The organism is Jeotgalibacillus proteolyticus, assembly GCF_002926065.1.
GTDB lineage: Bacteria > Bacillota > Bacilli > Bacillales > Jeotgalibacillaceae > Jeotgalibacillus > Jeotgalibacillus proteolyticus.
Map to the genome: position 1 here is coordinate 57,672 of NZ_PREZ01000002.1, position 115,343 is coordinate 173,014.

At 42.1% G+C, this 115,343-nt stretch carries 124 protein-coding genes, 1 other RNA gene and 1 other annotated feature (2 of these 126 cut by a window edge); of the genes, 19 read left to right on the forward strand and 106 right to left on the reverse strand.

The features are described 5' to 3' along the window. The 10 genes from C4B60_RS03920 to C4B60_RS03965 form a co-directional block, all read right to left on the reverse strand. Positions 1–1,595: the 5' portion of an ATP-dependent DNA helicase gene (locus C4B60_RS03920; protein ID WP_245153867.1), read on the reverse strand. The gene continues 331 nt to the left of window position 1, outside the view; only the first 1,595 of its 1,926 coding nucleotides appear in the window; the start codon lies at positions 1,593–1,595; its stop codon lies off the left edge, out of view. Positions 1,596–1,694: 99 nt separating this feature from the next. Continuing rightward, the gene (locus C4B60_RS03925; RefSeq protein WP_104056714.1) at positions 1,695–2,834 is read right to left on the reverse strand and encodes a THUMP domain-containing class I SAM-dependent RNA methyltransferase; all 1,140 of its coding nucleotides are present in this window, start codon (positions 2,832–2,834) and stop codon (positions 1,695–1,697) included. Between the two features lie 269 nt (positions 2,835–3,103). After that, positions 3,104–3,493: RNase P RNA component class B (gene rnpB / locus C4B60_RS03930), an RNA gene on the reverse strand. A gap of 101 nt (positions 3,494–3,594) precedes the next feature. Next, positions 3,595–3,912, reverse strand: coding sequence for a cell division regulator GpsB (gpsB, locus tag C4B60_RS03935; RefSeq protein ID WP_104057252.1), 318 nt, complete (start codon positions 3,910–3,912; stop codon positions 3,595–3,597). Positions 3,913–3,984: 72 nt separating this feature from the next. Further along, on the reverse strand, positions 3,985–4,566 hold the full coding sequence (locus C4B60_RS03940) for an SLOG family protein (protein ID WP_104057253.1): 582 nt from the start codon (positions 4,564–4,566) through the stop codon (positions 3,985–3,987). Between the two features lie 67 nt (positions 4,567–4,633). Continuing rightward, positions 4,634–4,852, reverse strand: coding sequence for a CotD family spore coat protein (locus C4B60_RS03945; protein ID WP_104056715.1), 219 nt, complete (start codon positions 4,850–4,852; stop codon positions 4,634–4,636). Positions 4,853–5,294: 442 nt separating this feature from the next. Further along, the gene (locus C4B60_RS03950) at positions 5,295–6,560 is read right to left on the reverse strand and encodes a ribonuclease H-like domain-containing protein (RefSeq protein WP_104056716.1); all 1,266 of its coding nucleotides are present in this window, start codon (positions 6,558–6,560) and stop codon (positions 5,295–5,297) included. Between the two features lies 1 nt (position 6,561). Continuing rightward, positions 6,562–8,841 carry a DEAD/DEAH box helicase gene (locus C4B60_RS03955; protein ID WP_104056717.1) on the reverse strand — a complete coding sequence of 760 codons (2,280 nt, stop codon included), beginning with the start codon at positions 8,839–8,841 and terminating at the stop codon, positions 6,562–6,564. 150 nt (positions 8,842–8,991) lie between these two features. Then, on the reverse strand, positions 8,992–9,384 hold the full coding sequence (locus C4B60_RS03960) for a YppG family protein (protein ID WP_104056718.1): 393 nt from the start codon (positions 9,382–9,384) through the stop codon (positions 8,992–8,994). Between the two features lie 54 nt (positions 9,385–9,438). Then, entirely contained in the window at positions 9,439–9,801 is a 363-nt protein-coding gene (locus tag C4B60_RS03965) for a DUF1798 family protein (protein ID WP_104056719.1), read from the reverse strand. Positions 9,802–10,010: 209 nt separating this feature from the next. Between C4B60_RS03965 and recU the strand changes: the two genes are divergently transcribed. Together recU and C4B60_RS03975 are read left to right on the forward strand one after the other, a co-directional pair. Further along, complete coding sequence (gene recU, locus C4B60_RS03970; RefSeq protein WP_104056720.1) at positions 10,011–10,646, forward strand: Holliday junction resolvase RecU; 636 nt, start codon at positions 10,011–10,013, stop codon at positions 10,644–10,646. Between the two features lie 17 nt (positions 10,647–10,663). Then, a complete protein-coding gene (locus C4B60_RS03975) occupies positions 10,664–13,399 on the forward strand; it encodes a PBP1A family penicillin-binding protein (RefSeq protein ID WP_104056721.1) in 2,736 nt (911 codons plus the stop codon). A 52-nt stretch (positions 13,400–13,451) separates the two neighbouring features. On the opposite strand, the gene C4B60_RS03980 is transcribed toward C4B60_RS03975, so the two are convergent. The 18 genes from C4B60_RS03980 to C4B60_RS04065 all read right to left on the reverse strand — a co-directional run bounded on the left by C4B60_RS03980 (position 13,452) and on the right by C4B60_RS04065 (position 29,426). Continuing rightward, positions 13,452–13,973, reverse strand: a complete 522-nt coding sequence (locus C4B60_RS03980) for a YpoC family protein (RefSeq protein WP_104056722.1) — start codon at positions 13,971–13,973, stop codon at positions 13,452–13,454. Beyond that, a complete protein-coding gene (gene nth, locus C4B60_RS03985) occupies positions 13,966–14,622 on the reverse strand; it encodes an endonuclease III (protein WP_104056723.1) in 657 nt (218 codons plus the stop codon). Before nth ends, C4B60_RS03980 begins: the two co-directional genes overlap by 8 nt. A 15-nt stretch (positions 14,623–14,637) precedes the next feature. After that, positions 14,638–15,336, reverse strand: coding sequence for a DnaD domain-containing protein (locus C4B60_RS03990; RefSeq protein WP_104056724.1), 699 nt, complete (start codon positions 15,334–15,336; stop codon positions 14,638–14,640). A gap of 74 nt (positions 15,337–15,410) precedes the next feature. Then, on the reverse strand, positions 15,411–16,703 hold the full coding sequence (gene asnS, locus C4B60_RS03995; protein ID WP_104056725.1) for an asparagine--tRNA ligase: 1,293 nt from the start codon (positions 16,701–16,703) through the stop codon (positions 15,411–15,413). A gap of 85 nt (positions 16,704–16,788) precedes the next feature. After that, positions 16,789–17,991, reverse strand: a complete 1,203-nt coding sequence (locus C4B60_RS04000) for a pyridoxal phosphate-dependent aminotransferase (RefSeq protein ID WP_104056726.1) — start codon at positions 17,989–17,991, stop codon at positions 16,789–16,791. A 15-nt stretch (positions 17,992–18,006) separates the two neighbouring features. Beyond that, positions 18,007–18,486, reverse strand: coding sequence for a cell wall elongation regulator TseB-like domain-containing protein (locus tag C4B60_RS04005; protein ID WP_104056727.1), 480 nt, complete (start codon positions 18,484–18,486; stop codon positions 18,007–18,009). 14 nt (positions 18,487–18,500) lie between these two features. After that, positions 18,501–18,671, reverse strand: a complete 171-nt coding sequence (locus tag C4B60_RS04010; RefSeq protein WP_104056728.1) for a YpmA family protein — start codon at positions 18,669–18,671, stop codon at positions 18,501–18,503. Positions 18,672–18,748: 77 nt separating this feature from the next. Then, positions 18,749–21,565 carry an ATP-dependent DNA helicase DinG gene (gene dinG / locus C4B60_RS04015; RefSeq protein WP_245153868.1) on the reverse strand — a complete coding sequence of 939 codons (2,817 nt, stop codon included), beginning with the start codon at positions 21,563–21,565 and terminating at the stop codon, positions 18,749–18,751. A gap of 3 nt (positions 21,566–21,568) precedes the next feature. Beyond that, positions 21,569–21,955: an aspartate 1-decarboxylase gene (gene panD / locus C4B60_RS04020; protein WP_104056730.1), complete on the reverse strand. Its 387-nt coding sequence runs from the start codon at positions 21,953–21,955 to the stop codon at positions 21,569–21,571. Then, positions 21,955–22,806, reverse strand: coding sequence for a pantoate--beta-alanine ligase (gene panC, locus C4B60_RS04025; RefSeq protein ID WP_104056731.1), 852 nt, complete (start codon positions 22,804–22,806; stop codon positions 21,955–21,957). Before panC ends, panD begins: the two co-directional genes overlap by 1 nt. Then, positions 22,803–23,642: a 3-methyl-2-oxobutanoate hydroxymethyltransferase gene (gene panB / locus C4B60_RS04030; protein WP_104056732.1), complete on the reverse strand. Its 840-nt coding sequence runs from the start codon at positions 23,640–23,642 to the stop codon at positions 22,803–22,805. The genes panC and panB overlap by 4 nt, the downstream gene beginning before the upstream one ends. 207 nt (positions 23,643–23,849) lie before the next feature. Beyond that, positions 23,850–24,851: a biotin--[acetyl-CoA-carboxylase] ligase gene (locus tag C4B60_RS04035; protein ID WP_104056733.1), complete on the reverse strand. Its 1,002-nt coding sequence runs from the start codon at positions 24,849–24,851 to the stop codon at positions 23,850–23,852. Further along, a complete protein-coding gene (locus C4B60_RS04040) occupies positions 24,836–26,029 on the reverse strand; it encodes a CCA tRNA nucleotidyltransferase (protein WP_104056734.1) in 1,194 nt (397 codons plus the stop codon). Before C4B60_RS04040 ends, C4B60_RS04035 begins: the two co-directional genes overlap by 16 nt. After that, positions 26,026–27,165, reverse strand: coding sequence for an N-acetyl-alpha-D-glucosaminyl L-malate synthase BshA (gene bshA / locus C4B60_RS04045; RefSeq protein ID WP_104056735.1), 1,140 nt, complete (start codon positions 27,163–27,165; stop codon positions 26,026–26,028). The genes C4B60_RS04040 and bshA overlap by 4 nt, the downstream gene beginning before the upstream one ends. A gap of 3 nt (positions 27,166–27,168) precedes the next feature. Then, a complete protein-coding gene (bshB1, locus tag C4B60_RS04050; protein WP_104056736.1) occupies positions 27,169–27,870 on the reverse strand; it encodes a bacillithiol biosynthesis deacetylase BshB1 in 702 nt (233 codons plus the stop codon). 14 nt (positions 27,871–27,884) lie between these two features. Further along, complete coding sequence (mgsA, locus tag C4B60_RS04055) at positions 27,885–28,259, reverse strand: methylglyoxal synthase (protein ID WP_104056737.1); 375 nt, start codon at positions 28,257–28,259, stop codon at positions 27,885–27,887. A gap of 16 nt (positions 28,260–28,275) precedes the next feature. Further along, a complete protein-coding gene (gene dapB / locus C4B60_RS04060) occupies positions 28,276–29,085 on the reverse strand; it encodes a 4-hydroxy-tetrahydrodipicolinate reductase (RefSeq protein ID WP_104056738.1) in 810 nt (269 codons plus the stop codon). Further along, positions 29,082–29,426 carry a nucleotide pyrophosphohydrolase gene (locus C4B60_RS04065; RefSeq protein WP_104056739.1) on the reverse strand — a complete coding sequence of 115 codons (345 nt, stop codon included), beginning with the start codon at positions 29,424–29,426 and terminating at the stop codon, positions 29,082–29,084. Before C4B60_RS04065 ends, dapB begins: the two co-directional genes overlap by 4 nt. A gap of 87 nt (positions 29,427–29,513) precedes the next feature. Between C4B60_RS04065 and C4B60_RS04070 the strand changes: the two genes are divergently transcribed. After that, positions 29,514–30,383, forward strand: a complete 870-nt coding sequence (locus C4B60_RS04070; protein ID WP_104056740.1) for a YitT family protein — start codon at positions 29,514–29,516, stop codon at positions 30,381–30,383. Positions 30,384–30,430: 47 nt separating this feature from the next. Here C4B60_RS04070 and C4B60_RS04075 read toward each other — a convergent pair whose 3' ends face one another. The 34 genes from C4B60_RS04075 to prsW form a co-directional block, all read right to left on the reverse strand. Then, positions 30,431–31,108: a zinc metallopeptidase gene (locus C4B60_RS04075; RefSeq protein ID WP_104056741.1), complete on the reverse strand. Its 678-nt coding sequence runs from the start codon at positions 31,106–31,108 to the stop codon at positions 30,431–30,433. A 56-nt stretch (positions 31,109–31,164) separates the two neighbouring features. Next, positions 31,165–31,836, reverse strand: coding sequence for a sporulation protein YpjB (locus tag C4B60_RS04080; RefSeq protein WP_104056742.1), 672 nt, complete (start codon positions 31,834–31,836; stop codon positions 31,165–31,167). Between the two features lie 41 nt (positions 31,837–31,877). Further along, positions 31,878–32,486, reverse strand: a complete 609-nt coding sequence (gene lhaT, locus C4B60_RS04085) for a lipoprotein heptaprenylglyceryl N-acetyltransferase LhaT (protein ID WP_104056743.1) — start codon at positions 32,484–32,486, stop codon at positions 31,878–31,880. A gap of 61 nt (positions 32,487–32,547) precedes the next feature. Beyond that, complete coding sequence (locus C4B60_RS04090; RefSeq protein WP_104056744.1) at positions 32,548–33,315, reverse strand: menaquinol-cytochrome c reductase cytochrome b/c subunit; 768 nt, start codon at positions 33,313–33,315, stop codon at positions 32,548–32,550. Positions 33,316–33,360: 45 nt separating this feature from the next. Next, entirely contained in the window at positions 33,361–34,035 is a 675-nt protein-coding gene (gene qcrB, locus C4B60_RS04095) for a menaquinol-cytochrome c reductase cytochrome b subunit (protein WP_104056745.1), read from the reverse strand. 14 nt (positions 34,036–34,049) lie between these two features. Further along, positions 34,050–34,565, reverse strand: coding sequence for a Rieske (2Fe-2S) protein (locus tag C4B60_RS04100; protein ID WP_104056746.1), 516 nt, complete (start codon positions 34,563–34,565; stop codon positions 34,050–34,052). A gap of 150 nt (positions 34,566–34,715) precedes the next feature. Further along, positions 34,716–35,177 (reverse strand): YpiF family protein, encoded by a 462-nt coding sequence (locus tag C4B60_RS04105; RefSeq protein WP_104056747.1) that lies wholly within the window; start codon positions 35,175–35,177, stop codon positions 34,716–34,718. A gap of 136 nt (positions 35,178–35,313) precedes the next feature. Beyond that, positions 35,314–35,859 (reverse strand): ReoY family proteolytic degradation factor, encoded by a 546-nt coding sequence (locus C4B60_RS04110; protein ID WP_104056748.1) that lies wholly within the window; start codon positions 35,857–35,859, stop codon positions 35,314–35,316. A gap of 41 nt (positions 35,860–35,900) precedes the next feature. Further along, on the reverse strand, positions 35,901–37,163 hold the full coding sequence (locus C4B60_RS04115) for a tetratricopeptide repeat protein (protein ID WP_104056749.1): 1,263 nt from the start codon (positions 37,161–37,163) through the stop codon (positions 35,901–35,903). Between the two features lie 168 nt (positions 37,164–37,331). Next, positions 37,332–38,621, reverse strand: a complete 1,290-nt coding sequence (gene aroA / locus C4B60_RS04120) for a 3-phosphoshikimate 1-carboxyvinyltransferase (RefSeq protein ID WP_104056750.1) — start codon at positions 38,619–38,621, stop codon at positions 37,332–37,334. A gap of 20 nt (positions 38,622–38,641) precedes the next feature. Then, entirely contained in the window at positions 38,642–39,745 is a 1,104-nt protein-coding gene (locus tag C4B60_RS04125; protein ID WP_104056751.1) for a prephenate dehydrogenase, read from the reverse strand. Positions 39,746–39,756: 11 nt separating this feature from the next. Next, positions 39,757–40,842, reverse strand: coding sequence for a histidinol-phosphate transaminase (gene hisC / locus C4B60_RS04130; protein ID WP_104056752.1), 1,086 nt, complete (start codon positions 40,840–40,842; stop codon positions 39,757–39,759). Between the two features lie 95 nt (positions 40,843–40,937). Continuing rightward, on the reverse strand, positions 40,938–41,306 hold the full coding sequence (aroH, locus tag C4B60_RS04135; RefSeq protein WP_104056753.1) for a chorismate mutase: 369 nt from the start codon (positions 41,304–41,306) through the stop codon (positions 40,938–40,940). Further along, the gene (aroB, locus tag C4B60_RS04140; RefSeq protein WP_104056754.1) at positions 41,303–42,400 is read right to left on the reverse strand and encodes a 3-dehydroquinate synthase; all 1,098 of its coding nucleotides are present in this window, start codon (positions 42,398–42,400) and stop codon (positions 41,303–41,305) included. The genes aroH and aroB overlap by 4 nt, the downstream gene beginning before the upstream one ends. Continuing rightward, positions 42,401–43,573, reverse strand: a complete 1,173-nt coding sequence (aroC, locus tag C4B60_RS04145) for a chorismate synthase (protein ID WP_104056755.1) — start codon at positions 43,571–43,573, stop codon at positions 42,401–42,403. It abuts the gene before it with no gap. A gap of 287 nt (positions 43,574–43,860) precedes the next feature. Next, the gene (gene ndk / locus C4B60_RS04150) at positions 43,861–44,307 is read right to left on the reverse strand and encodes a nucleoside-diphosphate kinase (RefSeq protein ID WP_104056756.1); all 447 of its coding nucleotides are present in this window, start codon (positions 44,305–44,307) and stop codon (positions 43,861–43,863) included. Between the two features lie 91 nt (positions 44,308–44,398). Further along, positions 44,399–45,361: a heptaprenyl diphosphate synthase component II gene (gene hepT, locus C4B60_RS04155; RefSeq protein WP_104056757.1), complete on the reverse strand. Its 963-nt coding sequence runs from the start codon at positions 45,359–45,361 to the stop codon at positions 44,399–44,401. A 25-nt stretch (positions 45,362–45,386) separates the two neighbouring features. Further along, positions 45,387–46,091 carry a demethylmenaquinone methyltransferase gene (locus C4B60_RS04160; RefSeq protein ID WP_104056758.1) on the reverse strand — a complete coding sequence of 235 codons (705 nt, stop codon included), beginning with the start codon at positions 46,089–46,091 and terminating at the stop codon, positions 45,387–45,389. Positions 46,092–46,093: 2 nt separating this feature from the next. Then, entirely contained in the window at positions 46,094–46,897 is an 804-nt protein-coding gene (locus C4B60_RS04165; protein WP_167578572.1) for a heptaprenyl diphosphate synthase component 1, read from the reverse strand. Positions 46,898–47,129: 232 nt separating this feature from the next. Next, positions 47,130–47,354 carry a trp RNA-binding attenuation protein MtrB gene (mtrB, locus tag C4B60_RS04170; protein ID WP_104056760.1) on the reverse strand — a complete coding sequence of 75 codons (225 nt, stop codon included), beginning with the start codon at positions 47,352–47,354 and terminating at the stop codon, positions 47,130–47,132. 27 nt (positions 47,355–47,381) lie between these two features. After that, positions 47,382–47,996, reverse strand: a complete 615-nt coding sequence (gene folE / locus C4B60_RS04175; protein ID WP_425331150.1) for a GTP cyclohydrolase I FolE — start codon at positions 47,994–47,996, stop codon at positions 47,382–47,384. 173 nt (positions 47,997–48,169) lie between these two features. Further along, positions 48,170–48,442, reverse strand: coding sequence for an HU family DNA-binding protein (locus C4B60_RS04180; RefSeq protein WP_167578573.1), 273 nt, complete (start codon positions 48,440–48,442; stop codon positions 48,170–48,172). A gap of 274 nt (positions 48,443–48,716) precedes the next feature. Continuing rightward, complete coding sequence (spoIVA, locus tag C4B60_RS04185; protein ID WP_104056762.1) at positions 48,717–50,195, reverse strand: stage IV sporulation protein A; 1,479 nt, start codon at positions 50,193–50,195, stop codon at positions 48,717–48,719. Positions 50,196–50,313: 118 nt separating this feature from the next. Continuing rightward, positions 50,314–51,033 carry a hypothetical protein gene (locus C4B60_RS04190; protein WP_104056763.1) on the reverse strand — a complete coding sequence of 240 codons (720 nt, stop codon included), beginning with the start codon at positions 51,031–51,033 and terminating at the stop codon, positions 50,314–50,316. 28 nt (positions 51,034–51,061) lie between these two features. Next, entirely contained in the window at positions 51,062–51,241 is a 180-nt protein-coding gene (locus tag C4B60_RS04195; RefSeq protein ID WP_104057255.1) for a DUF2768 domain-containing protein, read from the reverse strand. A gap of 213 nt (positions 51,242–51,454) precedes the next feature. Then, positions 51,455–52,513 carry an NAD(P)H-dependent glycerol-3-phosphate dehydrogenase gene (locus C4B60_RS04200; protein WP_104056764.1) on the reverse strand — a complete coding sequence of 353 codons (1,059 nt, stop codon included), beginning with the start codon at positions 52,511–52,513 and terminating at the stop codon, positions 51,455–51,457. 32 nt (positions 52,514–52,545) lie between these two features. Then, the gene (gene der / locus C4B60_RS04205; RefSeq protein ID WP_104056765.1) at positions 52,546–53,856 is read right to left on the reverse strand and encodes a ribosome biogenesis GTPase Der; all 1,311 of its coding nucleotides are present in this window, start codon (positions 53,854–53,856) and stop codon (positions 52,546–52,548) included. A gap of 305 nt (positions 53,857–54,161) precedes the next feature. Beyond that, positions 54,162–55,214 (reverse strand): type 2 isopentenyl-diphosphate Delta-isomerase, encoded by a 1,053-nt coding sequence (fni, locus tag C4B60_RS04210; RefSeq protein ID WP_104056766.1) that lies wholly within the window; start codon positions 55,212–55,214, stop codon positions 54,162–54,164. Positions 55,215–55,226: 12 nt separating this feature from the next. After that, the gene (rpsA, locus tag C4B60_RS04215) at positions 55,227–56,381 is read right to left on the reverse strand and encodes a 30S ribosomal protein S1 (protein ID WP_104056767.1); all 1,155 of its coding nucleotides are present in this window, start codon (positions 56,379–56,381) and stop codon (positions 55,227–55,229) included. Positions 56,382–56,506: 125 nt separating this feature from the next. Further along, complete coding sequence (locus tag C4B60_RS04220) at positions 56,507–57,088, reverse strand: lysophospholipid acyltransferase family protein (RefSeq protein ID WP_104056768.1); 582 nt, start codon at positions 57,086–57,088, stop codon at positions 56,507–56,509. Next, positions 57,085–57,774 carry a (d)CMP kinase gene (gene cmk, locus C4B60_RS04225; RefSeq protein ID WP_104056769.1) on the reverse strand — a complete coding sequence of 230 codons (690 nt, stop codon included), beginning with the start codon at positions 57,772–57,774 and terminating at the stop codon, positions 57,085–57,087. The genes C4B60_RS04220 and cmk overlap by 4 nt, the downstream gene beginning before the upstream one ends. A 179-nt stretch (positions 57,775–57,953) precedes the next feature. Then, positions 57,954–59,276: a germination protein YpeB gene (gene ypeB, locus C4B60_RS04230; protein ID WP_104056770.1), complete on the reverse strand. Its 1,323-nt coding sequence runs from the start codon at positions 59,274–59,276 to the stop codon at positions 57,954–57,956. Positions 59,277–59,293: 17 nt separating this feature from the next. Continuing rightward, on the reverse strand, positions 59,294–60,043 hold the full coding sequence (sleB, locus tag C4B60_RS04235) for a spore cortex-lytic enzyme (protein WP_245153896.1): 750 nt from the start codon (positions 60,041–60,043) through the stop codon (positions 59,294–59,296). A gap of 144 nt (positions 60,044–60,187) precedes the next feature. Next, on the reverse strand, positions 60,188–60,856 hold the full coding sequence (gene prsW / locus C4B60_RS04240; protein ID WP_104056772.1) for a glutamic-type intramembrane protease PrsW: 669 nt from the start codon (positions 60,854–60,856) through the stop codon (positions 60,188–60,190). An 87-nt stretch (positions 60,857–60,943) separates the two neighbouring features. Between prsW and C4B60_RS04245 the strand changes: the two genes are divergently transcribed. Further along, positions 60,944–61,915 (forward strand): asparaginase, encoded by a 972-nt coding sequence (locus C4B60_RS04245; protein WP_104056773.1) that lies wholly within the window; start codon positions 60,944–60,946, stop codon positions 61,913–61,915. A gap of 56 nt (positions 61,916–61,971) precedes the next feature. Here C4B60_RS04245 and C4B60_RS04250 read toward each other — a convergent pair whose 3' ends face one another. From C4B60_RS04250 to C4B60_RS04285, 8 genes are all read right to left on the reverse strand, one after another. After that, the gene (locus C4B60_RS04250) at positions 61,972–62,937 is read right to left on the reverse strand and encodes a YpdA family putative bacillithiol disulfide reductase (protein ID WP_104056774.1); all 966 of its coding nucleotides are present in this window, start codon (positions 62,935–62,937) and stop codon (positions 61,972–61,974) included. 233 nt (positions 62,938–63,170) lie between these two features. Then, complete coding sequence (locus tag C4B60_RS04255; protein WP_104056775.1) at positions 63,171–64,070, reverse strand: MerR family transcriptional regulator; 900 nt, start codon at positions 64,068–64,070, stop codon at positions 63,171–63,173. 99 nt (positions 64,071–64,169) lie between these two features. Then, complete coding sequence (locus C4B60_RS04260) at positions 64,170–64,985, reverse strand: metallophosphoesterase (protein ID WP_104056776.1); 816 nt, start codon at positions 64,983–64,985, stop codon at positions 64,170–64,172. Positions 64,986–65,026: 41 nt separating this feature from the next. Continuing rightward, positions 65,027–65,659, reverse strand: coding sequence for a CBS domain-containing protein (locus C4B60_RS04265; protein ID WP_104056777.1), 633 nt, complete (start codon positions 65,657–65,659; stop codon positions 65,027–65,029). A gap of 82 nt (positions 65,660–65,741) precedes the next feature. Further along, a complete protein-coding gene (locus C4B60_RS04270) occupies positions 65,742–66,431 on the reverse strand; it encodes a LysM peptidoglycan-binding domain-containing protein (RefSeq protein WP_104056778.1) in 690 nt (229 codons plus the stop codon). A gap of 18 nt (positions 66,432–66,449) precedes the next feature. Further along, a complete protein-coding gene (locus C4B60_RS04275) occupies positions 66,450–67,028 on the reverse strand; it encodes a CPBP family intramembrane glutamic endopeptidase (RefSeq protein WP_104056779.1) in 579 nt (192 codons plus the stop codon). Between the two features lie 4 nt (positions 67,029–67,032). After that, complete coding sequence (locus C4B60_RS04280) at positions 67,033–68,475, reverse strand: RecQ family ATP-dependent DNA helicase (protein ID WP_104056780.1); 1,443 nt, start codon at positions 68,473–68,475, stop codon at positions 67,033–67,035. Beyond that, positions 68,412–69,536: a YpbB family protein gene (locus C4B60_RS04285; RefSeq protein WP_104056781.1), complete on the reverse strand. Its 1,125-nt coding sequence runs from the start codon at positions 69,534–69,536 to the stop codon at positions 68,412–68,414. Before C4B60_RS04285 ends, C4B60_RS04280 begins: the two co-directional genes overlap by 64 nt. Positions 69,537–69,760: 224 nt before the next feature. Between C4B60_RS04285 and C4B60_RS04290 the strand changes: the two genes are divergently transcribed. Continuing rightward, complete coding sequence (locus tag C4B60_RS04290; RefSeq protein WP_041058062.1) at positions 69,761–70,009, forward strand: ferredoxin; 249 nt, start codon at positions 69,761–69,763, stop codon at positions 70,007–70,009. A 58-nt stretch (positions 70,010–70,067) separates the two neighbouring features. Here C4B60_RS04290 and C4B60_RS04295 read toward each other — a convergent pair whose 3' ends face one another. From C4B60_RS04295 to rluB, 8 genes are all read right to left on the reverse strand, one after another. Continuing rightward, positions 70,068–71,381: a hypothetical protein gene (locus tag C4B60_RS04295; RefSeq protein ID WP_104056782.1), complete on the reverse strand. Its 1,314-nt coding sequence runs from the start codon at positions 71,379–71,381 to the stop codon at positions 70,068–70,070. Next, the gene (gene sigX, locus C4B60_RS04300) at positions 71,347–71,904 is read right to left on the reverse strand and encodes an RNA polymerase sigma factor SigX (RefSeq protein ID WP_104056783.1); all 558 of its coding nucleotides are present in this window, start codon (positions 71,902–71,904) and stop codon (positions 71,347–71,349) included. Before sigX ends, C4B60_RS04295 begins: the two co-directional genes overlap by 35 nt. Before the next feature lie 204 nt (positions 71,905–72,108). Continuing rightward, complete coding sequence (locus C4B60_RS04305) at positions 72,109–73,881, reverse strand: ATP-binding protein (RefSeq protein ID WP_104056784.1); 1,773 nt, start codon at positions 73,879–73,881, stop codon at positions 72,109–72,111. Then, positions 73,878–74,594 carry a response regulator transcription factor gene (locus tag C4B60_RS04310; protein ID WP_104056785.1) on the reverse strand — a complete coding sequence of 239 codons (717 nt, stop codon included), beginning with the start codon at positions 74,592–74,594 and terminating at the stop codon, positions 73,878–73,880. The genes C4B60_RS04305 and C4B60_RS04310 overlap by 4 nt, the downstream gene beginning before the upstream one ends. 70 nt (positions 74,595–74,664) lie before the next feature. Next, positions 74,665–75,852 (reverse strand): c-type cytochrome biogenesis protein CcsB, encoded by a 1,188-nt coding sequence (ccsB, locus tag C4B60_RS04315; protein WP_104056786.1) that lies wholly within the window; start codon positions 75,850–75,852, stop codon positions 74,665–74,667. Beyond that, positions 75,836–77,509: a cytochrome c biogenesis protein ResB gene (gene resB / locus C4B60_RS04320; RefSeq protein ID WP_104056787.1), complete on the reverse strand. Its 1,674-nt coding sequence runs from the start codon at positions 77,507–77,509 to the stop codon at positions 75,836–75,838. The genes ccsB and resB overlap by 17 nt, the downstream gene beginning before the upstream one ends. A gap of 18 nt (positions 77,510–77,527) precedes the next feature. Then, complete coding sequence (resA, locus tag C4B60_RS04325) at positions 77,528–78,061, reverse strand: thiol-disulfide oxidoreductase ResA (RefSeq protein ID WP_245153869.1); 534 nt, start codon at positions 78,059–78,061, stop codon at positions 77,528–77,530. A gap of 184 nt (positions 78,062–78,245) precedes the next feature. After that, positions 78,246–78,974 (reverse strand): 23S rRNA pseudouridine(2605) synthase RluB, encoded by a 729-nt coding sequence (rluB, locus tag C4B60_RS04330; RefSeq protein ID WP_104056789.1) that lies wholly within the window; start codon positions 78,972–78,974, stop codon positions 78,246–78,248. Positions 78,975–79,145: 171 nt separating this feature from the next. Between rluB and C4B60_RS04335 the strand changes: the two genes are divergently transcribed. The 6 genes from C4B60_RS04335 to C4B60_RS04360 all read left to right on the forward strand — a co-directional run bounded on the left by C4B60_RS04335 (position 79,146) and on the right by C4B60_RS04360 (position 83,417). Next, entirely contained in the window at positions 79,146–79,910 is a 765-nt protein-coding gene (locus C4B60_RS04335) for a segregation/condensation protein A (RefSeq protein WP_104057256.1), read from the forward strand. Then, positions 79,897–80,496: an SMC-Scp complex subunit ScpB gene (scpB, locus tag C4B60_RS04340; protein ID WP_104056790.1), complete on the forward strand. Its 600-nt coding sequence runs from the start codon at positions 79,897–79,899 to the stop codon at positions 80,494–80,496. The genes C4B60_RS04335 and scpB overlap by 14 nt, the downstream gene beginning before the upstream one ends. A 102-nt stretch (positions 80,497–80,598) precedes the next feature. Continuing rightward, on the forward strand, positions 80,599–81,687 hold the full coding sequence (locus C4B60_RS04345) for a D-alanyl-D-alanine carboxypeptidase family protein (protein WP_209020057.1): 1,089 nt from the start codon (positions 80,599–80,601) through the stop codon (positions 81,685–81,687). Continuing rightward, positions 81,688–82,284, forward strand: a complete 597-nt coding sequence (locus tag C4B60_RS04350; protein ID WP_104056792.1) for a nucleoside recognition domain-containing protein — start codon at positions 81,688–81,690, stop codon at positions 82,282–82,284. Beyond that, a complete protein-coding gene (locus C4B60_RS04355) occupies positions 82,284–82,814 on the forward strand; it encodes a spore maturation protein (RefSeq protein ID WP_104056793.1) in 531 nt (176 codons plus the stop codon). The genes C4B60_RS04350 and C4B60_RS04355 overlap by 1 nt, the downstream gene beginning before the upstream one ends. A gap of 66 nt (positions 82,815–82,880) precedes the next feature. Beyond that, complete coding sequence (locus C4B60_RS04360) at positions 82,881–83,417, forward strand: DUF309 domain-containing protein (protein ID WP_104056794.1); 537 nt, start codon at positions 82,881–82,883, stop codon at positions 83,415–83,417. 42 nt (positions 83,418–83,459) lie between these two features. Here C4B60_RS04360 and C4B60_RS04365 read toward each other — a convergent pair whose 3' ends face one another. From C4B60_RS04365 to C4B60_RS04440, 15 genes are all read right to left on the reverse strand, one after another. Then, positions 83,460–83,843 carry a GNAT family N-acetyltransferase gene (locus C4B60_RS04365; protein ID WP_104056795.1) on the reverse strand — a complete coding sequence of 128 codons (384 nt, stop codon included), beginning with the start codon at positions 83,841–83,843 and terminating at the stop codon, positions 83,460–83,462. A 243-nt stretch (positions 83,844–84,086) separates the two neighbouring features. After that, entirely contained in the window at positions 84,087–85,400 is a 1,314-nt protein-coding gene (gene lysA, locus C4B60_RS04370) for a diaminopimelate decarboxylase (protein ID WP_104056796.1), read from the reverse strand. Between the two features lie 82 nt (positions 85,401–85,482). Further along, entirely contained in the window at positions 85,483–86,946 is a 1,464-nt protein-coding gene (locus tag C4B60_RS04375; protein WP_104056797.1) for a spore germination protein, read from the reverse strand. Positions 86,947–86,948: 2 nt separating this feature from the next. Next, positions 86,949–87,380 carry a stage V sporulation protein AB gene (locus C4B60_RS04380; protein ID WP_104056798.1) on the reverse strand — a complete coding sequence of 144 codons (432 nt, stop codon included), beginning with the start codon at positions 87,378–87,380 and terminating at the stop codon, positions 86,949–86,951. Beyond that, positions 87,370–87,987: a stage V sporulation protein AA gene (locus C4B60_RS04385; RefSeq protein ID WP_104056799.1), complete on the reverse strand. Its 618-nt coding sequence runs from the start codon at positions 87,985–87,987 to the stop codon at positions 87,370–87,372. The genes C4B60_RS04380 and C4B60_RS04385 overlap by 11 nt, the downstream gene beginning before the upstream one ends. 24 nt (positions 87,988–88,011) lie before the next feature. Beyond that, positions 88,012–88,761, reverse strand: coding sequence for an RNA polymerase sporulation sigma factor SigF (gene sigF, locus C4B60_RS04390; RefSeq protein WP_104056800.1), 750 nt, complete (start codon positions 88,759–88,761; stop codon positions 88,012–88,014). A gap of 7 nt (positions 88,762–88,768) precedes the next feature. Beyond that, positions 88,769–89,209 (reverse strand): anti-sigma F factor, encoded by a 441-nt coding sequence (gene spoIIAB, locus C4B60_RS04395; RefSeq protein WP_104056801.1) that lies wholly within the window; start codon positions 89,207–89,209, stop codon positions 88,769–88,771. Then, a complete protein-coding gene (gene spoIIAA / locus C4B60_RS04400) occupies positions 89,209–89,559 on the reverse strand; it encodes an anti-sigma F factor antagonist (protein WP_104056802.1) in 351 nt (116 codons plus the stop codon). Before spoIIAA ends, spoIIAB begins: the two co-directional genes overlap by 1 nt. A 101-nt stretch (positions 89,560–89,660) precedes the next feature. Beyond that, positions 89,661–90,818: a D-alanyl-D-alanine carboxypeptidase family protein gene (locus tag C4B60_RS04405; protein WP_104056803.1), complete on the reverse strand. Its 1,158-nt coding sequence runs from the start codon at positions 90,816–90,818 to the stop codon at positions 89,661–89,663. 173 nt (positions 90,819–90,991) lie between these two features. Beyond that, a complete protein-coding gene (locus tag C4B60_RS04410; protein ID WP_104056804.1) occupies positions 90,992–92,302 on the reverse strand; it encodes a pyrimidine-nucleoside phosphorylase in 1,311 nt (436 codons plus the stop codon). A gap of 26 nt (positions 92,303–92,328) precedes the next feature. Further along, positions 92,329–93,513: a phosphopentomutase gene (gene deoB, locus C4B60_RS04415; protein ID WP_104056805.1), complete on the reverse strand. Its 1,185-nt coding sequence runs from the start codon at positions 93,511–93,513 to the stop codon at positions 92,329–92,331. Between the two features lie 100 nt (positions 93,514–93,613). Then, on the reverse strand, positions 93,614–94,501 hold the full coding sequence (gene xerD, locus C4B60_RS04420; RefSeq protein WP_104056806.1) for a site-specific tyrosine recombinase XerD: 888 nt from the start codon (positions 94,499–94,501) through the stop codon (positions 93,614–93,616). Between the two features lie 137 nt (positions 94,502–94,638). Further along, positions 94,639–95,109 (reverse strand): ferric iron uptake transcriptional regulator, encoded by a 471-nt coding sequence (fur, locus tag C4B60_RS04430; RefSeq protein ID WP_104056808.1) that lies wholly within the window; start codon positions 95,107–95,109, stop codon positions 94,639–94,641. Positions 95,110–95,222: 113 nt separating this feature from the next. Next, positions 95,223–95,861: a stage II sporulation protein M gene (gene spoIIM, locus C4B60_RS04435; protein ID WP_104056809.1), complete on the reverse strand. Its 639-nt coding sequence runs from the start codon at positions 95,859–95,861 to the stop codon at positions 95,223–95,225. Positions 95,862–95,970: 109 nt separating this feature from the next. Beyond that, entirely contained in the window at positions 95,971–96,543 is a 573-nt protein-coding gene (locus C4B60_RS04440; protein WP_104056810.1) for an NUDIX hydrolase, read from the reverse strand. 130 nt (positions 96,544–96,673) lie between these two features. On the opposite strand from C4B60_RS04440, the gene C4B60_RS04445 reads away from it, so the two are divergent. Further along, positions 96,674–97,600, forward strand: a complete 927-nt coding sequence (locus tag C4B60_RS04445; protein WP_104056811.1) for an aldo/keto reductase — start codon at positions 96,674–96,676, stop codon at positions 97,598–97,600. 69 nt (positions 97,601–97,669) lie between these two features. Here C4B60_RS04445 and C4B60_RS04450 read toward each other — a convergent pair whose 3' ends face one another. From C4B60_RS04450 to C4B60_RS04465, 4 genes are read right to left on the reverse strand one after another with little or no spacing between them, the layout of a single operon-like run. Continuing rightward, entirely contained in the window at positions 97,670–97,924 is a 255-nt protein-coding gene (locus C4B60_RS04450) for a YqkE family protein (RefSeq protein WP_104056812.1), read from the reverse strand. A 53-nt stretch (positions 97,925–97,977) separates the two neighbouring features. Further along, on the reverse strand, positions 97,978–98,640 hold the full coding sequence (locus tag C4B60_RS04455) for a CoA transferase subunit B (RefSeq protein ID WP_104056813.1): 663 nt from the start codon (positions 98,638–98,640) through the stop codon (positions 97,978–97,980). Positions 98,641–98,668: 28 nt separating this feature from the next. Next, positions 98,669–99,358, reverse strand: coding sequence for a CoA transferase subunit A (locus C4B60_RS04460; RefSeq protein ID WP_104056814.1), 690 nt, complete (start codon positions 99,356–99,358; stop codon positions 98,669–98,671). Between the two features lie 17 nt (positions 99,359–99,375). Beyond that, the gene (locus tag C4B60_RS04465) at positions 99,376–100,560 is read right to left on the reverse strand and encodes an acetyl-CoA C-acetyltransferase (RefSeq protein WP_104056815.1); all 1,185 of its coding nucleotides are present in this window, start codon (positions 100,558–100,560) and stop codon (positions 99,376–99,378) included. Positions 100,561–100,689: 129 nt separating this feature from the next. Between C4B60_RS04465 and C4B60_RS04470 the strand changes: the two genes are divergently transcribed. Continuing rightward, positions 100,690–101,583 carry a hydroxymethylglutaryl-CoA lyase gene (locus C4B60_RS04470; protein WP_104056816.1) on the forward strand — a complete coding sequence of 298 codons (894 nt, stop codon included), beginning with the start codon at positions 100,690–100,692 and terminating at the stop codon, positions 101,581–101,583. Positions 101,584–101,618: 35 nt separating this feature from the next. Then, a complete protein-coding gene (locus C4B60_RS04475; protein WP_104056817.1) occupies positions 101,619–102,548 on the forward strand; it encodes an alpha/beta hydrolase in 930 nt (309 codons plus the stop codon). A 26-nt stretch (positions 102,549–102,574) separates the two neighbouring features. Here C4B60_RS04475 and C4B60_RS04480 read toward each other — a convergent pair whose 3' ends face one another. Next, entirely contained in the window at positions 102,575–102,895 is a 321-nt protein-coding gene (locus C4B60_RS04480) for an iron-sulfur cluster biosynthesis family protein (protein WP_104056818.1), read from the reverse strand. A gap of 124 nt (positions 102,896–103,019) precedes the next feature. On the opposite strand from C4B60_RS04480, the gene C4B60_RS04485 reads away from it, so the two are divergent. After that, positions 103,020–103,235: a CDGSH iron-sulfur domain-containing protein gene (locus C4B60_RS04485; RefSeq protein WP_104056819.1), complete on the forward strand. Its 216-nt coding sequence runs from the start codon at positions 103,020–103,022 to the stop codon at positions 103,233–103,235. Positions 103,236–103,273: 38 nt separating this feature from the next. Here the strand turns inward: C4B60_RS04485 and C4B60_RS04490 are convergent, their stop codons facing one another. The 4 genes from C4B60_RS04490 to C4B60_RS04505 all read right to left on the reverse strand — a co-directional run bounded on the left by C4B60_RS04490 (position 103,274) and on the right by C4B60_RS04505 (position 106,848). Beyond that, positions 103,274–103,606, reverse strand: a complete 333-nt coding sequence (locus tag C4B60_RS04490; RefSeq protein WP_245153870.1) for a YolD-like family protein — start codon at positions 103,604–103,606, stop codon at positions 103,274–103,276. Further along, positions 103,607–104,887, reverse strand: a complete 1,281-nt coding sequence (locus C4B60_RS04495) for a Y-family DNA polymerase (RefSeq protein WP_104056820.1) — start codon at positions 104,885–104,887, stop codon at positions 103,607–103,609. It lies immediately after the preceding gene. A gap of 184 nt (positions 104,888–105,071) precedes the next feature. Continuing rightward, complete coding sequence (locus tag C4B60_RS04500; RefSeq protein WP_104056821.1) at positions 105,072–105,866, reverse strand: SDR family NAD(P)-dependent oxidoreductase; 795 nt, start codon at positions 105,864–105,866, stop codon at positions 105,072–105,074. Further along, positions 105,844–106,848: an MBL fold metallo-hydrolase gene (locus tag C4B60_RS04505; RefSeq protein ID WP_104056822.1), complete on the reverse strand. Its 1,005-nt coding sequence runs from the start codon at positions 106,846–106,848 to the stop codon at positions 105,844–105,846. The genes C4B60_RS04500 and C4B60_RS04505 overlap by 23 nt, the downstream gene beginning before the upstream one ends. 138 nt (positions 106,849–106,986) lie before the next feature. After that, positions 106,987–107,196, forward strand: a binding site (T-box leader). A 123-nt stretch (positions 107,197–107,319) separates the two neighbouring features. Here C4B60_RS04505 and proC point away from each other — a divergent pair. From proC to namA, 3 genes are all read left to right on the forward strand, one after another. Continuing rightward, positions 107,320–108,147 (forward strand): pyrroline-5-carboxylate reductase, encoded by an 828-nt coding sequence (proC, locus tag C4B60_RS04510; protein ID WP_104056823.1) that lies wholly within the window; start codon positions 107,320–107,322, stop codon positions 108,145–108,147. A gap of 58 nt (positions 108,148–108,205) precedes the next feature. Beyond that, positions 108,206–109,348, forward strand: coding sequence for a glycosyltransferase family 2 protein (locus tag C4B60_RS04515; protein ID WP_104056824.1), 1,143 nt, complete (start codon positions 108,206–108,208; stop codon positions 109,346–109,348). Between the two features lie 73 nt (positions 109,349–109,421). Next, on the forward strand, positions 109,422–110,444 hold the full coding sequence (gene namA, locus C4B60_RS04520; protein ID WP_104056825.1) for an NADPH dehydrogenase NamA: 1,023 nt from the start codon (positions 109,422–109,424) through the stop codon (positions 110,442–110,444). A 30-nt stretch (positions 110,445–110,474) separates the two neighbouring features. Here the strand turns inward: namA and rnz are convergent, their stop codons facing one another. Then, the gene (rnz, locus tag C4B60_RS04525) at positions 110,475–111,407 is read right to left on the reverse strand and encodes a ribonuclease Z (RefSeq protein WP_104056826.1); all 933 of its coding nucleotides are present in this window, start codon (positions 111,405–111,407) and stop codon (positions 110,475–110,477) included. Positions 111,408–111,742: 335 nt separating this feature from the next. On the opposite strand from rnz, the gene zwf reads away from it, so the two are divergent. After that, entirely contained in the window at positions 111,743–113,245 is a 1,503-nt protein-coding gene (gene zwf / locus C4B60_RS04530; protein ID WP_104057258.1) for a glucose-6-phosphate dehydrogenase, read from the forward strand. A 41-nt stretch (positions 113,246–113,286) separates the two neighbouring features. On the opposite strand, the gene C4B60_RS04535 is transcribed toward zwf, so the two are convergent. From C4B60_RS04535 to C4B60_RS04545, 3 genes are all read right to left on the reverse strand, one after another. After that, positions 113,287–113,643: a DoxX family protein gene (locus C4B60_RS04535; protein WP_104056827.1), complete on the reverse strand. Its 357-nt coding sequence runs from the start codon at positions 113,641–113,643 to the stop codon at positions 113,287–113,289. 65 nt (positions 113,644–113,708) lie between these two features. Further along, positions 113,709–115,127 carry an NADP-dependent phosphogluconate dehydrogenase gene (gene gndA / locus C4B60_RS04540; protein WP_104056828.1) on the reverse strand — a complete coding sequence of 473 codons (1,419 nt, stop codon included), beginning with the start codon at positions 115,125–115,127 and terminating at the stop codon, positions 113,709–113,711. 106 nt (positions 115,128–115,233) lie between these two features. After that, positions 115,234–115,343: the end of a DNA polymerase IV gene (locus tag C4B60_RS04545; protein WP_104056829.1), read on the reverse strand. 1,129 nt of this gene lie beyond the right edge of the window; only the last 110 of its 1,239 coding nucleotides appear in the window; its start codon lies beyond the right edge, outside the window; its stop codon occupies positions 115,234–115,236.

A 115,343-nucleotide genomic window follows, 5' to 3' on the forward strand; every position in this document is an offset into this window, starting at 1 on the left:
TTTTCAACAAGTGTACTTATTTCCTCATCTCCCTCGAAAAATAATGAGGAGCTTCCTTCAAGCTCGTGGGAATAACCAAATCTGAATAGATCCTGGTCCTCTCTGGAATTAAACAAAAGCAGACTGCCTCCCTGGTGGGAATTCAGCAAAAGGGCTTCTTTCTCCCCTTTTTCAAATTCATCTGTCAGATGAATCGTTACATCCATGTTTTCCTCATAATCAAAAGGAGAAGATACACTGAATGCATCGTAATCATCGATTCCTAGACTTTTTGCAAGGTAGGAAAAGTCTTCTTTAACAGATAAAGTAGCAGAAGAGAAAATAGTCGGAATTTTTTTTGAGAAAACCTCTTCTCTTAAGATTTCTTCTACAAGTCTTGGCATAATAACGAGTGTCTCATCATCTCCTGATTCCTCAAGCCAGATAATAGCACCATCATCGTCAACCAATAGCTTAAGAGAAAATAAGACAAGCTCTAAATATTCCTCTACTATTTTCAAATCATACTCATCAATTACATAAAGCTCTGATTCGAATACGAGCTCTTCAAGCAGCTGATCAATGCTTGCTTTCAGTTTTTTAGAATTCACAATGACTTCATCATGCCTTGCAATCGCCCGTCGCTCTGCCCCGCTTTCATAATCTGCATGCTTGCTGATTGCAGCGAACCATTCATCGTGCTGTTCAACGATACGGTCAATCAAATAAAGTGTTTTCTCCCTGATATCATTGCTGGTCAGCTTTTCTAAAATCAGGGACAAATTTGATAAAGAGGTTCTGTAGGTTAACGCCTTTTGAGCTGCGAATTCCAAAAGATGCCCCTCATCAAATATGACGGCACTTCCTTCAGGGAGAAGCGGCAGCTGGCCTTCTCTTTTTCTGGCATCCTTCGTCCAGATGTGCTCCATATAAAAATCATGGGAGCAGATGATGATATCTCCCGCTGCCCGGTAATGCTCCCTGTTAAGCGTCTGGCCGCATCTATGGCGTACATCGCAAGATAAGCAATCCTGCAACGAATCCCAATTAACCTGCTTCCATTGATCGTCATTCAGGTTTGGGAATTCTTTTCGGTCACCATAAGGATAAAAAGAAGTCATAGAGCCATTTCCATGTACAAAATCCGGAATCTGCTCATACACCTCATCGAGCTCTTCATCATCACCCTTTGAGGTTGCTTTATCTAATTTTTTTAAGCACAAATACTGTTCTCTTGATTTTGCAAGCCTTACATCGACTGAGAGTCCAAGGAGGTCCTCGATTTTCTGCAGGTCGCCATCTTTTTTAACAAGCTGTTCAATCAGGGTTTCATCTGAACAGGCAATGATAGCGGGCTTTCCGGTATAACGGGCATAAGGAATGGAATAAAGCAGGTAAGCAAGTGTTTTTCCTGTGCCTACACCCGCTTCAGCAAAAAGGATCGATTTTTTCTTGAACGCCTGCTCAAGCTGAAATGCCATGAAAATTTGTTCATCACGCAGCTCAAGTCCTTTTTCAGGCAAAATATCGTAAAACACATCTCCTATCCAATCCCCTAAAGCTTCATAGAAGGATTGATCACCTGTTAGTGGAAAAGGCAATGATTTAGTGGTCAATATGGTCAAACCCCTTTCTGTAAATCCTCATAGCACACAGAGAAGAAAGGCATGCAGGAAAGTCAGCATGCCTTTCTCTTTATAAAAAGTTCTTAGTAATTAATTATTTCTTGGGGGTCTCGTTCCCCAGTATTGATAATAATCCGTCCGGATAAAGCCATTAAAAAGCTTTCTCTTCTTTGTAGCAGGCTTTCCGTACAGCTCTTCAAAAGAAGGATGTGAGGTTATAATATATTTTGACCAGGTAGGGTATTTTTCAAACGCTTCACCCATTTCCCGATACATCGTCTCAACAGCTTCTTCTTCCCCAATACGTTCTCCGTATGGAGGATTTCCCACGATTACACCATAGTCATTGTTGGCTGTGAAATCGCGCACCTGCATTTGCTTAAATTGAATCAAATCGCCAAGACCTGCTTCAATCGCATTTGCTTTTGCAATTTCCACCATCTTATGATCAATATCCGTTGCATAAATTTCCAAGGGCTGATCATAATTTGCGGCTTCCTCCGCTTCCTGGCGGACTTTGTCCCACAGTCCTTTTTTCATCACCGGCCAATCCTCTGAAATAAAATCGCGGTTAAATCCCGGTGCAATATTCTGGCCGATAAGAGCCGCTTCTATTGCAATCGTTCCAGAACCGCAAAAAGGATCATGGAATGAACGGTCGGCGCGCCAGTTTGTCAGCTGCACGAGTGCAGCAGCCATCGTTTCTTTTAAAGGCGCTTCACCCTGATCAACCCGGTAGCCTCTTTTGTGAAGACCGGCTCCGCTTGTGTCTATCGTTAACGTCGCCACATCATTGCGAATCGCTACTTCAATTTTAAAAACCGGACCTGATTCATCCAAAAAGCTCATTCGTTTATAAGAGGATTTCAATTTTTCGACAATGGCTTTTTTTACAATGGCCTGACAGTCAGGAACACTGTACAGCTTTGATTTAATCGATTTCCCTGAAACCGGAAAAGCGGCATCAACTGGCAGAAGAGTTTCCCAGGGAAGGGCTTTAGTTTGTTCAAACAGCTCATCAAAGCTATAAACTTTAAAGCTGCCCATTTCAATTTTTACCCGGTCAGCTGTCCTAAGCCACAGATTGGATCTTACAATGTCTTCTTCATCGCCTTCATACATTACTTTTCCATTTTCAACAGTGGTTTTAAAGCCCAGCTGCTGTACTTCTTTTGCTACGACCGACTCAAGCCCCATCGCAGCGGTTGCAATTAACTTATAGGTTGTCATCTAAATCACCCTTTTAATGTTTGTAAATAGTATGTGCAATTAAAAGCGGAAGCAGGCGTTTAGGGGCGAAAAGCATGAGGCAAACCGCACAGATAGGCGCTTTTTGCCTATTGGGCGGGATGACTTATGACTCGAGCCCCTGCCTGCTGCAGCTAGCTGCAATATCATTAAAAAAAGGCAGACCCGCATACTTTTATACGAATGGTCATGCCTTAGTTGAATTTACATAAAATAACATTCTTTTTTCATTGGTGTAACCAATCATGATGATCTGTAAGCCATGTTTTGTTCCCTTGTACTTCAAACGCGGATAAACGCTCGTACACCGGTGGCAATCATCTATCTATCAGCCAATAAGCTGATCCTTCCCTTTGTTCATTTCCTCAGGGAAAGTGCCCCTACCATAGTTTGAGTTTCTCACTCGTGGGGTTTACCTCGTTCCACTTCCGCCATTTCTAACGGAACTACGTCACTGTGGCACTTTCAAGAGATGCATACCATATTCAAAAGAACGTAGGTATCTTCTCTGCCGTCAAACCAGAACCTTCTGGAATGCCCCCGCTTATTTTTTCGCGAGGCACGAACACTACGGGCATCTCAGCACCGTGTGAGCATGGACTTTCCTCTATAGCATAACGCTACAGCAATTGCCCGAGCACCATGATCGATTAGCCAAGATTTTATTATACACTAACAAGTTGCCCATTGCAAGAAACAGTTAGAATCGTCCCATTATGCGATCAGCAGCTTACTATGTATATTAGCGGTCTTCGTACAGCTTACGTCCAAAAACTTCTTTTTCAAGATTTGATAATCTTTTAAGAATATCAAAGTTTGTCGTACCAGAATTTGTTTGTGCAGGCTGAGCTGCGGAACGTTTAGGAGCTTCAGATGTTTGCTGCTGCAAACGCTGATTTTCCTTTTCAAGTGCGTCAATTCTCTCATGGAATGCTTCATAATCTTTAATAATCTGATCTAAAAAGGCATCAACTTCTTCGGGTTTATACCCTCTCATTGCAGTTTTAAATTCACGCTCTAAAATTTCTTTCGCTGTTAGCTGAGCAATATTTTCTTTCATCTCTCTCACCTCTGCTATCTGATCCACTTTCTTTATTTTTTCAAAAAGTGCTGAAAATGTCAATCTACATGGCTATTCATTCTTAAACTGCTCCTCTTCAACGATCCACTGGAGGTCCTGAAAGGTTATCTGCATAAGTTCAAAATGGTTGGCTGCTGAATATTCCTTTGCCAGTTCCCATAAAAATTTTGGAGATCCTTCTTTCTCTTCATCATACACCATTAAAAGCCCGTCCGATTTTTGAAGATGGAAAAAATTTTTGTTTTTTAGCTGCTGGGGACTCTCGTAAGGTCTTCTTGAGATGGAGTCAACAAAATCTGCCTCCATAGAAATGGATTGATACATTTCCTGATTAGCCTCATTCCATTTTTCATCATGACCTTCAAAGGCAGTAAGAATGCCAAGCTTTAACTCAGGAAAGCTATCCTTCAGTTCAAGAACCACTTCACCTGCCCACAATTCGACTCCAAGCTGGCCGGAGATAAGCACCCATTCAAGCCCTTCATCAAGCCGTGATAAAAGCTGCTGTTTAATTGCTTTTTTAATAATTTCAACTGCCGGGTCCGATTTTTTAAAGACCCCGATCTCATGAGCTTTATAACCTGAGACAGTAATAATCTTCAAACCGGCCACCTGCTCTCTAAAATCTTTCATTCTTTCATTAAAAAACGACTGGCGGTTTTCACCAGTCGTTTGGTAAATCAAGTTGGCATTAGACCTGTTACATTGGTCTGTTGCACATAAATTGCTGATTGGACACAGTCTGTTCTTGATTAAACGACTGTGGGAAATAGTGCTTGTGCTGATAGATCTGGTGATTAATTGTTGTATTCTGGATCGGGTGAATATGCGGAACTTCAATAATTTCCGTCGTATGGTTTGTGCAGCACATTGTAGGATGTACAATAGGCGGACAAACTCTTCTTCTGCATGGATGCACGGTTACTCCCCCTTCCCTGGTTATTCTAAAATAACCTTCGTTACATTAGAATATGAAAGAAAGAGTCTACCTGCCCTATGCGTATCGCTCATTTATTGCAAAGTTGTTAATTGATCACCGATTGTCGAAAAAACAAATGCTGTTACACCTATTACCAGGAAAAACAAAACTAAAATGAATCTTCTCATAATTTCAACCCCATTAAGTTCTATACATTTATATTACATTTGAATAGACGCTGGCTCAACCCGTCTTTCCTCTGAAATATATGAACATTTTGTGACAGGAAATAATATGAAAGGGATACATTTTTCGTATTCTTTACCAATTTGCATTAAAATAAACGTGTCGAATATGAACAACTTATAAAGAAGACTGTCACATCCTAAAAGCAGGATCCTGGCGAATTAGTACGAATTCTGCGCTTGCCCGGGAAATGATTTTAATACTCTGCTTTATATTTCCTGCTTAATCTCTGTATCCTATGTTCAGTCTGTTTCCTTAGAATCTCTTTAGAAGACTTCCTAAAGGCATAATCATCTTCCGCACATTTTAACGCCATGTTTGCATAATAAACTGCTTGAGCATAATCCTTTAGCTTATGCTCATATACCTTTGCAAGCTCAAGCGCCGCTTCCCTTTTTTCCCTGGGTTCACCGTTCTCAGTAACCTTGAGCCAAAGCTCGACGGCCCGTGTCAGGCTGCCGTTTCGCTTTAATTCAAATGCAAGCGCATGAACGGCTTTGCTGTTTAGAGGATCTTTTGTGTATGCTTCATTGATGTGAGTGCTTGATGCTTCAAAATCTCCCGTATATCTATACCATTTCCCAGCTTCGAGGCTTTCACTGCTTGTCTGAAGCTTGTCCTGTCCAAGCAGCTGAAAGGTCAGATGGGTGTATAGAGAGATAAGCGAGAGAATATCTTTCTCATTATGATCAAGTACTTTAAGCATTCCTTCCGGGTGATTACGTTCAATGAAATCAAAAAAAATGGCCGGTGCCAGATAGCCGGGCAAATCATCTGACCGTTCAAATTCAAGTATATGCCTTTCCACCTCTGTCAGCTTTACAGACTTCATTTTATGTTTCCAAAGCCGTCTTGATGCATGATATAAATCGAAATGGCCAGTTTCAGGGAGCTTTGGTACATGCTCGCGAATCAGCGTATGCCGGCTTTTTACCTGAGGCCAGTCAAAGGATTTTCCATTATACGTAACGAGAGTGGAGTAATCGACGTTTTCTAAAAAACTCATATATAAAGGCACTTCAAAACCCGGCTGAGTTAAAATATGCTGTCTGACAATAACCTCTTCCGCTGTAAAACGGGCATACCCAAGCATAAAGATGGTGCTGCCAACACCCCTTAGCCCTGTGGTTTCAGTGTCAAAAAAGAACAGATCTTCAACCGAATGACCTTTTGATGATAAAGGATGTGAGTAACTGCTTTTATTCCATGCTTCTACAGCATTTATACAATCCCCGAGCTGGTACTTCCCCTGCCAAAAAGACAGCGGAAAACGAACTTCCCTAATTAAGCAGTATTCCTGATCAGACCAATACACAGTGACATTATTGTCTTGCCAAAGGTCAAGGTAGGGAATTTGCCTTTGTGCTTCTATTTTTGTATCTGGCCGTTTAAGCTCTTCTTTTTCCAGGTTTTTGCCGGAAAGATGAGGCTTCATACGGTTCAGTTTATTTTTCAGACTCATATTATTCACCCTCTAAAGCATTAGTAAAAAGTGAAATCAGCTCAATTGTATCATCCTTGGCTGAATTGCTGTAGGGATCTGTTCCAATGCAGGAGGGGCAGCCGTGAGGACACGGACAGCTTTCTATCATCTGTAAAACTTCCTTCATGATCGTTGCTCCGATCTGATACACTTTTTCACTCAGTCCAATTCCGCCTGGGTACCGGTCATAAACGAATAAAGTCGGCAGCTGGCTATGTGTCGACTTGACTTGAGGAACCAATTGAATATCCTTGGGATCACACATCACATGGAGCGGAATAATTGATTGCATCGCATGGGCGAAACCAATTAGCCCCTGTTCAATCCTGTCCTCTGTGAGATTTTTAAGCTCGTCTTTTAATGTGAACCACGCAGCACTCGTATGAAGCTCCTCTTCAGGAAGATGAATAGGCCCGGAGCCTATATTTTCATGTGTATCGAATTTAATTTTTTTAAATATTGTAGCCATCGCACGTACGGAAACATCACCATATGAAACAGCGGCCCTGTCATTTTGATTCGATAGATCCTCTTCTAGAACTGTCAGGGATACAGCTAAATTAGCGTCTGTAAAATAATCAATATCCACTTCCCTCACATAGGCTTTCTTTTCCTCCCAGTCCAGAAATTCAACCTGGAACTGGGTGCCCTGATGAAGATAAATTGCTTCATCATGCAGCAGCGTCATTGCGCTGAACCGGTCCATCTCTCCAATTACCTGATGATGTGCGCGTTCAGTCTGGTCAATAATGATCACATTTTCCTGAGAAGCTGAGCGAAGGCTGATATTATGAGCAGGAAATGCGTCATTCATCCAGTGCCACTTATCTGCGGTGCGATGCAAAACTCTTTCCTCTACTAAATAATCAAGCAGCTCTTCCAGCTCATATTCACCAAACTTCTCATCAATTGTAAAAGGAAGCTCAAACGCAGCACATTTCAAATGATCAAGAAGGATGACTAAATTGTCTGGGTTTATTCTAGCAGTTTCTGGTGAATTTTCAAGAAAATACTCCGGGTGCTTAATAATATACTGATCCAGCGGACTTGAGCTTGCGACCATGATGATCAGGGCTTCCCCCTGCCTTCTTCCCGCTCTTCCGGCCTGTTGCCAGGCACTTGCGATCGTACCGGGATAACCGGTCATAATACATGCCTGAAGCTGTCCGATATCCACCCCAAGCTCAAGGGCATTGGTGCTTACTACTCCATAGACATCTCCATTTCTAAGGCCTTTTTCAATCTCCCTTCTTTGAGTCGGCAAATAACCCCCGCGGTATCCGCGAATCGATTTTGAACCAAGTTCATTTTTAACGAGCTCCTGCAGATAAGAAAGGATAATTTCTACCCGCACGCGGCTTTTTGCAAATACGATTGTCTGAATTTTATGCTTTAACAAAGCACCCGCAAGCTTCCTGACTTCAAGAGTTGCACTTCTTCTTATATTCAACTGCTGGTTGACGATTGGGGGATTGTAAAAAACAAAATGTTTTTTAGCGGAAGGCGCACCATTTTGGTCAATCAGCTTCATTTCTTTTCCGGTAAGTTTTTCAGCAAGTTCCTTAGGGTTGGCAATAGTAGCAGAGGTGCATATAAACTGGGGAGAGCTGCCGTAAAATTCACAAATCCTCTTAAGTCTGCGAATAACATTTGCAACATGACTGCCAAAAACTCCTCTATAAATATGAAGCTCGTCGAGGACAATAAACTCAAGGTTTTCAAACAGCGAAACCCATTTCGTATGATGGGGCAAAATAGCTGAATGGAGCATATCAGGGTTTGTAATAACAATTTGCCCGGCTCTTCTCACCTTTTGCCTGATCGTTGCAGGAGTATCACCGTCATATGTATAGCAGGTTATGCTGGCGTCTGCGAGATCAAGCCATTCATTTAATTCTGTTTTTTGATCCTGCGCAAGCGCCTTAGTTGGAAATAAATAAAGCGCTCTTGCTGAAGGATTTTCGATGATTTTCTGAACTACAGGCAGGTTATAACAAAGTGTTTTTCCTGAGGCAGTAGGTGTTATGGCCGTAACGGACTTCCCCTGCATGACGCTGTTATAAGCTTCCTCCTGATGGGTGTACAGCCTGCCGATCCCTTTTTGATTAAGTGCTTCAACAAGTCCTGGATGGACAGAATCTGGAATAGGAGCGTACATTGCTTCCTTTGGTTCAATTGTATGCCATTTCATAATCTGCTTTTGAATGTCAGGATCATTTTGAAAATGTTCAATTATATCGATCAATGATTTTTTTCTCATTTAATCACCTCTCTTCTCATTATATCGAACATATATTCTTTATATCAATGAAAAAGAGGCTGGGACAAATGTGTCCCACCCTCTTAAACCCGGTTCACTCCGCTCCGTTCACCTCACGTTTCTAAAATTATTATCATGTCCGAGATCCGATTATACTTTAGGAAAGAGCGAACCGATCCCTTTTACCAGAGATCCAAACTGCTGAGCTGTACTCATCATCTGCCCTGCAGTTGACATAATTTTATTAACGTCAACATTCCCTTTTTCTGTTTTAAATATTTCCAGCCATGAAGATGAAGGCTTTTGTTGAAATGGCTGCTGAAAAGCAGGATATGCTTCAGGGTTATAGGGCTCTATTCCCTGACCCTGTGGAATATTCGTGACCACTGGCCCCTGCACAGGCGCAGGCGGATGATAAGGCATTCTTCCATACATCCATTCCGGAGGATATGCCTGCTGCATTGGATAAGGGATATATGGCCTATTATAAGGCAGCGGTGCAACAGGCGGTAAAGGATAACTCTGATAATAGCTTCTGTACATTCACAATCACCCTTTTCCACTAGTTTATTCAAACAGCGGATGCCTGTGCCAGATTTATTCTTGAAGCAGCTCCTTTACCTGTTCAACAACAAAATAACTGGACTGAATGTAGCTTTTAAATCGGTTATAGCTTGTTTCAGGAAAAAAACATTGAACTGCGATCAGCTCTATATTTTCAACGGTTGCTTTTATCTGGTTCGGATGCAGGTTTTTTTGCCGGTTTTGAGTCAGATAACTCCCTACCTCTACTCCCCATTCCTTTGAAAGGGCGTGGGCATGATCGGCAAAAGGTTTAACTTCAGAATAGAATTCTCCTTTAGCCTTAGATAAACGCCTTGCGTCATATTGTTGTTCTGCCTGCTCAATGATAGACAAAAGCTCAAGCGTCTTATCGAGCATATGTTTTTTTTCTGCCATACTCAGCCCTCCTTTATCTCTTAGAGTATTATTGTACCAGAGAGATTTTTATGGGAAAATGAAACCTTTTAAAATACTGTGCGTCTAATGGTAAGAGATTTAATCAGTTACCCCCTAAACCCTCCGATTTGAACGAAGATTATAGTGGATTCGTCAAAATATGCTCAAATTCAGCGTATCTGTTATTATTAATACGCGAGGTGTATACAATGGAATTTCATTATCCAAATGGTAAAAAGTTTGTTTCTACTGTGCAATCTCAACCAATTTCCAGCCACAAAGAAAAGGAACGATCAAGCTCTCACGGCAAGAGGGGCATGACGTTAGAGGAGGATTTAAACGAAACAAACCGGTTTTATCTCGAAAAAGGAAAAGCTGTTATTCATAAAAAGCCGACTCCTATCCAGATCGTCAATGTAGATTATCCAAAAAGAAGCGCTGCTGTTATCAAGGAAGCATACTTTAAACAAGCTTCCACGACTGATTATAATGGCGTTTACAATGGCTATTATATAGATTTTGAAGCAAAGGAAACGCGCAATAAAAATTCCTTCCCGCTGCAAAATTTTCACGAACACCAGCTTATTCATATGGAGCAGATTGAAAAGCATAAAGGAATTGGCTTTGTTATTATCCGTTTTTCATCAACAGAAGAAATATATTTACTGCCTTATAATGCTTTTAAGAAATATTGGGATAGAATGATAAATGGAGGGCGTAAGTCCATGACCAAGGATGAAATCATGCAGGATGGTTATCCGCTGACTCTTGGCTTGCAGCCCAGAATTGATTATCTTAAAATAGTTGATCATCTGTGCACTTTATCAGATGAAGGGACACGTTGAAAGAGAGGAACAGAAATATGGCTGATTATTCATCCAGAGAAGAAAAAAGAAAGGCACAAAAAGCCTCTTCTAAATCAAATAGAAGTAAAAGTAAAAGTAAAAAACCAAAAAAATCTTTATTTAAGAAAATTATTCTTACCGTTTTCCTTCTTGGCCTTGCAGGATTAATTGGAGGCGGTGCATTATTTGCCTACTATGCGATAAAGGCTCCAGAGTTAAACGAAGAGGATTTTCTCGATCCAATGTCCACTGAAGTCCTCGATATGGATAAAAACGTCATCGGGAGGATCGGAGCTGAAAACCGGGAAATGGTACGCTATGATGATATCCCTCCTATGGTTGAAAATGCAGTATTATCCATTGAGGACATTCGATTTTATGACCATATGGGTGTTGATGCTATCCGTCTTGGCGGTGCAGTGCTTGCTAATATTACCCAGGGCTTCGGCGCTGAGGGAGCCAGTACGCTGACTCAGCAGGTTATTAAGCAATCTGTGCTGACACCTGAAAAATCTCTTGAACGTAAAGCTCAGGAGGCTTGGCTTGCTTTTCAACTGGAACGCAAGTACAGCAAAGAAGAAATCTTTGAAATGTATGTAAATAAGATCTACTACTCCGATACCATTTATGGAATTAAAACAGCAGCAGAATATTATTATGATGCAGAATTAAACGAGTTAGAACTTCATCAGGCTGCATTTTTAGCCGGGATGCCGCAGCGTCCGAATGCTTATAACCCTTATGATAATCCTGATCTTGCAAAAGAACGCCGCGATATCGTTTTGCGCCAGATGCATAATCACGGAAAAATTTCAGAGGAAGAAATGAGACAGGCTGCTGAAAAAGATATTATGGACGGCATCGTCGACCGCAGTGAAGGGTCTGGCAATGAACGGAAACAGCTTGCAGGTACAGAGCAGCGTTTTGATGCATTTATTGACGCAGTGATCGATGAAGTGGAAGCAGAGGGTGACTTTAATCCGTTCGAAGATGGACTGAAGATCTATACGACGCTTGATCCGGAGGCGCAAACTCAAGTTGAAAGTGTGCTGAACAGTGATTCAATTCAATTCCCTGCTGACATGGATGACCAGCGTTCTCAGGCCGGCATTACACTTCTTGATACTAAAACCGGTGCTATCCGGGCTATTGGCGGAGGCAGAGGCTTCGGTGAAGAAGTGCAGCGCGGCATGAACTACGCAGTGGATGTGCGCCGTGATGTTGGTTCTACAATTAAGCCTTTATTAGATTATGCACCAGCTATTGAAGAGCTTGACTGGTCCACAGCTCAGATTATTGTAGATGAGCCTTACCAGTATACAAATTCAGACTTTAGCCCGGGGAACTATGACGGGCAATATAAAGGACCGATTTCGATGCGTGAAGCTCTTTATGATTCACGTAATATTACAGCAATTAAGGCCTTAAAAGAAGCAGGCCTTGATAACGGAAAAGATTTTATAAATGGCTTAGGATTTAACGTTGAAGAAGTTTATGAAAGCAGCGCTATCGGCTCAAGTACTCCTACAAATACTGTGGGACTTGCAGGAGCGTATGCTGCATTTGGAAATAATGGGGTTTACAATGAGCCTCACACCATAACGTCAATTGAATTTAGGGACGGCTCTTCCATTGATTTGGAGCCTGAGTCAAATGTTGCGATGAAGGATTCAACAGCCTACATGATTTCAGACATGCTAAAAGATGTTGTTGAGCCATACGGTACAGGTCCGCTCGCGAAGGTTCCAGGACTGCCTTTAGCAGCAAAATCAGGAACCACTAACTATACAGCTGATTACAGAGCTGAGCATAATATTCCTGATAATGGAGCACCTGATTCATGGTTTGCCGGTTATACAACTCAGTACACAGCTGCTGTTTGGCTGGGCTATCCAACCTACAGTAACTACTTGACGCCTAATGAAAGACAAATCTCACAAGTACTATTTAAGGAAGTAATGCAGGCAGTGCATTCGGGCGTGGATACACCTGATTTTGAAAAGCCGGATAATGTGGTGGAGATTGAAATTGAAAAAGGAACGAATCCTCCGCAGCTTGCGAGCTCCTATACACCAGGCGACAGAAAAACAACTGAGCTGTTTATCCGCGGCACAGAGCCTACTGCTGTTTCAGAGGAATTTGTTGTGCCAGACCTGGCAGCACCTTCTAATTTGAAGGCTGAATACAACGAAGACAGTGGAAATGTCCAGCTGACATGGAATCATAATCAGGACAGCAGTGACGACCGCTCTGTTGAGTTTGAAGTAAGCTATAGTGTAGATGGAGGAGCATCACAGCCCCTTTCCACTACTTCACAAACCGGATTAAATATCGAGCAGGTTGAGCTTGGCTCCAGCTATACCTTCAGTGTCGTTGCCAAGGCAGGCAGTGATACGAGTGATGCTGCAACTGTAAGCCTTGATCTTAGTCAGCGTGAAGAAGAACCTGAGGATGAGCCTGAAGAAGAAGAAACGCCTCCTGAAGAGGAAGAAGAGCCAGCAGACGAGGCTCCGGATAATCCTGAAGGTGACGGAGGACAGGATAACGGCGAAGGCTCAGATAATGGCAATAACGAAGATAACGGTAATAATGAAAATGGAAACGGAAATGGAAACGGAAATGGAAACGATGAAGGCGGTCAGGATAACGGAGGAGATGAAGAACAGCCTCCGGCAGATGAAACTGCTCCTGATGAGCCTGACGATTCAACAGGAGATGGAAATGGGGAAACTCCACCGGAGGATACCCCGTAAACTTCTCCTCCCGCTCCTAAAGAAAGCACCAGCCTGATGGGCTGGTGCTTTTTTATCTATTATCATACTTTCTTTTATTTAAGGCGATGTGCTTAGCGCTTGACTTATGAAGTTCGTCCATCATTTCGTGAAGCTGGAGAAACGAAAAATAAGCATTAGGCTGCTTTAAAATAAAGGCAATCCGTTCGATAGGATTTAAACAAACAACCTTAAAGCCTTTAATCGGCTTTTCCCACTCCAATAGTGTTACCGGCTGTTGATTGGACCAGAAAAGCATCATAAAAAAAACAGAAATTCCTCTTTTCATTAAAGGAAATGTCTCTTCTTTTGTTGAATTATAGCGTATTGAGAGCTCCTTATGAAGCTCACTCCATTCATTGGACAGCACCGGAAGCCATTCCTCTATATGCTCCCACGGAGGTTTAGCAGAATGGTAAACGGCCTGCAGTTCGGGATTAAAAAAAGGAGTAAACAAATCCTCATTGTTTTCATTCAACGAAAGCTCCAAATTCGGTGAAACAAAGAACAGCGAATACCGGTAGCGCTCGAGCAGTGTAATGGATGTGTTATGCATGCTGTTGTCCTTTCATCCGTTTTTTACCTTCTCTGCATAAAGACAGCAGCGGACAGATATCACATTTAGGAGACTGCGCTTTGCAGTGGTATCTGCCAAAAAAGATCAGCCTGTGGTGGGCTGGCGACCATTCTTCTTTAGGAATTTTTTTCATTAACGTCTGTTCAACTTCAAGCACTGAATCCTTCCATCTGCAAATACCGAGCCTTTTAGACACTCTCTCTACATGAGTATCGACGGCAAGTGCAGGAATGCCAAAAGCTACAGAAACAACTACATTTGCAGTTTTTCTGCCTACACCCGGAAGTGTGGTTAATTCAGCATGGTCAGCAGGGATTTCTCCGTTATAGTGTTCAATCAGTCTCTGACAGAGATTGCGGATATGCTTGGCTTTATTCCGAAAGAGACCAATCGATCTTATGTCATTTTGCAGTTCTTCTAAAGTGACTGCAAGATAGTCTTCAGGTTTTTTGTATTTCTGAAACAGATCCTTCGTTACTTTGTTTACCAGCGCATCTGTACATTGAGCAGAAAGAAGTACTGCGATTGTTAATTCAAATGCATTTTCATGGTTAAGCTCGCAATGAGCATCAGGAAACATTTTTTCTATTTCGTCTAAACAATAGCTGACATTTGCTTTTGAGAGCATTATTACCCTCCCCTGTTATTTTTCAAGCCAGTTATAAAACGGAACCTTTCTCGTTTCTTCTGTCTCTCTTGTGTACTCCTGCTTTTTAGGCTGTCTGAATTTCTCGCCCTGTCTCTTTGCCTGCTCAACCGTTTGGATCCCTTGTTTTTTCCATTCAAACAAAATACGGTCTATATACCGGAAGTTTAATTTATTTGAAATAACAGCTTCTCTCAGTGCTGCTTTTATCAGCTCTGTTGTTTGATGGTCCTGATCGATCCACATAGCTAAGGTTTCACATTCCAATGGTGACAAGGGCCTGCCAAATTCCTGTTCAAATAAGGTGTAAAGATCAGTTTGTAAATTCATGGCTGCCTCTATTTTTTCCTGGTGTTTTTCTTTGGATAATTTATCAATTAATGCATTCCAAAGAGGCATAAGTGAGTAGCTTTCCTCTCTTACATCTCCTGCTTGAGATTCACTGATGGAAAGCAGACCTTTTTTTATCATCCGCTGAATGGTAAAAAAACATTCAGGAGATGAAAGGGACATTCTTTCAGCTAACTCATCAGGAGTCGGAAAGGTTTTGCCTTTTTCGACAAATGCATGTATATGTATGAGCATCATACATTCTTCTTCATTAATTCCCAAGGAAGAATAGTTTTTCAATAACACAGCAGGAATAGAGACTGTTCCATCCTGGATCCACTGCTGAAAAGAAGTGAATTTTTCCATCTCTTTACCGCCTCCTTTCCTTTGGTAAAAATGACCGAACAGCTCATACAAGCTCGTTCGGTCATTTTCCTGATTTATGGATAAAGCCGGTTTAACAGTCTAGGGAATGGAATAGATTCTCTGACATGCTCCACGCCGCTGAGCCACGCAACCGTACGCTCAAGTCCAAGTCCAAAACCGGAATGCGGAACAGAGCCGTACTGTCTTAATTCGGTATACCACTTATAAGCCTCTGGATCAAGCTGATGCTGATCAAGTCTTTGCTTTAACAGATCAAGATCATGAATACGCTCAGAACCGCCAATGATTTCCCCGTACCCTTCTGGAGCGATTAAGTCTGCACAAAGCACCACATCTTCTCTTTCTGGGTCAGGCTGCATGTAAAACGGCTTAATTGCTGTAGGATAATGGGTAATAAACACAGGCTTATCATAGCTTTCTGCTATGGCCGTTTCATGAGGGGCGCCGAGATCATCCCCCCATTTGATATCTGTAAATCCTTTTTCATGAAGGAATTTAATTGCATCATCATAATGCACCCTTGGAAATGGTGCTTTTATCGTTTCAAGAACCGAGGTATCTCTTCCTAACCGAGTGAGCTCGAGTCTGCAGTTTTTTAACACGGACTGCACGATAAAGGATACATACTCTTCTTGAACGACAAGATTATCTTCAAATTCATAAAATGCCATTTCAGGCTCAATCATCCAAAATTCAATCAAATGCCGTCTTGTCTTGGATTTTTCCGCTCTAAAGGTCGGTCCGAATGAAAAAACTTTTCCAAGAGCCATTGCTGCTGCTTCCATATAGAGCTGACCGCTTTGAGAAAGATAAGCATCTTCATCAAAGTATTTGGTATGAAACAGCTCAGAAGTTCCCTCCGGCGCACTCCCGGTTAAAATAGGAGGATCTACTTTTACAAAACCATTGGTGTTGAAGAATTCGTAGGTGGCCCGGATAATTTCATTTCTGATTTTCATTACCGCATGCTGCCGGTTAGAACGCAGCCATAAATGACGGTGGTCCATCAAAAATTCTGTTCCATGCTCTTTAGGTGTGATGGGATAGTCTACCGACTCATGGATCACCTTTAAGTCCTTAACCTCTAATTCATAACCAAAAGGAGACCGTTCATCTTCCTTGACAATTCCTGTAACGAATACAGACGATTCCTGGGTCAGGGATTTAGCTTTTTGAAAAATATCTTCCCCTACATCGCTTTTTACGACAACTCCCTGGATAAAGCCTGATCCGTCACGCAGCTGCAAAAAAGCAATTTTTCCGCTTGATCTTTTATTGCCGAGCCATGCGCCAATCGTAACTTCCTGACCTACATGCCCGCTGACTTGATTAATTGTTGTTTTCACTTTATTCCCTCCAAAGAAACCGATCCCTTAGGGTACCGTTCACCATTCTATATGAGTTTCATTATATCGCTGTTTAGTTCTTCATTCAATCACTTGCAGAGGAATGCTCATTAACATAAGCAGCAATTCGCTTAATGGCTTCTTTAAATGATTTTAAATCTGTTGCATACGATAATCTGATATTGTCATCCGACCCAAAGCCCGAGCCTGGAATTACAGCTACATTTGCTTTTTCCAGTAAATCAGCCGCAAATTCATCGACAGTTGTAAAACCACAGGAAACTGCTGCTTCTTTAACATTCGGGAATAGATAAAAGGCTCCTTGAGGTTTCAGGCAGCGAAAGCCCTGTATAGCGTTCAATGAATCAAATACCTGGTTCAAACGCCCCTCAAAAGCTGCTCTCATTTCTTCAACCGGCTGCTGTGTTCCGGTGTAAGCGGCGAGTGCACCGAACTGAGCGGTTGTAGTCGGGTTGGATGTTGAATGGCTTGCCAGATTTGTCATTGCCTTAATTATAGCTTTCTCGCCTGCTGCATAGCCGATTCTCCAGCCCGTCATCGAATGGGATTTAGATACTCCATTTACGATGATGGTCTGTTTTTTAAACTCTTCTGATATCGATGCTATAGAGATATGTTTCTCTTCCCCATAGGTTAGTTTCTCATATATTTCATCGGATACCATTAAAATATTATTCTCAACACATACCTCAGCCAAACTGCTAAGCTCTTCTTTAGAGTAAATCATACCAGTCGGGTTGCTTGGTGAATTGATAATGATCGCTTTCGTCTTTTCAGTAGCAGCCGCCCGCAGCTGATCAGCAGTAATTTTATAGTGATTGCTTTCTTTACCCTCCACATAAACCGGCGTTCCACCGGCAAGCTTAACCTGTTCAGGATAGCTTACCCAGTATGGAGTAGGAATAATCACTTCATCGGCCTCATTTAAAATCGCCTGAAAAAGACAATATAAAACATGCTTAGCACCGCTTCCAACAAAAATTTCATCCGGACTGTAAGCGATGTGCTGATCCTTTTCAAATTTTTGACTAACGGCTTTTTTTAAATCAGCTGTTCCTGCTGCCGGAGTGTATTTTGTCTCACCGGCTTTCATGGACTCATAAGCGGCTTCAATGATATGGTCCGGCGTATTAAAATCCGGCTCTCCAGCTCCTAATCCAATTACGTCAACCCCCTGGGCTTTTAGTTCTTTCGCCTTGGCTGTAATCGCAAGGGTGGATGAAGGGGTCAGGGCTTTAACCCGGTCTGCTAGTAAATGTTTATTCATTGACGATTTCACTCCTTAAAGGTTTCGAATGGCTCTCCACCATTCACCCGTATCAAAAAGTACATAATAATAATTCAATGTAGATTCTTCATCGTAGTAAACGACTTCCCAAACCGGTCCAACCGATTCGTATCCTAATTTAAGAGACAGCACTTTTGACGGGTTATCTTCCTGATAAAGCATGGAAAGCACCTCATCTGATGATATTCCTTCACTTAGCGGTCTGGTAAGAATTTCTTCTTCAGGATTTACGGGAACAAATGCTGCAAGCGCGTCTTCTTCATCTGTTCTTCCAATTAAGATGGTATATGCCTCTGTACCATTATAGACATAGGCATCTTCTATTTCTTCAAATTGCACGGTTTCCTGAACCTGAGCCTCTGCTGCTTCAAGTGTAGATGTAAGCGGCTGTTTTGCAATATTATATACTGTAACACAAAAAATGAGGGCTAAGGCAAAAATAGATAGAACTACGATCATGATTCTTTTTTTCATACAATCCCTCTTTTTTATGTACGGTAAATTGTAAATACAGCTTTTTCCTGATCATTTTGATCAAGCGCAAGACCAAACATTAAATCCCTGTCTTTAAGCGTGCGGTTCAACGAATCCACAATCTTATAGAGATCCGGTGTTTTATTAATGGTCACTGTAGACAATACTTCAATTTTACTTTCCATTAGTTTCACTTCACTTTCTTAAAAGACTCGTATTTCACCCAATTAGTATACCATCTTTCGACAGGTTTTTAACCTGTTTACAGCCAGTGTTCAATTTCCTGTACGATTGATTCCAAATCGCGTTCTTCTACAGGAACAGACGGAATTGACGACAAAAAGTAACGCCCGTAAGAAGCTGTAATAAGTCTCCGGTCAAAAATTACAATCAGTCCCCGATCATTTTCATGTCTGATTAACCGGCCGAATCCCTGCCTGAAACGGAGGATGGCTTTAGGAAGAGATATTTCAGCAAACGGATTTTTCCCTTGTCTTTCAGCCTCGTTCCATAACGCCTTGGTAAGAGGTTCATCCGGCGGTGAAAAAGGCAGGCGGACCATGACAAGGCAGGATAAATCCTCGCCGGGAATATCAATCCCTTCCCAAAAGCTGCTTGTCCCAAAAAGAATCGCTTTGTCAAAGCGCTGAAAGTTTTTTGTTAATTTGGTTCTGCTGCCGCCTGTAATTCCCTGAGCCATTAAAACAAAATCCTCCATCAGTCCGCTGTCTTTCATAAGCTCATACGTTTGTCGGAGCATTTCGTGGGAAGTAAATAATACGAGCATCCTTCCTTTAGTAGCCTGGCCCATGGCAATTAAATGATCTGTCACCATTTCAACATACTCCTGCTGGCTTACCTTTTTTATTTCAGGAAGCTCCTTCGGCACCATTAAGCGTACAGAGCTTTTGTAGTCAAACGGCGAGGCATAAATTTTACAGGATGTTTGTTGCTCATTAATTCCAAGGCCTTTTAAAAAGTATTCAAATGAATGATCAATTGTTAGTGTGGCAGAAGTAAGAACAACTGCTTTTTCTTTAGTAAAAAAATGCTCCTTTATCTCTTCCTGAATGTGAATAGATCTCGAAGTCAGCGACAAGCTGCCCGGAAGCGAACGCAGATCTCCATCCAGCCACATGACTGCAGAGTTATCTTTTTTAAGGAAAAACACTCGGATCGCTTGAATCCATTCAGACCATTCAGTAAGAAAGGAGTACGTTTCCTCTGTGATCGCTTTTTTTGAATCCGTCAGCTTATCACTTTCTTTTTTTACCAGGTCTAAATTGTATTGAAGACGCTGGTTGATTTGTTTCATACAGGATAGCAGCCGTTCAAAAGCATACTGGATTTTTTTCCAATGAGATGATTCCTTCATTTCGGGTGTTAAAGAAAGGGAGTATTTTTGCTGTCCTTTCCGTAAGGCAACAGATGATTTAAGTAATGAGCCAAGCTGCCCAAATGAAAGGTCCGCCTCATGGCTTAGCTCCTGTATTAATTCATCTGACAGTTCCTGCGGCTGTTTTCCGCCCGGCTCTGAATGTATAATTTTATTGAGTCTTCCTGCCAGCAGGTCTTGAGAGTCATTGCCTATCTGACCAATCGTATATTTTAAGTTAATATAATCTAACTGTTTGCCCCATTGTCTTCTGCACGTATCCTCAAAGTGATGGGCTTCATCAATTACGAGGGATGAAAATGGCGGCATTAATGGAGTCTTACGCTGAATATCATTGACGAGCATGGAATGATTCGTTATGACAATCGGTGAACGTTTCGCTTTTTCCAGTGCACGCAAATAAAAATCCTTTTCTTTCCAAGGATCCTTCTCTTTACCTAAAAACCAGCCTGAATGCCGAATCCGATTCCAAAACAGTCTCCCTCCACTTGTCAGGTTTAATTCGTCAACATCTCCATTTTCTGTTTCTGTTAGCCACGTCAAAAGCTGCATTTTCGTTAATACAACATCATACTGCGGCTCTTCTTCAGCAAGAGCCTGTTCGAATTTTAAGAGATGAAGATAATGACTCCGTCCCTTTAAAAGTGCAAATTCTATTTTTTGATTTAGAGCTTTTTGTAAAAGCATGGCTTCGTTTCTTATAATTTGTTCCTGGAGCTGCACCGTCTGAGTGGTAATCACCACACGATTTCCTTGTGCTGCCTGTTTAACAGCAGGAAGGAGATAAGCCATCGTTTTGCCAACCCCGGTTCCTGCTTCAACAGCCAGATAGGTGTTATTGTCAAATGCCTTCTCTACTTCAGCAGTCATTAATAGCTGTGATTCACGCTTTTCATAATGCGGAACGGCCTGCTTTAAAATGACTTCAATCTTATCACTGTTAAAAGGAGATATTTCTTCTTCTGTTTGATCGGGGGCTTTTTTCAATGCAATGCCTCGGACGACCTCAATGTCTGCTGGCAGAGCTTTTATATCTTTACGTTTATCCGAAATAATGCTTTTACAAAGCTCTGCAATATTACTTTTCAAATGAAGACTGAGTTCTTCCATTTTCTCAAGCGTTACAAGCGGGAGCTGGTTAAGCTTTGAGAAAAATTTGAGTAAAAGAAAAGAAGTAGCCAACGCATCACTGTCCGCCTGATGCGGGCGGTCATGAGAGAGGTTAAATTGTGCAGTTAAATCAGAAAGCTTGAAGCTGTCTGTCGTTGGCAGAAGGAACCTTGCAAGCTCCACTGTATCGATGAGGCTGCCTTGCCACTTATCATAACCCGCCATTTCCATTTCAGCCTGCAGGAAAGGAAGATCAAACTGAACATTGTGCGCAACAAAAACTGCCCCCTCTAATCGTTTATAGATTTCCGGAGCAATTTCCCCAAATAAGGGAGCATTATTCACCTGATGAGGAGTAATACCGGTTAACTCAACGATAAACGGCGGAATCGGCTGCTCTGGATTTACGAAGGAAGAAAATTGATCAGTAATTTTATTTTCTTCAATGATAACAATAGCAATCTGCATAATCCTATCGCCTTTTTTTGGAGCATTTCCTGTCGTTTCGATGTCCACAACAGCCATTTTATTTTTCCACATTGCCGTCACAACCTTTGCATTTTTACCATTCATTCATTATGACATAATTGTTGCTTCCGGTTCATGAGCAATCATGTCTACGATTTCATTATGTTCATTCATAATGGCTACTTTAGGTTTGTGGGAAGCGGCTTGTTCATTTGGAATGAGCATATAGGAAATGACGATAATTACATCGCCTTCCTGAACCAGTCGTGCCGCAGCACCATTCACGCACATGACACCGCTCCCCCGTTTCCCTTTAATAATATACGTTTCAAAGCGTGCACCGTTGTTATTATTCACAATTTGCACCTTTTCATTTGCATACATGCCTACTGCATCAAGAATATCCTCATCGATTGTAATACTGCCAACATAATTTAAATTTGCTTCCGTCACGCGGGCACGATGAATTTTCCCGCTCATCATTGTACGATACATTATTTTTCCTCCTCAAGCATGAATATAAGATTGTCAATTAGTCTTGCGTGCTTAAATTGAACTGCTAACGCAATCATTATAGTGCCCTTTTTTTCCGCAAGCTTTGTCAGCTCCGGATAAGAAAGAATTTCTATATAATCTATCTCCGCTGACGTTGACTTACCGATCGTTGCTTTCATTTGCTCTATTGTTTGGCTGACAGACTGATGGGCTAAAGCCTCCTTACCAGCTTTTAAAGCCTGATAAAGCAGGGGTGCCTGATTACGCTCGTTCTCACTAAGATAGACATTTCTTGAGCTTTTTGCTAAGCCGTCCACTTCACGTACCGTATCCACTGTGACGATTTCCAATGGAAAGAAAAAAGAATCAACAAGCCCCTTTACGACGGCAACCTGCTGGGCATCCTTTTGTCCGAAATAAGCTTTGTTTGGCTGGACTAAATGAAACAAAATCGTAAGAACGGACACCACACCATCAAAATGCCCGGGTCTTTTTGCCCCGCAGAGAACATTAGTCCTGCTCGTTGCCGTCATTTTTACCGGCAAGTCATCCGGATAAATTTCATCTGCAGACGGGTAAAATAGCACATCTACTCCCGCCTCTTTTGCAAGTAGTGTGTCCCGTTTAATGTCACGGGGATACTTATCAAAATCCTCATTTGGTCCAAACTGAAGAGGATTAACAAATATACTCATTACTGATTTATTACATTCGCTTACTGATTTTTTTACAAGAGCTAAATGGCCTTCGTGTAAATACCCCATTGTTGGAATAAAACCGATTGTATTTCCATTACGTATTTCTTCTGCAGAGTAAGCCTGCATTTCCTTGCTTGATGAAATTATTCTCACTGCTCTCTTCCTCCATAAAGGGCAATCCGCTCTTCTTCCTTCATGTTAAAGGAGTGCTCTTCAGCAGGAAAAGTGCCGCTTTTTACTTCTCTGATATATTGATCCAATGCATCTCCAATAGCTGGATAAACATTTGTATACTGTTTAACAAATTTCGCAAGACGATGGTCTCCGTAGCCGACCGCATCATGATAAACAAGCACCTGGCCATCTGCCTGCTTTCCTGCACCTATCCCAATAGTCGGAATGAAAAGTTTATCTGAGACCTGTTCTGTGAGCTGCTGAGGGATACATTCAAGAACCAATGCGAATGCCCCTGCATTCTGGCACTCTTGTGCATCACTTAACAGCTGGATTCCTTTTTGAGCCGTTCTTGCCTGAACCCGGTAGCCTCCAAGAACACCTGCACTTTGCGGGGTTAAACCAAGATGGGCCATTACAGGAACGCCTGCATCTGTTAAGGATTGTATCATAGGAATTACTTCTTTAGCCCCCTCCACCTTCACAGCATGTGCGCCGGTTTCCTGAAGCAGTCTGGCAGCAGCCTTAAGTGTCTCCGCTTTGGAAAGGTGATACGTCATAAAAGGCATATCAACGACGATAAAAGTGTCTGCCGCTCCTCTTTTCACCGCTTTTGTATGGTGGATCATATCCTCAAGCGTAACAGGCACTGTAGAGTCATACCCTAAAACGACCATTCCCAATGAATCACCAACTAGAATCATGTCGATCCCAGATTGTTCTGCTATTTTCGCTGCAGGATAATCATACGCTGTAATCATGGTAATCTTATCCCCGGTCTGTTTCATTTTTAGAAAATCCGATGTGGTCTTCATTATACATCCTCCTTATGATCAGAGGGTTCAAAAACACATGAAAAGCTACATTAAAAAATCCTTCATTTGACAGAAGGATTGCGTAACATTCGATGTTTCGATCCTCTGTCCCTGTCACGTAATGGATCAAGGCAGAAATAATAGAAAAGCTGTTTTTATAAAGGGTGCAGTTCTGTCGATACTGCCCAAGGTTAGTATAGCAGATTTTTAAGGTTTTCCGCGATTTTTTGCACTTATTTCGATATCTGCAGAATAGATGCTATGAACGGTTCCTTTTTCATCCTCCAAAAGTAAAACACCGTCATCTGTTATGCCTAGAGCGACTCCTGTCAGCTCTCCATTAAGAGTTCTTGCTGTAATGTATTTGCCAATGGAGACGGCGTAGCTTTCCCATAAAAGCTTAATTGGAGTAAAACCTTTTTCCAGGTAAATCTGATAATACCTTTCCAAATGGTACATCACCCGCTGTACTAATTCGGATCTTGATATTTTTTCCCCTTTCTCAATCGAGAGAGAGGTTGCAATTGATAGCAGCTCTTCAGGAAAATCCTTCTTCTCCTGGTTGACATTCATTCCGATGCCGATTATAAGCGAATGAATTTGCTCGCTGTCAGCCTGCAATTCCGTTAAAATTCCTGTTATTTTTTTATTGTTAAGCAAAAGGTCATTCGGCCATTTTATTTCCACATCGAGCTGACATACATCCCAAATAGCCTGCACTACTGCAACTGCAGTAATCAAGGTGAATTGAGGAGCTTTTTGGGGAGGGAGGCTTGGTCTTAAAAGGAGGCTCATCCATATCCCGGTTCCTTTTGGCGAATGCCACACTCTGGCCATTCGGCCTCTTCCTGCCCGCTGCTCCTCTGCAATCACAAGCGTTCCCTCAGGAGCCTTATCCTGCGCAAGGGTATGAGCGATTTTTTGAGTTGAGTCGACAGAGTCCATAACGACAATCGTTCTTCCAAGTGCTTTGGTTTCCATACCTAATAGGAGATTGTTTTCTGTCAGCTGATCATTCGTTTTTAGAAGTCTGTAGCCCCTTTTTTTCTTCGACTCTATGGTAAACCCTTCGTTTCTCAGCTCTTCAATATGCTTCCATATTGCAGTCCTTGAGCATCCGGTTTCTTCTGCAAGCTGCTGGCCTGAAACGTAGGTTTCCTGATGAGCGGATAAAGAAGATAGGAGGGACTCTCTTATTTTTGAAGCCATTGCTTCACCCACTTTTTAATTTCAATTTTATCATTTAAAAGTTCTTTCTCAATGACAGCACGCTCTATTTTCTGCAGCGCATCTCCTACCCATCTTCCGCTTTTCCTGCCGCTCCAGCTGACAAGATCTCGGCCATTGACGTCAAGCTCGCTTTTATCTTTAATTGGCAGTGCTTCCCATATTTCCTGGATCTTACTTTTGTCAGCCGGCTGGTGGTGTATGACGGAATAAAGCATTTCTGTTTCCAAAGAAATGCTTTCCCCTGCATGGTACACTCTGTATGGCTCCCAGTCTTCCAAAGCCCTTAGATGATAGAGCTCTGTCAGCTTTTTAATATAGGCAATGCGCTTATTTGAAAGCCGCCACTCCTTTAAGAATGCTTCAGTATCCTCGACGATAAACAGAATACTAAGCAGTGACCATCGCTGATCAATTGACAATGCTTCAAGATCCATATCACTAATCTCTTTAATGATGTGTGCTGAAAGCGGGAAAAAAGGCAAATGCCGGACTAACCCTGTTTCAAGCAGATAAGATAATCCCTTTTCACTGGCAGATCCGGCGAGGAGTTTGTCCATTTCCATTCTCTTCCGCTCCACCGCTACATGCTTAAGCAAAGGTGCATGCTGCTTCATTGCTTCCTTTGTTTTGTCGTCAATTGAAAAATGTAATTGTGCAGAAAAGCGTGCCCCACGGAGCATTCGAAGTGCATCTTCTCCAAACCGCTCTGCCGCTTCGCCAACTGTGGCAATCTGTTTTCTTTTAAGATCTGCTCTGCCTTCAAAAAGATCGATCAGGCTTAAGTCCACTGTCATAGCCATCGCATTAATTGTAAAGTCTCTTCTTTTTAAATCCTCCTCAAGGGACAGGACAAAGCTGACTTCATCCGGTCTACGGAAATCCGAATAGGTTCCCTCGGACCTGAAGGTAGTTACTTCAAATCCTTTTCCCTTATAGATAACCATTACTGTTCCATGATCAATTCCGACTTCCACTGTATTCTCAAACAGTGAAGTTACTTCCGCGGGGGTTGCTGAGGTGGCAATATCCACATCATTAATTGTACGTTTAAGTAGAAAATCTCTAACACAGCCTCCAACGAAATACGCTTCAAACCCGGCATCTATAAGCTTAATCAAAATAGGCAGGGCTTCAGTAAATGGGGATGGAAGCTTCATGTCGTCACCTTGTGTTCAATCACTTCTTTGTAAAGGTCTTCATATTGCTTTACGATTTTTTGAGAATGAAAATTTTCACTTACCGTTTCCAGACAAGCAGCAGCAAACCGGCTGTACAGACCCGAGTCTGTCAGGAGTGTAAGTGCTTTTGATACCATGGAAGAAATATCTCCAACCTCACAAATATACCCATTGACGTGATCCTTGATCACTTCAGGGATTCCTCCTATATTCGTACCAATACATGGAACACCACTGGCCATTGCCTCAAGAGCGACAAGACCGAAGCTTTCCTTCTCTGAAAGGAGCAGCATCAGATCACTTATGACATATAATTCCTCCACTTTATCCTTTTTACCAAGAAAAAGCACTCGACTTTCAATCCCAAGTTTCTGTACTTTTTTACAGATGCCAGACATCTCAGGTCCATCTCCCACCAGCAGGAGCTTTGAATCTATCTGCTGATTGAGATGATAGAACACATCTATCACATCCTGTACTCTTTTTACTGCTCTGAAATTTGATACATGAATGATCACCTTTTCATTTTCTTTAATGCCGTATTCTTCTCTTAAAGAGCTTGAAGGGATCTTCTTATACACCCGTTCATCTATAAAATTATGAATAACATCAAGCTTTTTCTCCGGAGCAATCAGGTCGTGAGTCTGCTCAGCCAATGCATGAGAGACAGCTGTAACACGATCTGACTGTTCAATTCCAAATCGGATGGAATCTGTTAAGGATGGATCAAAGCCCAGGACAGTAATGTCTGTGCCGTGCAGTGTAGTAACAATGCCAACAGAGGATTTAGCCATCTGTTTTCCCAGTATGGCACAGATCGCGTGCGGAATTGCATAATGCACATGTAAAATATCCAACTTTTCTCTTTTAATTACTTCCGCCATTTTATTCGCAAGTGCTATATCGTAAGGAGGATACTGAAAAACTGAATAATGATTAACTTCCACCTGGTGAAAGTAGATATTTGAATACATATTATTTAATCGAAACGGCATGCTTGATGTAATAAAGTGAATTTCATGCCCCTTTTCAGCCAGCAGCTTTCCAAGTTCAGTGGCGACAATACCTGATCCACCAACGGTAGGGTAGCATGTGATACCAATTTTTAGTTTCATTTCCTATTCTCCTAACAGATCATTATCGATCTTAAAAGGCTTGTCCGACATGAAGCCTTCTGCATATAGACAGCCTGCTTCCTTTCCAATCACCCGGTCCCTTGCTAAAACAGATTCGAGATAACCGCTTGTCAGTGGGGTTTCTACTCCACTATCCGGCTCAAATTGACTTTTATACGCTTTAAGACCTTCCATTTTCGCAGCAATATTATTGGAAATATCTATTACGAAATGTGGTTTATGTATACCATTTATAACATAATAATAGACAGGAGCCTTCCAGGCTGGTAAATCCTCATCCGTTTGAAACCTGCCAATCCCGGCAGAAAAAGCTGCTTCCCTCACCAGTTGTGAGGCGTGGCCGTGGTCGGGATGCCTATCAATCGAATAAGGGGCAAAAATGACCTTTGGCTGATAGTGCCGGATAACCTCTGCCGCTCTTTTCACATAATCCGGCGACAGAGATATGCCTCTATCGGGAAGTCCAAGATTAATTCTTTCCTTCACCCCTAAACAGTCAGCAGCTCTCTGTGCTTCTTCTTTTCTTAAGGCTACAGAGCCATTAGAAGAGAGCTCTGCTTCGGTTAAATCGCAAATGACGATCTTTTTATTTCTGCTTGCCCATTTATGAATCGTTCCACCCATACCGATTTCCGCATCGTCAGCGTGAGCGCCAAAGGCCAGAATATGTGTCGTTTCTTTCATGGTAAGCCTACTTTCTATAATTCATTTCTTGTTATCGCATTTATAAGAATCTTTGCCATGCCTATATTAGTTGCCATCGGAATATGGTAGACATCGCCCAAACGGATCAGCGCTGATACATCCGGTTCGTGAGGCTGCGCTGTCAACGGATCGCGAAAGAAAAACACGGCATCTAGCTGCTGATTCGCAATTCGCGCACCAATTTCCTGGTCTCCTCCAAGAGGTCCAGAACGAAAACGGTGAATTGGAAGATTGGTTCTTTCTGTAATCCTTAGACCTGTTGTACCTGTGGCAAACAGCTCATGACGGCCAAAAACCTCCCGATGCTGGTCAACGAATGCTAAAAGTTCTTCTTTTTTCTTATCGTGAGCGATCAATGCGATTTTCATCTTAGCCCTCCTGCTTCTAATCCAGAATATTTTCCAAGCCGTAAACAAGTGTATCAAGCTTCATAATGGTATCCACACAAACACGGACCCCTGACATAAAAGAAGCACGGTCGTGGGAATCATGACGAACCGTCAAAAGCTGGCCTTCCCCTCCAAACATCACCTGCTGATGGGCGATTAAACCGGGAAGACGTACACTGTGCACTCTCATTCCATCAATATCTGATCCTCTTGCACCGTCTATGGTTTCTTTTTCATTTGGATGCCCCTGTTTTTTTGAAGTTCTAACTTCCTGAATCATTTGAGCAGTTTTTATACCGGTGCCTGATGGAGCATCCAGCTTTTGATCATGATGCATTTCGATAATTTCTACATCCTCAAAATATTTTGCAGCCATTTGTGAGAACTTCATCATCAGAACTGCTCCGATGGCGAAATTAGGCGCAATAATGACACCGAGTCCCCGTGATTCGGCTATTTCTTTTAATTCATCCAGCTGGCCGTCTGTAAAGCCTGTCGTGCCGACTACCGGCCGAACATTATGAAGGAGTGCGGCTTTTGTATGCTCATACCCTGTCTCCGGTGTTGTAAGGTCTATCAGCACATCCGGCAGAAGCTCTTGAAAACAGTCATCCGGATTGCTGAAAACCTTAACGCTGTCGTGTGTATCGGTAAATCCATCAACCTCATTGAGTGTTGTGTCGTCATATTTATAATCAATCGCTCCAACCAATTTAAAATGGGATGTGTTCATGACCAGCTTTACAGCTTCCCTGCCCATTCTTCCCCTTGGACCTGCAATGACAACTTTTATTGGTTCATTCATGATAAATCCTCCCCATCCAAACGTGTCCACCTGTTTTTATCACGCGTAGAAAATTTATGCATTACTTGGTTATGCGCATTCTCTAAGCTTATATTCTGTTGATTGGCAAAACAAGTAATTACGAAAAGTAAATCACCAAGCTCCTCTTCAATCGTGCTTTCATCTTCAGAAGACTTTTTAGGTTTTTCACCGTAATGATGGTTCACTTCCCTTGCCAATTCACCAAGCTCTTCTGTCAGTCTGGCCATCATAGCCAGCGGACTGAAATAGCCTTCTTTAAATTGTCCGATATAGTCATCTACTTCCTGCTGGATTTCCTGCAGTGATTTTTGATTATGCACCTTTCTTCACTCCCGATTCAGATTGCTTTCCTTTACTTTTTTAACTATAATTGCTTGGGTATGTACCAATTTCGAGGAGGTGTCGCAATGCCTTTTGGGTTAAGAATTAAAAATTGTTTATTTATCCTCTTAGGTTCAGCAATTTTCAGCTTTGGTATCGTCCATTTTAACATTCAAAACAACCTGGCTGAAGGGGGATTTACCGGAATCACGCTTTTATTATACTTTATTTTTGATTTAAAGCCTTCCATTACGAACTTAATACTTAATATTCCAATTTTTATTATTGGGTGGAGGCTGCTTGGAAAAAAGGCCTTTCTCTATACTATACTTGGGACCATCAGTGTGTCAGTGTTTCTGGAAGTGTTTTATCGCTACCAGATTTCCATTCCCTTATCAAATGATTTATTTTTGGCTGCTTTATTTGCCGGCGCTTTTATCGGGGCAGGGCTTGGCATCATTTTCCGCTATGGCGGAACAACCGGCGGAGTCGATATTATCGCGAGACTGACCAATAAATACATTGGCTGGAGCATGGGCAGAACGATGTTTTTATTTGATGCAGGGGTCATCATCCTGTCGCTTGTCACCTATTTAAACTACCGGGAAGGAATGTACACACTGGTTGCTGTTTTTGTAGGAGCAAGAGTGATCGACTTTATGCAGGAAGGCGCATATGCCGCTAAAGGAGCAATGATTATTTCCCCTTTCCAAAATGAAATCGCTGACAAAATTACAACTGAGATGGACCGGGGAGTTACAGTCTTAACCGGAGTGGGTCATTATTCAAAAGAATCAAGATCCGTTTTGTATTGCGTGGTCGGCCGTAACGAAATTGTCCGGCTGAAAAATATTATTAATTCAGTTGACCCTCATTCATTTGTTTCGGTTACAGATGTACATGATGTGATGGGTGAAGGGTTTACGCTTGATGAGCACAAGCGGCCAATTGAATAATTTTTCGAAAATAAAAGGACTGCCGCATTTTGGCAGTCCTTTTATTTTTAATCGTCTCCGTTCATTCCTGCAAACATCAGGATAAAGCGCAGAAGCTCTAAGAGAGCGATTAATGCAGCTGCTACATAGGTTAATGCTGCAGCATTCAGTACTTTTTTCGCATGCGGCTCTTCTTCATTGCGGATCAGCCCGATACTTACCATTTGATCCATCGCTCTTGAAGAAGCATTGAATTCAACCGGCAGTGTAACAAACTGAAATAAAACAGCAACTGCAAAGAAGATGATCCCTGCAAGATAAAGTCCGGAAGCACCTAGAATTGCTCCTCCAATAATTAAAAATATCGAGAGGTTTGAGCCCAGGTTTGCCATCGGCGCCAATGAGGATCGAAAGCGCAAAAATGCATATCCTTCCGCATCCTGAATAGCGTGTCCCACTTCATGGGCGGCAACAGCTGCTCCTGCAACTGACATGCCATGAAAGTTATCAGGCGACAACACTATTTCTTTTTTCGCCGGGTTATAATGATCACTTAAAAATCCTTTCCCTGGTCTTACCGTTACATCATAGATGCCGTTTTCGTGCAGTATTTGTCTCGCTACCTCAGCTCCGGTCATATTTGCGGTTGTTGCCACTTTCGAGTACTTTTTATAAGTATTTTTCACCCGCATATTAGCCCATAAAGGGACGATCAGAATTACAGCAAAGTAAATCAATATTTCCATTTTGACCCTCCATTAGATGTGTTTGATTAAATTTTACCTTTAAAAATGAAAGGGTGTCAATCGTTATGATTCCGTATTCTTTTTCTTCTTTTTTCCCCGACATATTTTCGCCATGAGGCATATGTGAGAGAAATAATTACGACAGAGCCAGTCACTATTGATACCGTTACAACGTCCGCTCCCACAGACTGTTTTTGAATCCATTGCTCAAAAACCGGAATTTTATCTGTTCCTATAAACAGCTGGCTGCTTACAGGTTCAGCCAAAGCCCGCATCGTTTTAAGGTCATTTTCAGCAAGTACGAGCTGCAAAGCTGGAGTCATTGCTTCGTATATTTGTTTCATTTCAGTAAGCTTGCTGCCGGTGCCTTTATCAAGCAGCCAGAGCCGGTCAAGCTGGGCTGTCATGAATCGTAAATAGTCTGTGCTATTTGACGTTTCGTATTCAGCTGCAGCTATAAACGACCATACATTTACGAGCTTATCCTCTGAAGAAAGCTCTTCAGAAGAAAGGTCGGCAATTACGTTTTCAAACGACATGAGAAGAGCTTCCTGGTCGGCTGCTTCTATATGTGTAAACCAGCCATGAAGATGCTTAACGCTCTCTTCATAATTACCGGCTGAAACGAGTTGAAGAATGGTATCGAACTCTGAAGATGCTTTTACATTTTGAAAGGGAAACACGGCAAAGAAAACAATTATTACGCCTATCACAAGCTGATTTTTCATCCCAATCCCTCCCTGCCTTACTCTATGCAGAGAAAGAAGTGTTAAGAAGAAAAATTACTGAGCTTTAACTTATTGCTCTGCTTTCTAACAACAAGCCAATAGGCAAGACCGATAGAGGCAATACTCAGCCAGAACGTAAAATAACCGATTTCCGCAATAAAATATTCAAGACTCCGATAAATCGGATACTGCATGAAAACATAATCAATAATATCATTATGTAAGGTCCATATAGCAGCGAGTATCAGGTGAACCCATGTAAATCTGTAAAACGGCGCGTAAAGAATCCCCTGTAAAGCCATGGCACCATGTGACAAAATCAGCATCCACGCCTGCCACGAAATGTCACCTGTAACCTGCCACGTCAGCAGGTTCATGACCACAGCCCAAATACCATACTTCACTAATGTTACAAGCGCTAAAGCCTCCATTATCTTCCATCTTTTCCCGATAATATAAAGAAAGATCACGATTGTAAAGAACAGGCTTGCTGTTGGACTGTCCGGAACAAAAAGTAAAAAGATCGGTTCAGTCCGCACGAGCTGGTATTCATACCAGTAGTAGCCATAAAGAGTACCAAGCAGATTTACACTAAACAATAACCATAAAAATGCTCTGCTGCTAAGAATACTATAGAGAAATTCCCTCATATTTGCTCACTTCCTTCCAAAAAAAAGAGCCAGTGAAAACTGGCTCTTTTTACTGAATTACTTATTGATTGGAAACCTCTGAAACAAATTCAGCAAGCTCCTGAAGTTCTTCCTCTGATCCCTGGAATAAATCAGCAGGCATGTTGCCAATTCCATTAACAGCAATATCAGCAATTTCTTCCGGAGTATGCTCTGTTCCTATAATACCAGGTGCAGCACCGCCGCCTTCAAGACTGTCACCGTGACAGCCGATACAGCCTTGCTCCTGGTAAACTAAGTATCCCGGAGCTTCCGTGTCTACTTCCACATCTGCTACAATTTCACCTTGTGAGCGTTGAGTATCCCAATCATGATAAGCTACAGATTCCCACGTTAGGAAAATTGTCGCTGCAACACCTAGCAGCATGAAGCCTGTTGCAAGCGGACGTTTACCCGGACGTCTCTCCGGCCCTCTATCGATAAATGGAGCAAGAAGAAGCGCTCCAAATGCAATACCTGGGATAACAAATGCGCCCACTACATTGTATGGACCCGATGCAAAATCATACTTAAGTAATTGATATAAAAATAAGAAGTACCAGTCAGGCAAAGGAATATAACCGGCATCTGTTGGATCTGCGATTTTTTCCAATGGAGGCTCATGCGCCACTGTTAATGAAAGGTATCCAATCAAAAATACTGCTCCTACCAGCCACTCTTTTAATAAAAAGTTTGGCCAGAATGCTTCCGTCTTGCCGGGGAACTCCGAATAATCCTTCGGGATATTCGGTTTACGATTTGCAGGAACACGTGAGTCGCCTACAAATTTCATCCCTTTTCCGCGATGCATAGCTTTTCCCTCCTTTAATTCTCTTAATGGTCCAGCAACTCAATTTTAAAGTGGTCCAGAAATACCTTGCTTACGAATCATGATAAAGTGAGCTGCCATGAGTCCAAGAAGAGCTCCAGGCAAGAAGAATACATGAATCGCGAAGAAACGCGTTAAGGTTTGAGCACCTAAAATATTTGCATCACCAGCAAGCAATGTTCTGATCTGCTCTCCGATTAAAGGAGTTGAAGCAGCAATTTCAATACCTACTTTTGTTGCAAAAAGTGCTTTCATATCCCATGGCAATAAGTATCCTGTAAAGCCAAGACCAAGCATTACAAAGAAGATAAGTACACCTACTACCCAGTTTAATTCACGAGGTTTTTTGTAGGCTCCAGTGAAGAATACACGAAGTGTATGAAGAAATAACATTACAATTACTAAACTGGCTCCCCAGTGGTGCATACCGCGTACAATAACACCAAAGGCTACTTCATTCTGAAGATAGTAAACGGATCGCCATGCATTTTCAATATCCGGGACATAATACATCGTCAAAAACATGCCCGAAAGAATCTGAATCACAGTTACAAAGAATGTGAGTCCGCCGAAGCAGTAGACAAACGCTGAAAAGTGATGAGCCGGGTTAACGTGCTCAGGCACTTCGTGGTCTGCGATATCACGCCACATTGGTGTGATGTCCAATCGCTCGTCGACCCAATCATAAATCTTATTAAGCACCAATTACGCCCCCTTTACCCTTCTACTATCTTGTTTGGCACAACTTGTCCGAGCTCTAAAATACCATCATCGCTAATTCTAGCTTCAAACATATCTAGAGGAGCTGTTGGTGGTGTTCCAGGCACGTTTTCACCAGATTTTTCGTATAGACCATTATGGCATGGACAGAAGAATCGGTTTGGATCGCTTTCTCTTCCTTCCCAGTTCACAGTACAGCCTAAATGTTTACACGTTGGATTTAATGCAACAATTCCTCCATCGCCATCAAGAAAAACCCATGCTGTCTGTGTTACATCTGATGTATACCATGCATCTACCTGTTCAAATGTAAAATCGACACGAAGCGGTTCTTCAGATAATTCATCTTCAGAAGTACCCGTGCTTATAAAGTCACCACCAGCTTTTGCAGTAAGAACTGGATCGATAGCAAAACGCACCATCGGCATGAGCATTCCTGCCGCCATGAAACCGCCTACACCTGTTAATGTGTAATTTAAAAATTGACGACGTGAAACACGTTGGTTACTCATTTTTTTCCCCCCTCTATCTTCAGGTCAGTCCACCCGGACATATTTCGCACAAATATATAACTAGGACATATCCATGATATATCAATATATTATCAAGGTCAATAATGGGTTAAGCCATTTCAATTCGACAATGTGAAGTTTTTTTGAACGTTAGCCCATTTGCCAATTTTGGACAATTAATTTCACTAGCTGATTCACCTGATCATCGACAATTTTCCTCTTATACTTTTCATCCATATGCTCCAAAGGAATGGACGGCATCCAGATAAGATTTGCGTCAAGATCTGTTTCGTGTTCCTTCCAGCCTGGATCAGAGGTTAAGCAAACTACATGTTTAAAGCCCTGGTTTTTTAGCTCCTCACACCAATTTTGCAGCCTTTCAAGCCCGCTTCCTTGAACTTCTGAGCTCATATACGTATACGGAGGAATCAGCAGCATTCTTCCTTTAAATTGCCTTTCGAGCAGATTTGTCAGCAAGGTAATAAATTCTGCCTGTTCTGCCTCCTGTTTCGTAGTATCAGTAAAGCTTATTGGCAATAGCGGTACAACCACCGTATCAATATAAGCTTTTTCTTTTATAAATAACCCAATTTCTTTGGCATTCCATAGCATCTCAGAGGACTCCCTTCTTTTTAAGTCTTCTGTATTTTACCATAAAAAAAGACGATCCATAGTGATCGTCCCCTGAGCCTAATGACAGGCCATTATTTTTTAAGCTTTGCTGAAGTATATAAATGCAGCAGCGTGGCTAGAGCATGGTGACGTTTTTAAGTTCTTCTGTCAGCTTAGTAAAAGTGTCATGATCCTGAGCATCCAATGCACGGTCAATTTCATCAAGGAGCTTTTGTCTTTTAAACGATACGATACTTTCTTTTAGGAATTGTTCCGCTACGATTCTGTCTTTTTCAGTTATACGTAAATATTTAGGCATAAAAGGGTTCTCCTCCATAACCGCCGCATACTGATGAGTAGCATGGGAGGCATGGAAGTTAAGCTGAATAAAAATATCTTCATCTCTATGTAGACGAATGTCATGAAAAGATTTTTCTGCATCTGTTGTCATAATATTGCCTTTATAAAATCGAAATGCAACATCATCAACACATTGCGTGGACATAACAATGCCTCTTGGACAATATTGGGCTTCTTCTACAAAATGAAGGTTTTTCATTAGCTCATCGTGACTCATTAAGTAATTCAGAATCCAAACGGACTCTCTTCTTTTAAGCTGATAATGATTTAAAAACCACCGTATAAAATCTTTTTTCTCATGAACTGAAACTGGTGTAGCCATGCGATTCCCCCCTTTACCCGATAATCAGCAATACGGCAAATTTACATTTGCTCAAGACGTTCCAGCGTTTCCTGCCAATCCTCATTTGTTGAATCTTTCTGGACTAATTTCCTGAAAACTATTTGTGCATCTTTTACTCTGCTTTCTTCAAGAAGAAATGCTCCATAATCCTCAAGGAAATCTATATGATCATTATATACCACATATGCTTGGGTATATTCATCTGAAGCCTTTTCAAATTCCTCAAGCCATTCATAAGCTTTTGCGGCATCCCAGTGAAATTGTGGATCACTTTCTCCTGCTTTTTCGACCAGCTGGATCACTTCAAGAATATCTTCAGCTCTTTCCTGTTTAATAAACAGCCGATTTAATAAAAGAGCCGCTTCCAGGTAGTTTGGGTCGATCGCCAGCGCTTCTCTTAAATACCTTTCCGCATCCTGCTCATTTCCGAGCTTTAGGGCTAACTTTCCAGTGAAAAGCTGAAGCTCTTTATTAAACGGATCCGCTTTAACACCATCCTGAGCGGCGTTTAAAGCACGGTCAAGCTCCTCCTCATGCTCATAGGATCTTGCAAGGAGCAAATAAGCTGAATGATAGTCAGGGTCTATTTCAACAAGCTCAGTCAGTGTTTCAATTGCTGTAATGTAATGAGCAGATTGAAAGGCAGTAAACCCGTAGCCAAAAAGAGTATTGCTGTCCCTGTTTTTTGAAAGCGCCTTTTCATAATACGGAAGGGAGTCCTCAAACGCTCCTCCTGCACTGTAGCATTCCCCCAGACGTGCATTCACCTGAATTCCTGCTACTTCATCCAGACCGGCCTGCAGGACTTCCTTGTAATGCCTGATCGCCTCGAGGAAACGGCCCTGTTCATTATAAAGTTCGCCTAATGCAAATTGAATAATAGGCTCATCAGGCAATTGACGATTTGCTGTTTTAAGTTTTCTTTCACTTACTTCATATAACCCCTGCATCTGGTAGAGGTCCGCTGATAGCAAGAGAGCTCTCGGATAAAAGTCATCCTCCTCATCAATGGCATCCAATTGAAGCAGTGCTTCTTCTGTTTCGTCCATTTCAACCAGCGTTTCTGCCAACAGGATCTTTAATTCGGCTTCATCAGGATATGATTTGATCAGCAGCTCAAACAATTCTTTGGCTTGCTCAAGGAATCCTAATTGATATAATTCTTCAGCAAGCTGAAATTTTTCGTCATCAGTACCGCTTGATTTTACAAGTGAAAACTCCTTTAATCCCTGATCTAAATTACCTTCATGCAATGATTGAATCATTCGGTTTGACGCATTCACACTATGGTCCCTCATTTCTTCACTTTAAATCATATTTTCTATCCTAAAAAAAATCCGGACAATTAGCAACTTAAACACTTTGGAGTTTTCTTAAATGAGTTATTCGTCAAGGTGATAAAAATATCCTTTTTTTAACGAAAAAAAGTAAACGATGCCAATCGACATCGTTCACTCTTTGCTCATCAGGGATTCCAGATCAGCTAAAAAATCCGGGTAAGATACACTTACCGCTTCAATTCCCTCTATTTCAACTTCTTCATTTGTTAATAGTGCTGCCACAGAAAGCATCATGCCAATCCGGTGATCGCCTCTTGAGCTTACTTTGCCACCGTTGAGCCGAACAGGACCGTGGATAATCATGCCATCGTCTGTCGCTTCAATGTCTGCACCTAATTTTTTCAATTCACCTACAACAGCGTCAATCCGGTTAGTTTCTTTTACCTTTAACTCCTCGGCATCCCTAATCACAGTCGTGCCTTGTGCCTGGGTGGCAAGCAGGGCAATAACGGGTATTTCATCGATTAATTTCGGGATGATTTCACCGCCGATTTCTATGGACTTTAATTTACTGTTTTTGATCGTTATATCTGCTACAGGCTCTGCATCTAAAGCAGCCTCATTTATATGGAGGTCAGCCCCCATTTGTTCAAGTACTTCTATAATACCGTCCCTTGTCGGGTTTACACCAACATGCTGCAGTTTGATTTCACTGCCAGGTGTAACAGCACCTGCTACCAGAAAAAAAGCTGCAGAAGAAATATCTCCCGGAACTTCTATATGCTGTGCCTTTAACGCCTGCCCGCCATGCAAGCTGATTTTATTTTCGCTGCGCGTCACGGTCCCGCCAAATTGCCGGATCATTCGTTCCGTATGGTCTCTTGTCTTTTCAGGCTCAGTAATCTCGGTAACTCCATCTGCCTGTAAGCCTGCAAAAAGAATTGCTGACTTTAGCTGGGCACTCGCTACAGGAAGCTCATAATTTAACGGGGAAAGGTTACCGCCTCTGATTGAAATTGGCGTAAACTGTCCGTCCTCTCTGCCATCAATTGCTGCTCCCATTTCACGAAGCGGCCCGGTAACCCTCTTCATAGGTCTTGTGGCAATCGATTCATCTCCAATGATTACAGAATGGAAGGGACGGCCCGCAAGAATCCCCAGCAGCAGTCTTGTTGTAGTACCAGAGTTTCCTACATCAAGCAGCTCCACAGGCTCCTTAAGCCCATCAAACCCTACACCATGGACGATAATTTGATCATTTGTTTCTTCAATTCTCACGCCCATTTTTTTAAAGCAGTCAATTGTGCTTAAACAGTCATCACCCTTTAAGAAACCTTTAACAACTGTTTTTCCTTCTGCAATGGCACCAAACATAATCGAACGGTGGGAAATCGATTTATCTCCTGGAACTCTGATTGCACCTTTAAGTGCAGGTTTTTTATAAAGTAAATTCTGCTTCATTTAAGATCTCCCTCCTGGGGTTACACCATAAATACTTCGTACGGAGTAGTAGCGCGCAAACAGGCTTCTCCTCTTTGACGGTCTTCATCGGTCTGAAAGCTGATGGTTAAAACACCGTAAATATCTTCTCTTGTTTCCATGATGCGGATATTAACAATGCTGATTTTCTCTTTTGCCAAGAGACCGGTTATTTCAGAAATAATCCCGGGATAGTCAGGAATATCAACAAAAAGATCATAAAAGGAAGGGATCGCTCCTTTTTGCAGGATTGGCATATTATCTCGAAATTGCTTCGCTTCATTAAAATACTGAAATATTCCTTCTTCATCTTTTTGATCGAGTATCTTAATCACCTGATCCATCTCCTGCTGCCAGCCTTTTAACAGTTTTTTTATCACATCCACATTGTGGAGGGTAATGTCCCTCCACATGACCGGATCCGAAGAGGCGATCCTCGAAAGGTCGCGAAACCCTCCTGCAGCTAATCTCGAAATTAACGGCTGGGTTGAATGGACTTTTTTAACCTGGTGCACAAGCGAGCTTGCGACAATATGTGGAAAATGGCTTACCATACCGGTTATTTCATCATGCTCATCAGGGTCTACAAGCAGGAACTTTGCTTTTGTTCCGGCCAGCCAGCGCTTTAGCTCACCCAGCTGGTTTTCCGTGGTATTCGGCCCTGGCGTCAGCAGATAAAATGCATTTTCAAACAAAAACACCTTTGATGCTGCGACTCCGCTTTTATGTGAACCCGCCATCGGATGACCGCCTATAAAAGTGAACCCTTTATCCGTTAATCGTTTTGCTTTATGCATAATTCTTTTTTTGGTACTTCCTACATCTGTGATAATTGCTCCTGGCTTCATTGTCCACTCTGCGATTTGCTCAATCAGCTTCTCTGTTTGAAAGACAGGTGTACATAAAAAAACAACATCCGCTCTTTCAATCTCCTGCTTCAGGTCCGTTGATTCGTACGTTATAGCATTCATCGCTTTCGCTAGACGAATTTCTTTTTCTTTACTATCAAATCCGATTACTTCTGCATCCGGATTCTCCTGAAGTATCGCCAACCCTATTGATCCTCCGATTAACCCGAGTCCAACAATTACTGCCGTTCCTTTCATACCACCACACCTTATTGCGTTAGAATAGTTTTCAGAGCTTGTATGATTTTTTCATTTTGAGCTTTTGAGCCGATCGTAATACGCAGTGAAGTCGGAAAACCTAATGCCTGACCGCTTCGTACAATAAATCCTTTTTTCATCAGCTCCTCAAACAGATAATCTCCGTCCTTCTTAAAATCAATGAGGATGAAGTTTCCTGATGAAGGATAATAGGATAAACCAAGTTCATCACAAAAGGCATAATACTGCTTAAGACCCTCCTTATTTTCCTTGCGGCATACTTCTATAAATTCAGGATCAGATAAAGCAATTTCTGCTGAAATTTGCCCTAGAACATTCGTATTAAACGGTTCTCTTACCGGCTCAATGGAGGCAATAAGTTCAGGGGAAGCCATTCCATACCCTACACGGAAGCCAGCAAGACCATATGCCTTAGAAAATGTTCTGGTCACGAGTAAATTAGGATAGGTTCTGAGAAGAGATAGCGCATCATAGTAATCAACCGCTTCAACATATTCATAATAAGCCTCATCCAAAACAACCAGCACATGCTCAGGGACTAGATCAAGAAAATGACGCAGCTTTTGGTCAGATATATATGTACCTGTCGGATTATTTGGACTGCACACCCAAATAAGTGATGTATTTTCATCAATCATTTCCGCCATTTTTTTAAGGTCATGTGCTCCGTTGACCAGAGGCACTTCAATTGCCTCTGCACCCTCTATAATTGCATTATGCTTATATTGCGGAAAAGTAGGAACAGGCATTATTGTGTTTTTGCCTTTTTCAAGTAAAGCTCTTGAAACGATCTGAATTACTTCATCTGAACCATTTCCGATAATAAATTGCTCAGGGTTTAATGAATATTTTTCAGCCAGCGCATACCGTAAATTTGCTGCATATCCGTCAGGATAAATAGCATGATTTATTCCATTTTCTTTAAACCAGGCATCAATTTTAGGAGAATAGCCAAATGGATTTTCATTAGAGGCCAGCTTGACAATTTCACTTAGCCCAAACTCTTTTTTTACTTCCTCAGAGGATCTTCCTGGTTTATAAGGTACAAGATTAGTTATTTGTGCTTTAACATTCATAACGATCATCCTATCTGCTTAAAAGTAATTTACTGGTTACCCTCAAAGCTCATGCACCGGGCGCTGAAATACTTGCCGGTTACCCGCATGAAGCATTAATTTGATTCGAGCAGATCAGGTCTTAGCTGAACTGCCTTCTCTAAGTATACATGACGGATGTCCTTTTGAGCTGCACTTGATTCTGTATGCGCCATAATTCGTACACAAAGAGGTAACGCTGTTTTAACCGGGATCTCCTGCATGCACATAACCGGCACATAATCCCAACCTTCAAATCTTCGCACCGCTTTCGCCGGAAAAGCAGAGGAAATATCCGGAGTTACAGAAATAAAAACCGATGAAACTTCTTCAGGGTTTATATTATTTTTATTTATCATTTCACTTAATAGTCTCTCTGCTGCATCTACCACTAATTTTTCTTCATCAGCAGAGACAGTAATTGCTCCGCGAATTCCTCGAATCATTCTATCTCTCCTTTTAATCTTCTTATCTGTTTATCAGTCAGAACTAAATCATTGATCGAAACCTTCTCTACTACCGGTTGTCCTATCTCTTCCAATAAAACAAATCTGATTTCATTCGCAATTGTTTTTTTATCTTTCCTCATAAGCGTGAGCAGATCTTCAAAAGCCGCATCCTCCGGGGGGACTATTTCATAGCCAAGCTCTTTTATCCAATTAATAAAAGAAGTTGTTTCAAAGGACAAATTTTTCAACCGGCTGCTCAACAGTAAGGCATAGATCATTCCAACCATAACTGATGCTCCGTGAGACCATTTGCTGTACCCTGCCCAGGCTTCTATGGCATGGCCGTACGTATGACCAAAATTCAAAAAAGCTCTAATTCCTAATTCCTTCTCGTCCTGCTCGACTATACCTGCTTTAACCTCAATTCCTTTTTTAAGGAAGATTTCAAGTTTTTGAGATGTCAGAGAGGTGAATGAAGGCATGGTTTCCATTAATTCCTGCAGCCAGTCGTGATCTGCAATAATGGCATGCTTTATTACTTCTGCAAATCCTGATTTTATTTCTTCATCAGGGAGAGAGGTCAAAAAATGAATATCATAAATAACCGCTGATGGCTGATGAAAGCTGCCGACCATATTTTTCCCTAAAGAATGATTAATCGCAACCTTTCCGCCAACAGCACTATCATGAGCTAAAATGGTCGTTGGCACCTGAATAAAGCGAATCCCTCTCATATAGGAGGCTGCTACAAAGCCGGCGAGATCTCCTGTTGCTCCGCCTCCGCAGGCAACGATGAGTGAATGACGGTCTAAACCTGCTTTCAGAGCAAAACCAAGAACATCCTCATACACTTTAAACGATTTTGCACTTTCTCCTGAGGGAATAATATAGACATGAATATTTTTATGTTCCGGATAGAACTCTTTTATATAATCGTGATGAAGGGTATGCACCGTTTTATCAATAATATATAAAATGGATGTTACTTCAGGCTGAAGCTCTCTAATCCTTGCCGGCAGCTTTTTAATTGCTCCTTCTTCCAAGATAACCGGATAAGAGGAACGTTCTGTCTTTATTTGTATAGTTCCCATTTAAAAGCCCTTTGTATAGTCCCGGTACTGCTCGATTGAATCTTTTAAATGATCCATCCGGTCACTCTCGAATTGCTCAGTGATCGCCCGGGCTATCTCCCATGCCACTACAGCTTCTGCTACAACGGCTGCTGCCGGAACAGCACAGCTGTCAGAGCGTTCAATACTCGCAGTAAAAGGTTCTTTTGATTCAATATCTACACTCTCAAGCGGTTTATATAAGGTAGGAATAGGCTTCATAACCCCTTTCACTACGATAGGCATCCCCGTTGTCATGCCGCCTTCAAATCCCCCAAGCCTGTTGGTTTTTCTGGTATATCCATCTTCATCTGACCAGGCGATTTCATCATGCACCTGACTTCCGAACCGCTTTGCCATCTCAAACCCAAGACCAAATTCGACTCCTTTAAATGCATTAATGCTCATAATTGCAGCTGCAATTTTCGCATCAAGCTTACGGTCGTAATGGACGTAGCTTCCAACGCCTGCTGGAATTCCCTCCACTACAACTTCCACAACGCCGCCAATGGTGTCTCCTTTCTTTTTCGCCTGATCAATTGCTTCCTTCATTTTTTCAGAAGCTTCCGGGTCCACACACCGTACTTCACTTTCTTCAGAAAGTCTTCTTATTTCTTCAGCTGAAGAGATATGATCAGCATTAGCCGTTACACCACCGATTTCCTTCACATGACAGGCTACCTTGATTCCCAGATCAGAAAGCAGCTTCTGCGCAACACCGCCAGCAGCTACTCTCACTGTGGTTTCTCTTGCAGAGGATCTTTCTAAAACATTCCGCATATCTCTATGGCCGTATTTCATGCCTCCGTTTAAATCTGCATGCCCTGGCCGAGGTCTCGTTACTTTTCTTTTTACTTCCTCTGCTTCTTCTTCACTTATAGCTTCTGCTCCCATGATTTTTGTCCAGTGCTTCCAGTCTTTGTTTTCAACTACTAAAGCTACCGGTGAGCCAAGTGTTTTCCCATGTCTGACACCGCTCATGATCAGGGCCTGGTCCTTCTCTATTTGCATTCTTCTTCCCCGCCCGTAACCTTTTTGCCTGCGGGCAAGATGTTGATTTATATCTTCTGCGGACAGCGATAGACCCGCTGGAAGTCCTTCAATAATGGTTGTTAATTGGGGACCGTGTGATTCACCTGCAGTCAAATATCTCATTTCACTTTCTCCCTTCAACTCGCTAAAGCAATTTTGATACACTATATCATACTTTTTGGGCGAAATGTAGTCAATATATGTCCATCCTTTTAGAAATCCTAAATAAAATCAACAGCGCTTAGATGTAACCATTTTGTTGATAAGTTTTTTAAGTATGTATTTATTTAAGAGGCAGTCCCTTTTAACTCACATTTAACGCTTAGAAGTATGTAAGTTAAGTATAAAAAAGATGAAGAGGGCTGCCAACCTTTTTACTGGAAATAAAAAAAGCACCTAAAAAGGCGCTTTTAGTAAACCCAGGCATCTGATGTTTTTTCATAATTGATCGCAGAGGAATCCTCAAAAAACAGATTAATTTCCCGTTCAGCACTTTCAAGTGAATCAGAGCCGTGAATAATGTTTTTTCCAACCGTCAATCCAAGGTCACCGCGGATCGTTCCAAGTGCAGCTTCGCTTGGTTTTGTTGCACCCATCATATGGCGGGCAGTTTTCACTACATCCTCGCCCTCCCAAATCATTGCAAAAACAGGACCGGAAGTAATAAAGTCAACAAGTTCTCCAAAAAATGGACGTTCAGCATGCTCACCATAATGTTTTTTTGCCAGCTCCTCTGGAATTACCATGAGCTTTGCTGCTGCAAGCTTAAATCCTTTTTTCTCAAAACGGCTGACCACTTCACCAATTAGACCACGTTGAACCCCATCAGGCTTTACCATTAAAAAAGTCTTTTCCACGATCAATTCCTCCAATTATGTAAGATGAGCCTTAACGACCCTTTAAAAGAGTATCACTCATCCGATAATTTGGCAACGTTTTCATTCCGTTTTAATACTTTCTTTTTCCAATAAATAAAGCAATATCGCGAAGGGATTTTTTCGCACGGGATTGAGGAAGGGCATCCAGCTCCTTTAATGCCTTCTTTAAGTACTGCTGGCTCATGTCATAAGACTTGCTGATTGCATCTGTAGCAATAATGTCCTGGATTAACAGCTCCATTTCGGCACGCGGCATGTCTCCGTGTACTCTCCTTATCCTTTTGTTCAGCTGTGGATCCTTTAAAGCATAAAGCACAGGAAGGGTAATATTGCCTTGAGAAAGATCTCCTCCTGCAGGCTTACCGAGCTCTTCTTCAGAGGAAGTAAAGTCCAAAATATCATCAGTAATCTGATAGGCCATTCCTACATAATAGCCAAATCGGTACAAACTGGTATGTATTTTCTCCGGGGTATTGCCTGCAATCGCTCCAAGCTGACAGCTGACGGCAATTAACAAAGCAGTCTTACGTTTAATTCTGCGCAGGTAATCACGCAAATTTTGATCAAAACGGTATTTATCCTCTATCTGCGCAATTTCCCCAATGCACAGCTCCACAATGGCGTTGGACAGTATTTGATGCGCGGCGGGTTTTTCTATAATTGTCATGTAGTCAAGTGCTCTTGCAAACATATAGTCGCCTGTATACATCGCTACCTGGTTGTCCCACTGAGCCTTAATTGTCGTTCTTCCTCTTCTCAGCTCTGCATCATCGATCACATCGTCATGGACTAATGAAGCCATATGAATAAGTTCTAATGCAACAGCGACATTTTTAATGACATGGATGTCATAGTCTCCTGCTTTTGCAGCAAGCAGCACGAATACCGGCCGTATCCGCTTCCCGCCTGCCTGAAGCAAATGCAGGGAAGCGTCTTTTAACAGACTGGTATCAGATTCAATCGCTAGATTCAGTTCTTTTTCAATTTCGTCTATATCCGTTTTTAGAAACGAATAAAGCATTTTGAGTTTCATTCAATTTCCACCTAGCTGTCTATATTTACTTCGCTTTTTTAAAACCTGCATGCATGGCTGCTACTCCTCCGCTGAAGGGTTTATATTCCACCGATCCAAAGCCCGCTTGTTCAAACAGTCCGGCAAGCTCCTTCATGCCGGGGAAATCCCTGGCAGACTCCTGCAGCCACGAGTATTCCTTATAGCTTTTGGCAATAAGCTTCCCGAATAGAGGCATGATGTATTTAAAATAAATGTAGTATCCCTGCCTGAATACAGGCATAGTAGGCTGGGAGGTTTCAAGACAGACAGCCATCCCCCCAGGCTTTAAAACACGGTTCATTTCTTTTAGAACCTGCAGATAATCAGGCACGTTCCGGAGCCCAAATCCGATGGTCACATAATCAAATGTATTATCCTCAAACGGAAGCTCCATTGCATTTCCATGAACAAGGGAAATCTGCGGGTAGGCTTGTACTTTTTCGTGGCCTACCTTAAGCATATTTTTACTGAAATCAAGACCGGTCACTTTCCCTTCGGTTCCTGCTTCCTTTGCTAAAGCAATTGTCCAGTCAGCTGTGCCGCAGCAAACATCCAGCGCCCTGGCTCCCTTTTGGACATTCATTTTCTGCATTGTATATTTTCTCCATTTTTTATGCTGCTGAAAACTGATGACAGAATTCATTTTGTCGTATTGACCATAAATTTTTTCAAATACGTGATGGACCCGCTGTTCTTTAGTCGGCTGCATTATTACCCTTCCTCTACAAATATTTTAGGATCCACTGCAATAGGACTTAAAATGGCAAAAAGTGATCCTTTCAGCGATTCGAAAGGGATTCCAAGCTCTTTCAGCTTTTGAACAATCTGTTTTTGACGTTTACCGACTAAATCACGGTACAAATCCAACAGGTGCTTTTCCTGATAAACTGAAGGAGTTTTTGAAGGAATCATCCTCGCTAAATAAGAAAATAAAATTGAATCTTCACCTGAAGAATACAGGCTTTCTTCTTGAATCAGTCTGTTTAATACCAGCATGTCCTCAGCTACAGGGACAAAATCCTCAAACCCTTTATGAATAAACACTTGAGAAATAATTGCACTTTCAATTTTCTTAAGGCTTGATAAAAGATCCTCTAAAAGCGAAAGATTTTTCGACATAATGTTAATTTTATGCTCATTTATTTCCTGAATAGCATGAGCGATTCTTCTGATTAATTTCACATCCGGTATTTGAGATAAAATCTGATAATAAAGTCCGCTATAATAATCTCCTGCCAGTACAGTCAGCTGCCGAAGACGTAAGGAGCCGCTTTCGTCCTTTGAAACTTTTTCATGCGTATCAAGGGCTGTTTGTATCAGCATGGCGGTGGAGACGTAGGATCGATCTAATTCAGAATATTTTTCACGGTATTGAAAAGGCAAAAGAAGCAGGGAAAGCCTGTTTGCATCAATATCCGGGGCTCCAATCGAATTGTGGAGATACGAATGATGAATTTGTTTTTCTATATGCAAAAGGGTGTCATCCACCCAAAGGCTGTTGTCGATACTGTTCATCGCTTTTCCCCATTTCCACTGTACTTTTGACCGATGCATCCGTCATGGTTGAAAGATAAATTATGTAAAAAAAATAAAAAATTACGTGAACTTAATTATAACACAATTTTTAAGCTTGTTGCTATCAGGCTTCTTCAGTCAACGAATCGTCTTTCTATTTTTCGTAAAGGAAAAAGTCAGCACAAGAGCTCCTCCTATGCCGACTGTTATTGAGAAAAATGTCATTTTACGGTTATTTTTTCGACTCGCTTTGAACTTCTCCATGAGCTGTTAGGATGGAAGCTTTCCCTCTGATTTTAACTGCTGAAGTGTGTTCTGTGAACTGGGCAATCATGACTTCGCCTTTATCGAGCTTTTCTGAATGGTGAAATTTCGTATCCGTTCCTCTTGTAAGCCCGATTACGTTAACTCCATCTTCAAGTGCTTTGATGCTGATAAAATCTTTACTCGTAGACATACGGCAGTTCCTCTTTTCCACTTATCATTAGTTCATCTTCATTAGAGCCAATACTTCATTTCTTCTTACAGCATCATGTTCAAATACTCCCCTTGCTGCTGTTGTAACCGTCATTGCTCCAGGTTTCTTTACCCCACGCATTGTCATGCACATATGCTCTGCTTCAACAATTACCATTGCACCATGCGGAGCAAGCATTTCCATTATCCCATCAGCAACAGTGGATGTGATCCGTTCCTGGAGCTGCGGTCTTCTTGCAGTTGTTTCAACAGCGCGTGCCAGTTTGCTCAGTCCGGTGACCTTACCGTTTTTGGGAAGGTAAGCAACATGTGCTTTCCCATAAAAAGGAATCAGATGATGCTCACACATTGAGTAAAAAGGAATATCCTTTACAAACACCAGCTCTTCATGATCTTCGTTAAAAACAGTTTTAAAATATTCCTTTGGATCAATATGAAGACCTTCAAAAACCTCTTCATACATTTTTGCAACTCTTTTAGGCGTATCAATAAGCCCTTCTCTATTTGGATCTTCCCCCACAGCCTCAAGCAGCATACGAATAGCTTCTTCTATCTGCGGGCGATTTACTTTATTCTTTTCTGTATTAACAGTCATAGTTGAGTGATTTTCCTTTTGATCCATTTCAGATCCTCCTACATAAACAATACATGTCTCAAATTCAGGCAAAAGTGAATTCTCTTCATATTAGCATAAGCATGGGAGATAGCGCAAAGCACAGAGCTTATTTATGCTTAGGGTGTCCGAACAAAAAAAAACCGCACAAAAGTGCGGTTTTTCTACGCAAAAGGTATGTATTATTTTACAGCATCCTTAAGCGCTTTACCTGGTTTGAATGCAGGAACTTTGCTTGCTGCAATCTCGATTTCTTCACCAGTTTGAGGATTACGTCCTTTACGGGCAGCTCGCTCACGTACCTCAAAGTTACCAAAGCCGATCAATTGTACTTTATCACCTTGTGCAAGAGCGTCCTGAACTGAATCAAATACTGCATCTACAGCTTTTGTTGCATCTTTCTTAGAAAGCTCAGCTGATTCTGCTACTGCGTTGATGAGTTCTGTCTTGTTCACACCAATCACCTCCTCCCAGTGGAAATCTTTCATGGGCAAGTTTAATTACATTTATTAACATATTCCAACTAATCCATACGTAATTCTTTAGAAAGAATCGCGGTAAAGCCCATAGAATCAATGTTTAAGATCAATTCTGTTAAAAGATTATCATATAAAAAATGCATAAGCAAGAATAAAACCATATTTAATGGCAATCTCTTCATATAGACACGGTTTTTTGGTAAAAACGCCAAAAGACAGCCTTTTTCAAGGCTGTCTTTTAGTTTATATTCTATAAAATTATGGCAATCATTCCACCCGAACCCTCATTAATTACCCGCTGTAAGGTTTCCTGCAGTTTATATCTGGCATTTTCAGGCATAATCGCAAGCTTCGCCTGGATGCCTTCCCTTACGATAGAGCTCAAGCTTCTCCCAAAGATATCCGAACTCCAGATTGATAACGGGTCTTCTTCAAAATCCTGCAATAGATAATGTACAAGTTCCTCGCTCTGTTTTTCCGTACCAATAATAGGCGAGAATTCGGACTCGACGTCAACTTTAATCATATGAATAGATGGTGCTGTAGCACGCAGCCTTACCCCATATCTTGCACCCTGTCTGATAATTTCAGGTTCATCAAGACTCATATCTGATAGTGCAGGAGAGGCAATACCGTATCCAGTCTGCTTTACCATTTTTAGCGCGTCAGCCACCTGATCAAATTCTTTTTTCGCAATTGAATAATCCTGAATCAACTCTAAGAAATGGTCCTTAGTGGTGACTCTTTCCCCGATTAATTCATGGAGTATTTCTTCAAATAAATGGTCAGCCGCCCTTAGATCGATATTGGCAATTCCCTGCCCCATATCCATTCCGGCAAGATGCGCTTCCTGCACATGTTCAAATTCTTCAAACTGCCGGACGACGCGATCCACATCTCTTAAACGTTTAATATCATGAATAACTTCTGTTACCGCCTCCTGGAAGTGCCCTCTTAGCCAATGCCGCTCATCAAGGACCATTACCCAGCTGGGAAGATTTACATTTACCTCAAGAACAGGAAATTCATATAAAGCTTCTCTTAAAACCATAAGGACATCTGATTCCCTCATGCTCTCCACACTCATCGCAATTACCGGGATATCATATTTTAATTGAAGCTCCTGCCGCAGCTGATCTGTTTCAGACTGGTGCGGTCTTGCACTGTTAAGCACCATAATAAATGGCTTTCCGACTTCCTTTAATTCTGCCACAACACGTTCTTCTGCATCTACATAGCTTTCCCTCGGGATATCTCCTATGGTGCCATCAGTGCTCATGAGGACTCCGATGGTTGAATGATCCTGTATCACTTTTCTTGTGCCTACCTCAGCAGCTTCGTGGAAAGGGATGGGTTCTTCGTACCAAGGCGTATGGACCATTCTCGGACCGTATTCATCTTCATGACCCTTGGCTCCAGGTATCGTGTAGCCTACACAATCAACCATTCGTATATTTACTTCAAGGCTGTCTACCACCTGAACACGCACTGCCTGATTAGGCACAAATTTTGGCTCTGTCGTCATGATGGTTCTGCCGGCTGCACTTTGAGGAAGTTCATCCTGTGCCCGGTTCCGCTCAGCCTCATTTGTCATATGAGGGATTACTGCAAGCTCCATCATTTTCTTAATGAATGTTGACTTACCAGTACGCACAGCTCCGACTACACCAATATAAATGTCTCCTCCTGTACGTTCTGCTATATGTTCAAACACATTTTGTTTCTCCATTAAAGCGCCCCCTCTTTTCGAACATTCTTCGCATAATTAGTGTATGAGGACATGCATTTTTCAGAACAAAAAAAGACCGGTCCCCTTCAGTTTTTTATTTGAAGGAACCAGTCTGAATTTAATTTGAAGAATAGATAATTTCATTCTCTTCATTGACTTCGTATTGCGGGGAATATGCTGGAACGAAATAAGATTCCTCGTGCAAAACAGTAAGGATGTCCTGCTCATTGCCCTTGTAATCGTTTAGATCAATGTTATTTTCCTGAACAAATTGATACAAATCAGTAATATAGTCCACGTGTATTGTGCCGTCACCGCCGGCAATAAGCGGCAGCTCTTTATTCGTATACGGACTTTGAACGGTCGGTTCTTCTTTATAACCCAGTTTTGAATAATCAATGGTAAATTTATTCCCGCCAAGTGCCTTATCAAAAGGGATGCCTCTATTTGCCTGAATTCGTATTTGAAGACTTCTTATCTCCTCAGCAATTCTCAGATCAAAAATGTGTACTGACGGGTCTTCTTCCACGTCCAGCAAAAGATATTGAAATACCCCTCCATTTTCAAAAGCATTCCCTGGCAGCTGATCCATGTATCTTGGTTTGAGCTTTGAAAAATCAATAAGATATTTTTGGTAAATTGGTGTTGATTCTTCCATCGTTTTTATAGGGAGAAGGCCGCCTGATTCTTCCTGAAAAGCATCTACTGCCCTTTGCACGACCTGAATCTGCTCATCATAAGGTATTTCATTTTCAGCCTTTTGTGAAGAAGGATACATGCAGCCCTGAAGTAATAAAACGGCACACAGTAATGCAATGATGATTGTCCCCTTTTTCATAGGGTCTCACTCCTTTTAATACTCAACACTAAACTGTGGGCCCGCTAAAGACCACAAATAGCATGATTAACCCTGCTAAGATCATCATCACATAAGCCACTAGCCCTGTGATGAATTTAAGTACTTTATTTGAAAGCTTATAACGGCTTAAATAAATAGTAATAATGGCTAAAAACATAAAGCCCATGGATCCAAAGGATATCCACATTTTTGTTAAAGCGGTCAATAATTTCACTCCCTTACTTCCAATATGCTAAATATGAGACTTTTGCTCAAATTATATCATAGGCCGTGATTTAACAAATTTAAAGAATGAATCTTTCTTAAAACGTTCATATTTCCTGCTTCCATTCCATAGAAAAACTGAGAGTCTGATTCTCTCAGTTTTTTCTGTCCGATGATTTCAGTTTTAATCTCAAAACTATTGTTCGTCAGCCTCAGTTTGTTCACCGAGAATATTTACGAGGTCTTCCATTTCATGTGTTTTCATTCTTGACATCAGCTGATCTACCGCTTCTTTTGGATTAACATCGTGGAACAGTACACGATGAAGAGCCTGGGTAATTGGCATGGTGACCTCATACTTTTGCGCAAGCTGATAAGCCGCTTTAGTCGTCCGGACTCCTTCTACCACCATTCCCATTTCTTCAAGCACTTCATTTAGTTTCTTGCCCTTGCCAAGCATATTCCCAGCTCTCCAATTTCTGGAATGTACGCTCGTACATGTTACGATCAAATCTCCAATTCCTGCAAGTCCTGAAAACGTTAACGGGTTTGCTCCGAGAGTTGTTCCTAAACGGGCAATTTCCGCAAGACCTCTGGTAATTAACGCTGCTTTGGCATTGTCCCCGTAGCCTAAACCATCCGTAATACCAGCAGCCAGAGCAATGATATTTTTTAATGCACCGCCGATCTCCACTCCTATAATATCGGAGTTTGTATAAACGCGAAAATTATGATTCATAAAAAGATCCTGGACGTGTTCAGCTGATTTAAGGTCGGTTGACGCTGCCGTGACAGTTGTCGGGTGGCGAAGCACAACTTCTTCTGCATGGCTTGGACCTGATAGAACAACTAAACCATGCATTGAGCGTTCTGTTAAAAGCTCCTTGAGAATTTCTGAAATCCGCAAATGAGTATCCGGCTCAATCCCCTTACTGACATGAACCACCGTTTTTGGATCAGCAGAAACGCTTTCTACTTTTTCAGCTACCTCTCTGATTGCTTTTGTCGGTACAGCAAATACAACCGTATCTACACCATTAATCGCCTGACCCAGATCGGAATATGCTGTTATAGCAGAGGGCAATTCCGTTCCGGGAAGATAGCGCTCATTTTTTCTCTCTGTATTTATTAGATCTGCCTGCACAGGGTTATGCGTCCATAATCTTACATCATGCCCGTTATCCCCTAAAACTAAAGCAAGAGCTGTTCCCCAGCTTCCCGCTCCTAATACAGCAACACCTTTAGGTTTTGTCATCAGGTAAACTCCTCTCAGGTAAAAGTGATCTTTTATTTTCGTGCTCTTGCTATTAAGCGGATCGGCGTACCTTCGAATCCAAATGCTTCACGAATGCGATTTTCCAAAAAGCGTTCGTAAGAAAAATGCATTAATTCCGGCTCGTTGACAAACACAACGAAGGTCGGCGGCTTAACAGATACTTGAGTGGCATAAAAGATCTTCAAACGCTTACCGTGATCTGTAGGAGTTGGATTCATGGCAACAGCATCCATTACGACTTCATTTAGAACACTGGATTGAACACGCATCGCATGATTTTCACTTGCCATATTTATGACAGGAAGGAGAGTATGAATTCTCTTTTTAGTTAGTGCAGAAAGAAATACGACTGGCGCATAGTCCAAAAACTGAAAATGATCGCGAATTTTTTTCTCAAAGCGGTCCATGGTTTTTTCATCTTTTTCCACGGCATCCCATTTATTTACGACAATAATGACGGCTCTGCCTGCATCATGTGCATATCCGGCTATTTTTTTATCCTGCTCGATAATTCCTTCATCTGCGTCCAATACGACTAAAACGACATCTGAGCGCTCAATTGCACGCAAGGCTCTGAGCACACTGTATTTTTCTGTAGACTCATACACCTTGCCTTTTTTCCGCATACCCGCAGTATCGATAATGACGTACTCCTGTCCATCATACTTATAAGGAGAATCGATTGCGTCTCGTGTGGTTCCTGCAATATTCGAAACAATTACCCGGTCTTCTCCTAATAATGAATTAACGAGTGAGGATTTCCCCACATTAGGACGACCGATTAACGAGAACTTTATAACCTCATCCCCGTATTCTTTTTCTTCTCTTGGCTTGAAGCTCGCTGCCACTGCATCCAGCATATCGCCAAGCCCCAAACCGTGAGAGCCTGAAATGGGAAATGGTTCGCCAAATCCTAAGGCGTAAAAATCATAAATCTGATCCTTCATATCAGGATTGTCCACTTTATTAACAGCGAGTACAATCGGTTTATTTGAACGATATAAGATTTTTGCTACCTGCTCGTCTGCTGATGTAACACCTTCGCGCCCATTCGTCATGAAAATAATCACATCAGCTTCATCAATCGCAATTTCAGCTTGTTGTCTAATCTGCTCAAGGAAAGGCTCATCACCGATTTCTATCCCGCCTGTATCAATGATGTTAAAATCATGCGTAAGCCATTCAGCACTGCTGTATATCCGGTCTCTTGTTATCCCGGGAATATCTTCTACTATTGAAATTCTTTCTCCAACGATCCTGTTGAATATAGTGGACTTCCCTACATTTGGGCGTCCTACTATTGCAACGACTGGCTTTGCCATGACGTTCACCCTTTCTTATCCCAACTTATCTCTAGTATATCAAACCGTACGCTTCCACATAACATAACCGTAAAAAGACAGCAAGTTGGTCCTGTCCTTTCTAAAATGACTCGAATAATTGTATCAATAAATGGCTGTAAAAACAACGTTCAACCGCAAAGATAAGAAGTTAAACATAACTTTATTATGTAAACAAACAAAAAGAAAAAAGGTTAAGACAAACGATATGTCTTAACCTCTAAGGTCCTGTTCACTTTGCTCTGTTTTCTTTATTCAATTTAGTCACCAGTTATATAGCTATTACTTTAAGTGGATCTTACAGCAAAGCGTTCCGGCTCAAGTCCTCTTGACTTCAGCCAATGGTAAGTGGGGCCGCTGATTACTACGGAAGTGTTTTTAAGCTGCTCAGTGTTTCTTGCTCCTAAAGCAGTCATAATCACTTTTTGTTCCCTTTGCATCTGCTGGATTTCCTCAACTAAGGCTTCAGGTCCTTCATCAATAACGATTTTTAAAAATGCACCTGCTATTCCTGCAGCATCTGCCCCGAGGCTAAGTGCTTTTATTACTTCAAGGCTATTCTTAATTCCCCCGGAAGCGATGACCGATGAGCTAAAGCTGCTTTTAGCTTCAACTATAGATGCAGTTGTTGTTATCCCCCAGTCATTAAAAAAAGTCAGTTCACGCTGTTGACGGTAGTTTTCGATCCGCGAAAAATTCGTTCCGCCATAGCCGCCAACGTCGATTATGGAAACGCCTGCGTTTTCGAGTTTTTTCACTGTTTCCCTGCTCATCCCAAATCCGGTTTCTTTTACAATAACGGGAACTTCGAGGCCGGTAACAATTTTTTCAATTCTGCCTAATGCACCAGTAAAGGATCTGTCTCCTTCAGGCATAGCTAATTCCTGGATCACATTCAGATGAATCTGCAGCGCGTCTGCTTCAATCATGTCCACTGCTGCCTTTGCCTGATCAAGGGTAGCTTCACTCCCAAGATTCCCTACAATTATTCCTTTCGGGTTAACTTTTCTGGTTATCGAATAAGATCTTCGTTCAGAGGAATCTTTTATCGCAGCCATCTGAGAGCCTACTGACAGCATAAGACCTGTTTCCTTCGCAGCTAAAGCAAAGCCTTCATTTAATTTTTCCGTTTTTTCTCCTCCGCCGCCGGTCATCGCATTGATGTAAAAAGGCGAACTTAAATTAAGTTCGCCTAATTTGCTATGGAGAGAGACCTCATCCACTGAAAGGTCAGGAAGACTTTGATGAACAAAGGTCAAATCCTCAAAGCCGGAGCTTCCCGATGTTGCAGTCGAGAGTGCATAATTAATATGATCAATTTTTCTTTTCGATCTGCTCACTTGCTCTCACCTTTAATTATCATTTTTTAAGTTCTTCAGCTTATCTCCAATCATCTCACCTAATTGAAAGCCTTTTGATTCTTCAGGGAGATCATAGGACTGATCTTTTCTGCCCTGATCACCTTTATTTTCTTCCAATTCTTTTACCGATAGTGAAAGGCGCTGATCGTTTACATTGACATCAAGAACCTTAACCTTGACCTCCTGCCCTTCAGATAGGACTTCATGAGGCGTGCCGATATGCTGATGGGAGATTTGAGAAATATGAACTAATCCCTCTACTCCCGGGAATACTTCAACGAAAGCCCCGTAGGATACCAGACGGCGTACTTTACCTTCTAATACTGAACCTTTAGGTGCCTTTTCATCAATATCTGACCACGGACCTGGAAGGGTTTCCTTAATTGATAGTGAAATCCGCTCGTTATCACGATCCACAGAAAGTACTTTCACCTGCACTTTTTGTCCCTCTTCCACTACATCTGAAGGCTTTTCCACATGCTGATGGGAAAGCTGTGAAATATGCACAAGACCATCTACGCCTCCGATATCTACGAACGCTCCAAAATCTGTAATCCTCTGAACAGTGCCGTCCAGAACGTCATTTGCCTGGATGCTTTCAAGCAGCGCTTTTTTCTTTTCTGCTTTTTGTCCTTCTACCACCGCTCTATGAGAAAGAATCAGTCTGTTTTTTTCTTCGTCGAGTTCAACGATTTTAAATGCCAGACTTTTCCCTCGATAATCTTCAAAATCTTCTACATAATAATCCTCGACTAAAGAAGCGGGTACAAAGCCCCGAACGCCAAGGTCAACAACAAGGCCGCCTTTTACAACGTCCTTAACTTCCGCTTCAAAAATCTCTTCGGATTCGAAACGGCGTTTCATTTCGTCCCAGGCTTTTTCAGCTTCCACTTTTCTTTTAGATAAAACAAGGAGCTCTTCTTCAACCTTGGTTACTACAAGCTCGAGCTCGTCTCCTTCGTTAACTACATCTGACGCTTTTTCTACATGGAGGCTGGACAGTTCGCTGATCGGGATGATTCCATCCACCTTACTGTCCTTGACATCAACTAGAACCTGTTTTTCCTCCACTTTCGTTACGGTACCGGTGACTCGGTCTCCCACCTCGAGAGAGTTTACTTCAATATGATTCATGTCTTCTGCCATATGTACTCCTCCTTAATCCATGACTACTGAAATATTATTAAATGTGAAAATATACACATTATAATTAAAATTCAGAATATACTACTAACTTCTAATAAACTGCACCTTTTGTCAAGTGAGAACTTTTATCGATGATTGTCGATTAAATTCTGGATATGACTCATAATGACCTCTGTTGCCTCGTCAGCGGATGCTCTTTTGGCTCTCAGCTCCTCCATAGGGATCGGCTTTCCGTAAACGACCTTAAGTCTTTTGAATCTCTTATAAGGACCGATTACAGCACATGGCACTACAGCGGCTTCAGATCGAAGTGCAAAAAAACCGGCACCTGCCAATCCTTTTTTTAATTCCCCGTCTTTACTACGTGTACCCTCTGGGAACAGTCCAATAACATTATTTTCTTTTAAAATTTTTAATCCGTTTCGCAAGGCCTCCCGATCGCTCATTCCCCGCTTAACCGGGAACGCTCTGACCTTAGGCAGAATCTTCTTTAAAACCGGCATTCTGAACAGTTCTTCCTTGGCCATAAATGATACCGGCCTCCGAGCAGTGAGACCTACTACCGGCGGGTCTAAAAGGCTGATATGATTTGCACACAGAAGCACTCCGCCTTCTTTAGGGAAATTTTCTCTTCCGACAACCTTGAAGCGGTAAATCGGCGTTAAAACTACAGTTACTAATTTTTTACCAAAACTATATAAGTTCATATCGATCCTCCACGTTCCTTAACCAGGTCCAAAATGGTATTTACAACACTTTCAATATCCATTGCTGTAGTATCTATTTCAATCGCATCGTCTGCTTTAGTCAATGGGGATGCTTCGCGGGTTGAATCCAGATAATCGCGTTCTTCAATCGCTTTTTGGAGCTGTTCAAGGCTCGATTCGATTCCCTGTCTTTTATGCTCCTCAAACCGTCTTCTGGCACGTTCTTCTACACTTGCGATCATAAAGATCTTTACTTCAGCATCAGGTATGACATGGGTTCCGATATCTCGTCCATCCATAACAATACCGCCGCTTTCTACAAGCTCCTGCTGTCTTCTGACCATTTCTTTTCTGATCAGTGGATGCTTTGCAACATTTGATACCTGATTTGTTACGTCGTTTGAACGAATTTCATTTGTTACTTCATCTCCGTCCAGAAAAACCAGCTGGCCTAAAGTGCCAGGTTTAAGCTCTATAATAGTATTCAACAAAACCTCGTATAATTCCTTCTCGTTTTCCGGATCTGTCTGCATCTTTAGTGCTTTATAAGTCAGTGTCCGGTACATTGCACCCGTGTCTATATATACATAGCCTAATTTTTCAGCCAGCCTTTTTGCAATAGTACTTTTTCCAGCTGCGGCCGGACCATCTAATGCAATTCTAAGCTTCTTCCCTAATACGTTCACCAAACATTCTCCTTCGTCACATTATTCTAAGGTATTGTACCATAATTCGACCTTTTATTTATGTTTAAAGCTGTCAAATGCCTTAAAGTACATAAAAAAAAGCTTCCCATTGAAGGAAGCCTTTTCTATGCAGCTTTTTACTATCTCAGCTGCTTTAAACTTATGCTGATGTTCAATTTTTAAAGCTTTTCTACTTTTTCTTCCTGTCCGGTCTGACCGTTAATAAATATTCTAAAAGTGTCATCACCGAGTGTACCAATGAACTCTCTGCAAAGCACCTCATCGCCTAACTCGTTACTAATTATGGCTAGACGGGATTCCTGAACAGTGAAGTTTGAATGAAGCAGCTTGATAGCTTCTTCCTCTGAGATTGTCACCTCTCCAACTTCTCTTTCTTCTCCATTCTGCAGATAATCCATTCCAAGGAATCCAATGATGTCACCATTATCCAATGCAACCTTCATATGAATGGCATCAGAATTAACATAAATATCCTGGGGCTTTAGAAGTCTGATAAATGTCAGCATGGCAATGCCATCTTCCTGGCGGCTGCTTTCAAGTACCACATCATTATATCCTTGTTCTTTTAAAAATTGGGCTGCTTTTTCTCCTGCATCATAAAGACTTACTTTTTCCTGAGTGATTTCCCTGTCAGTAAGAAAATACAGAGGGTAGCCTCCCTTGACGGTTAGATCCATATTTACAGCGTTTCCTTCTGCTGTTTCCCAGCTTACTGAATAAAAAGGATAATCGGATCCATCCAGACTTTTCGATATATCCATCTGTACATCTTCATCTACCTGAGCAAACTCTTTTGCTTTTTGCATAGCCTGCTCTTCCGTCAGGTCCTCTCCTGTCAGGTGGGAAAGTGTTTTTCTCCGCTCCTGTACAGATTCCTGCTCAGTTGGTTCAAATGTTTCAAGCGCATATCCCTTTACAGAGCTGTCTACCCCTTTAAACCCATCAATGACTGCATTGTTTTTAACTTCATCCCCCGTAGCAAGCAGATTCTCAATCTCAATCCATTCAAGATTATCTGCCAAAACCTTAGACTGGATGTTCCGCAGCTCCTTTTGAAGATCTTCTGACTGGCTGTAAAGTGTTTCGAGTTTTTTATATTCCTCTTCATTTAAAGGAGAAGCTTCAAGATCGCGAACTGCAGCCTGATAGCTGAAGTTACCGACCTTAGTTAAAAAATCTTCCATTTCATTAAATGGCAGCAGACCCAAAGGAAGCTGGCCAATATCTGCATGAATTAAAGAAGTAAGCCTCCATACTTCCGTTAGAGCAGGCGTTAAATTCTTCCCTGCATTCATCGCAAGCGTTCCGCCAATTTGATCATGCAAAAGGTCCATCTGATAATTCATTTCATGAAAAGCCTGCTGGTACTGATTTTCCATGTGGTTTCTGAGCGTCTGTTTTTCCTGCTGCTGATAAGCTCCCCAGGAAACTGCAGAAAATAATCCGATAAACAGTATTGAAAATAGTAACGTCCTTTTCATTTTCTCACTTCCTCATCCTATAGGCAGAAGATATGCTGGCCTATTTTCTTAATTTGCGGTCTTGACCAAATCCAGTTACTTGTTGCTGTTACCGGATTAAAATAATAGAGAGCATTTTCTGATGGATCCCATCCATTAATGGCATCGATTACTGCTCTTCTTGCCTGTTCGTTCGGTGTCAGCCAGATTTGGCCGTCTGCTACTGCTGTAAAGGCGAGAGGTTCAAAAATGACCCCTGATGCTGTATTAGGGAAGGTTGAGCTTTCAATCCTGTTTAAAATAACCGCTGCTACTGCAACCTGGCCGATATAAGGCTCCCCTCTGGCCTCCCCGTAAACAGCGTTTGCCATTAGCTGAATATCCGTGTCTGAATACCCCGCAGGATATTTTGGTGTTTTTGGAACTGCAGTTTCTCCTTTTTTCACCTGCTGTTCAAGCGGAACACCGCCATAATAGGTAAATTTATTACCTTTTTCAATATTGGACCGCACGTAGTTTTCATCGTAATTTGACACATTAACAAGCTTGCTTCTTGTTGTTTCTCCTGCTAGACCATCAATATCCAGCCCGTAATCCTGCTGAAAATTGCGCAGCGCCCAATAAGTTCCCCAGCCGAAATCACCGTCAATCGCTCCCTCATAGTAGCCTATGTATTGAAGCCTTGCCTGAAGTTCAATTACATCATCGCCAAATGCTCCGCGCTGAATCGTCTGGCCGCTAAAAGCGGTGGATTCTGGTACGATAAATTGACCCTGAAGGATCATCATTAGCACGATCAGCAAACCGTATTTCTTCATGTCCTGCCTCCATTCTGCACAAATAATTAATTCGGAGTTAGTTTAAACTGGATACGATCAACCTATACATCCAATTAAAAAAGGCCGGATCATTTAATATAATGACCAGCCTTTTTAGCCCAGCTGTCTGTGATGCAGCTCGGTTAAGATATGCGCTTTTTTTACTTTCCATAATCCAAACCACCATAAAAACAGCATGAAGGGAATAATAAAATAAACCCAGTTGTTAAAGCTTAATATAATGAAATCATATAAACTGTGAAGCCCTACCGGTACAGCAATTGAGTAAAATAAAAATCTTCTTTTTTTTACCTTTGGAGAAAACTTAGCTTTTCCAGTGTAATAGCCCATTATTACGCCAAATAGAGCATGGCTTGATACAGGAAGGAGAGCTCTTCCAAAAGCGGTTTCCAATCCATTAGCTGCTAAATACAGAACATTTTCAAATGTAGCAAAACCAAGGGATACAGCAGCACCATACACAATTCCATCATATGGCTCGTCAAATTCCACCAGGTGGAAAATAAAAAAGTATAAAATAAACCATTTAAAAAATTCTTCCAACAGTCCGTACTGTAGAAATGAACGAAAAAATATCGTCGAAAATATTTGTTCTGATTCAAGCACATATTGAACAAACATGATTGGAAATGTTACGGATAAACCCAGTAAAAAAGCTCTGAGAACAGTCCGTACAGGTTCTGTTCCATATTGGTCCCTTAAATAAAAATAGCTGAGCAATGCCAGACCCGGTGCTATTGCCGCTGAAATAATGGCAATCATAAAAGTGCCTCTTTTCAATCTGTTTTTATAATCGTATCATGTAGTAGAAATGTTGAACATAGTGAAACGAGTCTGGGAGGAAACCTTATGCCAAAAAAATCTATTTTACTTATTCATACTGGAGGAACTATTTCGATGGCGGAGGATCAAAGCGGCGCAGTGGTACCGGGCGAAAGCAATCCCGTTGTTGAGCAATCAGCACAAATAAGTGATTATGCCGACTTAATTGTGGAAGCGCCATTTACTCTTCCCTCGCCTCATATTACGCCAGATCATATGCTCCAAATAAAGCAGCTGATCGAAAAATACTATTTGGAATCAGGAATTGATGGTGTCGTAGTTACGCACGGTACAGACACACTCGAAGAAACGGCCTATTTTCTTGATCTGACTGTTCGCTTATCTATTCCAATGGTCTTAACCGGAGCAATGAGGTCATCTAATGAAATTGGATCAGACGGACTTTATAATCTTATAAGCTCTGTTCGGGTTGCCTGCAGTGATGAAGCATACGGAAAAGGTGTTCTTGTCGTGCTGAACGATGAAATACATACCGCTGTAAATGTAACAAAAACACACGCAAGTAACGTATCCACCTTTCAAAGTCCTCAGTATGGTCCGATTGGAATTGTTACAAAAGGCGGAGTAATGTTCCACCATACACCTAAGTCTGATGTGAAATATACATTGACAGAAGCGGACAAAAAAGTTGCTATCTTAAAAGCCTATGCCGGGATGGATTCAAAACTTTTTTCAAGCTTGCACGACCTTGGCTTTGACGGAGTTGTGATTGAAGCGCTGGGACAAGGCAACCTGCCACCTGATACGATAAAAGGGATTAAGCATTTAATCAGCAAAAAAATCCCAGTGGTACTCGTCTCCCGTTGTTTTAACGGCATTGCACAGGATGTTTACGGATATGACGGAGGCGGACGGCAGTTAAAAGAACTTGGTGTTATTTTTTCAAACGGTCTCAATGGCCAAAAAGCACGGCTGAAATTAATGATTGGCCTCGCCCAATCTAATGATCACGCCTTTATTTCAAGAATGTTTAAATAGGCTGAAATAAACAAAAGCCTTTTCCTCATTTAATGGAAAAGGCTTTTTTATTGATTTTATGCTTCTTTTTTTGAAATGGAATTTGCAATTTGTTCACCATGAAAACGGCCGTTTTCAATAAATATTTCATTGGCATTATTACCAGCCGCAATTACTCCTGCAATGTAAATACCTTCTTCATTGGTCTCCATCGTTTCAGGATGATGAAGAGGGCGGCCTGATTCTTCATCTATTCCAACATTCATATTTCTAAGGAAATCGTGGTCAGGGTGATAGCCAATCATCGCAAATACAAAATCATTTTTTAACTTAAAATTCTTGCCATGCTGTGAATAATAGAGGAACTCTTTATCAATTTTTGTCACACTTGCTTCAAAATGAAGAGTGATCAAATCATTTTTTACAAGGGCTTCAAACTGAGGAAGAATCCACGGTTTTACACTTGGAGAATACGATTCACCTCTGTAAATGACGGTGACTCTTGCTCCTGCCTTTTCCAACTCAATTGCGGCATCCACAGCAGAATTTTTCCCGCCAATAATCGCAACATCTGTATCAAAATAAGGGTGTGCCTCTTTAAAATAATGCGAGACCTTTGGAAGATTGTCTCCAGGGACACATAATGAGTTTGGATGATCGTAATACCCGGTTGCAATCACGATGTAATCAGCTGTATAAGATCTTTTTGAGGTTTTTACTTTAAAGTGCTGATCAGTTTTGTTAATAGCCTCTACTTTTTCAAACCGGTTGATTCGAATTTGTTCTCTCTTTGCGACCTCTCTATAATAAACCAGCGCCTGGTTACGTTTAGGTTTATGCTCTTCAATAATGAATGGTACATTTCCAATTGAAAGCTTTTCACTTGATGAAAAAAATGTCTGATGAGTAGGATATTCAAAAATGGTATTAACTACATTGCCTTTTTCTATAATTAAGGCTTCTATCCCCTTTTTTTTCAAGGCAATAGCTGTAGCCAAACCACATGGTCCTCCTCCTACAATAATAACTTTTTCATGCTCCACTATGCTTCACTCCTGCCAATTTACGGTGGTTCGGGAGAAAGTCCCCTGTCTCGTTCTATGATAGGTGATTCAAAAGCTGATTTCAACGAATGAGCCTTCTTTGCTCCATGCCCCACAAAAATCGGAATCAAAAGAAGGCTAGTATGTATTTTTTGACCTTTTTAAAGTAAAACCTGTATGTATAACGCAATGAATAACTTGCGGACTAAGGCGCCAGCAAGTGGTCATTGCGCTTATACTCTATCCATCAGCCATTGTTCCCAATCATCCTTTGTAATGCCGACAATATGATTTGAGTATGATTTCCTTTCATCAGATTGAAGGGAATCCACTGCAAATCCGCCAATTCCTATTGAAAGCTTTTTGTGTTCTTTTTTTAGCCGGTCTATTAAAGATAGAGCCTTTGGCAAATTGTCAGTAAGCGTGCAGGACAAAAATAAAAAACTTGGCTCAACTGTCTCAAGGACTATATCAATATCTCCTTCTTTAATACTTGTTCCTAAGTAAATAACCTCAAAGCCTTTTCTTCTGACGTATAATGTAAAAATGAGCAATCCTAATTCATGCCATTCACCGGGTGCGCAAACAGCTACCACTTTCGGAAGCAGTCCATTATGAGGGAAGGAGTGCATTAATATTCCAATCCTTGAACGAAGAATTGACGTTGCAAAATGCTCGTGCGCTGTAGTAATCTTTTTCTCTTCCCACAGCCGACCGATCCTCACCAATACAGAACCAAGTATATCGATTAAAACCTTATCAATTGTATAAAGCGAAAAAGCCTGATTGATTAATTCATGTGATTTTGATTCATCAAAGCGAAGCAATGCTTCAATTAAATCATCCTGATACATTTCAACCCTGTCTTGTAACCCATTTGCCGGATCTTTATAACTTTCTTTATTTTGCTCCAGGAGCACAACTGCCTGACTAATGGTAAAGCCGGCATTTACCTTATTAACCAGCCATTTTAATTTCCTTACATGTTCATCTGTATATAAGCGGTGTCCGGATTCATTTCGTACAGGTTCTATGATCTGGTAGCGCCTTTCCCATGCCCGCATAGTGCCCGGTTGAATGCCAACCATTGTGGAGACAGCTTTTATATTATATTTTCCTTCTTCAACAGCCATCATCGTTGCCCCCTTGCGACTCAGTTCTTCATACAAATTATAGCCCTGGAACCTGCTTGTGTAAACTTTGTATAGGTTTTATATAACGCAGATACTTTTTTACCTATTGTTCAGGTTTTTGAGAGTAATAAAATGTGTTTCCGGTGCTGCACCAAGTCTTATGGGAAAAGCGGATGTACCATAGCCATTACTGATCAAGTGGATTGTTGATCCGGATTTTTTTAGCCCGCCAAGCTCATATGGACCCATCCCAAAAATTCTTATCTGTCCGCCGTGCGTATGACCACTAAGAATAAGTATCACTTTTCTATCCTTTGGAATTTCTTCTATCACGCCTCTTGGGTCGTGACTGATCAGAATGATAGGATCATGGCAGTTGACATAGGAGAGAGCGAGCGCAACATCATCCTTTTCAGAGCTCGCATCCCCAATGCCGGCAAGCCAAAGAGGATGACCATCCTCTTCCTTCAGTTTTACTGCACTGTTTTCAAGAACTGTAACATGACATCGATCAAAAATTTCGTTCAGTTTGATTCTGTCAACTTCCTCATCATTGTTACCATACACAAAATACAAAGGCCCTTTTTGCGACAGCTGCTTCAGATTTTCTTCAACCCTGGATAAAGGCATCCCTTTTTCAACAAGGTCCCCACCAATTATCACAGCGTCTGCGCTTGGAATGGCGGCGATAAAGCGGTCTGAAAGAACCCGGCGGTGAACATCTGAAATAAAAAAAATAGTTGATTTCTTTTTAAAAGAATAGTGCTCGAGCTCAAGCGTTTTGTAATCAATATTATTTTCAAATGCCCTTTTAACCATGTAAGCGCCAAATGTTATCCCCAATAGAAATAAACCTGCTAGTTTTTTCATTTTTTTCTCCACCTGTTCTGCCTGCTCGAATACGGCTTTTAACATAAAAACATTTCCTCTGCTTTTAGCAGAGGAAATGTGCTGGTTTAATCTTCTTTTATATCCAATATTCTAAAACCCGATTTTTCAAGTTTTTTAAGGAATTTATCTACATTATCCCTTTTTTCAATCTTTAAGACGATTCTTCTCACAAGCTTATCTGTTTCATCAAACGTAACAAGGGAAATAACCGATTCGTGAAATTGCTGAATAATATCCGCAAGTCTTGAGATTCTTCCTTCTGTCTCAACGGATGTAAAAGCGATACGTATTCCTTTTTTATGCATTCCAAACGCACTTTGAAACTGATTCAGTACATCATAGCGGGTGACAATTCCCATAAATTCCCCTTGTCCATCCACAACACTTAATAAAGGAAAATCATTTAATTCGTAAAGCGTGGTTTCGAATATTTCATCTCCCTTTAAAAATTTTTCTTTAAAGGTGGCAATATCCTCCGCGGTTTTTGACTCATAAAATTCTTCTTTTGAAAGACCAGATTCAAAATAAGCCTGATAAACATGATACCGGGTAACAACTCCCGAATATTGACTTCCATTAAGTACAGGGATCCCGTCAATTCCATATTTTTCCAATAAGGTAATTACATTTTTAATTGATTCCGAAGCCTGTACAGTATAACACTTGGTTTTAGGCACCATGGCACTTTTAACAAACATTATCTTCACCTCATAATTTAGGGTCTCTTTTTTAACATTCGATAGTTAAGTGGTTTTTCCTGCTTGCGGAAAAATTATTCTGTTACTGGGAAGGGATTTTTAACACCTGTCCTTCATGTATATCATTGCTTCCCAAGCCGTTCATTTGTCTGATTTCATCCACTCTGTCACCAGTGCCGAAGTAATTTACCGATATTCTGTATAAGGTTTCGCTTGCCTGCACAACATGAGTTGCAGCAGCGGGCTCTTCTTCAACGGTTTCCTCAGGCGCTTCCTGCTCTTCGATCACTTCTTCGACCTCTGTTTCTGCAGCAGGTTCTTCTTCGACCGCTGGCTCCTCAGCTTCTTCCGGCTCTTCTTCTAATACAGGTTCTTCTGCTGTTACAGGTTCTTCTTCCGGCTCTTCTGTCACAGCCGGTTCATTCGTTTCAGGAGGCTCCTCCTCAGCAGGTGTCTCGGTGTTTGCTCTTTGGTCATTTCTGTCAACCTGCACTGTGTTATCCCTGTCAATTGTTGCACTTGGAATCCCATTGTCGCCTTTAAATATTGTTAACGATAATAGAGTGACCGTAAGCGGGAGCAGCACGAATAAAGCTAGCAGGACCCGAATTAATGGAAAAGGTTTTTTTTGAGCTGCTTTTTCTTCTCTTTTCTTATTTTGCAGCTCAAGTCTGGAGGCTGTTCCATTATCTTCGATTTTTTCTTCTTTATCCTTGGTTTTTAATTCCTGCCGGGTTTTATTTGCCTGGTCACGATAAGGATCTCTTTTCATGTAATTCCCCTTCTTTTTTCATATGTTGTGTTTCGATTTTCTATAGACATAAAGGCCAAGCATTGTGTTAACGGTAAAATGGAGGCTGATCACAGTCCAAAGGCTTGCAGTCCACTCATATACACCCCCTATAATAAAACTTAATATAAGGATATTTAATGCAAGGTACCAATGCCTTAGGTACCTCACGTGAACTGCAGCAAAAAGCAAGCTTGCTACCCAGAGATTTGTATTGGTCTGAATGATCCCCCGAAAAAATAATTCTTCAGATATAGCGACGATTAGAGAAAACCATACAATTTTTACGGGAGTAAGGGAAGAAAATATTTTTTCATTTACTCCTCCATCATCATAATAGCTTTCTTTTAGATGGTTCATTAGCGCTAAATCCGCAGCAGCAATTAGAATACCAAGCATAATCCCTGCCACTATGTAAGTTAAATTAAAATTAAAAAGGTCGAAAAACTGAGAAATGGCATTAAAAGCAAAAATCCCGCCAATTATTGATGCCAAAAGCAGAAAAATTTGTGTAAGAATGGCATAGCGGTAAAGCTGGTAGCCGGTCATCTGTCTGATTGCTTCCTCCTGATTTCTCATTCAATTATACCAGCAGCAACCGGGCTAAGCGTTTTTCCCATGACTGGGCAGCGGATCCAGCTCCTTTATCCTCAGTGGAAAAATCCTCTAAATTAAGCCCGCAAACATCACAGCAATGAGCCTTGCTGCTAAATTCTCTTTCGTTAAAACTTTCAATTACCAGCCTTCTTCTACATGTGGGGCTTGTGGCATAAAATGTCATTTGAGTTAATTGCTCTTTTCTTTCTCGCAGCCTGTCAGACATTAAACGAAAAACGTTTTCTTCCCAATTTTTATGATTTTCGTGTTTTTCAAAATAGTTTAATACTCTGTACTGGATTTCCGAGATGCCTGCTTTTTCCTCGACAACCTTTTGATTAACGGTTTCCTGCCTTATTTTTTTGTATTCATTTATTTGACGTAAAGACAGGTTTTCAAGTTCCAGCAAATTTCCCGTTATTTTTTCATCCCCTTTTAAGTATAACAGGATTGAAACACTTTTTTTACCGTCCCTTCCAGCACGGCCAATTTCCTGGACAAATGATTCCATGCTTGAAGGCATATGAAAATGGATGACTGTTCTTATATTTTCTTTATTCACTCCCATTCCAAATGCACTTGTTGCAAATATCCAATCAAGCTGATCATTTAAAAATTGCTGTTGGATAAGAATTCTCTGCTCCGTGTCAAGACCTGCATGATAGCTTGCTATTTGCCTGTCCAAATGCTGATGCATCTCTGCTGCCAACTCATCCGCCAGGCGTTTGCTTGAAAAATACACGATTCCAGGAGAAGAAATAGTCCTCATATACTCTTTTAGTATTTCAATTTTTTGCTGAAAGGAATCAATTTGCTTGACGTTTAATGCAATATTAGGACGGTTGACCGAATAAACCCATTCAGCTGGTGAACTTAATTTTAATGCGGTACGAATATCGCTTCTGATTTTTTGCGTAGCTGTTGCTGTAAGTGCCAGTGTCACGGGGGAACCCAATTGCTTCTTCACTTCTCCAAGAAGCATGTAATCGGGACGGAAATCAGGACCCCATTGAGAAATACAATGAGCTTCATCCACTACAAAAAGACGTATGAGACAAGAAGCGAGCGCCTTTTTAACTTCAGGAAGTACGAGCATTTCAGGTGAGATGAAAATAAACCTAAATTGCCTGAGGTTATGTAAGGCCTGGACTTTTTCTTTATAGGGCAGAAACGAATTCAAAGCAATTACGCTTTTTTCGCCCCGGTATTTAATCTGCTCCACCTGATCCTGCATAAGAGATAATAGGGGGGAGACGATAAGAACCTGTATATTTAACAGATAGGAAGGCATTTGATAGCATAATGATTTCCCGGAACCGGTAGGCAGCATAGCAACAGTGTCTTTGCCGCTTACTACGCTTTCGATTATTTCTTTCTGGCCTTCTCTGAAGGATGTAAAACCGAATTTTCTGTATAGTATTTCTTCCATTTCCCATCCTCCCTTCCCCTGGTTACCAGCACCAGCCGGATTTGAAAAAAGCTTGCTTCTGGAACTGCCTGCTTCAATTCACGCATTTTTTTATTGTTTGAATTGCTTGCAGCCTTCCATATTTTCTCCTGCAGCGTTTGAGGTACAAATTCTTCAACTGCAAACGCTGGAGACATTAAGGCAATTTCAATTATGTGGTCTTCAATTGTACTCTCTTTTAGCTTTCTTTCTTTGGCGATCTTTGGGATGGACCTGCAGCTCGCCATTAGCTGGAATGTTTTTTCTGTAGAGCTTGTGAAAATAAGCTGTTTTTTAAGAAGATCCTGTTGCATAGAATGCAGGATCGGGTATCTTTTATGTGCATTATCTATTTCAGCCATCACATAATGCAGTATATTTAAAAATCGAAAATGGACTTCTGCAGAATCTATTTGAAAATGGGCTGCCAGTTGTTCAGCGGTCCAGCCAATCTTTTCATAACCGGTTAAACGCTGAATCAGGAAATCAGGATTGTCTGGAAACCGGCTGTCACTGCAAAGCTGGATGAGTTCATCATAAAGCCGTAATGTTTTTTTCTTACGATCCGGGCCTAATTCCTGAAATGCAGATCTTACCCACCGCTGGATGTCAGGGTCACGCTGAACCGGATAAAACCGTGATTCTCCATGAATGGTATAAGAAAGGGTTTGAACCAGCAGAGAAAGCCGCTTCCAAAAAATCTGAGCACGGTCATGATATTTCCAACCTTCGAGGCATCTGGGAAAAGGGTGATTCTTAAAAAAAACAGAAGCAGATTTATCCCCTTTTTCAGTTAGTATATAATGCCTGTCTTCCTTTTGCAGAATCAGTTTTTGCTCTATTATATTTTGGCAGCTCTTGTCAAAATCAGATCTCGACATAGCTGGCATCGTTTGAAATAGATTTGAAATGCCATAAAGATGGGCATCCTGAATGGTCTGAGAGATTTTTTTACCTGTAAGCAGATGGTAGATTGCGGAGCGGCTGCGATCTCCATTAAATATACGAAAGCACATTAATAAGATGGCATCTAAATAATTCATGGATGATCCCCTTTGGCAATATCGATTCCTTATTTTATCATGTTTCTGTCGATTGTTGACAGTTTTCTTTTTGTCTAATCGGGTAAACTTTTACTTAAAGGAGCAAACTTAACTGTAATATTAGGGATCTTTCTATTGAAAATGTTTGGACCTATGTTTAGAATGGTAAATGATACTTTTTCATCGTATTGTTCGGAGATTTACTGAATTAGGAGGGAATTCCATTGGCTAAATACACAATTGTCGACAAAGATACATGCATTGCCTGCGGAGCATGCGGAGCTGCTGCCCCTGATATTTATGATTATGATGACGAAGGCATTGCGTTTGTAACGCTGGATGATAATGAAGGAACGGTAGAAGTGCCAGACGTTCTTTTTGACGATATGCTTGACGCATTTGAAGGCTGTCCGACTGACTCAATTAAGGTAGCTGACGAGCCATTTAATGGCGATGCATTAAAATTTGAATAGCAAAAAAATGCTGTGATCCTATTTATCTGATCACAGCATTTTTTTATATTCGTTTCTGTCAGTTTTCCGCAAGATAGTGTGTGTTCATTCCGACTGGTACTTCAACCGGAAGAGTAAGATCTATTCCTGATACAGGTTCTTTGGATACATTTGAAAATATCACTTCTTCAAAGTCAAAGGAGGCGGCAGTAAGTAAAACAGCCTCTACAAACTGAAGCTTTTCCTGTTCAGCCTGATCATCCAGAGAATTTTCGAGTGTAATTTCAAGCTGGTCGCCTGCTTTATTTACAGTCAGCTCAAGTTGCTCTGATATCGCATTTTCATATTGATCATCAGGCAGCTCAAACTGCATACTGTAAATTGCTTCTTCAACCGTGTCAAAAGATCTTACTGATTGGACCATATAATAATCACCTGTTGATTGCTCAAAGATGTAATAGCCTTTTTTGCTATTATCCAGTTCAAATGGTTCGTTTGCCTGAACACTATTATTGTCTTCATCAGGCAGGAGCTGCAGCTGAACTCTCCCGTCATTTCCAAAGGTTGCATTCATTACATCCTCAAAAACAGATGTAGGCTCTTCCTCAAGGTAGTTCTCCGGCTGATCAATGTTTGCTGTGAGCACATTGCCGCCTGCGTTTTCTACCTGGGTGCTGATCGGATGAAACTCGATAAACCCTAAGCCTTCTTCATCAATTTGTCCAGCCCATCTATTGTACAGTTCCCACGGTGTCTGACCGGAAAAATCCACAGGCAAAACAAATGTCATTGGGATAATGTGTGAATCAGGTGTTACAAGAGCGGTTGATAAATACGCTTTCCCGTTTAATTCAGACGCAAATAATAATTCGGTCTCCCCGCTCTCTTCAAGCGGCGCCTGGCTTTCCATCTCTTCCTGATTCTCATCTGACTCCTGTCCCTGATCGGATGCTGTAAAATTGTCAGAGGTCTCTTCTTCAGGAGCTGCTTCTTCAGATGAGAAAATTTCTGCTGAATCTTTATCAGCCTCATGTTTCTCTTTATCGGCAAATTCCATTTCATTCTCTCTTCGATCATCTGAGGATTCTGTAGAGCTGGAGCTAAACTCATCCGTATCATGGCTTCCTGAATCATAAGCCGCCTGTTCGTTGCCAGCTGAGCTGTTCATGCTTTCTTGATCAGGTAAAAGTGGAGGAAGCAATAAGATAAGCAGACCGACAGAAGCGAGCCCGGCTCCAACTGGTACCCAGATCGGGGGTTTTTTTGCGGCTTTCTTTTGTTCTTCTCTCTGGATTTGAGCGTACAGGTCTTCAGCCGATTGGCCGCTTTTCATTTTTGGCATTTTTTTAAGAAGATCTTTAATCTCCTGATCGTTCCATTTTGAACCGCTCATCTTCTTCCTCCTCCTTCCTTTTATGAGACATTAGCTCCCTTAAATGTTTAATGGCTCTATGCTGTGTTGTTTTGACCTTTCCTTGTGTCCATCCGAGAATTTCTGCAGTTTCTACTATACTTAGTTCCTGTATATAGCGCATAACAACCACCAGTTTGTAGTCTGTTTTACATCGGTCAAGAAGCGAGTAAAGCTCCTGGATTTCTTCTGATTGCTCCACAATTTCCTGAGGAAGCGTGTCCTTGGAAACGAGCTCTCTCTGATTCCAATCAAAGGTTTCGAGAATTCTTTTTTTGATGGTAGTTTGTTTGCGGAAGTGGTCAATGGCCACATTTTTTGCGATCGAAAAAAGCCACGTTTTTTCTGAGCTTTTCCCCTCAAAATTCCCGTAGGATTTCATTACCCGTATAAAAACCTCTTGCATTAAGTCTTCAGCGGTATCTCTGTTTTTCACTAAATAAATTAAGAACTGAAAGACATCCTGCTGATATTCCTTGTATAGCCTGTGAAAAACGGAGTCCATTTACTTCTCCTCCCCGTTCATATCATTAGTCGTATGTAATATAAAGAAAGTTTCATTTCTAGTGTACTATACCAGACGTCCTCAAAAAAGATACGCAGGTTTAAATCCATATGATGATTCCTAAAGTTTCAATTAAAACATACTAAGATTAGTGGGCACCATCATCCGTCGATGATGGTGCCCACACTAATCTTAGTATGTTTGTTAGTTTTCCGGTAAATAAAAACGGAAGGTTGTCCCTTTGTTAATATTACTCTCAACTTCAATCGTCCCTTTATGGGCATGAATCAGATTTTTAACAATCGCAAGACCAAGCCCTGTTCCGGCTTTGCCCCGGGTTCTTGCTTTATCTGCTTTATAAAACCGTTCAAAAATATAAGGAAGATCATCTTCCGGAATTCCAATACCGGAGTCCATCACTTCAACGCAAAGACCTTTTTCCGATTTTTTAAGCACTAATTTGATGGTCCCGCCGTCATGCGTATGCCGAAGCGCATTGTCGAGTAAATTAGTCAGCACCTGCTCCATCCGGTCAGGGTCAAAGCTCCATTCTTCTTCACTGTTTAAAGCCGATTCAATATAAAGCTTTATATCCTTTTCTTTAGACACAACCCCGAATTTGTTCACTATTCTTTCAAAAAAAGCCTGTACTTTTAATCTTTCATAATGAAGGGTGATATGTCCGGCTTCAATACGTGCAAGATCTAAAAGTTCATTAACGAGCCGGCCCATTCTTAAGGATTCATCGTAGATTATTTTTGCAATTTCTCTTTTTTCTTCTTCTGTTTGAGGGATATCATCAACAATGGCTTCACTGTATCCCTGCAGCATGGAGATCGGTGTTCTCAGCTCATGAGATACATTGGCAATAAAGTCCTTGCGAAGCTTCTCGAGCCGCCGCTCTTCTGTCATATCCCTTATTACTGCAACCGCTCCCCGGACCAGGTTGCCGCTGTAAAGAGGACTGAGAATGGTCACGAAAGTTCTTCCCTGGATGGTAACTTCACCCAGCTGTTCTTCATCTGTTTCCATGACCCGCAGCATTAATTCGTTTAATTCCGGAGGCAGAGCTTCATTTTTTAATGTTTCCTGTTCCTGATACCAGAAGTGGAGGAAGCGGTCAGCCGGAGGGTTGGATATTAAAATGGTGCCGTCCCGGTTAAATGTAATGACGCCGTCAGCCATTGAGCTTAATATGCTTGACAGCTGTTCTTTTTCCTGGCTTAGGGCATCTAAATGATGCTTAAGCTGTCTTCCCATTTGGTTAAAAGCTGTTGCGAGTTCGCCGATTTCATCCTGGGTTAAAATAGGCACCTTCGTGTCAAATTTCCCCCGTGCCACTTCGAATGCCCCTTCTCTCATTTTTCTAAGAGGAGCAGTAATCCGTGTGGACAAAAAGAAAGCAAATATTGTCGTTAAGATAATGGCAATTCCAGCCGCTAAAACAATCAGTCGGGTCGTTTGTTCAGTCGTCTGCTGAATAGCCTCTAAAGACTGGTATACAAATACTGCACCCTCGCTTCCGTCAGTTAGATTAACAGGAGCTCCGGTAATAATGACATTATCATAGCGGTTTGATGTTTCCTCAGTCTGAATTGAAAGCTCTTTTTGCACCTGCTGCTTCTGATTAAGGACAGCTGAAAACTCCTGATTTTCTTCGATCATCGTTCTGATCTGCTGCTGATACATCGTTTCAGGATTTGAAGTAAAGGTTTCTCCACCTTCAATCATTACAAGTGCATAAACTGGTTCATCTACTATTTCAGATATGATTTGGATGCTTATATCCATATCCTGATGGTCTTCAAGGATTCTGGCTATTTTTTGTGCTTCAAATGTCAGCGACTGCTCTACTTCCTCAACGTGATAATTTTGAAAAAATTCAAGCAATAAAATAGTCAGCATGAACAAAACAAAGCAGACAAGCAATAGGATGGTCATCCAAAGCTTGCCTACTACACTGCGCCATATTCTCATTCATCAATTACCTCAAACTTATACCCTACACCCCATACGGTTACGATCATTTTGCCCGCCTGTTCAGATACACGGTTTAGCTTTTCCCGCAAGCGCTTAACATGGGTATCTACTGTTCGTAAATCGCCAAAAAATTCATAATGCCATACTTCTTTTAACAGCTGTTCGCGATCATATACTTTATCCGGACTTTTGGCCAAAAAAAGCAGCAGTTCATATTCTTTTGGTGTCAGAGTTACTTCATGTCCATCTGCTGTTACCCGGTGAGCGTCATTATCTATGACGAGATGAGGATAGGCAATCATATCCTTTGCTTTTGTTTCTGTCTGCAAATAGTTGGTGGTAGAAGAACGACGAAGCAGCGCTTTTACCCGCAGCACAACCTCACGCGGACTGAAGGGCTTTACGATATAATCATCTGTTCCTACTTCAAAGCCCTGAACACGGTTTGCTTCTTCTCCTTTAGCAGTAAGCATAATTACGGGTGTTGCTTTTACTTCCCGAAGCTCGCTGCAAACTTGAATCCCGTCTTTTCCAGGCATCATCAAATCAAGCAGGATACAGTCGAAGTTTTCCTCCAATGCAAGAGAAAGCGCCTGATCCCCGTCCTCAGCTTCCTTAATTGAATATCCTTCACGCTCAAGATACATCTTTAGCAGACGCCGAATTCTTTCTTCATCATCTACTACCAGAATATGACCCATCTCACTCATTCAGCTTCCTCCTTATAGGTGTAAACATCCTTATTTAAAATGAGCCCTCACTTTTGGTGAGGGCAACTATTTAAGCATAAGAATGTAAACCGGCAATAATTAAGTTTACAGCAACTAAGTTAAACATAATAATAGCAAAACCGATTACGGCAAGCCAAGCAGAACGATTTCCTTCCCATCCTCTGGACAAACGAAGATGCAAAAACGCAGCGTAAAACAACCATGTAATAAGTGCCCATACCTCTTTAGGGTCCCAGCCCCAGAAGCGTGTCCATGCGATTTGTGCCCATATCATGGCAAAAACCAACCCGCCGAGTGTAAAGACAGGAAAACCGATCAATACAGAACGGTATCCTACCTCATCCATAAGATTAAGATTAACCTTTCGCACTAAAGGCTGCAGCAGTGCTGAAATGCTTCTTCTGAAAATAAGGCGTGTTAATAGGTACAATACTGTCCCTACCATAATGGACCAAATTACAGTATTTAATCGTGAAGCATTTACAATCGCAGGCATTTCAACCGGTGAAGCAAAACGATTTTCTGTCACTAATTCCCCCTGATGCGGAATCACAAGAGCCGGCAGGTGGTACTCAGCAACATCTTCATTGCCTTCTGTATTGATGTGAGAAAATTCGGATTCATATCCTGTAATTTGTGAAGTTGTCGTAGCTGCAATAAATCCGACCACAATGACTAAACTAAACAGCACCGCTTCAAGCCAAAAGGTTTGTTTTCCTTTTTTCGCTAAGTCCACGTCCTTCAGTAAATATATCAGACCGGCAACAAAACTGATCGCAAGGATCGCTTCGCCGGCTGCGACTGTTGATACATGAATGGCAAGCCAGTCACTTTGAAGCGCCGGGATTAGCGGGCTGATATCACGCGGGAACATGCTTGAGTAGGCAATTATCAGAAGTGCTATCGGCAGTGCAAATACGCCCAATACATGCGCACGGTAAATAAAATAAATAATGATAAAAGCCGCAATGAGCATCATGCCGAAAAATGTAATGAATTCAAATAGATTGCTTAAAGGTGCATGTCCCGAAGCGATCCACCTGGTGATAAAATAACCCAGTTGAGAGACAAAACCGATAATCGTAATCGTAATAGCGATCGTTGCCCATCTATTTTTACCTGTCTGGTTCGTATGCTTTTTTGATTTAATTGATCCGGCAAAAAATGCAGTCGCAATCAAATACAACACAAAGGCCACATAAAGCAGCGTACTGCTCAGACTAGCTAGTTGTGTCACGATTCTCTTCCTCCTTTGCGCCGCCAGCGGATACTTTATTTAAATTTTGTTCATGCTGGTCCTTTGGCTGCTCTAATCCTGTATTAGTAAAGGCGGCTTCCAGGTCTTTCCGTAAGCCAAACCAATTTTTATTCGTATGACCGGAAACCAACATTCCGCCTTCTTCGGTCCTTTTCACCCATACTCTTCGGTGGTTCCAGTATGCTCCCTGCACAACCCCAATCATAAAGATTGCACCGCCAAGTGCCAATATCCAGAGTGTCAGATCTTTTCTGACTGTCAGACCGGAAACATCTCTTGTTTCGACCCCATTAAAGCTTAATTGATAATCATTTTCCCCAAGCGGCTCCAAATTCTGCTGGATGGCAATAAATGCAACTTCACCGTCAGGGTGCTCCGGTGAGAACAATTTAAATAAAAATGCAGGATTATTAGGAACAGGAGAAGGACTTTGCGGTTCCCCGTTTTCAAATCCTGAGAAATCAGGATAATAGCCCATAAGCTCAACTCTGTGATCATCGTCGAGCTGGTATTCATCCTCAGGCTGTGTAAGATCGATTTCAAATGGTCCAAATGAATCTCCTGATTCCTTTTGAACAAGATTGAAAGACATCGAGCGGAACTCCCCTTGTCTGAAATCCACCTGATAAAGAGCAAAATTATCAAATTTAAACGGCTGGTTTACCCGGATCGGGTGTTCTTCAACTTCGACCAGGTTGCTTGAATCTCCTGCGACGCCATCTTCTCTCTTTAATAAAATGGCATCAGTCTGGAAGTTTTTCGCTATAGCTCCAACCCTGTCAATTGTCGCTCCAAAAACCTCTTTATCTTCATCAGCGTCGTAGGTTTCTACAGTGAAGCCTTCACTTTTTAGAAAATATTCCTGATCTGTTCCCGGAATAGCCATTGTTTCCCCTTCTCTGATCCACATGACCTCATCGACATACATTCCCGGCACAAATCGCAGCATAGCACCGATTAAAAAGATGATGAGACCTGTATGATTCACATATGGCCCCCAGCGTGAAAACCTGCCCTTTTCAGCCAGAAGATTTCCATCCTCCTCCCGAATCCGGTATCTTTTATTTCTCAGTCCATCCTTGATTTTTGAAAAGGTGTCAGATGAATAGAGGGGATACTCTGTATAAATGCGTTGTCTTTTCATAAAAGAAGCATGCCGATTTACACGCTGATGCTTTAACGCTTTATATAAAGGGATGACCCTGTCGAGACTGGCAATAATGATCGAGGTTCCAATGGCTGCAATTAAAAGCAAATACCACCATGAATTATACAGGTCATGAAAACCCAGGATATAGTATATTTCCCCTGCCACTCCATAGCGCTCTTCATAATACACTTCGGGTGCTTCCAGTGGAGAAATAAATAAAACTTGCGGAAAGATGGTTCCTAATGCTGAAGCGGAAAGAGTTATGACGATCAGCCAAACCCCTACTTTTACGGAAGAAAAGAAGTTCCAGACTTTATCAATTATTGACCCGTTATAAGTCTGAGAGCGTCTGGCCATTCCCTCGTAACGCATCACATCGCTTGTCTTTTTCTCTTCTGCATCCGTGGTTAAAGCACGGCCGCATGATAAACAGAGCTCCGTTCCCTCCGGATTCACATGCCCGCACTTGCACGTTATTTCACTCATTTGTAAGACCCCTTACCTTTATGGCTTAATCATTTCCATATATGACGCTACCGTTTCTTCATCCATTCCACTCTTCACGACCTCAACAACCTCTCCTTCGGGGTTAATGAGCAGTGTAGTAGGCAATGGTCCTATTGCATAGCTGTACATCACATCTTTTTGAGAATCCCTTACAATAGGAAATGAAAGATTATATTTCTTCGCAAAATTCTTTACCTGGAATTCAGATTCACCTACATTTACTGCAAGAATCTGTACACCCTGATCTTTAAAAGCCTGATACTGATTTTCCATATAAGGCATTTCCTTTTCACAAGGCTTGCACCAGGTTCCCCAGAAGTTCAGGAAAACGCCCTGGCCTTTGTAGTCTGAAAGACGATGCGTTTCGCCGTTTAAATCAGTCAGTACAAAATCCGGTGCCTGATCTCCTGCTTTTACAATCATTCGTTCGTCTTCGGTTAATGTGGAATAAAGTGTATAGACAACTGCCGCAATTAATACAGATAGAATCGTTATTCGTACAATTAAACGTTTTTTCTTGCGGTTATTCACTTGCTTACCTCCTTTTACAGTCCCGCCTTTATAAAATTCCGTTAGATTCTTTGCCATTATAGCATTTGTTAAGCACCCGTAATGGAATAGTATTTGAATGAAGTGTGAAAACTACAATCTCTGTCGGAAATTGTAGTTTATCTGGAGACAGCTTATAAGTTTTACAGTACTTTTTTGTATTTCCTTACTTAGGACCGCTTTCCGCCAATGCCCGGAGCTGTTTTACTTCATGCGGGGTTAATTCTCTGGAGTCACCTGTGCTTAATCCGCCTAAATGCAGGAATGCATATCGTTCGCGCTTCAGCTTTTGAACTGGATGGCCGATTGCATCAAACATTCTTCTTACCTGGCGATTTCTTCCTTCGTGGATGGTCAGCTCAACGATCGTTTTGTTTTTTGTTTTATCTGCTGAAATGACCTTCGCTCTTGCAGGAGCTGTCATCCCGTCTTCAAGCTTAATGCCCTTTTCAAGTTTTCTTAGAGATTCTCTTGAAACAAGCCCCTTCACTCTTGCTACATAGGTTTTATGAACCTCGTATTTAGGATGCGTAAGCAGATTGGCGAATTCTCCATCATTCGTTAACAGCAGCAGGCCGGAAGTATCGTAATCAAGACGGCCGACGGGATAAATCCGTTCTTCTACATAGGGCAAAAAGTCTGTTACCACCTTGCGTTTTTTATCATCACTTACCGCTGAAATAACGCCTGTTGGCTTATACAGAAGAAAATAAACCTTGTTTTCACGCTCTATTTTAACGCCCTCTACTTCAATCATGTCTGAATTGGTTACTTTTGTTCCGAGTTCAACTGTTACTTTTCCATTCACTTTCACTTTACCTGTTTTAATTAATTCTTCTGCTTTTCTGCGGGATGCTACTCCTGCATGAGCAATTACTTTTTGCAAACGTTCCATCAGATTGCACCTCATTTTACTTGTTGTCTTTCTTAGTGCATTATGGCATAGAAAGCCTTAAAAGCAAACTCTCTAAATTTTTGAAACATTTTAGCTTTTTTCACCTATTGGAAGTGTCAGGCGTATGTTTTATACTAAGTGGAGATGTCAAAGAGGAAAATGGTGATAAACATGGAATACAGCGTTAAAGTAGAAGCATTTGAAGGTCCCCTTGATTTACTGCTTCATTTAATCCAGGGGCTCGAAATCGATATTTATGATATTCCAATGGCTGAAATTTCTGAGCAGTATATGCTCTATATACGCGCGATGAAGGTGATGGAATTAAATCTTGCCAGTGAATATCTGGTCATGGCTTCCACATTACTCGCGATTAAAAGCCGTATGCTATTGCCAAAGCATGAGGAAAGCTATGAGGGCAGCGACATAGAGATGGACGAAGACGACCCAAGAGATGAACTTGTTGAAAGACTGATAGAATATAGAAAATATAAACAGGCTGCTATTGAGCTTAAGCAAAAAGAGGAAGACCGGGGCAGCTTTTATACAAAACCGCCTATTGATCTATCTGCCTATGAAACCGAAAAACAGGATTCGCTCGAGGATCTGAATATTGATCTCCATGATTTACTCGGCGCATTTCATAAATTAGTAAGAAGAAAGAAACTAAAAAAACCAATGGCCACACGTATAACGAGACAGGACATTTCCATTGAAAAACGAATGGAGGAGATACTAGTGGACCTTCAGCGCTTAAAAGGACCTGCTCTTTTCCATGAATTGTTTCCAATAGCCCAAAAGCCTCATATGGTTGTATCGTTCCTGGCCGTACTCGAATTAATGAAACGAAATGAAGTAACGATTCAGCAGGACCATAATTTTTCAGATATAATTGTAGAAGCATCAAAAGGAGTGACACTTGTTGCACAATCATGAGTTACAGGCAATTATAGAAAGTTTACTATTTGCAGCAGGGGATGAAGGGTTAAGCAGCCAGCAGCTAGCCAATGTCCTTTCAATGCCTGAAGAGGAAGTTATTACATTCATGACAGCTTTAAAAAAGGTCTATGAGGATGACTCCCGGAGAGGAATCCACGTTATGGAGCTTGCAGGCACGTTTCAGCTGGCAACCAAAAGAGATATGGCCGATTACATAAAACAGCTCGTCGAGAGCCCTTCTAATTCCACTCTTTCACAGGCAGGACTCGAAACACTTGCAGTAGTCGCATACAAACAGCCCATCACCCGGATGGCAATCGAAGACATCCGTGGAGTAAAAACAGACCGTCCTTTGCAAACTCTCGCCTCAAAAGGTTTGATTAAAGAAATAGGGCGTGCTGAGGGTGCAGGGAGAGCGATTCTTTATGGAACTACAGATGAATTTCTGGACTACTTCGGATTAAAGGATCTTTCTCAGCTTCCGGTATTAATGGAGGATGCGGAGGAGCTGGACAGTGAAGAAGAAACTGATTTGTTCTTTAAATCACTTCAGCAAAGCCTTACAGTAAATAACGAAGAATAAGAGAACGGTGCTTTCAGGGAATCCTGAAGGTACCGTTTTTTGTCATGAAGGACAAGTTTTCACATACGCTATTCTTAAGATTAAGGGTGGATGGTGAAAAGAGTGAAGCATGCATTAAAAGTGGTTTTAATTCTTATGATCGGGTTTTCTTGTACAAGCATAAATGCTTTTGCAGCTCCCTCAACTTCAGCTGACCAGGCGATATTAATGGAAGCAGAAAGCGGGCGTATTCTTTATGAAAACAATTCCCATCAGGAGCAAAAAATAGCCAGCATCACAAAGATTATGACCGCCCACTTAGCAATTCAGCACGGCGATTTAGATGAGCTGGTAAAAATCAGTCCCGACGCCTCTGTAACCGAAGGATCAAGTCTTTATTTAAAGGCAGGTCAAAAAGTTTCTTTACTTGATTTGGTTTATGGCCTTTTACTGCGGTCAGGAAACGATTCAGCTGTTGCGATTGCTGAACATGTGAGCGGAAGCGTTGATGATTTTGCAAAACTGATGAACAAAGAAGCAAAAAGAATTGGGATGAAAAACACTCATTTTACCAATCCGCATGGACTGGATTTGGATAACGAGCATTATTCTTCAGCCTTCGATATGGCTTTATTAACTCAGGAGGCCATCAAGGATAAAACCTTTGCAGAAATTTTCGGAACCACCAGTCATCGCGCTACAAGTCTTGCCCCCTCTCCTACCTGGAGCAATAAGCATCGTCTTGTAACGGGCATGTATCCGCATGCAACGGGCGGGAAGACAGGTTTTACAAGGCTTGCAGGCCGTACCCTTGTAACAACAGCAAAAAGGGACGATATGTCCTTAATCGTTGTCACAATCAGAGCATCGAGTGACTGGAATGATCATATGAATTTATTTGAATATGGATTTTCTCATTACAAAAATGAACAAATTCTTCACCCGGATATCCTACCCCCATTTCCCGGACAAAGCGAAAATGAATTTTACACACTAACCGAACCTTTCAGTTATCCGCTAACCAGTGAGGAGAAGTCAAAACTGACAATTGAAGGGAAGATTCCTTTTAACCGGAATACCCCCCCTATCGTTTATGTGAAGCTTGATGAGGAAATTATTCATAAACAGGAACTCGTCCGTGAGGTTCGCAGTGGCGGATTTACTCTATGGAATCGGATAGTAGATAAATTAAAATTCTGGCAGGATGAGTAAATGGTTAATCTTATTTGGATCGGCATGATTTTGGTCGGCATTGTATATAGCGTTCTGAATGGTACAACAGATAAGGTGAATGCGGCCATGTTTGAGGCGTCAACTCAGGCTGTGCAGCTAGTTATTGGGTTTGTTGCCGTTTTTACTTTTTGGCTTGGCATGATGGAAATTGCTAAACAGGCGGGGCTTTTGGAAAAGCTGACCAAACTCTTCCGTCCTTTTTTAATCAGGCTTTTTCCAGAGCTGTCACCAAAGGATCCGGCTTTAGGCTTTATTATGTCCAATATGACGGCCAATTTCTTTGGGCTTGGAAACGCCGCAACACCATTTGGATTAAAAGCAATGAGTGCTCTGCAGGCCAACAATCGGGATAAAGCTGTTCCGACCCGCTCAATGATTACCTTTCTTTGTTTAAACACAGCGGCTTTAACCCTATTTCCGACCACCGTTATTTCTTTAAGGATGACAAACGGGGCTCTTGATCCAATGGATATTGTCATTCCGACTTTTCTCGCAACCTGCTCGTCATGCGCGATAGCACTTACACTCGACCGTCTTTTTTACGTGTTTACATCTAATCGGAACAGGAGGCCGTAATGAATGTAATAGCCGCTATTTCTACATTGTTCCTTCCTTCATTAGTTGTATTGATTCTGCTGTTTGCTTTGATTAAAAAAAAGGATGCATACGGTGCTTTTACTGAGGGAGGAAAAGAAGGAATACGTTTATCGGTATCACTGCTGCCCTTTTTGCTTGGGATGCTCGTCGCAATAAATATTTTACGGGCTTCCGGATTTTTGGATGCCATGAACCAGGCCCTTTCCCCGTTGCTTATTACTTTTAACATTCCTCCTGACCTGCTTCCACTGCTATTTATCAGGCCAATATCAGGCTCAGCGGCACTTGGAATGGTTGCAGACCTTACCGCAACATATGGAGCAGATCATTTTATTTCACGGGCAGCAGCCATTGTCCAGGGAAGCACGGACACCACCCTGTATGTGTTGACCGTATATTTTGGAGCTGTAGGAATAAAAAAAATGGGAAGAGCTCTGACGATTGGTCTTTTAGCGGATCTCGCCGGTATGACCACGGCCATTTTAATTACGTTGTGGTATTTCTCCTAAGCCGGTTTTGTTATTAGACTAAGCCGGTTTTGTGCTACTATAGGGGTGAAGTCCGGAGGTGAAGAGATGAATAAATATCCTCAATCTTATATCGATTATCTGGTTCATTTTCATGGAGACAGAGATTATTTTGAATGCCATGAAGCGCTTGAAGAATTTTGGAAGGAACATACAGAGATGGACCGCAACTCGATCTGGGTAGCTTGGATTCAATTGGCCGTTGCGCTTTACCATCAGAGAAGAGGTAACTTTTCCGGAGCGAAACGTATGATTGAGAAAGCATTTAAGAAATTCCGGCATCACGAAAAGCAATTGCCTGAATTCGGTATGCAGCCTGCACTTTTTCTTGAGCAGCTTCAAAATCTAACCGCATCCATCACAGCTAAAACACCTTATACAAGCATTCAGCTGCCCATAGATGACTTTTATTTAGAAAGCACCTGCAGGGAACAGTGTCTGAAAAAAGGGTTTACCTGGGGGCAAATAAGTGATCTGTCCGACCGGATGATAACTGAGAGGCACCGTCTGCGTGACCGGAGTGATGTTATTCTTCTCAGAGAAAAAGAATTAAGGAAAAGAAATAATAAACCGCGAACGTTTTAACAAAACTGAAGGTGCAAGAAAAAAACCACTGACTTTAAAAAGTCAGTGGTTTTCTTTATCAGCTTCTTTAATTTCTGAAGGTTCATCATTAACACATTTACTTAAAAATCCTTCTGTATAGCTAGTGCTTGAAAATTCCATATCAGGATACATTTCACGCAGAGTTGAAATCATCTTTTTTCCTATCCCTTCATTTCTATGGGACGGACTCACTGATATATGCTGTATTAAGATGCTGTCATCAGTAATTTTAACGCCAACAAGACCGATAATATCTTCTTCCTTCCACAGAAAGAGCCGGTTGCTTTTATCTTCTTCATACATTTTCATCGACAATTGCAATTGCTTAATGTCTTTTTCTGTAGGCATAAAAGACATAAGACCCATGGCTATTTTTTCAAAGGACTTTTTGTATCTTATTAGCATAGTTACCCCTCATCGTGGTTATGGTATGGTTAATTCAATCTCTGCAGGGAATCCGCACTTCCTCTGCAACCGCTTTTAATCATACTAGAAAATGAGCTGTAATTCAACTGCGGATCAATAATCCTTAAGCGATGAACAACCAATAGATAATTCCCCATCCAATTGCCATAACAATTAACAGGATAAACAAGACTAAGTTTTGAGTCTTCACGCTGCTCACATCCCTTACCCACCGAAATCTACTTATCTATGAGCATAAAGAGGAAGATCGTGACGAATTAAATCCTCAAATGTCTCCCGTTTTACCACGATCTTCGCGCTTCCATCCTCTACGAATACAACTGCCGGACGGGTAATACGATTATAGTTGTTCGCCATGGCATAGCCATATGCTCCTGTACAAAAAACAGCTAATATATCCCCCGCTTCTGCTTTAGCAATTGGAAGATCCCAAATAAGCATATCTCCTGACTCACAGCATTTTCCTGCAATCGATACTGTTTCCTCTGCCTCTGCTTCCGGCCGGTTTGCGATTACCGCCTCATAGCGGGCATCGTATAATGCAGGTCTGATGTTATCGCTCATCCCTCCATCTACCGCCAGATATTTTCTAATATCCGGAACATCTTTTGAGGAACCGACTGAATACAATGTTGTACCTGCATCTCCTACTAATGAACGCCCCGGCTCAATCCATATTTCCGGCATTGCCAATGATTCTTCCGACATAAGCGCTTTAACTTCACTTATAATGTCTTTTACATAAGCGGATGGGGGAATCGGTGTATCCTCTTTTGTGTAGCGGATGCCAAAACCTCCACCCAGATTCAGAACACGAGATGTGAATTTGTATTCTTTATTCCACAGGCTGAGCTTTTGGATCATTTTCTGAGCTGCTTTTTTAAAGCCAGTCGTTTCAAAAATTTGTGATCCAATATGGCAGTGAAGACCTAAAACCTCAAGCTCCTGATTATTCAATGCTGTTTTAAGGGCTTTTTCCGCCTGGCCATTTTGAAGATCAAAACCGAATTTGGAATCTTCCTGACCTGTTAAAATATAGTCATGGGTATGCGCTTCAATGCCTGGCGTTACGCGGAGCAGAATGCTTGTTTTAGCTCCCCGCTCCCGGCAGATACCGGTTAACAGATCAAGTTCATAGAAGTTATCTACTACAAAACAGCCAATTCCGTAATCGAGAGCCATTTCAATTTCTTCCCTGCTTTTGTTATTGCCGTGAAAGTGAATTTTTTCGGGATTAAAGCCGGCCTGGATGGCTGTATACAGTTCTCCTCCAGATACAACGTCCAGACTGAGACCTTCTTCTTCAATAATCTGAATCATGGCAATTGAAGAAAAGGCTTTGCTTGCATAAGCGACCTGTGAGGTAACTCCAAGCTCTTCAAATGTTTCTTTAAAGCCCCTGGCACGCTCTCTGATAAGGGCGACATCATAAACGTATAACGGTGTTCCATATTTTTTAGCCAGCTCAATTGTATCGACGCCGCCGATTGTTAAATGACCTGCTTCATTTGTACTCGATGTTCCATAATAATGCATCATACAGTTCCTTTCTTTTCAGGACAAAATATCCGTTAATAATTATTAGAACTGTACCACAATCCTGCATTATAAATCAATCTCATTCTCCTGTCGGACGCTGCCTTACCCGGTCTTTTGTTTTGACGATCATAGGCCGCAGCATGGCAGATGTCATCGGCAATCTCATGATAATTCTCAGCATCGCATTGGGTCTGAATGGTACTAGAGGCCACAAATACGGAGTGGAGAAGGATTTGACGTTCATGAGGTATAGGATGTAAATGGTTAATCCTAAAACGAGGCCGTCAACATGGAATAACCATACGAGCAATAATAATAGTACCCTGACTATTTTATTTGCGACACTTAATTCATAGCTTGGTGTGGCAAAGGTGCCAATTGCAGCTACGGCCACGTATAAAATAACCTCCGGCACAAACAAGCCCACATCTATGGCAATCTGCCCGATCAGGACAGCTGCGATCAACCCCATGGCTGTGGCTAGAGGAGTTGGCGTATGAATGGCTGCCATTCTTAAAAATTCTATCCCAATATCTGCAATCAGCAGTTGGAGAATTAATGGAACATTAGTATCATCCTTCATTCCTAAAAAACCAAGAGCCTCCGGTCGGAGTTCAGGGTCTAAAGCCATTAGATACCACAGAGGCAAAAGCACAATGGAGGCTATTATTCCCGCAAGCCTGATCCACCGGATAAAGGTCCCTACAGCCGGTGACTGGCGGAATTCTTCTGCATGCTGTACATGATGAAAATACGTTGTGGGTGTGATCATCACACTCGGCGATGTATCAACATATATACAAACATGACCTTCAAGCAGGTGAGTAGCTGCAACGTCTGCCCGCTCTGTGAATCTTACTAGCGGATAAGGATTAAAACCCTGTTTCACTATGTATTCTTCAAGAGATTTATCTGTCATAGTCAACCCATCAACGTTAATGGCATCGAGTTCTTTTTTTATCGTATCAATCAGATCCTGGTTAGCAAGCCCTTTTATGTACCCCACTGCCACATCTGCTTTTGACCTTTGCCCTACTTCCATCATATCGAAGCGTATCCGCTCGTCTCTGATTCGTCTTCTGGTAAGAGCAGTGTTCACAATAATATTTTCAACAAAGCCGTCTCTTGAGCCTCTGACAATTTTTTCTGTGTCCGGCTCCTCCGGCTGACGGCCGGGATAGCTTCTGACATCTACCACATAGGCATGTCTGTCTCCTGAAACTTTAATGGCGATAAGACCTGCAAACACCTGCCTAATCACATCTTCAACCGTTTCCACGGTTTCAACGGACTGGTTAATCAACCGATTGTGCAGAATGTCAGAAAGCTTTGAACGCTCATTTTTTGGAAGCTCAATGCTCACAAGCTCCGCCAGTATTTCCATTACGAATTCAGTATCACAAAGCCCGTTTACAGCATAAATATGGACTGGTGTTCCGGCAATAATAAATTTCCTTACCATAAAATCAAAGCTCTCGCCTAAGCCTGCCCGTGCTGTTAAAATTTCATCCAACTGTTCTGCTTTTAAAGGTAGTGACTGCATAGCTAATCTCCTCTGTGAAATGGAATAAAAATGATCCAGTAAAATAATGAACCCATTACTTTGCCAATCACAATAGCAAACATGATTGACTGCAGCTTATCAGCTATCTTCAGCCTTCTGGTGACTAGCGGTATTACATCAAGCACCTCAGTCAGCGCAGCAGCAAGCATTCCGATAAAAGCCCCGGCTAAAAGCCCTGCTGCCGGAACTAAAAAGAAGCCGGATGAGGTTTTAACATCAAAAAGGCTGCCTGCTACACCTGTCATCGCACCTAAAATAACTGCCCACTCCAGCGGGCGCAGACGATTTTTATTTTGGACGATCTGGATCAGACGGGGAATGATGCCCAGTACACTTAGGAATGCTACAAAGCCTCCTCCCACCGCTAATCCGGAAGCCAAACCAACGAATACAACCATCGGGCTACTGATCATTTTGAGCCAATTTCTTTCTTTCCTGATCTACAATATAATCCTCAAGTGACTGCTCGTAGTTAAACACTTCCACATCCAACGGGCTTGGTTCTTCATTAAATTTTTTTTGAAACAGCCTGTTAAAAAATAGAATCATCCCCAGTCCCAGTCCAATTGAATAGGGAATCTGGAACCATAAAGGATGCTCAAGCTTTTTTCCTGTCATCATCTGTACCATAGATATCTGGGTTTCTCTCATGCTGACGTCCTCGTGAAAATACATGATAGTCAGAGCAGCTCCTACAAAAAGCAGGCTCCAGACAAAAAGAAAAAGTGGAAGAGAGCCCTTTTTTTCTTCTTCCCGCAATTCGACAAGCGTAGCGGATGCACCTAAAAAGTCGATTTCTGCAGCCGGCAGCACCTTTTTTACCTGATCAATCATATCCACCTGGTCAATGAGCAGATAGGTTTCAGACGAATTTTTTTTAGTGGCGAGCATTGGTGTTTTCTTTAACTTATCCACATTGAGCCCAGGGGCCGAAATATCTGCTGCGTCTTTTACCATGATTACGTGGCCCTTTAAAACATTAATTTTCCTTTTTAGCCTTATATAAACTGTCTGGGACATGCTCTCTCCCTCCTTTCTTTTTGTCTAGGCTTCTTTCACATCATCCATCCATTCACGAATCGATTGAAGAACTCTTTTTTCTATACGTGATACCTGCACCTGGGAAATCCCAAGCTTTTCTGCCACCTCTGATTGGGTGAAGTCCTTGTAATACCTTAGAAAGATGATTACCCGGTCCCTTTTTTCCAAGGTCAGCAGCGCTTCCTTTAAAGCAAGCTGGTGAAACCACTGCTCCTCATCCTTTGACGCCATTTGGTCAAGCAGAGTGATTGGGTCTCCTTCATTTTCATACACCGTTTCATGAATAGAAGCCGGTGCACGCGATGCATCCTGCGACAAAACAATATCATCAACAGTTACATCGAGCTCCTCAGCAATTTCTGTGAGTGTCGGCAGCCTGCCATATTGACTGCTTAGCTGTTCTTTGGCCCTCCTGACCTTAATCGCAAGCTCCTTAACTGAGCGGCTTACTTTTACGGTTCCATCGTCTCTTAGGAAACGCTGGATCTCTCCGATAATCATAGGTACTGCATAGGTGGAGAATTTGACACTGTAGCTGAGGTCAAATTTATCCACTGCTTTAAGCAGCCCAATCGCTCCGATTTGAAATAAATCATCAGGGTCATGACCCCTGTTTAAAAAACGCTGAACAACTGACCATACAAGTCTCACATTTGTTTCTACCATTTTGCTTCTGGCTTCCTGATCGCCCGCTTGACTTAACCGTATCCATTCCCGAACGGTTTCATGGTTAGTGGTCGTTTTCGCACTCATAGGACACCTAATGGCATTCAGCCTGGACAGAGGCCAGGTGTTTGCTCATACGTATAGTTGTGCCTTTTGATTGGCTGGAGATGACTTCCACTGCATCCATAAAGTGCTCCATAATCGTAAAGCCCATCCCCGAGCGTTCCATTTCAGGCTTTGTTGTAAAAAGGGGCTGCATTGCTTCCTCCACATCCGCAATTCCAAGTCCCTCATCTCTAATCTCGATGGATAAAACATTGTTTTGCATGGTCAATGTCATATGGACCCACTGATCATCCCGTCCGTCGTATCCATGAATGATCGCATTGGTGACCGCTTCAGATACAACCGTTTTAATATCGGTCAATTCACCTATGGTTGGATCATACGGAGTAATAAAAGAAGCGACAACAAGCCTTGCAAAAGCTTCATTTTCACTTATTGAACGGAATTTAAAAATAGCCTCGTTATTCATTATGCCACCCCCAATCTCATCAGCGCATGGTCCTCGGAGGTTTCAATGATCATAATGCGGAACAGGCCGGACATCTCAAATAAACGTTTTACAGGCTCAGATATGGCACAAACAATCATGCTGCCATTTTTTTTCTGTAAATGCTTGTACCTTCCAAGCATCAGCCCAAGACCTGAGCTATCCATAAATTCAAGCTCAGAAAGGTTAAGTACCAGGTGATGAATATCATGCTCGTCCATTAAATTGAGGAGCTCTTCCCTGATTTTTTCTGTTGCATGATGATCAAGCTCGCCCTGCATTCTTAGAAGCAGCACATCTTTTTTTATTTCAGCCTGGACTGTAAAAGCCATTTAAACCCCTCCCTTTTTTACGTACAGAGGGATTATTCCTTGCTTCTTTTCTTAATTCCTGCATGGTGACAATAATAGAAAAAACTAGTGTTTATTCGTGTTTACCTGATCATTTCTTCCATTGAGCGGACTAATAATTCTCCAAAAGATGCCTTAACGCTGTCACTTTCCGCTACTACAGGGACCGACGACATTTCTTTTCCATCAACAATTAGCGACATCGTTCCAATTTCATCCCCTTTTTTAACGGGGGCTGCTAATTCTTTGCTTACGCGAAGCGATTTCTTAACCTCCTGCTCTTTTCCGTTAACCGGAGACAGCCATTTTAGCGGCGCGCTTAATACACCCTTCATCAAATACGGTGAACCTTTTTCAACACGCGCTTCTGTTACTGTTTCCCCTTCTTTAGCCATGGTCTTACTCTTATAATGAGCGAACCCATAATCGAGCATCGAACTGACGATCTCATTTCTTGCTTTTGAGGTAGGAGCACCGAATACAACAGCAATAAAACGCATATCGTTCTTTTGGGCTGTAGCAGTTAAACAGTACATGGCTTCTTTTGTAAAGCCGGTTTTTAGACCGTCCGCTCCTTTATAAAACCGGACAAGCTTATTCGTATTAACCAGCCAGAAAGGGTCCTCACTGTCTTTACGCAGGTAATCCTCATAAGTCCCGGTAAACTCAATGATCTCCTCGTGCTTTAATAATTCTCTTGCAAGCAGAGCCATATCATAGGCTGAACTCACATGACCTTCAGCCGGCAGACCGGTTGTGTTTTTAAAGACAGTATTTTTGAGGCCTAATTCATTTACTTTCGCGTTCATTTGCTTAACAAAATCCTCTTCTGAGCCTGCTAAATGCTCTGCCATAGCAACTGCCGCATCATTGGCAGAGGCGATTGCAATTCCTTTTACCATATCCCGGACAGTCATTTCTTCGCCGGCTTTTAAGAAAATCTGAGAGCCCCCCATAGAGGCAGCTTTTTCACTCGCTCTTATCTTGTCCTCCCAGGTGATCTTTTTCGAGTCAATCGCTTCCATAATTAAAAGCATGGTTGCAATCTTTGTCATAGACGCCGGGGAGAGCGACTCCCTGCTGTTTTTGTCGGTTACTATCATTCCGGAATGCTGATCAATTAGAATAGCTGATTTTACATCATCGAGCGACACAGCTGACTGTTCATTTGCAGACATTGTATGTGGAAATAGGGAAAACACCAGCAGGAAACAAATAATTGATTGAACCCAGTTCTTCATTGAAATCGCACCTTTCAAGCTCTTTTTGCTTATTTTTTCCTTGCAAGGTGATTTTATACGTAAGGTTGTTAATTTATTCTTTATCTGGAGGATTAATATCGGTAAAATCACTTTCCAGGAACACAAAAAACACCTTTCCAAAATCGGAAAGGTGCCAAAGATTCGTTCATCTATTATTCGCCTGTAATATGACCTGCAATAAGTGCAGGAGCTTTAACAGCTTCACTTGAAATTAAAATGCTTTCAAGAAGCTTTTCCTTTACTTTTTCAATCTGTGCTAAATCATTGGCGTAAATCGTTACAAGCGAATCCCCTGCAGCTACTTTATCTCCAACCTTTTTATTGAGCATTAAACCGACTGCTAAATCTATTTCAGAATCCTTAGTAGCCCGGCCTGCACCAAGCCACATCGCTGCAGTTCCTACATTATCTGCAACAATAGTGGAAACAGTTCCTGACTGAGAGGCCGGGAGCTCAATTTTATGTGCAGCCTGGGGAAGTCCTGATGGGTTATCGACAACTGATGCATCTCCGCCCTGCCCGGCTAAAAAGTCCTTAAACCTTTCAAGTGCGCTTCCGCTGCTAATCGCTTCTTCAAGCTTTTTACGGGCTTCTTCCAAGGAAGATGCTTTTTGCGCCAAATAAACCATGTAGCTTCCTAAAGTTAAGCATAGCTCTGTTAAATCTTTCGGACCTTCTCCTTTTAAGGTATCGATCGCTTCCTGCACCTCAAGAGCATTACCGATTGCCCGTCCAAGAGGCTGACTCATATCTGAAATAACAGCCATTGTCTGACGGCCTACGTTATTTCCGATTCTAACCATTGCATGAGCTAATTCACGCGCCTGATCTTCATCCTTCATAAACGCACCTGCGCCTGTTTTTACATCTAGTACAATGGCATCTGCACCTGCTGCAATTTTTTTGCTCATGATCGATGAAGCGATAAGAGGAATACTGTTGACGGTTGCCGTGACATCCCGAAGTGCATACAGTTTTTTATCTGCAGGTGTAAGATTTCCGCTTTGCCCCATTACTGCCACTTTAATTTCATTCACCAGTTTAGTAAACTCTTCACTGGATAATTCAACGTTAAAGCCCGGAACCGCTTCCAGCTTATCGATCGTACCGCCAGTATGCCCAAGACCTCTTCCGCTCATCTTTGCTACCGGCACATCAACAGCTGCCACCAGCGGTCCAAGGATGAGCGTTGTCGTATCACCGACTCCTCCTGTGGAGTGCTTATCCACTTTTATTCCTTCAATTCCGGACAGATCAATCTGGTCGCCTGACTCAACCATGGCTAGCGTAAGATCCGCCCGTTCCTGCTCTGTCATTCCCTGAAAATAAACCGCCATTAAAAGAGCGCTCACCTGATAATCAGGAATGTCGCCAGAGGTATACCCTTGTATGACGAAATTTATTTCATCTGACGTAAGAGCTTTTCCGTCACGCTTTTTTTCAATAATATCAACCATTCTCATTTTCTATTCCTCTTTTCCCAGGTTAATTAAGTAAGACTGTTCAAAAAGCTTGTTCCAAATGCAGGCTGCTTAACCTTGAAGTTGTCAGCGATTGTCGCTCCGACATCTGCAAATGTTTCACGAATATCCAGCTTTTCCCCGCCATTAAAACGCTTGGAGTAGACGAGCAATGGAACAAATTCACGGGTGTGATCGGTCCCTTCATGAACAGGGTCGTTACCATGATCAGCTGTGATAATAAGCAGGTCGTCATCGGTCATTTTCTCAAAGACCTCCGGCAGACGCGCATCAAATTCCTCAAGGGCCTTTCCATACCCTTCCGGATCGCGGCGATGACCGAATAACGCATCAAAATCAACAAGATTCAAAAAGCTCAACCCGGTAAACTCACGGTCAAAAGTTTGAATAAGCTTGTCCATTCCATCCATATTGTCATTTGTGCGCAAAGAATCGGTTACTCCTTCTCCATTAAAGATGTCAGCAATTTTCCCTATTGCAATGACATCCAGACCGCTGTCTTTTAGTTCATTCATGACAGTGCGGTCAAATGGCTTAAGCGCGTAGTCATGACGGTTGGATGTACGTTTGAAAGCTCCCGATTCTCCGATGAAAGGACGGGCAATAATACGTCCTACCAAATATTTTTCATCCAAAGTGATTTCGCGTGCGATCTCACAAATGCGATATAATTCCTCAAGCGGAATAACTTCTTCATGAGCTGCGATTTGAAGAACAGGATCTGCTGATGTATACACAATGATTGCTCCTGTTTTCATATGCTCTTCCCCAAGCTCCTCCAAAATAGCAGTTCCACTTGCAGGTTTATTGCCAATTACTTTTCGTCCGGTTTTTTCTTCTAGAAGTGCTATCAGCTCCTCTGAAAATCCTTCCGGAAAAACTCTGAAGGGTTTATCAATATTCAGCCCCATCAGCTCCCAGTGCCCGGTCATTGTGTCTTTTCCGACAGAGGCCTCTGCCATTTTCGTCCAATATGCCAAAGGCTTTTCTGCTTTGTCAATTCCCTGTACCAGTTCAATATTCGACAGCCCAAGCTTCGCCATATTGGGCATTTTCAGACCCTTCATATGCTCAGCGATATGGCCTAGCGTATTTGAGCCAAGATCATTAAATTTTTCTGCATCCGGCGCTTCGCCAATTCCTACTGAATCCATTACTACTAAATGTACACGTTTATATTTATAATTTGTCATTTTATGTCCTCCTTGAACGTTCCGCTTCTATTTTACCTATGGATATAAGAGTTTGACAAGATGATCGTCTGAAGTCTGACAACTTAAATTAAACCGAGAATTAGGCTCTCGGATGAAACTGTGAATAGACTTCCCTTATTCTTTTTGTCGATACATGTGTATAAATTTGAGTCGTTGAGATGTCGGCATGTCCAAGCATTTCCTGCACAGCCCTGAGATCGGCGCCATTTTCAATTAAATGAGTAGCAAATGAATGCCTTAGAGTGTGAGGCGTCAGCTCTTTTTCAATTTTTGATTTTTTTGCAAGCGCCTTTAAAATCTTCCAAAACCCCTGTCTGGTCAGACGGTTTCCATGCTGATTCAGAAAAAGCGCTTGAGTTTGAGCATGGCGGAACTGGTTTCTTGTATGACGGATATACGTTTCAAGCACCTCAGAAGCAACCTTGCCAATCGGAATAATTCTTTCCTTATTCCCTTTTCCGATACATCTGATAAACCCCATTTCCAGATTGACATCATCGACATCGAGGCTGATCAGCTCACTTACCCGCATCCCGGTTGCATACAAAACCTCCATCATGGCGCGATCCCTGTAGCCGCTTGGCTTAGACAAATCCGCTGCCTGAAGAAGCTCTTCCACCTCTTCAATATTTAATACTTTTGGAAGTGTCTTTTCTGACTTAGGGGTCTCCAGGTGCTCTGTGGGATCCTGATCACACCTTCTGCCACGTATCAAAAAATGATGAAAGGATCGGATGGAGGAAGTATGTCGTGCAATCGTTTTTGCAGATTTGCCCTGATTTTTTAAATGAGCAAAAAACTGAAGAATATGTACTCGTTTTATTTCACACACAGAAGAAACCTGCTCCACTTTATCCATATAAGTTATATATGCTTTTAAATCACGTTCGTATGATTGAACGGTATTGGCTGACAATCCTTTTTCAACTACCATAAACTGTATATAATCAAGAAGCTGATCCTTCATTCTCACGCCCCCTAGTCGTACCTATAACCCTATTGTAGTACGCTTTCATTTTAAAGTCATCCGTTTTCATTGTCGAAAACCGTAATATTGCTATGTTGGCCCTGAGAAAAACAAAAAACCATGCAATCCGCATGGCTTCATTTTTTATTTGCAGCATCATCCTGATCCTTCCGTTCATTACATCTATGACAGATGCCGTGAAAGGTGAGGCGATGATCTTTGATTTTAAAATTATAGTCCCGTTCAACTATATCCTCTACATCCTCAAGCAAATCCTCCTGAACCTCATCAACAGTTCCGCACTCAAGGCAGATTAAATGATGATGAAAATGAGCCGCTCCTTCTTTTCTAAGATCATAGCGGGAAACGCCATCACCAAAGTTAATTTTATCTACAACTTTTAATTCAGTTAATAATTCAAGTGTACGATAAACAGTAGCCAGCCCGATTTCAGGCGCCTTTTCCTTTACGAGGAGGTATACATCTTCAGCGCTTAGGTGGTCTGCCTCATTTTCCAGAAGTACTCTTACTGTTGCTTCACGCTGAGGCGTTAGTTTATAGCTCGCTGAATGCAGTTGTTTTTTGATTCTTTCTATTCTGCTTTCCATGATTTGCCCTCCCTCGCCTTATCATGAACATTATAACAAAAGGGAGGATGAATGCAAACAATAATTATTACAATAAAGAAATTAAAATGATTATTAAATAATAATTAATCTATTTAACTGTTAGGATGAAACCATTTTATCCAATAAGGAGGAATCAGGGCTTCAATCACTCCGCCAAAGACGACCAGCATAAGCATAAAACCAAACAAAATTGTGTAATTTAAGCTCGCCGTGCGGAATGTAGGTGTGAATGCCTGCCTTGTTACTACCCTTCTCCACAGATGCAGCGTGATTTTTATCGCATGTACACAGACAATAACATATACAGGAATCAAAAGCAGATTCTGAGGCAGCACAACCCCTATGGCAATCCAAAGGCCTTCCCAGCCGTATTGAGAGATAAACAGTCCTGTGGTAAATCCGAACATCATTCCTTTTGCAAAAACGATAAGCCATGCAACAGGCAGTCCAATTAACATAAAACCAGTGCACCAGATAATAAAAATAAAGGCCATATCTAACAATATATATCCTTTTACATGCTCATTTAAAAGAGTAAGAATGCTTTGTTTTTCACCCGTCTCAAAAGCAATAAACGGATTAAGCAGCGGCTGGAGCTGCTCAACGGACAATTTATTAACTAATAAAGCCCCGGTTAAAACTCCTCCGCATAAGAGCGCCATCACAAAAATATACAGGGATGCATGCTGCTGAATATGGTAGACGATTGTACGAGTGAATGTTTTTTTCATGGAATGCCCCCTTCACACTAAATTCTCCTCATTGTATGAAAAGGGCAGGATTAACATGAGTCACTTTCTAAAATTTTCTCCCAGCCTCATCTGTCAGATTTTCGCTTTCTTAATTCAGCTTACTTTCAGCTTGTTCCCTTAAAATTCTTTGAAGGCGTAAATATTGAACAGCGTAGGCAGTTTTCGCATCGAATATACGCTGATCAGCTACACACTCCTCTGCTTCTTCCAGTGTTATTTCATGGAGCTCAACAAATTCATCCTCATCGGCACCCTTGGCATTTTCAATTTTATACAAACCCTTTGCTTCAAAAACATGCACCAGCTCATCTGCAAAGCCCGGAGAAGTATAAAAGGATTGAAGATGAACTAGACGGTCACAGCCGTAGCCTGTTTCTTCCTCAAGCTCTCTTGCTGCAGTAATAATCGGTTCCTCGCCGGGCTCAAGCTTACCCGCAGGGATTTCTAAAATCGAGCGCTCAAAGGCTTTCCGGTATTGCTCCACCATAATAAGCTTTCCTTCACCGTTTACAGCGATCACACAGACTGCTCCCGGATGTTTGATAATTTCCCTTTTAGAGGTTTTTCCGTTTGGCAGCTCCACCTCTTCTACTTGCAGCGTAATAATCTTCCCTTCATAAAGCACGTCTTTATTTACCGTTTTTTCTTCGAATTTTTTCATTTCATCTTCCTCCTTATTACACATTTTTTATTGTAACAGTCCTTTCCCCCTTCATGGGGCTTTTCAATCGTGTTTGAATAAAAGAGAGAAAGAGAATACAAGTACTATCACTATTTAGGAGATGATTATATTGGAGAAAAGACAAATAGGTTCATCCGAACTTAAAAGTTCAATCCTCGGACTTGGGTGCATGTCTTTAGGAAGAGATGAAAAGAAAGCCCAGGCAATTATTGAAGCTGCGCTTGAAGGCGGTATTACTTATTTTGATACCGCTGATTTGTATGACTTTGGCGTAAATGAAGAAATCGTCGGGAAGTCGTTAAAACATGTTCGGGATGAGGTCGTGATCGCAACCAAAGTAGGCAACAGATGGGAGGAAGGAAAAGAAGGCTGGCAATGGGACCCCTCAAAATCCTACATAACCGAGCAGGTCAAATCCAGTTTAAAGCGTCTCCAGGTCGACTATATTGATCTTTATCAGCTGCATGGCGGCACGCTGGACGACCCTATCGATGAAACAATTGAAGCTTTTGAACAGCTAAAAAAGGAAGGCTATATTAGAGAATACGGCATTTCCTCCATCCGGCCTAACGTCATAAAGGAATATGCTGAGAAGTCCTCGATCGTGTCCAATATGATGCAATACAGTTTGCTTGACAGACGTCCGGAGGAGCAGGCTTTGCCAATTCTCAATGAAAACAATATCTCTGTTATTACAAGAGGGCCCCTTGCTAAAGGTATTTTAACCGAGAAGCTGCTGTCAAAAGTCAGTGACAGCGTTAAGGAAGACGGCTACCTTCACTATACGTTTGAAGCGCTCGAATACACGCTAGAAACGCTTTATGAACGATTCAGCTCTATGCGCACTATGAATGAGCTCGCTCTTAAATTTAACGCAGCAAATCCTGCAGTCGCTTCGATCATTACGGGTGCCAGCTCACCTGATCAAATAAAAAGAAATATTGAAGCGATTTCAGGGGACCCGCTTTCTGAGGAAGAATATGAGCTGCTAAGAGAGCTGACAAACAATAAAGGATATGCAGAGCACAGACTATAATTGTAGTAGAATCACTAAAAAGCTGCACCCCTCATTAAGGGTGCAGCTTATTTTTAAAGATCTTTTTTCTTATTTCTTATAATCCCGCCAGTCCATTCCGCTTTCTTCGAGCAGCTCTTCAAATGACTTATTCTGCTCTATTCGCTTTTTGGCCTCTGCCTTTTTCTTTTTTTCTTCTTCTGCCCGCCGGTTTTCTTCATTCACTAAATCTTTTTTTGTTTCCTGCAATTTTGTCAGCAAATCGTTGTTTAGTGAATCCTTTAATGTTGGTTTTCTTTCATCACGCTGTTTCGGCTGTTTTGGCTGTTTTCTATTTTTCTTCATAAAACCCCTCCTGTAGCTTTTTAATTGTACTTCAAAGGAGAGTTCGAAGAAAATTAATACGCATCCATTACGACTGTATTTGAAACCTTCAGTTCCGGCTCTGTTGATTCTAGAATGTCCTCAACCGTGTAGCCTTTCGCAACTTCAGCCAGCGTGAGGCCTTCATTTGTCACATCAATAACCGCTCTTTCTGTAACGATACGGTCGACCACATTTTTCCCTGTCAGAGGAAGAGAGCATGTTTTTAATATTTTCGGTTTCCCATCGCGGTTGACATGGTCCATAATCACAATAATTTTTCTTGCCCCATGAACCAGATCCATTGCGCCCCCCATTCCCTTAATCATTTTTCCGGGAATCATCCAATTGGCAAGATCTCCATTTTCAGAAACCTCCATGCCGCCTAAGATCGCAATATCCACATGTCCGCCGCGAATCATGGCAAAGGATTCGGCACTATCAAAGTAGGCTGCCCCGCTCACAGCGGTTACGGTTTCCTTTCCGGCATTAATTAAATCAGCGTCCACTTCCTCTTCCTTCGGGTAACGGCCGATTCCAAGCAGACCGTTTTCAGATTGAAGAACAACCTCCTTATGCTCTGCGAGGTGGTTGGCAACAAGCGTTGGCATTCCTATCCCCAAATTCACATAATCACCATCATTAATTTCCTTTTCTGCTCTTTTGGCGATTGTTTCACGTACCTTTTTCTTATCCATTCGCTGCTCATCCTCTCTGCCTAACGCCTTAATTTGAAACTGTTCTGCGCTCTATGCGCTTTTCCTGTTCAGCCTGAAACAAATGCTGGACATAAATGCTTGGGGTATGGACTTCATTAGGGTCAAAGCTGCCTTTTTCAACGAGCTCCTCTACTTCCGCAACCGTAATTTTACCCGCTGCTGCAATCATCGGATTAAAGTTTCTAGCAGTTTTTCGGTAAACAAGATTACCCATTTTATCACCCTTCCAGGCGCGCACAAAACTTACATCAGCTTTGAAGGCTTCTTCCAGAACATATTCTTTACCGTTAAATTCACGGACTTCCTTTCCTTCCGCCACCGGTGTTCCTACTCCCGCCGGCGTGTAAAATGCAGGGATGCCCGCTCCTCCTGCACGTATTTTTTCAGCAAGAGTTCCCTGCGGAACAAGCTCAACCTCAAGCTCTCCCGATAAAACCTGCCGTTCAAATTCTTTATTTTCCCCTACATAGGAACCGATCATTTTTTTAATTTGTTTATTATGAAGAAGCAGCCCAAGCCCCCAATCGTCTATCCCGCAATTATTTGAAATGACAGTCAGATCTTTTACCCCGGAATCACGCAGGGCTATAATCAGATTTTCAGGGATTCCGCACAGGCCGAATCCTCCTACCATAATGGTATCACCATCTTTCACATGGGAAACTGCCTCTTCTGCAGATTGATAAATTGATTTCATTTTCTGCTCCCCTCCCTCTACGGTCTTTTTAAAACAGTTGCTACGCCCTGGCCTCCGCCAATACATAATGTGGCAAGCCCTGTTTTCGCATCTCTTTTTTGCATTTCATGTATTAACGTGACAAGAACCCGCGCTCCGCTTGCCCCAATTGGATGCCCAAGAGCAATCGCGCCGCCGTTAACATTTAAAATATCCCAGTTAAATGATAATTCACGGTCAACTGCAAGCGATTGAGCAGCAAATGCTTCATTTGCTTCTATCAGCTCCAGCTCTTCAAGTGTGAGGGAAGCTTTTTCAAGCGCTTTTTTTACCGCACCTACCGGGCCAAGACCCATTACACTCGGGTCAACTCCCGCACTTGCGTTTCCGGCAATGACAGCAAGAGGCGTTAATCCCAGCTCTTCTGCTTTTTCTCTTGCCATTACAACGACGCAAGCTGCCCCGTCATTAATACCAGACGCATTACCTGCTGTAACAGAGCCTTCTTTTTTAAAGGCAGGACGGAGCTTGCCGAGCGACTCTTTTGTCGTGCCCTCTCTCGGATACTCGTCCTTAGTAAATAAAATAGGATCTCCCTTTCGCTGCGGTATGGCAACCGGAACAATTTCATCATCAAATCTTCCACTGTTAATTGCTGCTACTGCCTTTTGCTGGCTTCCTGCAGCAAATTCATCCTGCTCGTCACGCGTTAACGAGTAACGGTCACATAAGTTTTCAGCGGTCTGACCCATATGGTAATCATTAAATGCACACCATAATCCGTCCTTGATCATGCTGTCTACAAGCTTTTGATCGCCCATTTTAAAACCTTCCCGCCCGTTTTGCAGAAGATATGGGGCCCTGCTCATATTTTCCATTCCGCCTGCAATGACGATGTCAGCATCGCCTGTCATAATAGCCTGTGCAGCCAGATGGACTGATTTCAGCCCTGAACCGCATACTTTGTTTATTGTCATGGCAGAAACATACTCAGGCAGCTCAGCTTCAATGGCGGCCTGGCGTGCAGGATTCTGACCCAGTCCTGCCTGCAGTACATTTCCCATAATTACTTCATTTACCTCTGAGGGTTTGATTCCTGCTCTGGCTATTGCCTCTTTAATGACAATAGCTCCAAGGGCAGTGGCGCTTATTCCTTTCAGCGCACCGTTAAATGTTCCAATGGCTGTTCTCACAGCACTTACGATCACAGCTTCTCTTGTCATGATGTAACCTCCTTAAATGGGCTTCAGTATTAGTCATTCTATGAAAACGCTTTAATTCCTTCTTTTTCGCTATAAAACTTTCTGATACGATAAAATTAATTAATTTACTTTCTAAGGGGTTGTAAAAAGATGAATATTCCAAACCGGGCAACGATTATTGAGGTGGGCCCACGTGATGGTCTTCAAAACGAACCGCAGTTTGTGCCAACAGAAACAAAGACCGCATTTATTCAAAAGCTGTGGAAAGCAGGCTTTCAGGAAATGGAGATCACTTCTTTTGTTTCGCCTAAGTGGGTTCCTCAAATGCTCGATGCGAAAGAAATTATGGCAGCTGCAGGATCAGCAGCCGGCAGTATTGTGCTTGCTCCAAATAAAAAAGGTATAGAGGCAGCTCTTGATTCAGGAGCCCGCAAAGTGGCGGTTTTTATCGGCGTCAGCTCTTCGTTCAATCAAAAAAATATAAATAAAACAACTGAAGATGCGATGCTTGGGCTTTTGCCTCAAATTGCTGAGCTGAAGTCTAAAGGCATTTTCGTCCGGGCATGCATCTCCACAGCCTTTCATTGCCCTTACGAAGGAAAAATCGATCCATTGGCAACACTTGCTTTATGCAGGAGGTTTGCTGAAGCAGGAGTGGACGAGCTGAGCGTGGCTGACACGATCGGCAGGGCAGCCCCTACTGAATCCTATTCCCTTTTTAGCCTGTTAAAAAAAGAGCTGCCTTCTGTTTTACTGACAGCCCATTTTCATGATACTAGAAAAATGGCGCTTGCCAATATTTACGCTGCCCTTCTTGCCGGCATTGACCGCTTTGACAGCTCAACAGGAGGACTCGGAGGCTGTCCGTTTGCGCCTGGCGCTAGCGGAAACGTAGCTACTGAGGATGTGGTTTATATGCTGCATGAGATGGGCATAGATACAGGGATTAATCCGGACATTCTGATAGAGGCTATTGCTATTGTGAAACCTTATGTATCAAGGGAAATTACGAGTGGCTTCTATATTAATAAAATGAATCAATAAAATGTATAGCAATCATGATTTTCAGAGGTGATGGGATGACAGGAAAAAAACGTTTTTTACTTGCAGGGGGTCTCGCAGGACTAGCAGGAGCTGCCGCCGCCGGTCTCGGCTATTACTTATCAAACCGGATTATGTATATGGCTTTAAAAGAGGATCAGTTTATTCTTGAAAGAGAAATCTCTGCTAAATGGCTGATTTTAGAGGAATACGATACCCTCCCTAAAGAGGAGGTGTGGGTCAAATCCCCTGGCGGATATCAAATTAAAGCCATATTTGTTCACCCTCATCCCACGAATCGATATATCATTTTCTGCCATGGGGTCACTGAAAATAAAACTAATTCAATTAAATATATGAACCTTTTTCTTTCCAAAGGATTTAATGCGATCATTTACGACCAGCGCCGTCATGGCGATTCAGGCGGTAAAACCACTAGCTTCGGATTTTATGAAAAGCTTGATTTAAAAGCAGTAATTGATGAACTGATTGAACGCGCAGGAGAAGATGTCATTTTCGGAATTCATGGAGAATCAATGGGAGCTGCCACCATGCTTTTATATGCAGGGACTGTAGAAGACCGGGCCGATTTTTATATCGCAGATTGCCCCTTCTCTGATTTTAGTGAACAGCTTGTCTATATGATCACCAAAAAAAAGGAGTATGGGCGGGCTTCAAGATTTGCTGTTTCACTTGCCGACTTTTTCATCAGGCTCCGGGATGGTTACACCATTCAGTCAGTGTCTCCAAAGCTTGCCGTTGAAAAAATTAAAAAACCGGTGCTGTTCATCCATAGCAAAAACGACGGATTCATTCCCGCTTATATGACCGAATCGTTATTTGAATTAAAAAGAGGACCAAAAAAACTCTACATCGCTGAAAACGGCGAGCATGCCCAGTCCTTTACGGCTAATGAAGAGGAGTATAGTAAATGTGTAGACGATTTTTTAGAGGAAAATGGATTATAGACACCCGGCTTACAGCCGGGCATTTTTTACTGATTTTTAAATGACATTCTTCCGTTTATCGTCTGTCCGGGGCTTTTTAATTGAAACATTTTTGCCTTGTCGGAGTAATCGATTTTAAGCTCTTTATCATAAAAAACCATTTTTATTTTTTCTACTAAAATAGGCATGCTGTTGGTTTCAATGGTGACGTCCCCTTCTTCGGGCTCTTCTACATACCATAAAATGGGCACGCCATTCAGGACACAGCCGGTTCCTTCCGTATCATATTTTAGCTTCAGGTATCCTTCTTCACGGTTCATTTTCAGCCTAATTTGTTCGGCCGCAGCTTCTGTAATGGTAATTTGCATGTCATCATCCCTCCTATTTGGTTTAGTATAGCAGGGTTTGACTGTTTTTCAGAGTATCTTGCTTTTTGCTCCCCGTTCCAGTAGCATCGAAAATAGACAGCTATTTTATAATGGGGGTAGTGTAATGGAAAAAGTACAAATTAAGGTAATGGATAACGGGTCTTTGCGGGTGTCGGGAGAGGTTGAGCTGGTGGATGCTGAGGGAAACCGTTTTCCAACAAAGCCGGTGTTTTCATTGTGCCGGTGCGGCATGTCAAAAAACATGCCTTTCTGCGACGCGTCTCATAAAGGTAAATTCAGTTCATGCGTTCGTGCAGAAAAAGTATTGGATGAGGAATAATGTTCAGGCTCCCAGTCATAACGGCTGGGAGTTTTTCTTTAGATCCGGTCAATTGAACGGATCGTCTTAAGCTTAATTACTTTAACCTGATCAGACTGGTCCAAAAGCTTAATCGTTTGTGCAAAAGGATCGACTCCCATAACGCTGCCTGCTGCCTGGGTATAGTTCTGTCCCTGGTAAAAGGTAACCTGAACTAAAAGTGCGTCTTCTATCGCAAGCGCAAGAAGTTCATTCCACTCCTCTGCCCTTTGTTCATCTACTTCTGCCTGCTCTTCATACTGGTCACTTTCTGCCCATTGCCGAATCATTTTTACATGCTCCGGCAGCATCATGGCTGTCCATTTTATGGTTCCACGGTCACGAAGCATCATTTACCCCTCCTTTTTTATTTTTGTTGATTTATGTCCTCCGATAAGGGTCGCCCTTCTTCTTGAGGTGCCGGCTTCTGTATAGGAAACAGCTCTCAGCAGGGAAGCCGAGCCATAGCGCTCCCGCACGGCATCCATCGTATAGCCGAGCTTATGGGCGAGGTTTCGCTTTGGATTAAATAAATCCATTTGCAGCGAATGGTCAGGGACAAGATTGGTAAGCGAAATTGAAATCTTCCTCACAGGCTGCGGCTCTAAATTTTCATGAAGCAGCGCAAGACACAAGCGGTAAAGCTCCATCGTAATGGCTGTAGGCTCTGATAAGGAGCGTGACCGGTGAAAGGAGGACACTGTCGCCAGGCGGCTGTAGCCGATCCCAAGATGCAGCGTACGCGCTGCCAGATGATGCTTTCGCGTTCTTCTCGCTACTTCTTCACACATTTCAAGCACTACACTTTCAATTTCTCCGATTGCGGTATAATCCCGCAGCAGAATCTGACTTCTGCCAAAGCTTATCTGCCCCTCCATTATAGGAGCGCCAATCTCTGATAAATCAACGCCATGAGCATGATAGTACAGCTGGTTTCCCATTATGCCAAACTCTTTTTCAAGCCGCTCAAGACTGTCGTTAGCGAGGTCCCCTACTGAAAAGATGCCCATTTTGTTTAACCGCACTTCCATGCGCCTGCCAATTCCCCACATAGCTGAAAGAGGCGTAATAGGCCACAGCTTCTTTTCAATATCTGTGTATTTCCATTCAGCAATTCCATTGCGCTTTGCGTCAATATCAAGACACAGCTTTGCGATCAGCATATTCGGACCGATGCCAATAGCACAGGGCAGTCCGAATTCGCGCATCATATCATCAGCAATGTGCTTTGCCACTTCCCACGCATCCCCCCAGAGGGCGCTCGTGCCGTCCACCTGTAAAAAGCTTTCATCCACACTGTAAATATGAATTGATTCCTTTGGCACATAGCGATGAAAAAGCTTGGTTATTTCTGTGGAGATCCTTAAGTACTGTGCCATATTAGGCTCAAGCAGCTGAATCCGGCGGTCGCTTGGAAGCTCATGCAGCCTTGAGCCTGTTCGGATGCCAAATTCTTTTTTTAACCGGGGAGAAGCTGCCAGAATAACACTTCCTTTTTGATTTTCATCCCCCACAATGGCGATGCGTGAAGTCAAAGGATCCTGTCCTTTCTCTACTGCCGTACAGCTTGCATAAAAGCTCCGCATATCCACACACAGAATCTGGCGCTTTGGCATCATGGTATAATCAATCATTTACATCACCACCTGCGAACGTTTGTTCTTATAGTATCAGCCAATTTCTTAAAAAACAAGTGGGGAATGATTGGAAAACCGCTCAAAGGGTGGATAAAACCTTCAAGTAATTAAGCTTTAAAAAGCAGTGTACACCTAAAACACAAAAAGGACTGCCACTAATTTCAGGCAGTCCTTTCCTGTATTATTTTTGATTAAATCCCTTTTTGCCTGCTCTCTCAACCAGTCCGGGGGCCAGTGAATGCAGCTTGGACGCAAGATTCATCCAGCCTGGCAGGTTAACTTCCCTCTTCGTTGTAAAGAGAATGGCAACGGTTTTTGCGGCGACCTTTTCGGGGCTGAGCATCCACCGCTTTACACTTTTTGTGTAGCTGCCGGAATTGTCAGCGAGTTCAAAAAAAGCGGTATCAATAGGACCGGGGTTAATTGCGGTAACAGCAATGCCTTCATCTGCGAGCTCCATGCGAAGACTATTTGAAAATCCGAGAACGGCATGCTTTGTGGCCGAATAAATGCTTGATTTTGGGGTGGCAAGCTTGCCTGCCTGAGAAGCGATGTTGATAATATGCCCATGCCCTCTTTTCTGCATTAAAGGAATGACCGCTTTTGTAAGAGCAATTAACGCAAGAACATTGACTGAGAACATGTCCTGCACAGTCTTTTCCGGGGTTTGGTCAAGCCGTTCAAAAAGCCCGAAGCCGGCATTATTTATCAGCGCATCAATCCCACCGGATTCCTCCTCAATTTGTGTGATAAGACCAGGGATCGATTCTAACGCTGTTAAGTCAAACGAGTAAGCCTTAACCTCTTTTGCCCCGAGAGCGCCGCATTCCTCCACAATTCGGGCAAGCCTTTGTTCGTTGCGGCCGACTAAATAAATGGATGCCCCAAGCTCTGCGCATTTTTTGGCAAGTTCAAAGCCAAGGCCGCTTGAAGCTCCTGTAATTAAAATTGTTTTATCGGTTAACTTCCTCTTCATATAAAGGCTCCTTTGCGGTTGTTAGTGCCTTGTAGATCCACGCATCCCCCGATTTGTGACTGCGTTCTATTTCACCAGCGGCCAGTAAATAATCAAGCTGCCCCATCGTTTCTGAAAGCGTGAGGCCAAGCTGCTTACGGTAAACAGAAGGAAAAAGCTTAACACATAGATTAAAGGCTGTATCCGGGTTCTCAGCCAGCAGACTTTTTACATGCAGCGCTCTTTCATGTTGTTTCGCCAGTCTTTGAGAAATTAATGAGTGGGCATCCAAAACAATTGGGCCATGTCCCGGCAGAACACTCGAAATCGGAATAGCAAGCAGACTTTTTAAAGACTCATTATACTGCAGCTGGGGGATCGGGCGTTCCTGTTTTACTGAAAATGGCGGCTCAATCAATGGATTGGACGATATTTTAGCTAAAAGAAGGTCTCCGCCAATCAGCATACCATCCAACTTACGGTAAAGCGAAAGATGTCCCTGGGAATGGCCGGGTGTAGGGAGAACTGTCCAATCATGTGCATAGGGCAGCTGCCCCCCTGCCTTTAATTCACGGTCAATCCCTCTTTTTCCGAGTGCCTGAAGCGGCTCCCTCATTTTTTCAATCAGCACAAAATACGACTGCGGAAGGCCCATTTCTCTGAAAAACGTTTCATAAAACGAATCATGGTATTCCATAAAGGCTTCTTCCCTGAGTAAAAAACGCTCTCCTTCTTTAAATCCAAGAATGTCAGCCCTGCCGAATTGCTCAATCAGCCCGGAGTGGTCAGGGTGATGATGAGTGAGGACAATTTGATCAATATCCCGAGGCTCCAGATCAATTTCAGCGAGCTGGTCCTTTAAAGCTTTCCAGGCTCCTTTCGTTTTTGGCCCGGTGTCTACCAATGTATTTTTTTCATCTTTTATTACATAAACATGAACATCCCCCACTGCAAACGGGGTGGGAATCGTCAATTGAGCAATTCCATTATGCCACTGGACCATATAAGTGCCTCCTCATAAAATGAATGATCATTCACTTTCTTTAGTGTAGCTCTTTTTCATTAAATTGTCATGTGAATCGTGAAAATGCTTGACAGAATGAAGGAACGTCCGCATAATCACATATAATCAATCCATCTCGACAACGCGCTGATAAGGATTAGTAAACGAGTGCTAAAATGCAAGAGATCGAAGTCCGCCGGCTGAAAGGCTTCGTCGTTTTTCTCCTCGTTGAACCTGCCTTTGAGCGGCAGTAAATCTGCCCGTCTCCCTCGTTACGGGAATAAAGCGTACCGGATTTGTCCGGTAAAATTAGGTGGTACCGCGGAAGAAAACCCTTTCGTCCTTTTTAACAGGATGAAAGGGTTTTTTGTGTTTCACCGCTAAAGCAAAATCAGCTGCACCGGAGACTTCCGGGATAAATGAGCTGGAATTTAAACAAAAGCGACCGATAATTTAAGGGAGGTTCTCCATATGAAAATCGTATTTATTGGAGCAGGTTCAATGGCAGAAGCAATGATACAGGGACTGGTTCAGGCGCCGCTATTAAAAGGAGGAGAGCTTTGGGTAACCAACCGTTCTGATACATCCCGGCTGGAAGGAATAAAGGATCTGTATAATGTTCAGATCAGCTATGACCTCCCTTCCCTCTTTCAGGGAACAGAAGTGATCGTACTTGCCATGAAACCGAAGGATGCAAAGGAAGCCTTGCTCAGCATCCAGCCTTACATATCAGAAGGCCAGTTAATCATCTCCGTCCTTGCCGGGCTATCAATTGAATTTATTGAAGGAAAGCTAAGAAAAGGTCAGCCAATTGCAAGAGCGATGCCCAATACTTCTGCTACGATTCAGCAGTCGGCTACAGGGGTTGCGTTTAACGATTATGTTTCGGACGGGCAGAAAAACATTGCTCTTTCCGTTTTAGAAGCGATCGGAACCGTAACTGTGGTAGAAGAAAATAAGCTTGATCTTGTAACCGGTTTATCGGGCAGCGGACCAGCCTACATCTACTATATTGTCGAAGCTATGGAACAGGCAGCCGTTGAGCTTGGCCTCCCTCAGGCTGAAGCAAAGCCATTTATTCTTCAAACGCTTGCCGGTGCTTCCAACATGCTTTTGACAACAAATAAATCTCCACAAAGCCTGAGAAAGGCCATCACAAGTGAAGGCGGAACGACAGAGGCCGGTGTGAAAAAGCTTGAGCAGCATCATGTAAAAGAGGCCTTTAAAGCCTGTATTAAAGAGGCAACTGAACATTCAGGAAGGCTCCGCAATCAATTTGAACAGTTTGACAACGAGTAGGCTGTTGCCTCCACTCAAGTCATTTTAGTACTATTAAGAAAAAAAGGAAGCGATCGCGATGCTGTTTACACTGCTGTTACTTGTTACTCTTTTTTGGATATTTATTGCGATCGACACATATAGAGGCATACGGGAGCTGCCGAAGCTTGAGCCGGAGCCGCCAACAGCATCCTGCGGCCTTGTCAGCATTATTGTCCCTGCAAGAAACGAAGCCCATACAATTGAAAAAAGCATCCGTTCACAGCTTCAGCAAACGTATAAGCCTATTGAATGGATTTTAGTAAACGACCGGTCTACTGACGGCACCGGCGAAATAATGGAAAACCTGGCAAAGAGCGACTCAAGAATTCATGTTCAGCATGTAAGCTCCCTTCCAAAAGGATGGCTTGGCAAAAATTATGCCCTCCATAAAGGTGCAGAGCTGTCAGCAGGTAATCTCTTAGTTTTTACAGACGCAGATATTTTGTATGAACCGGATTTAATTGCCAAGGCTGCTGCGTATTTCACCCGAAATTCGCTTGATCATCTAACTATTTCGCCCAATCTTCAGGCGAGGAGCTTTATGTTAAAAGGCTTTATTTCATTTTTCTTATTCGGCTTTTCCTACTATAAACGTCCGTGGAATGCCAATCGCGATCATAAAAAGGGAGGCATGGGGATCGGTGCGTTTAATATGATCAGCCGCACCTCCTACCAAAAGATGGATGGCCATCAATCGATCCGAATGCGGCCGGATGATGATCTCCAGCTCGGCATTCTTGTAAAAAAGCACGGATTTAAACAGAGAATGGTAACGGCTATTACAATGCTTAAGGTGGAATGGTACCCAACCGTTGCTGAGGCTGTAAAAGGTCTTGAAAAAAATACTTTTGCCGGGCTTCACTACTCCTATCTGCTAGTTGCAGGAGCAGCAGCCGGCGTCTTTATTTCACAGTTCCTTCCGTTTATAACTCTTTTTCACAGCGAGGCAGCCATCCGTCTAATAAGTGCTGCAGCCATTTGTGCACTTGCTGTTGTTTACCTCCCGCTGACCAGAAGGCTAACCTCTTATTCTTCCTGGCATGTTATCCTGTTTCCGCTTTCTGTATGCCTGTTTATCTTTGCAATCTGCCGCGCTTCATTTTTAACGCTGAAGCGGGGCGGGATTCAATGGAGGGGCACCACCTACTCACTAAAAGAAATGAAAAAACAGATGAAATAAGGCTAAATTATTGGTTTGATATAATAGGCTTGCTATACTATTTAGGAACTCTAAAGAATCTAGGAGGCGAACGATGTCAACTGCTCTTTTCTCACCTTATACGATTAAAAATGTAACGCTAAAAAACCGGGTCGTTATGGCTCCAATGTGTATGTACTCCTGCCATAACCAGGACGGCATGGTAGAAAACTGGCATAGAACCCATTATACGAGCCGCGCTGTCGGCCAAACGGGACTAATTATGTTAGAAGCCACAGCTGTTACTCCACAAGGCCGCATTTCAAATAAGGATCTTGGAATATGGAGTGATGAACATGTGGAAGGTCTTCGTGAGCTCGTCGCACTTATTAAAGAGCAAGGAGCTAAAACGGCTATTCAAATTGCTCATGCAGGACGTAAATCAATGACAGATGGAGATATTATTGCCCCCTCTGCGATTGCTTTTAATGATAGTATGAAAACACCTGTTGAAATGTCCGTTCAGGATATTAACGATACCGTTGAAGCCTTTAAGCAGGGAGCAAGACGCGCAAAGGAAGCAGGCTTTGATATTATTGAGCTTCACGGAGCTCACGGCTATTTAGTTAATGAATTTTTATCTCCTCTTTCCAACCGCAGGGAAGATGAGTACGGCGGCTCCAAGGAAAATCAATACCGCTTTTTACGCGAAATTATTGACGCTGTTAAAAAGGTATGGAGCGGTCCGCTGCTCGTCCGCGTCTCAGCAAGTGACTGGGATGAAAACGGGCTGACTCCTGAAGATTATGTCCTTTATGCAAGATGGATGAAGGAGCAGGGAGTCGATCTAATTGATGTAAGCTCGGGAGCCGTTGTGCCCGCAAGAATTAATGTCTATCCCGGCTACCAGGTAGGCATGGCAGAAACGATTCGAAAAGGTGCAGAAATACCGGTTGGCGCTGTAGGATTAATTACGTCAGGTATTCAGGCAGAAGAAATTTTACAAAACCATCGTGCCGACCTAATATTCCTGGCAAGAGAGCTGCTTCGCGACCCTTACTGGCCAAGAACAGCAGCAAAAGAGCTTAAAACAGAAATTGAGTCTCCAGTTCAATATGAACGCGGCTGGAACAGCTAAAAATAAAAACTCCTGATCGGCATTGTCCGTTCAGGAGTTTTCTTCTTTTGAAAGCACAGCTGTCTCGCTGAAGTCATGAGCGATATAACTATTCTCAAAAATTGCTCTCGCTTCATTAACCAGGTCTTCGCTGTCCACACTTGTGTACCTGGAGCTGATATGGGTGAGCCAAAGCTCTTTTACGCCTGACTCTTTTGCCACAGTTGCGGCCTGGGCGGTAGTAGAATGAAAATATTCATAAGCCATCTCTTCACTTTTTTGCTCAAAGGTCGCTTCATGTACGAGAAGATCTGCTCCCTCTGCAAGCTCGAATGACCTCCTGCATAAACGGGTGTCTCCAAGAATGGTAACAATCAGTCCCTTTTTATCTTCTCCGAGAAAGTCGGCTCCGTTTAAAGTCATCCCTTCCCATTGAACAGTCTGCTTATCTTTTAACTGCTTGTAAATGGGGCCGGGTTTAACGCCAAGCTCCTTAAGTTTATGAACCTGAAGCTCGCCTGTCCGGTCTTTTTCAACAACCCTGTAGCCGAAGGAATCAATTCCATGGTCCAGCTTGCCGATATGTATGAAGCAGTCACTTTCCTCTATTACCGTACCATCTTCAATTTCAATAATAGAAAGATCATATTTAACATAGGTTGCACTCAGCTGCAGCGCAGACTGAATAAACGCTTTTATTCCTTTAGGGCCATATACGGTAAGAGGATCAGTTCCTCCCTGAAACGATCGGCTTCCAAGCAGACCGGGCAAGCCGTAAATATGATCTCCATGGAGGTGAGTGATAAAAATCTTCTCAATTCTTCTTGGCTTGATGGTTGTGTGAAGAATCTGGTGCTGCGTTGCTTCTCCGCAATCAAAAAGCCAAATAGCTCCTTCATTATTTAAACGTCTCAATGCAATGGACGATACATTTCGCTGCTTTGCCGGCACTCCTGCGCCAGTTCCTAAAAATAATAGCTGCATAATCAGCCTCCATCCCACGGTATCTTGTCATTTATGACTGATAAGGACCTATTCCTTTAAGAATTATAGCGCACTGTGGAGCAAAAAATAAATAGGAGGGTCCTTTTTTCTTTAAGGCTGTATAATAGAGAAGTCAATAATTATCTGGAGTTGCTACTAAGTAAATAAATTCAATTAGATCATGAGAACTTCCAAAGAAAAAATGTTCTTTATAAAGAAGTTGCATAACGGTTGCATATCCCTTTCTTCCCCTATACAATTTAGATATTGTTTTTAGAACTTTTTCGACAAGAGTAGACACAGATTTGATTAATTTTAAAAGTGAGGTCCTGATAATGAAACAAGAACAAACACCACCTGCTTTAATTATGATTTTCGGCGCAACCGGCGACCTTGCAAAAAGAAAGTTATTCCCTTCGCTCTACCAGCTTTATTTAAAAGGGAGTTTATCGAATCAGTTTGCTGTTCTTGGGGTTGGACGCAGAGAATGGTCAGACAGCCGTTTTAAAGAGCATGTCAGAGATTCACTTCATGCCTCTTCCCACTCAAATGATTTAATTGAAGCCTTTATTGAGCATTGCATCTATCAATCACATGATGTTGCTGATTCAAACTCATACATACAGTTAAAAACCCAGGCTAATGAGCTTGACCGGAGATTCAGCCTTGAAGGTAATCGCATTTTTTATCTGGCGATGGCACCCGAATTCTTCGGCACCATTACCGACCACTTAAAGCAGGATGGATTAACGGATACAGACGGCTTTTGCCGCCTGGTAATTGAGAAGCCATTCGGTCATAACCTGCCTTCCGCTGCTGCACTGAATGAGCAGATACGCCAATCTTTTTCAGAGGAGCAGATTTACCGTATTGACCATTACCTTGGAAAAGAGATGGTGCAGAATATCGAAGTAATCCGGTTTGCAAATGCGTTTTTTGAACCGCTTTGGAACAGCCGTTTTATATCGAATATTCAAATCACCTCTTCAGAGACACTTGGTGTTGAAGAACGCGGCAGATATTATGAAACAAGCGGCGCTCTAAGAGACATGGTGCAAAACCATATGCTTCAGATGGTCGCACTTCTTGCCATGGAGCCGCCGATTAATTTAAGCACGGATGAAATCCGTAGTGAAAAGGTCCGTGTATTGCGGGCGATGCGTCCTGTTGAAGGAAAAGAAGTCGATGAATATTTTGTACGCGGACAATATGACAAAGGGATCATGAATGGACAAAACGTTGATGGATACCGAGATGGAGATAATGTCGATCCGGCATCCAATACAGAAACCTTCGTTGCGGGTAAAGTAATGATCGATAACTTCCGCTGGGCAGGAGTACCGTTTTTTATCCGGACTGGAAAAAGAATGGCTGTAAAGTCTACTAAAATCGTGGTTCAATTTAAAGATATTCCAATGAATCTTTATTACAATAAAGAGCATTCCCTGGATCCAAATCTGCTTGTTATTCATATTCAGCCGGATGAAGGAATTACCCTTCATTTAAATGCGAAGAAAACAAGCGAAGGTGTTAATACCCAGCCGGTCAGACTGAGCTATTCAGCCAGCAGCATCGATGGAATCAACACCCCTGAAGCCTATGAAAAACTTCTTTATGATTGCATTATGGGTGATGCGACAAACTTTACCCATTGGGATGAAGTAAGACGCTCCTGGAGCTTTGTAGACAAAATTTCTGATCACTGGGAATCCACCACAGCAAAAGACTTTCCGAATTATGAATCCGGCTCAATGGGTCCAGAGGGAAGCTTTAAGCTGGTTGCTGATGAAGGCTTTGAATGGTGGTCTGTTGGTGAGCTTGACGAAAATAGTAAATAAAAAAAGGCTTTCGATCCTTGGTCGAAAGCCTTTTTTACTATTCATTTTACACTTCTCGCCCATTTAATAAGCGGCCACTGAAGCAATACTCTTCCCCATAACAATAAAGGCATTGGTTTTGAACCTTTTTTTAAGGGCTTATTTTGCATTGCCATATAAATATTCGCCGGCCACACGAGTACTAGAAGCCATGTTAGTGCTTTTCCTGCCAGGCGGGTGAACTTGTTTAAAGCAAGCATGAGGCCAATGATGATTTCCACAATTCCCGATACCTGAACAATCAGCTTTTTTAACGGTAAAAACGGTGGAACAATTCTTTCAAACATTTTTGTTTTTTTAAAATGCATGATGCCTGCAAAAAGCATAAACAGCCCTGCAAGCCGCTTTATCCCATTCATTGCTTTCCCTCCTTAGTAAAAGAAGCCTCGCTCCGCTTAAACGGACGAGGCTTTCTGTGATCAATTTATGCTTTAGGTTCCATCCACTCTGTATGGAAAGTGCCTTCCTTATCCACTCGCTGATACGTATGAGCACCGAAGTAGTCACGCTGAGCCTGAATCAGGTTTGCAGGAAGCGTTTCTGTACGATAGCTGTCATAGTAAGCAAGCGCTGTTGAGAAGCCTGGGACCGGTACGCCGTTTTGAACCGCAAGAGAAATAACTTCACGAAGTGCAGATTGGTAAGATTCTACAATATCTTTAAAGTATTCATCAAGCATAAGATTGGTCAAAGCAGGCTCACGGTCATAAGCTTCTTTGATTTTTTGAAGGAATTGGGCGCGAATAATACAGCCGCCTCTGAAAATCATGGCAATATCGCCAAACTTCAAATCCCAGTTATATTCCTCTGAAGCTGCCTTCATTTGGGCAAAGCCCTGTGCATAAGAAGCGATTTTAGACATATAAAGTGCGCGTCTGATTGCTTCAATCACTTCTTTTTGTTCTTTTTGAGGCGCCACAGCATCCGGTCCGCTTAAGACCTTGCTTGCGTGTACACGCTCCTCTTTAATGGCAGAAATAAATCGTGCAAAAACAGACTCCGTAATAATCGGAAGCGGTGTTCCAAGATCAAGCGCACTTTGGCTTGTCCATTTGCCTGTTCCTTTTTGTCCTGCTTTATCTAATATAACGTCCACCATCGGCTTGCCGGTTTCAGCATCTTTCTTTTTAAAGATATCTGCAGTGATTTCAATCAGATAGCTGTCAAGCTCGCCTTTATTCCATTCTGCAAACACCTCATGCAGATCTTCTGCTGAGAGCCCCAGGACATTTTTCATAAGAAAGTAAGATTCGGCAATGAGCTGCATATCAGCATACTCAATGCCATTATGGACCATTTTCACATAATGGCCGGCGCCATCTGGACCAATATAGGTGCTGCAGGCTTCGCCGTTTACTTTTGCTGAAATTTTTTCAAAGATTGGAGCTACAAGCTCATAAGCTTCCTTTTGTCCCCCAGGCATAATAGAAGGTCCTGTTAGAGCTCCTTCTTCTCCGCCGGAAACACCGGTCCCGATGAAGTGGACGCCGTGCTCGCTCAATTCTTTGTTTCTGCGAATCGTATCCTGATAGAAAGTGTTTCCTCCATCAATTAATATATCGCCTTTATCAAGCAGCGGCAGAAGACTGTTAATCGTTGCATCCGTTGCTGCACCTGCTTTAACCATCAATAAAATTTTGCGGGGAGACTCAAGTGAATCAACGAACTCCTGCAGACTGTATGTACCAAAAATCTGTTTACCCTCTGACTCTGAAAGCATGTCGTCTACTTTTTCAGAAGAGCGATTATAAACCGCTACTGAAAATCCTCTGCTTTCAATATTCCATGCCAGGTTCTTCCCCATTACTGCAAGACCTACGACACCTATTTGTTGTTTTGACATAGCTAAACGTCCTTTCTATTAAAAAATTCGCATGCTCTAATGTGAAACAGCATAATAATCATTCCTTATTGTAACACTATTTTAGCGAAAGGCGAAAATAATGCTTTTATTTATGATCCCGTAAAAAATCCTTGCTGAAACTTGTTTCTGCAGAGGGAAAAGCAGTGGGTCCGGCGTTTGGAATTCCCCTGTTTAGTTTGCCTGTGCCATAGCGTT

Bases quoted from the DNA above. Each gene is read 5' to 3' on its own strand.
- C4B60_RS04200 (WP_104056764.1), bottom strand. From the start codon at position 52,513: ATGACAAAACCTAAAGGTGTTGCTGTATTAGGAGCGGGAAGCTGGGGA.
- C4B60_RS04005 (WP_104056727.1), bottom strand. From the start codon at position 18,486: ATGAAAAAAAGAATCATGATCGTAGTTCTATCTATTTTTGCCTTAGCC.
- C4B60_RS04075 (WP_104056741.1), bottom strand. From the start codon at position 31,108: ATGGAAATATTGATTTACTTTGCTGTAATTCTGATCGTCCCTTTATGG.
- C4B60_RS04190 (WP_104056763.1), bottom strand. From the start codon at position 51,033: ATGAAAAAGGGGACAATCATCATTGCATTACTGTGTGCCGTTTTATTA.
- C4B60_RS04335 (WP_104057256.1), top strand. From the start codon at position 79,146: ATGGAATACAGCGTTAAAGTAGAAGCATTTGAAGGTCCCCTTGATTTA.
- spoIVA (WP_104056762.1), bottom strand. From the start codon at position 50,195: ATGGAGAAACAAAATGTGTTTGAACATATAGCAGAACGTACAGGAGGA.
- C4B60_RS04405 (WP_104056803.1), bottom strand. From the start codon at position 90,818: ATGAAGAACTGGGTTCAATCAATTATTTGTTTCCTGCTGGTGTTTTCC.
- folE (WP_425331150.1), bottom strand. From the start codon at position 47,996: ATGGATCAAAAGGAAAATCACTCAACTATGACTGTTAATACAGAAAAG.
- hisC (WP_104056752.1), bottom strand. From the start codon at position 40,842: ATGAATGTTAAAGCACAAATAACTAATCTTGTACCTTATAAACCAGGA.
- C4B60_RS04375 (WP_104056797.1), bottom strand. From the start codon at position 86,946: ATGCAGTCACTACCTTTAAAAGCAGAACAGTTGGATGAAATTTTAACA.
- C4B60_RS04010 (WP_104056728.1), bottom strand. From the start codon at position 18,671: ATGGAAAGTAAAATTGAAGTATTGTCTACAGTGACCATTAATAAAACA.
- C4B60_RS04125 (WP_104056751.1), bottom strand. From the start codon at position 39,745: ATGAAAGGAACGGCAGTAATTGTTGGACTCGGGTTAATCGGAGGATCA.
- C4B60_RS03955 (WP_104056717.1), bottom strand. From the start codon at position 8,841: ATGAGAAAAAAATCATTGATCGATATAATTGAACATTTTCAAAATGAT.
- C4B60_RS04310 (WP_104056785.1), bottom strand. From the start codon at position 74,594: ATGAGTGAGATGGGTCATATTCTGGTAGTAGATGATGAAGAAAGAATT.
- mtrB (WP_104056760.1), bottom strand. From the start codon at position 47,354: ATGTCTACGAGTAAAGATTTTATCAGCATCAAAGCACTTGAAGATGGA.
- proC (WP_104056823.1), top strand. From the start codon at position 107,320: ATGAAAATCGTATTTATTGGAGCAGGTTCAATGGCAGAAGCAATGATA.
- namA (WP_104056825.1), top strand. From the start codon at position 109,422: ATGTCAACTGCTCTTTTCTCACCTTATACGATTAAAAATGTAACGCTA.
- recU (WP_104056720.1), top strand. From the start codon at position 10,011: ATGGAATTTCATTATCCAAATGGTAAAAAGTTTGTTTCTACTGTGCAA.
- C4B60_RS03940 (WP_104057253.1), bottom strand. From the start codon at position 4,566: ATGAAAGATTTTAGAGAGCAGGTGGCCGGTTTGAAGATTATTACTGTC.
- C4B60_RS04470 (WP_104056816.1), top strand. From the start codon at position 100,690: ATGAATATTCCAAACCGGGCAACGATTATTGAGGTGGGCCCACGTGAT.
- C4B60_RS04350 (WP_104056792.1), top strand. From the start codon at position 81,688: ATGGTTAATCTTATTTGGATCGGCATGATTTTGGTCGGCATTGTATAT.
- aroH (WP_104056753.1), bottom strand. From the start codon at position 41,306: ATGATTCGAGGAATTCGCGGAGCAATTACTGTCTCTGCTGATGAAGAA.
- nth (WP_104056723.1), bottom strand. From the start codon at position 14,622: ATGCTCTCAAAAGCAAATGTCAGCTATTGTTTAGACGAAATAGAAAAA.
- aroB (WP_104056754.1), bottom strand. From the start codon at position 42,400: ATGGGAACTATACAAATAAAGACAGAACGTTCCTCTTATCCGGTTATC.
- C4B60_RS04275 (WP_104056779.1), bottom strand. From the start codon at position 67,028: ATGAGAAATCAGGAGGAAGCAATCAGACAGATGACCGGCTACCAGCTT.
- C4B60_RS04460 (WP_104056814.1), bottom strand. From the start codon at position 99,358: ATGAAATCAATTTATCAATCTGCAGAAGAGGCAGTTTCCCATGTGAAA.
- spoIIAA (WP_104056802.1), bottom strand. From the start codon at position 89,559: ATGGCTTTTACAGTCCAGGCTGAAATAAAAAAAGATGTGCTGCTTCTA.
- C4B60_RS04035 (WP_104056733.1), bottom strand. From the start codon at position 24,851: ATGGCTTCAAAAATAAGAGAGTCCCTCCTATCTTCTTTATCCGCTCAT.
- C4B60_RS04440 (WP_104056810.1), bottom strand. From the start codon at position 96,543: ATGAAAAAATTCGAAGAAAAAACGGTAAATAAAGACGTGCTTTATGAA.
- sigF (WP_104056800.1), bottom strand. From the start codon at position 88,761: ATGAGTGCGAAAACGACCACTAACCATGAAACCGTTCGGGAATGGATA.
- lysA (WP_104056796.1), bottom strand. From the start codon at position 85,400: ATGCATTATTATGGAACATCGAGTACAAATGAAGCAGGTCATTTAACA.
- C4B60_RS04485 (WP_104056819.1), top strand. From the start codon at position 103,020: ATGGAAAAAGTACAAATTAAGGTAATGGATAACGGGTCTTTGCGGGTG.
- C4B60_RS04270 (WP_104056778.1), bottom strand. From the start codon at position 66,431: ATGAAAAGAGATCCTTATCGTGACCAGGCAAATAAAACCCGGCAGGAA.
- panD (WP_104056730.1), bottom strand. From the start codon at position 21,955: ATGTATCGTACAATGATGAGCGGGAAAATTCATCGTGCCCGCGTGACG.
- C4B60_RS04505 (WP_104056822.1), bottom strand. From the start codon at position 106,848: ATGGTCCAGTGGCATAATGGAATTGCTCAATTGACGATTCCCACCCCG.
- C4B60_RS03990 (WP_104056724.1), bottom strand. From the start codon at position 15,336: ATGGAAAAATTCACTTCTTTTCAGCAGTGGATCCAGGATGGAACAGTC.
- C4B60_RS04465 (WP_104056815.1), bottom strand. From the start codon at position 100,560: ATGACAAGAGAAGCTGTGATCGTAAGTGCTGTGAGAACAGCCATTGGA.
- prsW (WP_104056772.1), bottom strand. From the start codon at position 60,856: ATGATTGCCATTATTTCAGCGGCAATAGCACCGGGTCTGGCATTGCTC.
- C4B60_RS04255 (WP_104056775.1), bottom strand. From the start codon at position 64,070: ATGGCTGTTGAAGAAGGAAAATATAATATAAAAGCTGTCTCCACAATG.
- C4B60_RS04380 (WP_104056798.1), bottom strand. From the start codon at position 87,380: ATGATCAGTAGCCCGATGGTTGTATTCGTTGGTTTGGCTTCCGGATTA.
- C4B60_RS04070 (WP_104056740.1), top strand. From the start codon at position 29,514: ATGCCTTTTGGGTTAAGAATTAAAAATTGTTTATTTATCCTCTTAGGT.
- bshB1 (WP_104056736.1), bottom strand. From the start codon at position 27,870: ATGAAAGAAACGACACATATTCTGGCCTTTGGCGCTCACGCTGACGAT.
- deoB (WP_104056805.1), bottom strand. From the start codon at position 93,513: ATGACAAATTATAAATATAAACGTGTACATTTAGTAGTAATGGATTCA.
- C4B60_RS04160 (WP_104056758.1), bottom strand. From the start codon at position 46,091: ATGCAGCCGACTAAAGAACAGCGGGTCCATCACGTATTTGAAAAAATT.
- C4B60_RS04515 (WP_104056824.1), top strand. From the start codon at position 108,206: ATGCTGTTTACACTGCTGTTACTTGTTACTCTTTTTTGGATATTTATT.
- dinG (WP_245153868.1), bottom strand. From the start codon at position 21,565: ATGAATGGTAAAAATGCAAAGGTTGTGACGGCAATGTGGAAAAATAAA.
- C4B60_RS04365 (WP_104056795.1), bottom strand. From the start codon at position 83,843: ATGCTAATAAGATACAAAAAGTCCTTTGAAAAAATAGCCATGGGTCTT.
- aroC (WP_104056755.1), bottom strand. From the start codon at position 43,573: ATGAGATATTTGACTGCAGGTGAATCACACGGTCCCCAATTAACAACC.
- aroA (WP_104056750.1), bottom strand. From the start codon at position 38,621: ATGAAGCAGAATTTACTTTATAAAAAACCTGCACTTAAAGGTGCAATC.
- C4B60_RS03950 (WP_104056716.1), bottom strand. From the start codon at position 6,560: ATGAGTCTGAAAAATAAACTGAACCGTATGAAGCCTCATCTTTCCGGC.
- C4B60_RS04280 (WP_104056780.1), bottom strand. From the start codon at position 68,475: ATGGAAGAAATACTATACAGAAAATTCGGTTTTACATCCTTCAGAGAA.
- C4B60_RS04450 (WP_104056812.1), bottom strand. From the start codon at position 97,924: ATGAAGAAAAATAGAAAACAGCCAAAACAGCCGAAACAGCGTGATGAA.
- C4B60_RS04285 (WP_104056781.1), bottom strand. From the start codon at position 69,536: ATGAATTATTTAGATGCCATCTTATTAATGTGCTTTCGTATATTTAAT.
- C4B60_RS03960 (WP_104056718.1), bottom strand. From the start codon at position 9,384: ATGTACAGAAGCTATTATCAGAGTTATCCTTTACCGCCTGTTGCACCG.
- C4B60_RS04305 (WP_104056784.1), bottom strand. From the start codon at position 73,881: ATGAGAATATGGCGCAGTGTAGTAGGCAAGCTTTGGATGACCATCCTA.
- C4B60_RS04360 (WP_104056794.1), top strand. From the start codon at position 82,881: ATGAATAAATATCCTCAATCTTATATCGATTATCTGGTTCATTTTCAT.
- spoIIAB (WP_104056801.1), bottom strand. From the start codon at position 89,209: ATGAATAACGAGGCTATTTTTAAATTCCGTTCAATAAGTGAAAATGAA.
- zwf (WP_104057258.1), top strand. From the start codon at position 111,743: ATGAAACAAGAACAAACACCACCTGCTTTAATTATGATTTTCGGCGCA.
- C4B60_RS04110 (WP_104056748.1), bottom strand. From the start codon at position 35,859: ATGGCTACACCAGTTTCAGTTCATGAGAAAAAAGATTTTATACGGTGG.
- C4B60_RS04080 (WP_104056742.1), bottom strand. From the start codon at position 31,836: ATGAAAAATCAGCTTGTGATAGGCGTAATAATTGTTTTCTTTGCCGTG.
- C4B60_RS04100 (WP_104056746.1), bottom strand. From the start codon at position 34,565: ATGAGTAACCAACGTGTTTCACGTCGTCAATTTTTAAATTACACATTA.
- C4B60_RS04260 (WP_104056776.1), bottom strand. From the start codon at position 64,985: ATGTTAAAAGCCGTATTCGAGCAGGCAGAACAGGTGGAGAAAAAAATG.
- hepT (WP_104056757.1), bottom strand. From the start codon at position 45,361: ATGAAACTCAAAATGCTTTATTCGTTTCTAAAAACGGATATAGACGAA.
- rluB (WP_104056789.1), bottom strand. From the start codon at position 78,974: ATGGAACGTTTGCAAAAAGTAATTGCTCATGCAGGAGTAGCATCCCGC.
- C4B60_RS04385 (WP_104056799.1), bottom strand. From the start codon at position 87,987: ATGTCCCAGACAGTTTATATAAGGCTAAAAAGGAAAATTAATGTTTTA.
- bshA (WP_104056735.1), bottom strand. From the start codon at position 27,165: ATGAAACTAAAAATTGGTATCACATGCTACCCTACCGTTGGTGGATCA.
- C4B60_RS03975 (WP_104056721.1), top strand. From the start codon at position 10,664: ATGGCTGATTATTCATCCAGAGAAGAAAAAAGAAAGGCACAAAAAGCC.
- C4B60_RS04000 (WP_104056726.1), bottom strand. From the start codon at position 17,991: ATGAATAAACATTTACTAGCAGACCGGGTTAAAGCCCTGACCCCTTCA.
- C4B60_RS04295 (WP_104056782.1), bottom strand. From the start codon at position 71,381: ATGAGCGGTTCAAAATGGAACGATCAGGAGATTAAAGATCTTCTTAAA.
- C4B60_RS04105 (WP_104056747.1), bottom strand. From the start codon at position 35,177: ATGCTATGGAATGCCAAAGAAATTGGGTTATTTATAAAAGAAAAAGCT.
- rpsA (WP_104056767.1), bottom strand. From the start codon at position 56,381: ATGGCAGAAGACATGAATCATATTGAAGTAAACTCTCTCGAGGTGGGA.
- C4B60_RS03925 (WP_104056714.1), bottom strand. From the start codon at position 2,834: ATGACAACCTATAAGTTAATTGCAACCGCTGCGATGGGGCTTGAGTCG.
- C4B60_RS04245 (WP_104056773.1), top strand. From the start codon at position 60,944: ATGCCAAAAAAATCTATTTTACTTATTCATACTGGAGGAACTATTTCG.
- C4B60_RS04195 (WP_104057255.1), bottom strand. From the start codon at position 51,241: ATGTGGATATCCTTTGGATCCATGGGCTTTATGTTTTTAGCCATTATT.
- der (WP_104056765.1), bottom strand. From the start codon at position 53,856: ATGGCAAAGCCAGTCGTTGCAATAGTAGGACGCCCAAATGTAGGGAAG.
- panB (WP_104056732.1), bottom strand. From the start codon at position 23,642: ATGAAGACCACATCGGATTTTCTAAAAATGAAACAGACCGGGGATAAG.
- lhaT (WP_104056743.1), bottom strand. From the start codon at position 32,486: ATGAGGGAATTTCTCTATAGTATTCTTAGCAGCAGAGCATTTTTATGG.
- C4B60_RS04475 (WP_104056817.1), top strand. From the start codon at position 101,619: ATGACAGGAAAAAAACGTTTTTTACTTGCAGGGGGTCTCGCAGGACTA.
- C4B60_RS04090 (WP_104056744.1), bottom strand. From the start codon at position 33,315: ATGCATCGCGGAAAAGGGATGAAATTTGTAGGCGACTCACGTGTTCCT.
- rnz (WP_104056826.1), bottom strand. From the start codon at position 111,407: ATGCAGCTATTATTTTTAGGAACTGGCGCAGGAGTGCCGGCAAAGCAG.
- spoIIM (WP_104056809.1), bottom strand. From the start codon at position 95,861: ATGAAAAAAACATTCACTCGTACAATCGTCTACCATATTCAGCAGCAT.
- ypeB (WP_104056770.1), bottom strand. From the start codon at position 59,276: ATGAAAAGGACGTTACTATTTTCAATACTGTTTATCGGATTATTTTCT.
- dapB (WP_104056738.1), bottom strand. From the start codon at position 29,085: ATGAATGAACCAATAAAAGTTGTCATTGCAGGTCCAAGGGGAAGAATG.
- C4B60_RS04455 (WP_104056813.1), bottom strand. From the start codon at position 98,640: ATGGATAAGAAAAAGGTACGTGAAACAATCGCCAAAAGAGCAGAAAAG.
- C4B60_RS04535 (WP_104056827.1), bottom strand. From the start codon at position 113,643: ATGAATGGGATAAAGCGGCTTGCAGGGCTGTTTATGCTTTTTGCAGGC.
- resB (WP_104056787.1), bottom strand. From the start codon at position 77,509: ATGAGTGAAATAACGTGCAAGTGCGGGCATGTGAATCCGGAGGGAACG.
- sigX (WP_104056783.1), bottom strand. From the start codon at position 71,904: ATGGACTCCGTTTTTCACAGGCTATACAAGGAATATCAGCAGGATGTC.
- mgsA (WP_104056737.1), bottom strand. From the start codon at position 28,259: ATGAAAATCGCATTGATCGCTCACGATAAGAAAAAAGAAGAACTTTTA.
- C4B60_RS04220 (WP_104056768.1), bottom strand. From the start codon at position 57,088: ATGAACTTATATAGTTTTGGTAAAAAATTAGTAACTGTAGTTTTAACG.
- C4B60_RS04165 (WP_167578572.1), bottom strand. From the start codon at position 46,897: ATGAACAGTATCGACAACAGCCTTTGGGTGGATGACACCCTTTTGCAT.
- C4B60_RS04500 (WP_104056821.1), bottom strand. From the start codon at position 105,866: ATGAAGAGGAAGTTAACCGATAAAACAATTTTAATTACAGGAGCTTCA.
- C4B60_RS04040 (WP_104056734.1), bottom strand. From the start codon at position 26,029: ATGAAGCTTCCATCCCCATTTACTGAAGCCCTGCCTATTTTGATTAAG.
- C4B60_RS04265 (WP_104056777.1), bottom strand. From the start codon at position 65,659: ATGTTTGTTAAAAGTGCCATGGTGCCTAAAACCAAGTGTTATACTGTA.
- C4B60_RS03965 (WP_104056719.1), bottom strand. From the start codon at position 9,801: ATGGCAGAAAAAAAACATATGCTCGATAAGACGCTTGAGCTTTTGTCT.
- xerD (WP_104056806.1), bottom strand. From the start codon at position 94,501: ATGAAGGATCAGCTTCTTGATTATATACAGTTTATGGTAGTTGAAAAA.
- sleB (WP_245153896.1), bottom strand. From the start codon at position 60,043: ATGATGATCCTTCAGGGTCAATTTATCGTACCAGAATCCACCGCTTTT.
- fur (WP_104056808.1), bottom strand. From the start codon at position 95,109: ATGGAAAGCAGAATAGAAAGAATCAAAAAACAACTGCATTCAGCGAGC.
- gndA (WP_104056828.1), bottom strand. From the start codon at position 115,127: ATGTCAAAACAACAAATAGGTGTCGTAGGTCTTGCAGTAATGGGGAAG.
- C4B60_RS04355 (WP_104056793.1), top strand. From the start codon at position 82,284: ATGAATGTAATAGCCGCTATTTCTACATTGTTCCTTCCTTCATTAGTT.
- C4B60_RS03980 (WP_104056722.1), bottom strand. From the start codon at position 13,973: ATGCATAACACATCCATTACACTGCTCGAGCGCTACCGGTATTCGCTG.
- C4B60_RS04490 (WP_245153870.1), bottom strand. From the start codon at position 103,606: ATGATGCTTCGTGACCGTGGAACCATAAAATGGACAGCCATGATGCTG.
- C4B60_RS04480 (WP_104056818.1), bottom strand. From the start codon at position 102,895: ATGCAAATTACCATTACAGAAGCTGCGGCCGAACAAATTAGGCTGAAA.
- C4B60_RS04495 (WP_104056820.1), bottom strand. From the start codon at position 104,887: ATGATTGATTATACCATGATGCCAAAGCGCCAGATTCTGTGTGTGGAT.
- C4B60_RS04410 (WP_104056804.1), bottom strand. From the start codon at position 92,302: ATGAGAATGGTTGATATTATTGAAAAAAAGCGTGACGGAAAAGCTCTT.
- gpsB (WP_104057252.1), bottom strand. From the start codon at position 3,912: ATGAAAGAAAATATTGCTCAGCTAACAGCGAAAGAAATTTTAGAGCGT.